Consider the following 96328-nt stretch of genomic DNA (forward strand, 5'->3'; position numbering starts at 1 on the left):
CGCACTCTAAAACCGGAAGGGCCGCTTAAGTTTGTACTCAGGATTACTGGTAAAGGTGCTTAGATACTGGGCGGTCTGAGTTTTCAGGTTCAGACGATTTGTGTAGGGCCGCAAAGGAATCGGATGATCGCGGTTCCCGGCGGAGCTGCCCGTTGAACTTATGCTGTTAAAGCGTCTTTGACCTGCTTACAGCCCTGTAATTAGGTTACCCCCGTTGATTTTATTTTCGGCAGTCTTGGCTGAGCTTGCCGGTGATAAGCCCAGTTTCTTCACAGTTCATAACCAGCAGCTATTTGCAAAATTTCTAGCAGTATTCTTTGATATGTGTGATTTCTAGAAAAAGAGCTTAGAATTTCCTTCATTCTGACGAGACAGATGAGGAATTCTGGTGCATTCTTGTTTTCGAAGCCACTGGATGGAGTTCTTCTCCGGAAGGCGGTTTCGAACAGTCAGAGAGATTGGTCAAAGGAAAACCATGAAGCGAATCGGGGGCCTTGCGCTGATGGCGGCTTGTCTAGGGGTGCTAACGAGCTGCTCATTGGAGCTAGGTGAGTGCACTCATGGTGAAAATGCGGGGGTTTCCCGAGATTTCTCTGACATTAAGAGTGGCGGTGGCTCAGCGGTCTCGGGGGTCGCTGATGTCACCGCCACGGGGGTTGGGGGTGCTGGTGTTGCCGACGGAGCAGGAAATCGAAATCAAAGGTTTCTCCCGGATTTGGGACCGTTTGAACGGGCAAGTTCGAATTTTCAAGTCTTCGATCCATGCGAAAGCAATCGGAAAAAGTTCTTGGCGGGCCTAGGTCTAGAAGCTATTGGTGACGATAAGCGTGAATCTGGATTTAGGTCGTGCCGCTTTGTTCTAGAACGGAGCGATGGCAACAGCGCAAATATAACACTTGAGTCTAGGGATTATGCTCTGGCAGAAGTTAAGACTGCTTTTCCCTACGGAAGTCCGGGGGTCGGTGAGTATGCAGATTTAATCTATCTGGTTGAGGAATCGCTCGTTGTCGCAGCTACATGTACGGGATACATAGAAACGGTTGGGGGTACCTTCTCAGTTTCATGGACCGACATTTCACAAGGTGTATCAAATTCAGAGAATTGCAGGAATGCGGAAAGGCTTATCAGTTCCTTCATTTAAGATGGTGGGGACTCGGGGTGAAATCATGTTAGTTAATCAGGAAAATCTGAACCAGCAGGTTGAGTCGATCCACAATTTGGATCGAAGCTTGGCTCTAGTCAGGGCGAACGCCCACAGCCCCCTTGACGGCGGCTTCTCTCCGGTAACGGGGTTGAGCGAGGTCGGCGCGATTCATCAGCGGGTTCTGGCGACGGATCCGGGATCTGCACGAAACTCGCTGGAGGGGTTCCGAAGCCAGGTTGCGTGGCTTGGGGACACACTCCAATCTGAGCTAGCTGGCTTCGAATCGCAGGATGAGCTCAATAGTCGGGGGCTCGATGTGGCCGATGCTGGTGGCGGCGGTGGGGCAGAGGCGATGCCTATCGTGGACCAGCCGGATCCGGGGTATAGCCCATTTGGGTTCACCATGCCGATTGTGGATCCGGGTGCTTCGATTTTGGGGCTTGCGTCAGATTTGTTTACGACCAAGTTCTGGGATGTATCCGAAGCGAAGGCTCGCTGGAATGCTCTAAGCCGTGAGGTCGGTGACATCGTCGGGGGACTGCACGAGTCTGCATTGTCTCTCGAAACCGAGAATGACAGTGAGGCGACAACGCAGGCGGCGGCAAAGATTCGTGAGGTCGCTCAGGCTGGGACGCATTTCATTGCGAACTCTGCGGTGATGCAACAGAAACTTTCCGGGTTCCAGGCCCGGATTATAAGCACCCAAGCGGAGGCCGTAGCCCTAGCTTTTGAGGTCATGGCTATACCGGAGCCGACCATGCGCGAGGCTGCCGAAGCGGCAGCGTTGCGTTACATGCAGGGGCTTCTGCAGGAAGGCGTTGTCGCAGCGATGCCCTACCAACATGCGCTGATGGATGCGGCCCCACCCAGCGGTGGTGGTGACGTGAGCACGGAGTTTGACGCGGTAGCCGGTGATGGCACGCAGTACAACACCGAAGGTGTTACCTGGCCCAAGCAGATCACTGAGGCTGTTGAGAGCGGCAAGATGGGGCCGGGCTCCTTCGATGTCGCGAACGGAGAGATGCAGGGCCTTACAGAGCTGGGCATGGATGCGGCGGACGTTGCGAAGTTCCAAGCGGATTTGCGAAACCGGGGGCGAAGCATTCTGAGCGAGCTGGGATTCGGAGACGCGCTTGCGCCTATCGATGCCTCCCAGATGGGCACCTCAGCGGCTTCCGCAGGGGTTGGATCCGTCAACCCCATGGGTACAGCCTACGCGGGTATGGGGCAGACGATTCCCTCTGGGTTGGGCACTGCTCTGGGTGGCGGTGTGGGTTCAGGACCCCACGGCATCGGTGCCTTCGGGGTGCCAGGAGCGAATACTAATACGGCGGGATCCTCTGCGGGATCGATGGTCGGTGGAGCGCCGAAAGGAATCACTCGGGGCCTTGGTCGCATCCCAGAGAACCCACTGACCTCGGCGGCGGGCCTGGGCGGCGGACCAGCTTCGGTGTCGACGGCCCAGACGGGAACGCACCCTGTGATTGGTGGATTGCCGGGGGCGTCGGCGAATGGTGGGGTGAGGGACGGGAGGGCGTCGTCAAGCGCAGGCGGTGCCGGCGGATCCGTCGCGGCACCCATTGGTGGTGCAACGGGAAACGGTACAGGTGCTGTGCATTCCGCCGCAAAGCCGGGGACAGGAGCTACTAAGGGCACAGCGGGGATGCGCATGATGCCGATGATGGGCGGTACAGCACGCGGAGGCGAGGGTGAGAAGCGGATTAAATCCGTAACCACGCAGGTCGAACGCGACCCCAACAAGCGCGACCTTCTCGGCGAATCGCCTGCGGTTCTTCCTGGTGTGATCGGGGATTGGGCACGCGAAGAAAACTAAAACGCACAAAGCGGCACCACGCTGAATGTGGTGCCGCTTGGGTAGTGCGTTTAGTACGCAGTTTCCGTGGCGGTTTCCGTGACAGTCTCAGTAGCGACGGCCTCGGAAGCACCGGCGCCCGGAGCCTCGCCCTCGAAGGTAGCGGCGGTTTCAACCTTCTCGGAGGAATCCTGCTGGCTCGGCGGGTGGCAAGCAGCGAGAGTAAGACCAGCAGCTACGGCCATACCAGCGGCAGCGAAACGAGTGAACTTCTTCATGGGTGTAACTCTTTCTCAGAAATACAGTGACGTAGAGCAGTATAAATTAGGACTGGCGTGGCGTGGCGGCCTTTGCAGAATCATACGGTGCAGCAGAAACCACGGTCACTGAAATGGTCTTGCCATTCGGTGCGGTGTACTCGCGGGTCTCGCCTTCAGACGCGCCAAGCAGTGCAGCACCCAGCGGGGACTGCTCGGAGTAGGTCTCCAGATCCTTGTTGTCGGAAGCGGCGGCGCGGGTACCGATGAGGAAGGTCTCGCGGTCCTCTTCGTCGCCGTTGTAGTAGACGTGGACAACGGAGCCGATGTCAGCAACGCCCTCCTGCATAGCGGCACGCTCGGTGGTGGAGTTAGCCAGAACCTCGGAGATCTGCTTAATGCGGGCCTCTTCCTGGTCCTGCATCTCACGCGCGGCGTCGTAGCCGGCGTTCTCCTTGAGGTCGCCCTCCTCGCGACGCTCGTTAATTTCAGCGGCGACGACCGGGCGGTGGTCGATGAGGGCCTGCAGCTCGGCCTCGAGCTTGGCCTTGGTTTCCGGGGTAATATACTGCTTCTGCTGCTCAGCCATGGTGCAACCTTCCGTCTACGGGTAATTTTTTCAACGAATGGGCGCAAAAGCGCAGGTGGTGCAGCCCATTCAGAACGCTCAACATACTAGCATAGCTGGGCTTTTAGCTATGGGTTGCCGCACCCTCGAAAGTGACGTTGTCCATCGAATCGATGTCCAAGTACGAAGGAATATTGCCGGAGCAGCCGTAGGCGCCACCGGCGACGGCGCGATGGTTTGTGGGGATATCGATAGCGATGCGCTGTGCGTCGTCACCGCCGGCAGGGACCGCTATTTCGCGGCGGCCGACTTCAGCCTTGGAGTAATCGAAGGCCTGGACAATGCAGTAGGCAGGTTCTTCAACGCGGTTACGGGTGATATCAACCCAGACGCGGGCGGTATCGTCAGAGATGATTTCGTGCGAAACATAGGAAATGTGTGCGTTGACCTTCTGCTGTGTCTGGAAATACCGTATGCCGAAGACGATGAGAGCGATAAACGTCGCTGCAAAAATGAGGACGAGTGCTCGGTTTGTCCACGAGCCCTTGTTCTTTGGTGCGGAACCGTAGCGGGATTGGGAACGGGAGGCAGGGCGAGCAGAACCGGCAGAAGACATGAGTCTGATTCTAACCAACCTTCGTCAATAACAAACTATCCACTAGACTAGGCCCTTGTTTAAGACGAATATTGAGGGAGATGTATCACCCAGTGAGCACTAAGCGCCTGCTAGCTATTCACGCGCACCCGGACGATGAATCGTCGAAGGGCGCCGCCGCTACCGCAAAATATGCGGCAGAAGGTGCAGAGGTCCTCGTGGTCACCTGTACTGGTGGTGAGCGCGGAGACATCATTAACCCAGCGATGGATCGCCCTGGCGTGCTGGAAAACATCGGGAGCATTCGCCGAGAGGAGATGGCTGAGGCGGCCGCGGCGTTAGGTATTCAGCACCGCTGGCTTGGCCACGTCGATTCCGGTCTTCCGGGCAATCCGCTGGACCCCAACATCAAGAAGATGCTCCCGGAGGGCTGCTTCGCGCTCAAGGAGGATGATGAGGTGGCCCAGGAACTCGTGGAGATTATTCGCGAGTTCAAGCCCCAGGTCATCATCACCTATGACGAGAACGGTGGCTACCCGCACCCGGATCACCTCATGGTGTACCGCTCCTCCATCATCGCGTGGGACAAGGCTGGGGATGAGACCTACCACCCCGAACTCGGCCAGCCGTGGGAGCCCAAGAAGCTCTACTACAGCCACGGGTTTGTGTACCAGCGCATGAAGATCTTCCATGACCTCCTCATTGAGGAAGGCAAGACCAGCCCTTATGAGCCGATGCTCGCGCGGTGGGACACCACCTTCGGTGACATCATGGCGCGCGTCACCACGCAGGTGGAGTGCGCCGATTATTTCCAGAACCGTGAGGATGCATTGCGTGCTCACGCCACCCAGATCGATCCTGCAGGAGCCTTCCTGGCCACTCCTGTCGATATTCAGCAACAGTACTGGCCCACGGAGGAATTCGAGCTGGCTAAGACGCGTGTGTCCACAGAGCTGCCCGAAAATGATTTATTTGCGGGAATCCCGGAAGTAGGGGAGTCTTAAAGCATGAACGCTTTGTACTTCGCGGCACACGACGTCGCCCTGCTCGCCCAGGGAGCACAGAGCGGGCCTGTGGGCCCGGAGTTTGGTAAGGCCTCGCCCATCGGTCTGCTCATCCTTGCACTTATGGGCGTGGCAGTACTGTTTGCTGGTTGGAACTTCCACCGCCGCTATTCGCGCTTCCGCCGTCGCACCATGTTTGCACAGGACCACGGCATTGATCCCTTCGATGACGAGGCTGTTGATGCCGCCATGAAGGAAGCCGGCATCCTCGATACCAGTAAGAAGTCCATCTTCTAAAGCGGAGGGCGAGACCGTGAATATCCTTAACCAAGCGCTTTACCCTCTCTACGAGGCGCGCCTGACGCGCGAGATTAAGGGCAAGCCGCAACCGCGCCACGTAGCCATCATGGCGGATGGTAACCGCCGGTGGGCGCGCGAGGCCGGCTTCACGGACATTAGTCACGGCCACAGGCAAGGCGCGCGAAAGATTAGTGAGATGATTTCGTGGTGCCACGGCACCGACATCGAAGTCGTTACCATTTACTTGCTCTCCACCGAGAACCTGAAGCGTAGCCAGCAGGAAGTGCAGCTGCTTTTCGACATTATCTCTGATGTGGTTACTCACCTATCCCAGGGAGACCTGGACTGCCAGATTCGCCTCGTAGGCCACCTAGATCTGCTCCCCGAGAAGGTCACCGAGAAGATGCGCTGCGCCGCTGAGGCTACGGAGGACCATAAGGGCGTCATCGTTAACATCGCCGTGGGCTACGGCGGGCGTCAGGAGATTGTCGACGCCGTCCAAAACCTCATCCGCAGCGAAGCCCAGAAGGGGCTGAGCGCGGAGGAAATTGCGGATACGGTGACCGCGGAGGCCATTACCGGGAACCTCTACACCAAGGGGCTGCCAGATCCGGATCTGGTGATTCGCACGTCCGGTGAGCAGCGCCTATCAGGCTTCCTGTTGTGGCAGGCTGCCTACTCCGAAATCTGGTTCACTGATACGTACTGGCCTGCCTTCAGGCGCGTCGATTTCCTGCGCGCCCTACGCGATTATTCGCAGCGCTCGCGCCGCTTCGGACGCTAAAGCTTTCGCATTCGCACCCGGTCCACCAAGTGGTGGGAACCCTTGCATAGCACAAGCGACGCACGTACGCGGGTGGGCAGGATGTTTTCAATGAGGTTGGGCAGGTTAATGGACTGCCAAATTTCACGTGCCTGCTTATAAGCTTCGTCATCTGTCATGTCGGCGAAAGACGCGAAGTGTGCGCCGGGCTCGCGGAAGGCGGTATGGCGGAGCTTGAGGAAGCGCTCAATGTACCAGTGCTCAATATCGTCGACGCGGGCGTCAACGTAGACAGAAAAGTCAAAGAGATCGGAGACCATGAGTGTTGGCCCGGTCTGCAACACGTTAAGTCCTTCAAGAATGAGGATGTCCGGCTGATGAACCTCTTGATACTCATCCGGAACGATGTCATAGGACACGTGCGAGTACAGCGGTGCTTTCACCAGAGGCTTGCCGGACTTCACATCGGTGACAAAACGCATCAGCGCCCGTCGATCATAGGATTCCGGATATCCTTTGCGCTGCATCAGACCGTGCTCTTTGAGATAAGCAGTGGGGTAGAGGAAGCCATCCGTGGTGACGAGATCCACCTTGGGGTGGGAGTCCCAACGCTGCAGCAAGACTTGGAGAAGACGCGCCGTCGTGGACTTACCTACAGCGACAGAACCGGCCACCGCGATGACGAAGGGTACGTGCGTGGGCGGATTGCCTAAGAAGCCTTCGGTAGCGGCAGTGAGCTCCTGGCGGGCCTTGACCTGCATGTGGATGAGACGAGACAGGGGCAGATAAACCTCGGCCACCTCCGTGAGGTCGATGCGGTCACCGATGCCGCGTAGCTTCTCTACCTCAGTTTCCGTCAACACCTGCGGCATGGATTTTCGCAGGGCGCGCCACGTATCGCGGTCAAAATCGAGGTACGGGCTCGCATCGGTCATTCGCGCCATGCCGACCATTGTTCCACTCGCGTATCCCGGGTGTGCAAATTGGTGCGAATGAAAAGTCCCCCGCGCGGGGGAGGCGGGCATTAGGATGTAGGACAAGCTTCGGCGATGTTTCTCAGGACCATCTTTAAGAAGGGACTTTACGTTTCCATGACCACTCCGAATTCTGCTGACCTGCGCTACCAAGAGATGCGCGAGCTCGACCCCGAGGTCTTTGACGCCATCAACGGTGAGATTGCACGCCAGCGCGGCACCCTCGAGATGATCGCTTCCGAGAACTTCGTCCCGCGCGCGGTGTTGCAGGCGCAGGGCTCCGTCCTCACCAACAAGTACGCAGAGGGCTACCCGGGCCGTCGCTACTACGGTGGCTGCGAGCACGTGGACATCGTCGAAGACCTGGCCCGGGACCGCGCTAAGTCCCTTTTCGGCGCTGAATTCGCTAACGTTCAGCCGCACTCCGGAGCCCAGGCCAACGCCGCTGTTCTCGGTTCCTTGATCAATCCGGGCGACAAGATCATGGGCCTGTCCCTTGCCCACGGCGGACACCTTACCCACGGTATGAAGCTCAACTTCTCCGGCAAACTTTACGAGGTTGCAGCTTACGAGGTGGATCCGGAGACCATGCGTCTGGACATGGACAAGGTCCGTGAGCAGGCCCTGGCTGAGAAGCCGCAGGTCATCATCGCCGGCTGGTCAGCTTACCCGCGCACCATCGATTTCGAGGCTTTCCGGTCCATCGCCGATGAGGTGGGGGCCTACCTGTGGACGGACATGGCACACTTTGCCGGACTCGTCGCTGCGGGCTTGCACCCGTCCCCAGTCCCGCATTCCGACGTTGTGTCCTCCACCGTGCACAAGACCTTAGGCGGCCCGCGTTCCGGCCTCATCTTGGCCAAGCAGGATTTCGCGAAGAAGATCAACTCCAACGTCTTCCCAGGCCAGCAGGGCGGTCCGCTCATGCACGTTGTGGCAGCGAAGGCTATCGCGCTGAAGATTGCTGCTACCGAGGAGTTCAAGGAGCGCCAGGAACGCACCCTCGAAGGTGCACGGATTCTTGCTGAGCGCCTCACCGCTGAGGATTGCACCAAGGCTGGCGTGGACGTGCTCACCGGCGGCACCGATGTACACCTCGTCCTCGTTGACCTGCGCAACTCTGAGCTTGACGGCCAGCAGGCAGAGGACCTCCTCCACGAGGTCGGCATCACCGTCAACCGCAACGCAGTGCCGAATGACCCGCGTCCGCCGATGGTCACCTCGGGCCTGCGCATCGGTACTCCGGCCCTGGCTACCCGCGGCCTGGATGCCGCCGCGTTCACTGAGGTCGCCGACGTAATCGGTACAGCACTGGCTAACGGTAAGAACGCGGACGTCGCCAAGCTGCGCGCCCGCGTTGAGAAGGTCGCCGCGGACTTCCCGCTGTATGACGGCCTTGAGGAGTGGAAGCTGGTTTAGGCTTCGCTGTCATTCTCCGAGCGCTCCTCGGCGTGGGCTTTACGAGCGGCTTCAAGCCACTCGGGCATTGCGCCGAGGAGTTCTTTGATCTCTGCGGTGGTCAGCGGGCGGTCCATATCGTTCTTTTTCAGAGCGGTCACGGAGATGCCCAACTTTTGCGCCACGACGGGGCGTGGGTGCGGACCCTCACGACGCAAGGTGGCCAGCCACTCGGGCGGGTTCTCCTGGAGATCTCGCAGCTGCGCGTGGGTTACAGCGTTAGCCTGAAACTCTTCCGGGGTAGCGGGAAGGAAAATGCCCAGCTTCTTTGCGGCGGTCTGCGCGCGCATGGCGGTGCCGGAAGGTTCGGTCGCATTATCAATATTAGGGGTATCAGTCACGGTCACCACGGTAGCAGCACCGTAGGATGAGGTGCATGCTGCGCCTTGTCTTTTCCACTGGTACCGAACCTGGCAAATGGTTCCACCGCTACCGCGATTCGCATTCGCCAGAGTCTCTGGTGACGTTTGATGCAGACGATTCGATGGCGGCGTTGTTGGCAGGCGCGGCCGATCTGGCGCTGACTCGCTTACCGGACTCGCGCATTAATGACGGCTTCCATGTCGTGCGACTTTATGAGGAAGCGCTCGGCATCGCCGTGCCCAAGGACTCTGTCTATGCGGAGGTGGGGGAGGAGCTCACCGCGGAGGATATCGCCGACGAGATTCTTAATTACAAAATTGGAGCCGACGCGCTTGTCGACGTCCCCTCCGTCCGCACCGCCCTCCAGGTCGTCGCCGCTAACGTGGGTGTGGCCATTGCGCCACGTCCGCTTCTTAAAGTGCTGAGCAAGAAACAAGTAGTAGCCCTTGGGTTTTCGGACTCCACCATTCCTCTGACTGAGATCGCGCTGGTCTGGCGCAAAGAAGATGACTGCGATGAGATTCAGGACTTCGTCGGCGTGGCCAAAGGGCGGACGCGGAATACCTCTCGCAATAGCGCGCACAAGCGCAGCGCACGAGACAAAGCTAAGGCCAAGCAGGCGCGCAGAAAGTCACAAGGAACCTCACATTCAAAACCGTTATCGAAAAGATATAGGGCCTCTCATCAGCGCAAACGCCGTTAAGGTGTCCCTTTTGTTGTCAAATCACAGGGTCGCATAGTGGCCAAAAAAGATTTGGATATCTACGGTGGACTCCGTTCTCAACGAAAGTTACTGAGAAAGGAATAAACAATGAAGAAGATGACCCGTCGTTTCGCTGCTGGTTTCGCCGCTGCCACCCTGTCTCTGGGTGTTGTAGCCTGCTCCGATGCTGAGGATGCCGCTAAGGACGCTGGCGACGCTGCACAGTCCGCCGCTGCCGACGCTACCGATACTGCTGGTTCCGCAGTAAACGAGGCTAAGGACTCTGTCAACGGTTCCGACGAGGCTGAGGCTTCCGAGGGTGCTGAGGGCTCCGAGGACGCAGACGCTTCTACTTCTGCAGATTCCTCCGCTTCTGCTGATTCCTCCAACTCCGCAGACGCTTCCGAGTCCTCTGACTCCGAGGGCGGCATGGAAGGCGTCGAGACCGCCAACGGTGAGGTTCAGGTTGCTTCCGACTTTGCCAAGGCTATTAAGGACAAGGCTGCCGAGTGGGGCGACCCGGAGTCCATCGAGACCTCCGCTGATGGCAACGTCGCTACCTTCGCTAAGGACAAGCTGCTCGCCTTCAGCGAGGAAGCTGGTGCACAGCCGGTTATCGGTAAGATTGCTGAGACCTGGGCTGCAGAGGGCGGCGTGGACAGCGAGGTCGGGCTGCCGACTGGCCCGGAGAAGGCCGAGGGTAACGGCTGGATCCAGGAGTTCACCAACGGCACCATTTCCTGGATGAAGGGTGAGTCTGGCAAGTACGAGGCCACCATCAAGTAAATTCATTAAGTAAGACTTTTCCTCGTTCTTACTAGCTTTCCCCAGCGCCATGCCCCCCCACGTTGACTCGTGGGAAAGGTGTGGCGCCGGGGATTGTCGTTTTAATACTGTTCATCTTGCACCCATGTAATTTCAACCTTCGGCCTCTAGCTTGGGGAGTGTCCGGAGGCTCCCACAGGCTTCCTGGATAGTTCGAAAATCACCAGCTTCACAACGCCGTCCCAGGTCGATGAGTTGGGGCGGCGTCACAAGGGAGAACCCTGCCGTTATGACCAATCCTTCCGTCCTCACCGAGCAGCCGAACGAGGCCGCCGTGGCTACCAAGACCTACGTCATCGATACCTCCGTCCTTCTCTCCGATCCCTGGGCGTTGCGCAAGTTCGCCGAGCACGATGTGGTGCTGCCCATCGTTGTGATTTCTGAGTTGGAAGGAAAACGTCATCACCCAGAGCTTGGCTGGTTTGCCCGCCAAGCTCTTCGCTTTTTGGAGGATCTTCGCGGCACCTATGAGGCATTGGACCATCCAGTTCCGGTGAACGCGGAGGGCGGCACGCTGCGCGTGGAACTCAACCACCAGGATCAATCGCTGCTGCCGGCGGCTTTCCGCGGCCCTGAGGGGGACCACCGCATTCTGGCCTGCGCGCTCAACCTCCAGCATGAGGGCAAGGACACTGTCCTCGTGACCAAGGATGTGCCTCTGCGCGTGAAGGCCGGTGCGGTAGGCCTCCAGGCTGATGAATACCACGCCCAGGATGTCGTTCTCACCGGTTACACGGGTATGGCTACTATTCACACCGCCGCGGAAGTCATTGACGAGTTGTACAGCGAAGGCGAGGTGCTTATCGATGGCTCCGTGACCACCACTGGCACTCGCGTCGAGGATCTGCCTGTGCATTGTGGAGTCACACTTCAAGCCGGTGCGCAGTCAGCGCTTGGTCGTGTAACTCCGGAAGGCGCCGTGCGCCTTGTGCGTGGCGATGCCAACGTCTTTGGTCTCCAGGGCCGCTCAGCCGAGCAGCGCGTGGCACTAGAGCTGCTGCTAGATCCTTCCGTAGGCATCATGTCCATCGGTGGTCGCGCTGGTACTGGTAAATCCGCGCTGGCCCTCTGTGCAGGCCTCGAAGCCGTTCTTGAGCGCGGTGAGCACCGCCGTATCGTGGTCTTCCGTCCGATGTATGCGGTGGGTGGCCAGTCCCTGGGCTACCTTCCGGGCTCTGAGAGCGAAAAGATGAACCCGTGGGCACAGGCTGTGTATGACACGCTCGAAGGCCTTGTGTCCGAAAATGTCATGGATGAGGTGCAGGATCGCGGCCTGCTGGAGGTCCTCCCGCTTACCCACATTCGTGGGCGCAGCCTCCACGATTCTTTTGTCATCGTCGATGAGGCCCAGTCCCTTGAGCGCAACGTGCTGCTCACTGTTCTGTCCCGACTGGGGCGCGGCTCGCGTGTGGTACTAACCCACGATGTGGCGCAACGCGACAATCTTCGCGTTGGCCGCCACGACGGCGTCCAAGCGGTTATTGAGAAGCTCAAGGGTCACGAATTGTTTGCTCACGTCACCCTGCAGCGTTCGGAGCGCTCGGCAATTGCGGAGCTCGTCACCGATCTGCTCGAAGGTGAGAATTAGCGCGTTCGCACATGGCGATCGTCGTGCCCCTAACTTGGCATAGATGACCCTAGGTCAGTAATAATTGTGATCATGAGCGAAAACGCGAACGACAAGAAGAAGGATTTCCGCATCCGCCCCTTCACTGCAGCGGACTACCCGCAGATGCGTGAGATCTACGAGCAGGGCCTCAACACCGGTCACGCCACTTACGAGACCCGATCGTTGACCTTCGAGGAATTTAAGAACGTCAAAATCATGCCGTCAGTCTTCGTTGCTGTTGAGGCGGATGATGACTCGAAGGTTCTTGGCTGGGTCTGTGCTGCGCCAGCATCCTCCCGTACCGTGTTCCACGGTGTGGTCGAAGACTCCATTTATCTCAGCTCTGAGGCCCAAGGCCGTGGCATTGGCGGCGCGCTGCTGGATCGCCTCATTGAGGTGTGCCGAGACTTGCACAAGTGGGCCATTCACTCATGGATTTTCCCGGAGAATGCAGGGTCCGCAGGCCTCCACAAGTCCCGTGGCTTCGTTAAGGTTGGCACCTACTCCCACATGGCGAAGATGACCTACGGTGAACTCGCTGGCCAGTGGCGTGATACCGATGTGTATGAGTTGCTCTTGCCGAAGCCGGAGGAGAAGAAGGCCAATACTTCCACCAACTAGGCATAGGTGCCGTTAGGGTAGAGGATGTATCTATTCTCTATCCTTCGTGGGTGAACCATGTCCTTCCGCACTTCTGTCCTTGCCCTTACTACCGCCGCAGCCGTGACGGCCGGTGCTTTCGCTGCACCCGTCGCCGCGGCTGCAACTTTTCCCTCTGCAGGCTCGGTTCCGGTAGCTGAGCTCGACGTCAACCATCCCGACGGTGCTCTTGCCTATGCCTTTGCTGATCCCGTCATGCAGTCTGAGATTGATCTGGTGACTCGCCAGATGCGTGAGCTCCGCGGTAAGGCATGGGATGCGAATCTTCCTTTCAATGGCGGTACGCTGCAGCAAGCAGCGCGTGCCAACGGGTTCAACACTCGTGAGGAATACGCGAATGGCATTGCATGGGATCGCGGTCTCGAGCATGCCGCGCTGCAGCGTGCTGCAGAGTGTAATTTCCTGTTTGATCACCAACGAGCCGTTGGCGCTAAAAAACCAGAAGTCTTGGACAGTCTTAATGCGGCCGAAAACCTGAGCGGCGCGAAAATGGACGGCGCAGTGTCCGCTTGGTCCACGGATCGAAAGGGAGGCCTCAGTGAGTGGGAGAAGCTCGTTCGCGCAAACGGCGTGTGGTCAATGGATAATGGGCATCTTCATTCCATTCTCAACCCTGAGTTCGTGTATTTTGCCCAAGCCGAGGTAGGGAAAGCCACGGCGGGCCTCTATTCGGCCAAAGACACACCATTTGAACCCGAGCGCCTAGCGTCGGGCCGCCATGCGTTCCCTATCGCTGTGCCAGAGGACGCGGTGAGGAACCCTGATCTCATCACTACCGGTGGCACCAGCGTCGGCAGCACAGGCAGTGTGGGATTGAGTATCGATGGTTCCCGGGGAGCAAAGCTGGGGATCCCGGCGGCGTCGCCAAGCTCCAGTGATCCGGATGTCCTCGATGTTAACGAAGACGGTACCTATGAGGCCAAGTCGGAGGGTACCGCAACCATCACGCTTAATACGTATGAACTGCGCAATGGACAGCCACAGGTGTCGGACAACCAGGTGACCAAGACGGTGACCGTGCGCAAGAAGTCCCTAGGCGGGGACTTGAGCTCCGGCGGCATGGATGCTGGAACCATTGTCGGCATCATTTCTGGTGTGCTCGCACTTATCGGTGTAGCGACCCAGGTGGCTCGTCAGCTGGGAATCCTGCGCTAACCCTCGACATGATAAATCCTCGCTACATGAAGGTGTAGCGAGGATTTCTTTGTAGGGAGGGACTCGTTAGGAGATGGTCTCCTTGAGGTGCTCCTCACGCACCGGAAGGATGAGCAGGAGGGCGACGATAGCCATCGGCACCATGAGCAGGATGACGGGGGTAAGGCCATCGTTGTAGGCGTTGAGGATGACATCCTTAATCGGGTCAGGAAGCTCTGCCACCATGGATGGTGTCAGGTTAGAGGAGCCTCCGCTAGCACCGAACTTTTCCGCAAACGGAGCTCCGGCCTTGCCCATGGAGGCAATAGCCCCTGGCATGTTGGCGGCCATCTCATCGCGCATGTTGTGGATGAAAAGGGAACCTACCAGGGATGCACCAATGGCGGAACCAATCTGACGGAAGAAGTTGTTGGCCGCGGTCGCGGTGCCCACCAGCGCAACGGGGAAGGAGTTCTGCACGATGAGGACAAGCACCTGCATGACAAAGCCCAAACCGATGCCGAAGACGAGGAACTCCGCGCCGAGTTGTACAAGGGAAGTATCGACGGTGAGCTTGGACATCCAGAACAGAGCGCCGGCGGTGATGGCGAGACCGATGATGGGGTAGTGCTTGTAGTGGCCGGTGCGGGCAATGATGAAACCGATGGCGGTTGACGTGACGATCAAGCCGAGCATCATCGGGATCATCATGAGACCAGCCTTGGTTGGGGTCAGGGTGTGGACCATCTGCAGATAGGTTGGCATATAACCCAGAACGCCGAACATTGCCAGGCCCAGGACCATGCCTGCGGCAGTGGTGAGGACCATGTTGCGGTTCTTGAATAGGTGAACCGGAATGAGCGGCTCCTTGGCCTTGCTCTCAACGATGAAGGAGATAATGGCACCTACGACGACGATGGCAGCAAGCACAAGGATGATCGGGTCCGACCACTCGTATTGGGTGCCGCCCCACGTGGTCATGAGGATGAGGGAGGCTGTGGTGATAGCGATGAAGGTCGCGCCGAGGGCATCAAATTTGCGCAGATCTGTATCGCCCACGCGAAGGTTGAGCACCAAGGTGCAGACCGTGATGGCGAGCAGGCCCAGCGGAATGTTCATCCACATGCCCCAACGCCAGCCTGGGCCGTCGGTGAACCAACCGCCCAAGACGGGGCCGAGAACAGAGGAAAGGCCGAACACGCCGCCCATAATGCCCATGAATTTGCCGCGCTCACGGGCCGAAGTGACCTCAGCAATGATGGACTGGGAGGAAATCATCATGAAACCAGCGCCAAAGCCCTGAACTGCGCGGCCAATGATGAGCAGATTCATGCTGTGCGCGAAGCCACCCAGAGTGGAACCGACAACGAACGTGGCGATACCGCCGATGTAGAGCCACTTGCGGCCCATCATGTCACCGAGCTTGCCGGAAATGGGCATAGCAATGGTCATGGTGACAAGGAAGGCAGAGATGACCCAGCTCATGTGGTCAACGCCGCCGAGCTCACCCACGATGGTGGGAAGCGCGGAGGAGAAGATCATCTGGCCCAAGGAGCTCATCAGCATGGTGAGCACGAGGGCGGAGAAAACGAGGGCAAGGTTGTTATCCGGCTTGCCGTTGTCGGCCTGAGTGGTCGACTCAGTCGCGGTATCTACCATGTCAGTCCTTTCGAATAATCGTTAATAAGTGTGAGTGCCGAATCAAAGCGTTGCTCAAAGGGAATAGCGCAGCTGAAATCAGGGGAGGAGGTGGCAATCCAGAAAGCCTCCCGAATGGCAGCAGCGATAAGGATGGCCTCCGTTTGAGGTGACACGGAGGGCATGCGCCGCAGGGAGGGTTCTTTCTCGAGTCTTTGGGAAAGAAGCTCAAGAATCTCGTTGGACTTTGCGCGTTTGCGGCTTAGCGACGCCGCTGCCGCGTCAGCGTCGCGGGAAATCCGGCGGCGTCGCTCAGCGATGTCATCTGAGGAATGTTGACCAATGAGATGTTCTTTAATGAGATCGACCGCCAGCTTGAAAACGCTGTCCGTAGGAGTCTCAAGGAAATAGCTTTTTTGGTCCTCCGAGAACTCCTGGCTTGGGTTGCCGAGGACGGCAGAATCTTTGGAATCGAAATAGTTGAAAAAGGTGCGCCGAGAAATACCGGCTGCCTCGCAAATCTCCTCAACAGTGACGTCGGCGAATCCACGCTCATCCACCAAGTGGGTGGCGGCGTCCTCGATTCGCAGGCGCGTCTTGAGGCGCTTCTGCTCGCGTAATGACATTTCTTCTTGCACAGAGTGCAACAGTACACTCGGTGCAAGTTTGCACCAAGTGCAAAGCCGGTGATTTTAAGAAAACGTCTGGAAGAATATGTCGCGGGTCACCACGCCGTTGAGGGTTTGTGTAAAACGACGACACCGCCCTCCCGAAGGAGAGCGGTGGAGAGGCTTCTTAGCGTGAGCTTTAGAAGTCGTCGCGGTCGCGGTTGGTCATGGTGAGAACATTGAGGCGCTCGTCAAGCTCTTCCTCGGTGAGGTTCTCGCCATCGACGAAGCCGAGGTCGATGACAGCCTCGCGCACGGTGATCTTCTCATGCAGTGCGTGCTTGGCAGCCTTAGCAGCGTTCTCGTAGCCAATCTTAGAGTTCAGCGGGGTCACGATGGAGGTGGAGGACTCCGCGAACTTCTTCATGCGGTCCTCGTTAGCCTCAATGCCGTCGATGCACTTCTCAGTGAAGACGCGGGAGACGTTAGCCAGAAGGCGAGAGGACTCGAGGACGTTGCGGGCCATCATCGGGATGTAGACGTTGAGCTCGAACTGGCCATTGGAACCACCAAAAGCAACAGCTGCGTCGTTGCCGATAACCTGGCTGACCACCATGGTGGCGGCCTCACACAGGACTGGGTTGACCTTGCCCGGCATGATGGAGGAGCCCGGCTGCAGATCCTTGAGGTGAATCTCGGACAGACCGGTCAGCGGGCCGGAGCCCATGAGGCGGATGTCGTTGGCAATCTTGTTGAGGGAAACAGCGACGGTGCGCATAGCACCGGAGAACTCCACGAGGGCGTCGCGCGCAGCCTGCGCCTCGAAGTGGTTTTTCGCCTCAGAGAGCTCCTTGACGCCGGTGAGCTTCTTCAGCTCCTCGGTGACCTTGGCGCCGAAGTCCGCGGACGTGTTCAGGCCGGTGCCGGTGGCGGTGCCGCCGATGGCCAGCTCACCCAAACGCGGGAGGGTAGCCTCGATGCGCTCGATGCCAAGCTCGATCTGGCGGGCATAGCCGCCGAACTCCTGGCCCAGGGTGATCGGGGTGGCGTCCATGAGGTGGGTACGGCCGGACTTCACCACATCAGCGAACTCTTTGGCCTTCGCGACGAGGGACTCGTGCAGAACCTTGAGGCCCGGGATGAGGTCGTTGACAGCAGCTTCGGTGGCCGCCACATGAGTAGCGGTGGGGAAGGTGTCGTTGGAGGACTGGCCCATGTTGACGTGGTCATTCGGGTGAATCTCCACGCCATTGTTGTGGGCGATGGAGGCGATGACCTCGTTGGTGTTCATGTTGGAGGAGGTGCCGGAGCCGGTCTGGAAGACGTCGATCGGGAAAGCCTCATCGTGCTTGCCCTCTGCAATCTCGGTGGCGGCAGCAATGATGGCATCAGCCTTCTCGGCGTCCAGCTTGCCAGAGTCCTTGTTCACCTGTGCGCAGGCGGCCTTGAGCAGACCGAGGGCGCGGATCTGTGCGGACTCGAGACCACGGCCGGAGATCGGGAAGTTCTCTACTGCACGCTGGGTCTGGGCGCGCCACAGGGCGTCGACCGGAACCTTGACCTCGCCCATGGTGTCGTGCTCAATGCGGTATTCAGTCATGAAGTCACCTTTTCTGTGAAGTGTGCGTTGTTGATTGATTTATGTGTGCCGTAGCACGGCGCTGTTGGCCACCGTAGCACTGTTCTGTGGAAGGCGGATTAGCTTTCCTGATCGTGCGGGTTGGTGTAGTCCACCACGGAGTATTCCTGCAGCTTGGCCAGCTTGTGAATGGAATCCACGTAGCGGATGGTGCCGGACTTGGAGCGCATGACCAGGGAGCGGGTCGTCGCACCGTTCTTGCGGTAGGACACACCACGCAGCATGTCACCGTTGGTGACACCCGTAGCAGCGAAGTAGCAGTTCTCAGAAGAGACCAGATCGTTCGTCGTGAGCACGCGATCCAAATCATGGCCAGCCTTGCGAGCCTTCTCAGCTTCTTCCTCGTCCTTCGGCCACAGCTTGCCCTGAATCTCGCCTCCCATGCACTTCATGGCACAAGCGGTGATGATGCCCTCTGGGGTGCCGCCGATGCCCATCATGAGGTCGATGGAGTTGGTGTCCTGGCACGTGGCAATGGCGCCGGCTACGTCGCCGTCCATGATGAGGCGGACCTTGGCACCAGCCTGGCGGATCTCCTTGATGAGTTCATCGTGGCGCGGGCGGTCGAGCACAACGACGGTCAGGTCAGCTGGCTTGATGCCCTTTGCCTTGGCAACGGACTTTACGTTCCACTCGACGGGCTTGTTGATGTCGATGCAGCCGACACCATCTGGGCCCACGGCAATCTTCTCCATGTAGAAGACCGCAGAGGGGTCGTACATGGTTCCGCGCTCAGCAGCGGCGATGACGGAGATTGCGTTCGGGCGGCCCTCAGCCATGAGACGGGTGCCGTCCACCGGGTCGACGGCGATATCCATCTCAGCGCCGTCGCCGGTGCCGACCTCCTCGCCGTTGAAGAGCATTGGGGCTTCATCCTTCTCGCCCTCACCAATGACAACGACACCGTTCATCTCTACGGAGTTGATGAGCTTACGCATGGCATCCACCGCAGCGCCGTCGCCTTCATTCTTCTGTCCACGGCCAACCCAGCGGCCCGAGGCCAGTGCCGCGGCCTCGGTGACGCGCACCAGCTCCATCGCTAGGTTGCGGTCAGGGATATAAGACGTGTTGTCGGACATAAGTAAGTGGTCCCTTTCTTATCAGGTGGCTTGACCCGGGGTGGGAGAATTACCCGGAATACATCCTCTATTCTTCCACTTTTATGGTGGGCTTAAGCCCGAATGCCTCCCCCAGATGTGGGATCGGGGGTGAATGTGAGGGAAACTGCAGGTAGGTGGTCGATGTCGCGTTCGCAGGATGGGGCGTGCGATACTAGGCGGGTGGCTGCTGAAGAGAAACCAAAAATTTTCGAGGGCGCGCGTGACATTACCTTGACCGTTGGCGTCATTCTCATCATGATGTTCGTCGCGGTAGGTGCGACAGGACTGTGCTCCGTGAACCCTGAAAAATCGGGTCCGGTGCAGGACGTGGACGCTTCGACCTTCCTAGCGATGGAGGCGCGCAACACGGGAGCTGTCATTCGCGAACCTGTTCTGCCGGAAGGGTGGCAGCCTAACGCTGCGCGCCGCAAGCAGATGGGTTCTGAGGTTGGTTCCGTTGTGAGCTGGCTGACCCCGAATGATGGCTATGTTGAGTCCGCACAGACGCAGCTGGCGCTTGGCGATGTCCCCTCGGCTTACGACTCCAACTATCGTGCCAACTCCGAGAAGCGTGAGGTGGCGGGCCACGACGTTGAAATCCTCAGCAGTGATGATCGGGATGTCCGCCCACTGTGGATTACTGACTTGGGCGATGCCCGCCTCGTCCTTACCGGCTCTGCCTCTGACGCTGATTATGAAACGGCCCTAGTCGCCTTCGTAGAGGCTGAACCGCTCACAATTGGCGAAGACGGCAACGTCGTCAGCGAATAGTGACGCGCTGCAGCGTTCCGTCCCACTCCACATCGATGGCGTTGCCCGCCGCTTGGGCAAGGGATTCCTGGTCGAGTCCGCTCAGGCGGGTCTTGCCAAGGTAGACGTCCACCTTCTCGTGGACGGACTTGCTGGGGAAGAGGGTGATGTCGGTGAGCTTGTCTTCTGCAAAACGCAGCACAATCGAGCCAGAGAAGTAGCTGATTTCCTCGCCCTGAGCGGTGTGCGGGGCACCGAAGAATTCTTCCGCGAGTTGGCGTGAATCTCCAAAGACCATGGAACCAGCTCCACCGGACTTGGAGACGAAGTCGACGCGGTCGCCCGGATAAGCATAGATCTTCATTTAGGCTTCAGCCTCCTCATTCTTGCGGAGGGCTTCCTCCACGCGTTTCGATGCGCCGTCGAGGTGCGCCTCACAAGCCTTGGCCAAAGCCTCACCGCGCTCCCAGTATTTGAGCGATTCGTCCAAACCCATTTGGCCTAATTCGAGAATCTTGACGGTTTCAATGAGCTCGTCGCGAGCCTGCTCGTAGCTGAGCTCCTCAACGGGTGGGAAAGCATCCTGGCCGGGCTGTCCGGCGCCAATGGTGTCAGTCATGAAAGGGATCCTATCTGTGTGGGTTAAGTCAGCGTTTTAAAACCTATCGTGCTTAGTCCGCTGCGTGGGAGGACATCGCTGCGGCGGTAATGGAGCCATCGCCCACCCGGATGCGCAGCTGTGAACCAGGAGGTGATTGCTCGTAGCTGGTGACCACCTCAGGCCCGCTGCCGTCGCGCGGAACAACTTGCACGATGGCATAGCCACGCTCGAGTGTGGCTGAGGGGCCCAAGGCGGATACGCGGGCACGCAGCGACGAGACTTGGTTGCTCTCCCGATCGAGCTGGTGCGTGATGACGCGGCGGATCAGGGAGACATGGCGGTCAAGTTCCTCGCGGCGAGCGGTAATCGGCACCATCGGGTCCGCGAGTACCGGGCGAGAGCGGATATTCTCCAGGCCACGCCGCTCGCGCTCCACCCACCCGCGCAGAGCAGCAGCCATGCGAGAACGAGCCTCCGCAATGAGCGCATATTCCTCTGCAGCAGAAGGGACAACGCGCTTGGCGGCGTCAGTGGGAGTGGCGGCGCGGAGATCGGCAACGTCATCAAGCACCGGGTGATCCGGCTCGTGTCCGATGGCGGAGACCACCGGTGTGCGGGCCTCAGCCACAGCGCGTTGCAGGGCCTCCTCGGAGAAGGGAAGAAGATCCTCCACCGAACCACCTCCACGGGCGATGATGATGACGTCGACCTCCGGATCGGCGTCAAGGGTACGCAGAGCATCAACAACCTGAGTCACGGCCGTGGCGCCCTGCACGGCGGTGTTGATGACCTCGAATTGAACGGCCGGCCAGCGGTCCTGTGCGACGGACAGGACATCGCGCTCGGCGTGGGAACCACGTCCAGTAATGAGGCCAATCTTCTGAGGCAAATAGGGCAGCGGCAGCTTGCGGGAAGGATCACAAAGCCCCTCCTGGCGCAGGCGCTGGCGCAGCATCTCCACGCGTGCCAGCAGATCACCGATGCCGACGTGGCGGATCTCGGTGACCCAGAGGGAGAAGCTGCCACGGCCAGCGTAAAAGGCTGGCTTGCCATAGACCACGACGCGGTCGCCGTCCTTGAGCGGGGAGGGCGCATTCCGAATGAGCGACGTATTGCAGGTCAACTGCACGGACTTCTCCTGCTCCACATCGCGCAGGGTGATATACGACAGCTTCCATGATGGCTTCATATTGAGCTGCGTAATCTGGCCTTCGACCCACAGGAAGCCGAGACGCTCAATCCAGCCTTTGACTTGGTCATTGACCTTGCCAACGGGCCACGGTGCCTCCGCGGAATTAGCCGGTTGGTTCACGCGTAGTCCTTTCTTCGTGCTGTGTTCTGCGTCCAGTCTAGGAGGTTGCTCGGACATGCACCCTCAGCGGGCGAGGAAGGCGAGTCAGCAGCTTAAACGGTAACTACAGTATGCGGCGGTTATTCGATACTCTGGGAGCCATGACTGAAACTGCCAAGAAGGTGCTCCTGGCGGCTCCGCGCGGCTACTGTGCCGGCGTGGACCGTGCTGTTGAGACAGTAGAAAAGGCGCTGGAGAAGTACGGCGCACCCATCTATGTGCGCAAGCAGATTGTGCACAACCGCTTCGTCGTGGAATCGCTAGCCAAACGTGGCGTCATCTTTGTCGAAGAAGCCTCCGAAGCTCCTGAGGGCGCACACCTGGTTTTCTCCGCACACGGCATTGCTCCGAGCGTGCGCAAGGAAGCACAAGAGCGCAAGCAGCTCACTCTCGATGCCACGTGCCCGCTGGTGACGAAGGTGCACAAGGAAGCACAGCGTTTCGAGCGTGATGGCTACCAGATTTTGCTCGTTGGTCACGAGGGCCACGAGGAAGTGGAGGGCACCGCCGGTGAGGCTCCGGAGGTGACGCACCTCGTGGATGGTCTGGAGGGCGTCGACAAGCTGCCGGACTCCCTGCAGAATGAGAAGCTTATCTGGCTCTCTCAGACCACGCTGTCGGTGGATGAGACCATCGAGATTGTGAACAAGTTGCGTGAGCGCTTCCCACACCTGGAAAACCCGCCGTCAGATGATATTTGCTACGCCACCCAGAACCGTCAGGAGTCGGTCAAAGCTATCGCCCCGAAGTGTGACCTGATGATTGTTGTGGGCTCCCAGAACTCCTCGAACTCGAAGCGTCTCGTAGAAGTAGCACTGGAGGCAGGCTCCACGGCGTCGTACCTCGTTGACTTTGCCTCGGAGATTGATGAGGCCTGGCTGGAGGGCGTTTCGACCGTTGGAGTGACCTGTGGTGCCTCGGTACCGGAGCTTCTCGTGCGCGAGGTACTCGAGTTCCTTGATGCGCGCGGCTATAGCGATGTGGAACAGGTAACGACTTCCACGGAGACCATTACTTTCTCCTTGCCGCGTGACCTGCGCCCGGCTCGTACTGAGCGCTAGAACCTAGGGCACCTCGACCGCCTAGAAATCCTGGAGACCCGGAGCACTGCGCTAGTCCTCGTAGAGGTTCTCCTCGAGCTTCTGCTGAGGACGCGGCGCACGCTGCCTGTTTTCAGCAGACCTGGCGGCGGCTCGGCGGAACTCCTCACGTTCGTCTGCGTCAGGAGCAGCCTGACGGCGCCTTTCGCGTTCTTCTTCTTGTAGGCGGCGGCGCTCCCCGCGATCGCGCTCACGAACCCGGCGGGGCGAGGTGTTCTCACGCGCGACGAGCTCAGCCACAGAGAGGCGTTCGGAACGGTTGCGCTCATCAGCAGCAACCTCCGCGCGACGCTTCTTGAGGGCCTTGGCCTCTTGGCTCTTAGCATGATTATTGCTGCGCCACACGCGAAGTACCGCCAGCAATGCGCACGCCAAAACTGTCACGATGAGGACAGGGAAGTGCTGGATAAGGGGGAAAGCCGAAGTGAGCAGCGCCGTCTTACTAAACGGCGAGGCGCCTTCTGGCAGCGCAGAAGCGGAGTTGATAAATCCGGCCCCCACTGCGCCGACTGCGTACAGCAAGGGCAAGGTAATCACGGTCATGTACAAGCCACGGGTTTCCACGAGCCAAGTCACGGCGAGGGAACCCAAGCCAAAAATCAGCGCGAAAGCCAGTCCGACACGCCCGAGCACACCAGACACGGCCATGGCCACGAGCGCCACGAGGAGCGCAACAAGAAGTGCTCGGGTGAGCGGCATTCCGCGACGGGGTGGGCGGCGACGATTTTTGGCAACTGACACGCCGTGAGAGTTTACCGGGATTTTCGGGTGAAACGTTAGTCATTATGGGCGCGCCGCGGCCACGACTCCACGCTGCGCGGTTCGACTGGTGTGCGATCCACGCGGGCAGGAATATCCAATTCCGTAAGCCGACGGGCGGTCACCCCAACCCGTGAATCCAAGCTGGCCAGGCTCGCGTTATAGGCCTCCACGGCTCGCTCGAGTCCCCGCCCCACCTTGTCATAATGCTCGTTGAGAGTATTAAGGCGCGTATACAGCTCGCGGCCTAAACGCTGGACTTCGCGGGCCTTATCGGATATCTCCTCGTGCTGCCAGCTCACCGCTACGGTGCGCAGTAGGGCGAAGAGCGTGCTCGGCGTGGCGATGACAATGTTGCGCTCAAAGGCAAATTCGAGCAGTTCAGCATCGACCGTCAGTGCAGCGTCGACGAACGTGTCGGCGGGGACGAAGAGGATGACAAACTGCGGAGTTGGGGAGAAAGCCTCAATGTAGTCCTTGCCGGAGAGTGCCTGGACATGGGAGCGCATGAGATGTGCGTGGCGCCGAAGGAAGCCCGCCCGATCCTCGGGGTCCTCACTCTCCATGGCGTCGAGGTAGGCGCTGAGCGGGACCTTGGCATCGACGACAATGCTGCGGCCACCGGCCAGGCGAATGACAAGATCGGGGCGCACGGCAGCGCCGTTGATGTATGCAGTGACCTGGGAATCAAAGTCGACATGTTTGCGCATGCCGCCGAGCTCCACAACGCGTTCAAGTTGCACCTCACCCCAGCGCCCCCGAACATTCGGTGAGCGCAGCGCGCCAACAAGTTTGTCCGTGCGATCAGACAGCCGGGTGGAGGTCCGTGTTACTGCCTGGACCTGGCTGCTCAGTGCGGCCAGTGAGGTAGCACGGTCCTCCTCAATCTCTTGGAGCTGCAGTCCCAACCTGTCCATTGCCTTCTCCAGCGGCGCAAGCTCTGCTTGCCGGCGCTGGGATTCCTGGAGAGCTCGGTGTTCTTCTGAGGGTTGGGAGGACTGCGCGGAATAGGCGCGGGCCAGCCACCCCAAGGCAGCGCCGATGATGAGTCCGAGGAAAAGCAGCAGCACGGGAAGAGTAGACGTCATGCCTGACATCATGGCATGCGCCGTGGACATCTCGGCTTAGTCTTTATCCTTCGACTGCAACATTTGTTCGAGAGCTCCGATTGCACGCTTGATGCCGGCGCGGGCGCCGTTTTCACGCTCAGTGAAGTCGGCATCGACGTCGACCTTGCGGTCTAAGGCGCTTGTGCCATCGGTGGCAACATCCTCAGCCGCGCCTTCGGGAGCAACGTGATCCGGGATGGACAACCATTGCTCGCGTTTCCGGTCACCCTGCTCTTGTGTATAGCGCCCGATGAGGAAGCCTGCCACGGTGGAAAACTGCAGATCCTCCGCGGTCCGTTCTCCGGATTGGAGCATCATCATGTCCTGGAAGTAGCGGTAGCCCACCGCAATGGTGGCTGCTGCCGGCACGGCAAGGAAGCCGCCCACGAGGCCGAAAAGCGCGGACCCCACCGTCACCGAGATCAGAACGATGACTGGGTGAAGGTTCATTGCCTTGGACTGTAGCCATGGGGAGAGCACGTTGCCTTCCAACTGCTGGACCAAGAGGACAAGTCCCAAGACGAGCAGAGCCTTCGTGAAGCCCAGAGAAACCAGTGCGATCGTGACGGACAGGGCGCCAGCCACGATGGCGCCCACAAACGGGATAAAACCGGCGATGAAAGTGATGATGGCGAGCGCCATGGCCAACGGCACACCGATGAGGGCGAGGCCGAGTCCGATGAAGACGGCATCGACAGCTGAGACCACTGCCTGTGCCCGCACGAATCCACCCAATGTTGTCCATACGCGGGTGAGCAACTCGGTGAGGTGCCAGCCGGTGCGGCGGCCAGTGGCGGCGCGCAACCAGGGAAGGAAATTATGGCCGTCTTTGAGGAAGAAGAAGGTGAGCACCACGATGATGAACAAAGTCACCACAATGGACGTGGCCGTACCAATACCTGTGAAGACGGAGCCTGCGATGGATCCGGCTTGGCGTTGGAGCCACAAAGCGATTTCGTCGATATACGTGCCAATCTCATCCGGGTCGAGATTCAACGGTGGGCCCTGGGCCCACAGCTGGAGGCGCTGAATACCTTCGGCCGTCTGGAGATAGAGCGTCTGGGATTGCCGCGCAAAGTCCGGTGCGATGAACATGAACAGTGAGCCCACTGCGGTAAAGGACACCAAAATCGTGATTGCTGCGGCGAGTGCTGACGGGAGTCCATTACGGCGCATGGCACTGGCCACGGGGGCCAGCACGGTGCAGATAATCAACGCGATGAGGACTGGAAGAATGCCGCGCCAAAAATTGCCCAACATGCGGAAGGTGGCATAAAGGAAGAGTCCGATGATGGTGAGGCGCAATGCCCACAATGACGCAGACTTAATGACTTCGCCGACCACCACCGAGCGATCCACCTGATTGCCCGGCGGGTGCGGGGAAACATCATCCAGGGACGCAGCATCGACTGAGTCGTCAAAGCGCCCGCCAAGCGCGGCCTCTGCGGCGGCGAGCTCGGGCGAGGAGGACTGAGGGCTAGGCTGATCGGAACTCACCCCACCATCTTGCCTTAAAAGATCCGGGGTGCGTTAGGATTGGCCCCGTGAGTCTTACACTAGGAATCGTCGGCCTGCCCAACGTGGGCAAGTCCACGTTGTTTAATGCCCTGACCCGTTCCGATATTCTGGCAGCGAACTACCCGTTCGCCACCATCGAACCGAATGTCGGCCTCGTTGAGCTTCCGGATTCCCGCCTGGACCGCTTGGCTGAGATCTTTAGCTCCGAGCGCATCCTCCCGGCCACCGTGTCCTTCGTGGACATCGCCGGCATTGTCGAAGGCGCCTCCAAGGGTGAGGGCATGGGTAACGCCTTCCTTGCCAACATCCGCGAGGCAGATGCCATCTGCCAGGTGGTGCGTGCCTTCGCTGATGACAACGTTATTCACGTTGACGGCGAGGTTAACCCGGCGCATGATATCTCGGTGATCAACACCGAGCTCATCCTCGCTGATCTCCAGACCATTGAGAAGGCCTTGCCGCGTCTGGAGAAGGAGGCCAAGAAGAACAAGGAGCTGACGGACACCGTTGAGGAGACCAAGAAGGCTCAGGCCATCCTCGAGGATGACCGTACGCTCTTCGCTGCATCCAAGAGCAACGAAATTGATCTCGCCCTGCTGCGCGAGCTTCACCTCATGACCGCTAAGCCCTTCCTGTATGTCTTCAACTCTGATGAGTCGGTGCTGACTGATGACGCCAAGAAGGATGAGCTACGTCAGCTCGTCGCCCCAGCCGAGTGCGTCTTCCTCGATGCTCAGACCGAGACGGAGCTTCTTGAGCTTGACGAGGCTGAGGCACTCGAGTTGCTGGAGTCGGTGGGGCAGGAGGAGCCGGGCTTGGCGACGTTAGCCAAGGCCGGTTTCGCCACCCTCGGCCTGCAGACTTACCTGACTGCAGGGCCTAAGGAAGCCCGTGCGTGGACGATCAAGCAGGGCTCTGCTGCGCCCCAGGCTGCTGGCGTCATCCACACAGACTTTGAGAAGAAATTCATCAAGGCTGAAATCGTTTCCTTCGATGATCTCGATGCCGCTGGCTCGATGGCTGAGGCTCGCAATGCGGGCAAGGTCCGCCAGGAAGGCAAGGAATACATCATGCAGGACGGAGACGTCTGCGACTTCAAGATCGGCGGATAGTCCCGCCACTCCGCGTAGGATGTGGGCATGAGTATCGCCCACATCCTTGACCGCGCCGCGGAAGCCACGACGTGGCAGGAAGCCCTGTACAAAGATTTGCATCAGCACCCAGAGCTCAGCATGCAAGAGGAGCGTACTCGCGGGGTTATCGCGGATAAGCTCCGTGAGTTTCGCGGGGTGGAGGTGCTGGAATTCGGCGGGGGAGTCGTCGGCATTCTCCGCAACGGTGAAGGAGCGACCGTCTTGGAGCGCGCCGATTTTGACGGTCTTCCCATTAAAGAGGACACTGACCTAAGCTATGCCGCTACGGGCGGCGCTATGCATGCCTGCGGCCACGACACCCATGTGACCGCCTTGTTGGGTGCCACGGAGGCGCTGGCGAAAGCTAGAGACGCGTGGTCCGGTACCTTCATCGCGCTGTTTCAGCCTGGTGAGGAGACCGCCGAGGGCGCACAGTCCATGGTTGATGCGGGACTCACCGATAAGGTTCCGACCCCTGATGTGGCCTTTGGCCAGCACGTCTTCATTGATAAGAACGCCCCCGCCGGCAGCGTGCTTATCGCGCCCGGCCCAGTGCTGTCTACGGCGACGTCTCTCACTGTGACGGTCTATGGGCACGGGTCGCATGGCTCCATGCCGCACCTGAGTATTGATCCGGTGGTGCTGGCTAGCTCCATCGTGCTGCGGCTACAAACCGTTGTCTCTCGCGAGGTCGATCCGCACCAGTTCGCCGTACTGACCGTGGGCGCGCTGCAGGCAGGTTCGAAGGCTAATATCATCCCGGATTCGGCCACTCTGCGCATCAACATTCGTGCTTATGACGAGAACGTCCGAGCACAGATCGTGGAGGCTATCCACCGCATTGTCGAGGCCGAGTGCCAAGCAGCGATGTCCCCGCGCGAGCCGCAGTTTGTACAGAGTGATAATTACCCCCTCACCGTCAACGATAAAGAAGCGACCGAAAAAGTGCGCGCGCAGCTTATCGACGTCCTTGGTGGCGATAGTGTCCTCGACATGGAGCCGTGGACGGCGTCCGAAGATTTCTCTCGCATCCCCGATGCCTTCGGAGCTCCCTATTGTTTCTGGGGCTTCGGCGGGCGAACTGATGGCGCATCAATTCCCAACCACAACCCGCGATTTGCGCCGGAGCTGCAGCCGACGCTGAACACCGCGACCCAGGCGCTCATCGCCGCGGCCTACGCGTACTTGGGTAATTAATTCTCCATCGCCGATTGCAGCACAGTGAGCACCGCGCGCCGCGCCGCGGAATCATCGAGGTGGGAATCCACCAGCGTGACGAGTGCCTCTAAAACCAGCAGGAAGGCCACGCGGGAGGCATCCGCGAGTTCAGCGCGGAACGTTCCATCGGGGGAGGGAATGACCAGCGTGTAGGTGGCAAGATCCGCCAAGGGCGAAGAGGTAAACGACGTCAATGCGATGATGGCCGCGCCCGACGCGTGGGCCGCGGTCGCAGCTTTGAGCGTGAGCGTGGTCGAGCCGGATCCAGAGACCACGAGGCATACGCACTCGGAATCCAGTTGCGTTGCTGCGATGTGCTGGCCCGTGGCCTCTCCCACGAACTCTGCAGGGCGTCCGATACTGGTCAGGCGCAGCGCCATGGTTTGGGCAAGTGGAGCCGATAGTCCGTTGCCCACGATGAGGACGCGCTTCGCTCCCACAAGTGATTCAACCGTTGCTGTCAGTTCTTTCTCATTGAGTAGCGTGGTGAGTCCGTGTAGATAATTGCTGAAGCTGGCAATCTCGGCGGACATGCGGCCGACGTAGGTCGAATCGACACCGGGAAGCTGCCGTGGGCGTTGCGCAATCTCCTGCGTGAGAGCTACGCGCAGCTGCTGGTAGCCGTCGTAGCCCAGCGCCTGCGCCGTACGGATGACTGAGGTGCGGGAGGTACCGACCTTAGCCGCGAGCTGATCCGCGGTGGCGTGGAGGACAAAGTCCATGTCCTCCAAGATGGCCTGAGCCACGCGCTGCTCGATGGGCTGCAAGCTTGGCATGCGTGTAGTGATGTGTGCAGAAGGTGGGGCAGTATCAGTCATAGGGGCTGGGGATGTGGTTAGGCGTACTTAGCTGCCACGATCCGGCGGCGGATGGCACCGGAGATGGCGTCGATGGACATGGTGATGACAATGACGACTATAAGCAGCACGCCCACGACGTCCCACTGTCGGTACTGCGTATAGCCGGTGAGCATGTCGCCGATACCACCCCCTCCGATGAGACCGAGGACGGCGGAAGTACGCACGTTGATCTCAAAGCGATAGAGCGCTAGGGATGCTAACTCAGGCTGGACGATTGGCCACGTTCCCCAACGCACCGTTTCCACGAGAGTGCCGCCCGAAGCCTTCACTGCCTCAGCTGGGCCGGTTGGCGCGGTTTCGATGGCCTCATAGGTCCATTTGGCATGCGTTCCAATTCCGCCAATGGCAAGGGCCAACGCGCCCGTGAAGGGCGTGAGACCGGTAACTGTCAGGATGATAATCGCAATAATGATCTCCGGTACTGCGCGGATGATGGCGAAGAGCGCACGTAAAGGAAGGCATACCCAGCCGGGGGAGACAGTATTGGCGGCGAGCACACCCAAGATAGTTGAGAGCACCACGCCGAGGATGGCGCCGATCCAGGCCATAGCCACGGAGCGCCAGGTTTGGAGGAGGGCTTCACCTAGTTTTGACCAGTCCGGGTTGGAGAACATGAGCACGAGGTAGTGCCAAATGTTGGTGGGCAGATCTTTCAACGCCGAGAGGTTGACATCGATGTACCCAAAGGACAAGGCCAAGATGACAAGAATTCCGGCCCACGCACCCCAGACACCCCAGCTGCGGGAACGTGAAGGCAGTGCGGATGGTGCAGTTGCTGGAAGTGCAGTGCTCATCGCAGCCTCTTTCGCAGGTTGACGGATACGATTTCAAGGGCAATGACTACGACGAGCAGCTCCAGCACGATGGCGGAGAGCGCATCGTAGCGATAGAATCCGCGGACTTCGTCGATGAGCAAGCCGATGCCGCCCGCGCCCACGAGGCCGAGGACCGCGGAGATACGGACGTTGAGTTCAAGAGAGTAGATGACCTGGCTGGCAAAGGCGGGCCAGGTTTGGGGGAGAGCAGTCACGCGATTGATTTGAGTCTGCGTACCACCAGTGGCGCGGCCGGCCTCCATGTAGGAGTCATCAGCGGAGTCAATTGCTTCAGAGACGAGCTTGACCACGATGCCGACATCGAAAAGCACTAGCGTAATGACGCCCGGTAGGGCGCCGACGCCGAGCATGGCGACGAGAATGGTGGCGTAAACGAGATCGGGCACCGCGCGGACAACGTTGACGATACCGCGTACGAGTGTGCGCCACGGCGTCGACGGATTCGTCGGGCGCGCAGCCCACAACGACAGCGGAAGGGCAATCACCGCGGATATGGCGGCACCCACCACGGCCATGGCTAGGGTCTCGAGCATAGGCTCCCACGTGCGCGGAAGGATGGACCAATCGGGGCTGAGCATCAGCGCTAAACGGTCGGCACCGTTGCGCCAATTGCGCGCAATCTGCCCCAAGTCGATCTCGATACCGCCCCAGGCGGGGATGCACGTGGCGATGGTCAGCGCGATGAACGCGGCCAGCCCACCGAGAATGCCGGGCCAATTCCGCTGCCGGGGAGGAAGCACGGCTGTCATACTGTGCTCCCTTGACTTCCCAGCTGGTCTTCCTCTCGGATGCGGCGGCCGTAGATGGTCTCGAAATCCTCCACAGAGGACCCTTGCGCGGGGCCATCGAAGACGATCTTTCCATGGCGAATGCCGATGATGCGGGTCGCGTAGTCTTGGGCTAAGTCCACAAGGTGCAGGTTTACCAAAGTGGTGAGGTCACGCTCGGTATTGATGCGGCGTAGATCCTTCATGACAGAGTGCGCGGTAGGCGGGTCGAGGGACGCTACGGGTTCATCGGCCAACATGATGGCGGGCTTCTGGGAGAGGGCGCGGGCAATGGCCACGCGCTGCTTTTGGCCACCAGACAAAGCGCCGGCCTTGTTCCACGCCTTGTCGAGGATGCCCACGGACTCCAAAGCTTCGGCGATAATCGTTTTGTCCGCCGAAGTTGAGATGCCCAGCAACGTGCGCCAACCTGGGTTGTGGGAGAAACGGCCAACGAGCACGTTAGCGAATACACTTGCGCGATCTGCCAGGTTGAACTCCTGGAAAATCATGCCGATGCGGCCACGGAGTGTGCGCAGTTGGGAACCTTTCGCGGCGGATATTTCGTGCGGACCAACGAAGATCTTTCCCGAGGTCGGCTGCACGAGCCCGTTAATGCTGCGGATGAAGGTGGACTTACCGGAGCCCGAAAGACCGACGATGGCGACGAATTCGCCGGGGGCGATGTCCACGGAGACGTCGTCAAGCGCCAACGTTCCGTTGGGGTAGCGCACTGAGACATTCTCGAACCGAATGCCCCACGCCTTCTCCTCCGTCATGGGGAACCTTTCTAAGTGGGAAATGGGCAGTGGAGGAGTGCGAATCTACTGTGCGAAGCGTTCGTTGACCTTGCGCGCCATGTCGATGGACTCTTTCTTAGCCGGAACCCAGTCGGTGATGTCGAAGATGGCGGACATGGTGTCCGGGTCCACCTCAGAGAAGCCGTCCATAAGGTCGGTGATTTCCTTGCGGCGCTCCTCTGGGACATCATCAGAAATGACGACGCCGCCATTGGGGTACATGTCGGTATAACCGAAGACGACAAGCTTCTCAGCCAAGTCAGGAGCCTCTGATGAGTCAATGGTGGAGCGTGCGTCCCAGAAGCTGAAGCCCACTTCGGCGTCACCGTTGTAGACGGCCATGATGGACGCATCGTTAGAGGTCACAGGGACCTTCTTGAGACTATCAACATCAATGCCTTGGGACTCCATAGCCATGACCGGCAGCTGGTAGCCGGCCGGCGAGGTAGCACCGAGCATGGCGACGGTAGTTTTGGCATCAATCTTCTTCAGTGCCTCGAGTCCCTTCGGGCCCTGTCCCTCATTTTTGTCTGCGGTGGCGGTGCCGTTGCAGTAGAGGTAGTCATCGCCGCTTGCTGCGTAGGTGGCCTTGACTGGCTCATCCTCGCAGTACTTGTCAGGATTGTTGGTGACAAACTGGCCGGCGTAGGAATCTGCACCGAAGCGCTCATCCTGCAGAACAGCGTGGGCGCCGTACATATCCTCAGCGGAGGCCAGCTGTGCTGCAGAGGCGATAGCGATGTCAGCCTGGCCGGAGCCGATGGCTTCGACGGCGGCCTGGTAGTCCTTGGTAACAACACCCTCAACCTCAACGCCGAGCTCCTCAGAGAGGTAATCAGTCAACGGCTTCGCAGTGGTCACCAAATCATTGACCTTTTCGTTCGGGATGAGTGCGAGGGTGAGCTTCTCATCAGCGCCTTTAGCGGAGTCAGAACCGCTATCGGAGTCAGAGGAGCAAGCGGTAAGGGAGAGGGACAGAGTAAGAGCAGTGGCGGCAAGAGCGGTGAAACGGCGCATGATGAGTGTCTTTCTGTGCGTGTGGTTTAAAGAGCAGAGGTCAGTTGGGGAAAGATGTCGGTGACGCGGGTGACGCGCCAGGTCGGGTTAGCCTCACAGGGGACGGCGAAGGGGGAGTCAACGAGCACGGTGCGTCCACCCATGGCGGCCACGGGTGCAAGGTCGTACTCCCAAATATCTCCGAAGGAGATGAGGCGAGTCGGATCCGTGCCGGCAAGATCGGTGTCCAGGATGCGGGTGAGCCCTTGAGGTTTACCCACCCCGGTGTACACGGCGTCGAAGGACTCTTTGAGGCCAAGCGTATGAAGGGCAGCGCGGAGGCCAATCTCTGGAGAGTTCGTCGCCAGAATGGCGCGGCCGGGGTAGGAAGTAAGGAACTCGGCAAGCCCCTCAGGGGCGTTGATGCCGGTGTCGGCGAGGTTCTCCCGCGAGGCCATGTATGCCTCCTGGCAAGTCTCCTCCGGCACGTCGAGTTCGGCGGCGAGAGTGTGGACGAGGTGGTAGCCGTCGCGCGCTGAGCCGACGTCATTGGAGTTCAGCAGCGCTTCAGCGTCATGAGCAATGGACGGGTGCCCGGCCTTCTCAGCAATATGGTGCGCATAGGCCAGCACGGGACCGTGGCCAAGGCTGACGGTCCCGTCAAAATCGAAGAGTAGGACTGGGCGAGGTATGTCTATGGACATAAAGTACAAACTAATGGTGGGTTATGTACTTCGCGACCGCACGCGGTAAACATTCAGTGAACAGTGCGTGCACATCCGGCTTTGGTAGTCTGAGGGATTGTAAAAAATCTCTCCACGAAGGTCGGGATATGTCTCTTCCTAGCGAGCAGTTGGTGCTCGAACGCTTCATGAAGCTCTCTATCGCCACTGCGGTGGCCACCATTGTTCTCAAGGTTATTGCTGCTGCCGTGACGGGATCGGTGGGCTTTCTTTCCGACGCCCTCGAGTCCGGCGTCAACCTTGTTGCCGCTGTCGTGGGATTCGTGGCTATCAAGATTGCAGCCAAACCCGCGGATGCGAACCACCAGTTCGGGCACGGCAAGGCTGAGTATGTCTCGGCGCTGGTGGAGGGTGCAATGATTTTCGTCGCCGCGGCGATGATCATCTACACCGCTATTCGCCGCCTCATGGAGCCGCAGCCGCTGGAGCAGCCTGGGCTAGGTCTTCTCCTATCGCTCGTGGCTTCCTTGCTCAACCTAGGCGTGGGCCTTTTGCTGGTGCGCGCGGGTAAGCAGCACCGTTCGGCTACTTTGCAGGCGGACGGAAAGCACTTGCTGACCGACGTCTGGACGTCCGTTGGCGTGCTCGTCGGCATCGCGGCAGTTGCCATGACGGGCTGGCTCTGGCTCGATCCGGTCATCGCCTTGGCGGTCGGCCTTAATATCTTGTGGACAGGCTACAAACTGCTCAAGGAATCTCTGAGCTCTTTGCTCTCTGAGTCTTTGCCCAAGGAAGAACACGCGCAGCTCGACACCCTCCTCAACGAACTCGAAGAGCATCACGACGTGGAGTTTACGTCTCGCCGCACCGTAGCCTCCGGCCGCAACAGGCTGGTCTACCTCACCATGGACGTGCCCGGCCAGTGGACGGTACTGCACTCGCACACCATTGCTGACCGCATTGAGGACGCCATCGATGAGCTTTTCCCCGGTGCTGAGGTCTTCATCCACGTTGAACCTGCCGGCACGGTTCATCGCCGCATCCTGCGCATGCCGTAATGCTTGTAGCTAGCGCAGGCTGGCCACGCCGCGTCCGCCTTCCATTACCCACGGCCAACTCAGACCGTTCTTGGTGAGGACATTGACGCGGATCCCATCGGGGACAATCCAGTCCTTGTTGGCGTAGCCCAGCAAGTATTCGTCGAACGCAGGCAGCTCGAGTCGTAGTTCTAGGGCAGTACGGATTTCCTCTGCAGAAACATCTTCCTGCCAAGTGGCCATCCAAAAGTCTTGGCCATCGTGGCGAGTGCGTCGAGCGTCTGCCGACTTCAAAGCTGTGGTGGCTTGAGTCTTGCTGAGCTTTGACCACGCTTGGAGGTCTTCTACCGAGACCGGACCATGACCTGAGATATACCGTTGACCAAGTTCGTGAAGGGGATCCGCGGGCTCGTGTTGGGCAACGGGAAGTGCATCAACGTGAAGAAAGGTTTCCTGGTTGCCGTCCTTGGGGCCTTGGACGAGGTCACCTGCCCCGCCGAAGGCACGCAGTAAGTGGGAGCCGCGACCTTCTGTGGGATCCACGCCCGTCTTGGCGAAAAGCTCATAGACCTGCGCGCGGGTTAATGGTGTGGTGGCTGCGCTGTGGAGGGCCTCTGAGCACGCTTCAAACATCTCTTCGCTGAGCCCTAGATTGGGGCGCCGAGACTTCTGGCTTGCGGCGATGCGTGGATAGAGGAGGCAGGACATCCAGCGGACGTCGGCAGCCGGCATGAAGTGCAACGTCCCTCGCTGGGGCCAGCAGCGCACCACGCGGTAGCTTTCTATCTCTTTCAGAACCTTGTCATCGTCACACCCGGCGCGCAGGGAAAGTGCACGAACACCAGCGTCGTAGGTCTGCCCCTGTAGAGCAAGGAGATGCTCAGCGACGTCCAGCGCCGAGGTGAGCGATGGCCGCGCGGCCGACGGCGCTAGCCCTTGGGCAATGAGCCGGCGCGCTAGGAGTTCATCACGGGATAGCTCGTGCATGGTTTCTCCTTTAAAGCCGGAAGGTCTTCATTAGCTGCATGCCCGTGGAAACCAAGGCGCGGAAGCGCTCCGGCGAGATGTACTCCGACGGTGCCAAGGGATGCAGTCGCTGTTCAGCCACGGTGCGCTCGTTGGCCCACAGACGCATGCCGGTAATGCCGTGGCGGTGGTTCAGTCCGGACTCCTTGACGCCACCTCCGGGCGCGGCGATGGAACCATAGGCGGCAGCGAAGCCTTCGTTGATGTTGACCATGCCCGCCTCGAGTTGAGAAGCAACCTTCCAGGCGCGGCGCGAATTGCCGGACCACACGGAGGCGGATAGACCGTAGTTCGTGTCGTTGGCGCGCTGAATGGCCTCCGCATCGGAGTGCACCGGGTACACGGCTAGGACAGGTCCAAAGGTCTCCGCGGCATAGAGATCCATCTCAGGGGTAACACCGGTCAGCACGGTGGGTTCATAGAAAAACGGCCCCAGGTCTGGGCGGGCCTTCCCGCCGTAGACCACAGTGGCTCCTTTGGATACTGCGTCTTCGACGTGGGCTTCTACCGTATCGAGTTGGCGCTGCGAGGTAAGGGAGCCGATGGTGGCGGCATCGGAGAAGGCCGCGCCGAGTACTTGCTGGTCCAATGCCATTGTGAGTTCTTTGAGAAACCCCTCAACAATGCTTTCGTGAACATACGCGCGCTCGGCAGACATGCACAGCTGACCAGATGAGGAAAACGCGGTGCGCACGGCGCCTTGGGCGGTGGGTTTCAAGGGGGCGTCGTCAAGCACCAGCATTGGATTCTTGCCGCCCAGCTCCAGCATGGTGGGGATGAGGCGCCCGGCAGCCTGCGCGGCAATGGACTTACCGGCCTGGGTAGAGCCGGTGAAGGAGAGTCCGTCCACGAGCGGGATGAGGGCATCACCCACCTCCGCGCCGTTTCCCGGTACAAGTTGCCAGGCGGCCTCCGGAAGACCTGCTTCAATGGCTAGACGCCTGAGCAGGATAGCCGTCAGCGTGGTCTGGGAGTCCGGCTTGTGCACAACAGCGTTGCCCGCAGAAAGCGCTGCCAAGACATCGCCGACGCCTAACGAGAGCGGATAATTCCAAGGCGAAATAAGCCCCACCACGCCTAGCGGATAATGCTGCGTGCGGGTCTTTGTCAGCACAGGAAGCGCGCCGGGGTGGCGTTCCGTGCCGAAGGCTTTGCGGATAGTAACCGCGTAGAAGCGCGCGCAGTTATAGAGATCCATGAGCTCGTCATAGGCATGCGCGCGGGACTTGCCGTTCTCCGCCTGGATAAGGTCGAGGATGAGCTCCTCGTTGTCCTGGACGAGGTCGTGGAGGCGCAGCAAGATCGCCGCGCGATTCCCCTGACCCACGCCGACGCGGGCATATTCAACGGCGCGTTCAACATCGTGGGCGGTGGCAACGGGGAAGCGAAAGAGTTCCTCGCCGGTAAAAGGCGCGTGAGCTTGGTATTCCTCGCCGGTGCCGCATACGTCGTGGGCGGGATCAGCGTCCAGGAAACTCTGCACACGGTGGGGGAGACGGGTCTGAGTAAAGGTTTTCATGACGTCCATTGTCCCAAAAATATTTGGCTCCGCTACACATTTTTCGAGATTTGTCTCACAAACCTAACTACGGGTGGCTAGGATTACGTTATGCCCACCCTATCCACCATCCCGCGAACGGAGGTGCGAGAGGCTATCGAACCTCTCGTGCGCTCCGGCGAGCATCCAGCACCCGTTGGGGTTATTGACCTTGCGGCTTTCGACTACAACGCCCAGCAGATGTCCACACGCGCCGGGGGATTGCCCATTCGGGTCGCCTCCAAGTCGGTCCGCAGCGTGTCGGCGTTGCGCCGCGCGCTGGAACATGACGGCTACCACGGTATCCTTGCGTATTCGGTGCCGGAGGCGCTCCATCTCGTTGCAGAAGGGTTCCGGGACATTGTCGTGGCCTACCCGAGTGTGAACCGACGGGCACTGCGAGAGCTGGCAGGCTCCGCGGCCGCGCGCGACACCGTGACGGTGATGGTGGACAGTGTCGAGTTGCTTGATCTGCTTCCCAGTCCACTGCGTGTGGCCATCGATATTGACTGCACTCTGCACTTGCCTGGCGTAGTGGTGGGTCCGCGTCGCTCGCCCATCCGGGAACCGGAGCAGGTGACGGTGCTGGCCCAGGAGATTCTGCGGCGAGGGCATCGTCTCGTGGGGCTCATGGCCTATGAAGGTCAGGTGGCGTCCGTGGCGGATGGTCTTCCCGGCCCGGTTGGGGCAGTTAAGCGCTGGCTGCGATCCCGGTCCATGGTGGATCTCGCGCCGCGACGCCGAGCCTGTGTGGCCGCTGCGCGGGAGGTGGCAGACATTGAATTTGTCAACGGCGGCGGAACCGGCAGCCTGCAGGAATCTGCGGCGGAAGGCACATTGACCGAACTCGCCGCAGGTTCTGGGTTCTACACGCCGGCCATCTTCGACGATTTCACCGACATCAATCACAAGGCGGCAGCGTTTTTCGTCTGCCAGGTCTCCCGCGTGCCCGCCCCTGGCTGGGCAACGGTCAACTCCGGCGGGTGGATTGCATCAGGCCCACCCGCTAAAGATCGCGTGCCGGTTCCGGTGTGGCCGCAAGGGCTAAGTTATTCCACCACCGAGGGTGCCGGAGAAGTGCAGACTCCGTTGCACGGCGCCTCCCTGAAGGTCGAGGACCCAGTGTGGTTTCGCCACGCCAAGGCCGGAGAGATGACAGAAAACGTCGATTGCCTCCTTGCTGTGGGGGAGGGCTGTGTCGAGCACTGGGACACGTATAGAGGACAAGGATGGACACTCCGATGAGTACTTTTAGCAACTGGGCTGGGTCGGTCACTACGAAACCTGCAGAGTTTCTGCAGCCTTCCCGCATTGACGAGATTCCTGACATCATCACGCGTTCGCGAAGCGTGCGCACCGTTGGAGCAGGTCATTCCTTCTCGCCGGTGGCAGCAGGGGAGGGGACGATGATGAATCTGGATAAGCTGAGTGGCCTGGTGGGCGTCGATAAGCAGCGCAAGCGCGTCCGATTCCTGGCTGGCACTCGTCTCCGTGACGTGCCGGGACTTCTGCGCCCCTTCGGGCTGGCTCTGACGAATCAGGGCGACGTAGACCCACAGTCCCTCGCCGGCGCAATTTCGACGTCGACGCACGGCACCGGCATCGATTACACAGGCTTCGCGGGTACGGTCACGGGCCTCACGCTTATCGACGCCGACGGCAACACCCGCACCTACTCTCTCGATGAGGATCCAGACCTGCTCAGACTCATCGTGGTGAGCATCGGGGCGCTCGGAGTGGTCGTTGAGGTGGAGATGCAGTGCGTTGACGCCTTTGACCTGCAGGCAGAAGAGACGGGAATCGGTTTCAACGAGCTTATGGATAACTGGGAGGAGCTGTCTCGCAGCGTCGACCACTTCGAGTCCTATTGGTTTCCCCACACTGACCGCGCCATGGTGAAAGCTAATACGCGACTCGCACCGAATGGAGAGCACCGTTCACGCATCAAGCAGTTTATTGATGATGAAGTGGTGGGAAATGGTGCCTTTGCAGTCACTCTCGCGCTGGGGCGGATGGTCCCGGCAACGATTCCAGCGCTTAATCGCTTCTCCACTGCGGTAATCTCCCATAACCGCTATCGCGCCGCTGCCCACGAGGTGTTCGTGAGTCCGCGTCGGGTGCGCTTCCACGAGATGGAGTACGCCGTGCCGCTTGCCGCCGGCCCCGCCGCCGTCCGTGAAATACGCCGCTTTATCGAGGATCGTGACTGGCGCATTGGTTTCCCTTTGGAGTTGCGCACGACAGCGGCTGACGACGTCGCACTGTCCACGGCTTCTGGACGCGAATCGATGTACATTGCCTTCCACATTCCGCGGTTCTTAAATCCCCAGGATTACATGCCAAAGCTCGAACCCATCCTGCGCGCAGCCGGCGGCCGGCCGCACTGGGGCAAGATGAACACGCTCGGCCGCGAAGACTTTGCTCAACTTTATGCAAGATTTAACGAGTTCTGCGAGTTGCGCGAAAAGATGGACCCACAGTGGCGGTTCGGCTCTCCGTACCTGCGGAAACTGTTCGGATAGGGGCGTCGTCAAGCATGGTGCAGGCATAATCCAGAATTCGAAAGTATCTCTGATCTTTGGTAGCGTTTGGGAGTCTTAACTCCATAACGCTATCGAAGAAGGTGTCTCAAACGTCTGCTAAATCCACCCCCCTCATCACTCCAACCTTCGTTTTCGCGTGGTTGGTGAACTTTGCACAATTTACGGTCTTCTACCTGCTTGTCACCATTATGGCGATGTACGCCATCGAGCAGTTCCAGGCGTCCGATACAGCGGGCGGATTTGCATCGAGCGCCTTTGTGGTGGGTGCGACAATCGCGCGACTTTTCTCCGGTTATATCGTCGATGCAATGGGGCGAAAGCGCACGCTCGTGGTCTCGCTCATTGCTGTGGCCATTGCAATGGCACTGTACTTCCCGGCACAATCGTTGCCGCTGCTCTTTGTGGTGCGCATCGTGCATGGTTTGGGCTACGCGATTGCATCGACGGCCGTGATGGCTGTGGCGCAGTCTGTAATCCCTGATCACCGCCGTGCTGAGGGCACTGGTTACTTCGCGCTGGGAACCACGCTGGCGACGGCTTTCGGCCCCGCCGCAGGCTTGGCCATTGTGCATAATGCCGGCTACAACGCCGTCTTTGTTGTGGCGCTGACGCTGACCGTCGTTGCTTTGGCGCTGGGACTGGTGGTGAAGGCTCCGGCACAAGAGCAGCGCAGCGTGACCTTCTCCTTGGGCAACATCGTCCACCCAGCAGTGGCACCCTTCGGTGTCTTCATTCTGTTCGTGGGTGTTGCCTACACCGGAATCATCACTTTCTTGAACGGTTACTCTTCCGATGCGGGCCTCGAACAAGGCGCAAGCTACTTCTTCCTCGCCTATGCCGTGGTGAGCCTCATTCTGCGCTTTATTCTGGGTAAGTTGCAGGATCGCCGTGGCGATAACATCATTATCTACACGTCGCTGGTTTTCTTTATCGCGGGTCTTGCCGTGTTAGCTTCGGCCTCGTCCGACTGGCAGGTGATCCTGGCCGGTGCGCTCGTTGGCCTAGGCTATGGCTCTATTCTTCCGGCTGGCCAGGCAATTGCTGTGCGTTTGGTTCCGCTGCACGAGATGGGTGCCGGCATTTCCACCTTCTTCCTGCTCCTTGATATCGGAATCGGCTTCGGTCCAATCCTGCTGGGGCAAGTTATCTCCGCCACGGGATATACCACCATGTACTGGATATTGGCGGCGCTCATGCTCGTGGCTTCGGTTGTGTACTTCTTTGTGCATGGCCGCAAGGCCGTCGCGCGTGGTGACGTGCGGTACGAATAAAAGCTTCCTTTTTAGAAGGGCGGTCGGCTGGAATGCCGGCCGCCCTGTGTGCGTTGTACCCCCGTGGTTGTAGATAGGTCCCGGTTATACGCCCTGTTCGGCAAGAGTCAAACACACAGTCTAAAGATGGGCTTGACACCCCCGATCATCCTTCCGTATCAGCTTTGTTTGTGCAGGCCATAGACCTAAAGGTGGGCTTCCGGTAGAATCATGGTTAGAACACTTCTTCTAACTGTTGATTTTCTCGGGGACACTCATGACCACCACACCACCAACACCACCATCATCACCACCTCCGGCTGCGTTCTTTGCTATCACCAACCCCAATAATCCCCATGCTGTAGCCCGCAGCATTGCCCGGAAAGCAACCTATAGCGCTTGGGTAGCGGCAACACCTGATCTTGAAGCCGATATTGACACCACCGCACTATCCCTCGTTAACGCCTGGGCGTTAACTGAAGGCCACATCAAAGCAGGCCTGCGCGCCATCCACCGCCTGAATGAACTACCCGCCGTCAAATTCCTCCAAGATACCCACTGCCTGCTGGATATTGAATCTCTCATTGCTATTGACCAACCCATGGCCGCCCTCACAACCCACAACCCCGCCACACTCGCAGTAATCGATTGCCTTTTGGCAGAGTATTTCACCCCCACCAAACCCAACCAGGTCTTTCCCACCCGTAGCCAAATCAGACGCAAAGTCCGCGACCTCTGTAAATCCCTCGATGACACTATTGCCTACCGAGACACCCGCCCCCACGACTCCTATACCTTCTCTAGCAACGGAACTAAAGCCTGGCTTGAGCTCGGAGTTGATGAAGACACCGGCATCAAACTCGATGCATTCATTCGCCAAACCGCGAGCAGTCACGGCATCAGCATCACCGATGCAATCAAACAACTACTAAGCGGTGAAATCACCCCACCGGCAACCGTCATCCTGCACACCTACAAAGCCTGCGACGTCGACAACGCTCCGACCTACATCGAAGGCTTTGGCTGGCGGCTGGCAGATATGCCTTACGACCACCACCGCGACTTGACCACCCCCGTCAAAGAAACCGACGGCTACCGGCCAGGAATCATCATGCGTAAACACGTCGAAGGACGCGACGGCACCTGCCGCATGAGCGGATGTGATGAGCCGGCCTACTACACCCAACTCGACCACCGCCACAACTACGCCGACGGTGGGGCAACACACCCAGACAACCTGGCCTGCCTATGCCAAAAACATCACAACCTCAAAACCGATGGCAGCGCCTACTACTTGCTCGACCCCGCCACCGGCGACATCATCTGGCTCTACGACAACGGCACCTGGGCCGTAACAGAAGCCCAAGGCCCCCTCGCACCCCGCGAAAAACGCTGGGCACAAACCATCGGCCAACACATCACCACCACCCGCCAACGCACCCGCGAACAAGCCCAACAACTCAAACAAGAACTCGATGACTATCACGCCGAACAACAAACCACAGCTCAAGCTGAAACAGAATCACACGCCAACACCACAGAAGATATTCCCTTCTAACCACACCCCCAACCACCAACCCCCGTCGACCCACACGACGAAACGTAAGAACCAGGACTCCGTCGTTTAAAACGACGAAGTAGAGGTAGCGACCACGGATGATGAAGGCATCGTCGTTTGAGACGACGGCGGTCAGGTACGTGGGGACTCGAGACAGAGAAGAGCCTCCCTAGTGGGAGCTGCAGGGGTAAGACTTCGGCGATGGCTCCTGGGCTGGGGAGGCTGGTTAGTGGAGGGGGAGGAAGCTAGGCAGAGATGCCTACATGCTTCTTTTCGTCATCGTTCATGATGTGGGTGACACCGTCCTCGGCGGCGTCCCAGACCTCCTGGTCTTGGATACCCGCGCGCTTCGCCACAATAGTGGCGCAGAGGGACTGGCCGGTGACGTTGACCGCGGTGCGGCCCATGTCGATGATGGGCTCGATGGCAAGGAGAAGGCCAACGCCAGCGAGGGGCAGGCCCAGGGTGGACAGGGTCAGTGTCAGCATGACGGTAGCGCCCGTCGTGCCTGCTGTGGCTGCGGAGCCGATGACCGAGACGAAGATGATCAGCAGGTACTGGGTGAGCGAGAGATCAATGCCGTAGAACTGGGCAATGAAGATGGCAGCGATGGCCGGGTAGACGGAGGCGCAGCCGTCCATCTTGGTGGTGGCCCCCAGAGGGATGGCGAAAGAAGCGTACTCGCGTGGGACGCCCATTGCCTTCTCCGTGAAGCGTTCGGTGACGGGCATAACGCCCATCGAGGATCGGGTAACGAAGCCGAGGGAGAATACTGGCCACACGCGCTTGTAGAAGCCCATGACGGGGATGCGGTTGAACAGGAGAACGGCAGGGTAGACCACGAGGATGACGAGGGCGAGGCCAACGTACATGGCAAGGACGAACTTGCCCAGAGAGCTCATGGCATCCCAGCCGTAGGTGGCTACGGCCTTACCGATGAGGGCTGCGGTGCCGATGGGGGCGAGACGGATGATCCACCACAAGACAACCTGAATAACCTTCAAGAAGGATTCGGTAAAGCGCAGGAACGGATCGGCAGCCTTGCCAGCCTTGACCGCGGCGATGCCCAAGGCCAGGGAAATAACAAGCAGCTGAAGGGCGCCGAAGCTGAGGGAGACAGTGTCGTCGCTGAAGGAAGCATTGAGGCCAAAGAAATTTGAGGGGACGAGCTGCTGGAGGAAGGCGGTCCACGAACCGACGTGGGAGGGATCGGCGGCGGTGGAGGCGTCGACAGTCGTGCCGACTCCTGGCTTCATGACGAGTGCAACGAGGATGCCTGCGAGAACCGAGAAGAAAGCGGTGATGGCGAACCACACGAGAGTCGAAATCGCGAGAGAAGCAGCGTTTGCCACTTTGCGCAGGTTAGCCACCGAAGTGACGACCGCGGCAAAGATGAGCGGCGGCACCATAATCTTGAGTAGCTGAACGTAGGCGCCGCCGATGCCGGTGAGGGTATCGGCGAGCCACGTGGATTCCATGCCGGATGCAATGAATCCGAGGATGAGGCCAATGATGAGGCCGGCGATGACTTGGGCGCCAAAGCCGGTGGCCCATGAGGGCAGCGTGCGGGAGGAGGTGTCAGACACGAGATTGTTCCTTCTAGACAGTGTTGTATAGAAAAAGACCAGCCAGTTCGCCCAGGGCGAACCGATCGGTTCACTAAAGACCACAACACAGTACGCTGCCTTTAAATTCCCGTGCAAGTTTAGGGAATGCGTTTCGTCCAGTCATCGGTGAGGAACTTGGTGTCGACGAGGTGGCGGGCGCGGCTAAGCGTGGCGTCGGAAAGCTCGGCCTCCACGGCCCCGTAGCGAGTAGCGAACTCACGCGCCATCGTGTCGATGATCTCCTCGCGGGGCACACCAGTCTGGCGGCGCAGCGGATCGACGCGCTTCTTCGCGCTGGCCAGACCCTTGGACGAGATCTTGACCTTGCCGATGCGCAGAACTTCCATCATCTTGTCGGCGTCGATGTCATAGCTCATTGTCGTGTGGTGCAAAACCGCGCCTTTACGGCGCTTCTGTGCAGCGCCGCCGATCTTGCCGCCGTCGGAAGTGATGTCATTAATAGGGACATACCAGGCGTTAACACCGAGTTTGCCCAGTGCTGCGAGAACCCACTGGTCAAGATATTCGTAGCTGGCCTCATAGGAATAGCCCGCGACGAGGGACTCGGGGGCATAGAGGGAGTAGGTGACGCAGTTGCCGCCCTCCATGAACATGGCGCCACCGCCGGAGATGCGGCGCACGGGAATAATGCCGTGCTTGTCGACGCCCTCCTGATCCAACTCATTGGCATAGGACTGGTAGGAGCCGAAGACCACGGCCTTGTCCTCCCACTCCCAGAAGCGCAGGGTGGGGCCGCGCTGTCCTTCCGCGACTTCGTTGAGGAGGACCTCGTCAAGTGCGACGTTGACCGGGGTGGGGAGGATACCTGGGCGCAGGATCTCCCAGCTGTGATCAGTGAAATCGGTGCCGTCGGACAGTGCGCGCTTGACCGTAACGGCGAGGTGATGGGTGTCGAAGCCATGGAGGGCGACGGGTTCTTCCTCCTCGATTCGGGCGAGCGCGGCATCGAGGCGGGACTGGATATCGGAGGTGCTGGTGGCCGTGGTGACGCCGGTCAAAGCAGGACCGAGTGCGTCGTAGGCTTCCTCGGGCTCTAGGAAAAAATCACCGGAGATCTTGGCGGTGGTGATGGTGTTGTTGGCGTCCAGGGCGATGTCGACGACGAGAAGCTTGCCGCCCGGGACCTTGAGTTCAAAGTGTTTATGAGTGCTCATGATGTTGAGGGTACCGATGGTGTGGCTTGTACATACTCTGCGAACTAGACCAATTCAGATTTGATCTGATGTGTGGGGGTAGCGGGGCATGATTGGAATTTCCTGTGGAGGGTGTAGGGGTTCGCATGGAAAGTGGTGCCTTGAAGTGATGTGGTGTGGTTGCTGGTAGGGGAAGGGTTCTTTCCTGTGGTGACCTCTGTGTGGCCTCAATGAGGTCTAGTTGGAACCCGAGAGGTAAGAAACTGGCCAGTGTGATGCAATGACAGCTCCGTTACCTAATCGTTATAGGTTGTGTGACCTGCGGCGAAGCCATGAAAAGTTGAAAAAACGGGTCACAGTGGTGGCGAGATGTTGATTTGTCCGTATCGTGGATGGCAGAGCAAACGAAATAGCAAATCGCGCTCTCCTGAACGTTGGATTCGGGGGTAGCGACTGAGTTTCACTGTTTGCCGCCGATAAATAGACCAATTATAGGAAGGTTCAGAGAAACAATGGGCAAGAACATCAAGGATCTTTTCGACGCAACCGCTTACGACAACGCTGGCGAGAAGCTCGGCTCTGTCAAGGAGGTCTTCGTTGATGAGCAGACCGGTCAGCCGACCTTCGTTGAGGTCAACCACGGCCTGTTCGGCATGAACTCCAGCCTGGTCCCGCTCCGCGGCCACGACTTCAATGGTGATGACCTCAAGCTGGCTTTCTCCAAGGATCGTATTGAGGGCGCCCCGGACTTCGACTCCGATAAGCCGCTGACCCCGGAGGCACAGTCTGACATCTTCAAGCACTACAACCTGGAGAACGCCCAGGACGTCACCACCTACCGTGACGAGCGCACTGACACCACCACCGGTGCTGGCGTTGCTGGCGCAGGTGCTGCAGGCGCTGGCGTTGCCGGTGCAGGCGCAGGCGCTCACGCAAACGATGAGACCGTGACCACCGAGCGCACCGCAGCCACCGACCGCACCGCAGCCACCGACCGCGCTGCTGCCACCGACACCGCCGCTGGTCACAACCTGACCGACAACGACAACGAGCTCATCCGTTCCGAGGAGCGTCTGGACGTCAACAAGGAGCGCGTTGCTACCGGCGAGGCACGTCTGCGCAAGTACGTCGTGACCGACACCGAGACCGTTGAGGTCCCGGTCGAGCGCGAAGAGGTTCGCGTCGAGCGCACCCCGATCTCCGAGGCTGACGCCGCTAACTTCAACGGCACCATCGGTGACAACGACACCGCAGAGGCTTCCGTCACCCTGCACGAGGAGCGCGTGAACGTTGACAAGAAGACCGTCCCGGTTGAGAAGGTCAACCTGTCCAAGGAGACCATCCAGGACACCGAGACCCACACCGAGGAGCTGCGCAAGGAGCAGATCGATACCGACGGTATCACTGAGACCCGCAAGTAATTCGGGCTAAACGCAAGGGCTTGGAGCTTTAAAGCTCCAAGCCCTTGATGCTGTTTTCTACCCCTTTTAGGCCCCTGTGCGGTCGGTCTAGAAAATATGAACTCCAGGCAGTAGATTTGAGGCATGTCTCGTTTTAGTCCGCTGAACTGGCCGGTCGTCCGCCAGATCCGCAATAAGGATGCCTTCGGCCGCGACTTGTCTACGCAGTCGGCCAAGAGCGAGGAGCTGCGTGGCCGCACCGTGGACGCCGACCGCGTGGTCCAATCCGTCTGCCCCTATTGCGCGGTGGGCTGCTCCCAGCGCGTGTACGTCAAGGATGACCGCGTCATCCAGATCGAGGGCGACCCGGATTCCCCGATTTCGCGCGGACGCCTGTGCCCCAAGGGCTCGGCCTCTGAGCAACTCATTAACTCCTCGTCGCGCGTCACCACAATTAAGTACCGTGCACCTTATGCCACCGAGTGGCAGGACTTGGATGAAGAAACCGCGATGAACATGATCGCGGATCGCTTTGTGGAGTCGCGTAAGAAGCATTGGGAGGACGTCGATAAGCAGGGGCGTCCCCTCAACCGCACTATGGGCATCGCCGGACTGGGTGGTGCAACACTGGACAATGAGGAGAACTACCTCATTAAGAAGCTCTTTACGGCAACCGGTGCGATTCAGGTTGAGAACCAGGCGCGCATATGACACTCCGCCACCGTTCCTAGTCTAGGAACTTCGTTTGGCCGCGGCGGCGCAACCCAACCGCTGCAGGATATGGCGAATGCAGACTGCATCGTCATTGAGGGTTCCAACATGGCCGAGTGCCACCCAGTGGGATTCCAATGGGTAGTTGAGGCTAAGAAGCGTGGTGCACGCATCATCCACGTTGATCCGCGCTACACACGCACGTCTGCGTTTGCGAACCGTCACATTGGCATTCGCGGTGGTACGGATGTGGTGCTGTTGGGCGCCATCATTAAGTACGTGCTGGACAATGACCTGTATTTCCACGATTACGTGGTGAATTACACGAACGCTGCGTCCATCATTTCGTCCGACTTCAAGGGCACCGAGGACCTTGAAGGTTTGTTCTCCGGCTATGACGCGGAAACGGGCAAGTACGTCACGGATTCGTGGCAGTACGTGCGCAAGCCTGAGGGCTCGTCGTGGAACGTGGAGAAGGATCCGACCCTAGAGAACCCGAACACGGTGTTCCAGATTCTCAAGCGCCACTACTCGCGCTATACCCCGGAGATGGTGGAGGAGACCTGCGGTATTTCACAGGAGGACTTCTACTACCTGGCGAATTCCATCGCGGAGAATTCCAAGCCGGACCGCACTACCTGCTTCGCCTACGCACTGGGCTTTACCCAGCACACTCTAGGAGCACAGTTCATCCGTACGGCGGCGATCTTGCAGCTGCTCATGGGTAATGTGGGCCGTCCTGGCTCGGGCATCATGGCCTTGCGCGGCCACGCTTCGATTCAGGGGTCGACGGATATCCCGACGCTGTTCAACTCCCTGCCGGGGTACCTGCCCATGCCGCACGTGGAGCAGACGAACTGGAGTGAGTACCTTAACTCCTTCCGCAAGGAAGACCAGAAGGGCTTCTGGCAGTTGGGTGAGAACTATGCGGTCTCACTGATGAAGTCTTACTGGGGTGACGCGGCCACCGAAGAGAATGAGTGGGGATTCAACCTCATGCCGCGCCTGTCCGGCGCGCATTCAACGTATGAAACCCTGTTGGCAATGCTCCGCCACGAGGTTGAAGGCTACTTCGTCTTTGGCCAGAACCCAGCGGTGGCGCAGTCCAACGGCGGCATGCAACGCCGTGGACTTGCGGCACTGAAGTGGCTGGTTGTGCGCGATTTCCAGGAGATTGAAACCGCCAGCTTCTGGAAGGACTCTCCGGAAATCAAGAACGGTGAGCTCAAGACCGAAGAGATTGGCACCGAAGTCTTCCTTATGCCGGCAGCTACTCACGTGGAGAAATCCGGCACATTTACTCAAACCCAGCGCATGGTGCAGTGGCGCTTCCAGGCGGTTCCGCCGCCGGGCCAAGCCCGCAGTGAGGCGTGGTTCTTCTACCAGCTGGGAAAGAAGATCCGTGAGCGCCTTGCTGATTCAACTGACCCGCGTGACCTCCCCATCAAGTCCATAACATGGGATTACACCGAGGACGAGCACGGCGATCCGAGCTCGGATGAGATCTTGCGTGAAATCAACGGCTACTACCTCGACGGACCAAAGAAAGGGCAGCTCCTGCCTGCCTTTACGGAAATGCGTGCGGATGGCACGACGTCCGGTGGTTGCTGGATTTACACCGGTATCTACAAGGACGGCATCAACCATGCAGCAAAGAAGGTGCCGGGTTCGGAACAGAACGAGGTTGCCTTGGACTGGGGCTGGGTATGGCCAGCTAACCGCCGCATTCTCTACAACCGAGCCTCGGCAAAGCCCGATGGAACTCCATGGTCGGAGCGCAAGAAGTACGTGTGGTGGGATGAAGCTCAGGGCACGTGGGTCGGTGACGACGTGCCTGACTTCCCAGCAACGAAGCGTCCGGATTACGTGGCGCCCGTCGATGCCGTGGGACCAGAGGCCCTCGATGGTGATGATCCCTTCATCATGCAGGCAGACGGCCTGGGCTGGCTCTTTGCGCCGCAGGGGCTTTCCGACGGCCCCCTGCCCACCCACTACGAGCCACAAGAGTCTCCGGTGACGAACGCGCTGTACAAGCAGCAGCAGTCGCCAACGCGCTTGACCATTAAGCGTGAGGACAACCTTTCCCGCCCCGAGCCAGGGGAGGTCGGCGCGGACGTGTTCCCGTTTGTCTTCTCCACCTATCGCCTGACGGAGATGTATACCTCAGGTGCTATGTCACGCCGCCTGCCGTTCCTGGCGGAGTTGCAGCCAGGCTTGTTCTGTGAGGTGGATAAGGACTTGGCGGAAAAGCGTGGACTCGTTAATGGCGAGTGGGCCACCATTGTCTCGCCGCGCGGCGTTATTGAGGCCCAGGTTTTGGTGACCGACCGCATGGAAATGCTCACCATCAACGGCGAGGAGTTCCACCAGATCGGTCTGCCGTATCACTACGGCGAGTCTGAAACCACCGATGTGGCCGGCGATGGCGCGAACGACCTGCTGGGTCTGACGCTGGAGCCGAACGTGTTCATCCAGAACTCTAAGGTGGGCGCGTGTGATATTCAGCCGGGACGCCGCCCACGCGGTGAGGCTCGACTGGATTTGCTGCGTGAATACCAGGAGCGCGCGAAGCTGACGGTGGAGTCAGGAAACCAAGTTCTTGATGTGAGCGACGCGTTCACCACGGAGGTACGGGCCACCGACGAGAACACTGGTAATGACTCCACAGCGGGCAACGTGGCTGATTATGAAGGCAAGGAGGGCTAATAACCGTGGCGAATGCATTGACGGAGAAAGCCGACAAGCACGGCTACGAGTCCTACCAGCGCATGGCGTTCTTCACCGATACCTCCATTTGTATCGGTTGTAAGGCCTGCGAGGTGGCGTGTAAGGAGTGGAACCGCAACCCGGTTGAAGGCTATGCGGTGACTGGAAACTCCTATGACAACACCGGCTCGCTTGGCGCCAACACGTGGCGCCATGTGGCCTTCATTGAACAAAACAACGAGCGCATTGAACGCGCCCGGGAAGAGGGGCGGCAGCTCATTTCGCTGGGTATGCCTACTGTTCAGCCGTCCACGACGCCGCCCGACACCGATGACTTCCGCTGGCTCATGTCCTCCGATGTGTGCAAACACTGCACCAACGCGGGATGCCTCGATGTGTGCCCGACGGGCGCGTTGTTCCGCTCGGAGTACGGCACCGTGGTGGTGCAAGACGATGTATGCAATGGCTGTGGTACCTGTGTGGCGGGTTGTCCCTTTGGCGTCATTGAGCGCCGCGATGATGGTGGCGTCACGCTGAAAGCAGATAAGACGGCCACGGTAGACTACGAAGTTCCTGATCACGCGGGCATCAACGTGCTTGCCAAGCTTAAGCAGCTCAAGCCGCAAGGCCAAGATCATGTGCCGGGACAGTCCATGCCCATCAAGAACTTGGGCGTGGCTCAGAAGTGCACCATGTGCTACGACCGCCTCAAGATTGGTGAGCAGCCGGCCTGTGCCAAGACCTGCCCCACGGACTCCATCCAGTTTGGTCCGTACGAAGAGATGCTGGCCGCAGCTCAGGAACGTGTACGTGTTTTGCACGAGCAGGGCCTGACTGAGGCTCGCCTGTATGGTGCGAACCGTGAGGACGGTGTGGGTGGCACTGGCTCCATCTTCTTGCTTCTGGACTCTCCTGAGGTCTACGGCTTGCCGCCGGATCCGCGTGTGCCCACGGCGGATTTGCCGCAGATGTACAAGATCGCGGCGAAGGCTATTGGAGGTATGGCGCTGGCGGTTGCCGGAGCATTCGTGATGGGAGGCCGCAAGTGAGCGAATTTGATGAGTACCGCCCGCCGCAGGAGCCTAGGCGCTTCGGAGGCAAGAAGGGTGGAAAGAAGCGCAAGCGTCTAGGCGCGGGTGCCCAAGACGGTTCCAAAGAGCAGCGCATGGCGGAGGACTTTGAGTTCTCTTCCTATTACGGCAAGCCCGTGGTCAAAGCCCCGCCGTGGGAGTGGCCCATTGGCGGCTACCTGTTCCTCGGTGGTCTGGCTGGTGGCTCGGCGCTGCTCGGCGCAGGTGCGCAGGCGACCGGCAATAGGGAGCTGAAGCGGTCGACGCGCTTGACCGCCTTCTCGGCGGCCTCGGTAGGATCAGTTTTTCTCGTGCTGGACTTGGGCCGCCCGGAACGCCTGCTCAACATGTTCCGAGTGTTCAAGGTGACCTCGCCGATGTCCGTTGGTTCGTGGATCTTGGGTAGCTTCGCTGGCGCAGCAGCTCTGCCAGCTCTTGTGGAAGCCGATGAGCTGGTTGGCGGGGTAGTGCCTGCGCCCGTTCGGGCTCTTCTTGACCAGGCCGCTGGCCCAGCGGGTGGTGTCGCCGGCGTGTTGGGCGGTCCGCTGGCCGGATACACAGCCGTCTTGCTGGCGAATACCTCGAATCCGACATGGAATGACGCAAGGAAGCACTTGCCGTATGTCTTCGTATCGTCGGCGTCGGCAGCCGCATCAGGTGCCGCGATGGTGTTCACTCCCGTGGAAAGCGCAGGTCCTGCACGCGCCTTGGGCATGGCGGCCGCAGCGAGCGACCTCGCCGCGACCCGCGTCATGGAAGAAAACATGGAGCCGGAGCCCAAGCGCCCGCTGCATGAGGGCGTACCTGGAAAGCTCATGAAGGCTTCCGAGGCGCTCATTGCGGCCGGCGGCGTGGGATCCGCAGTAGCGGCACTGACGAAATCGCGGGCGGTATCGGTGGTCTCGGGGCTGGCACTGATGGCGGGCTCAGCCTGCACACGTTTCGGAGTTCTCAACGCCGGGCGCGAGGCCGTCAAGGATCCCTCAACCACCATCGGACCGCAAAAGCGCCGCGCGGAGGCCCGCCGCCGTGCGGAAGGCCTCGGAACCTCGACGGTTACGAGCGGATAGTAATCCGCGCCTCACCTGGGACGGTTCGGCCAATGACCGGATAGCCGGGAACCTCACCGATGACGAGGAGGCCGCCGGAGGTCTGGGCATCAGCAAGGAAGACGAGGTCTTCTTCACTCAGGTCGGCGTTCAGGTGGGGGTGTACCCAGTCGAGGTTGCGGCGCGAGCCGCCCGGGATGAACCCTTCTGCCAGGGCTTCCTTCGCGCCCTCAATGGCAGGAACAGCGGAGAAGTCTAGCTCCGCACCGATTCCGGAGGCGCGGCACATCTTATAGAGGTGGCCCAACAGTCCGAAGCCGGTGACGTCGGTGGCGGCACGTACCCCGGCTGCTACCGCGGCAGCGGCCGCATCGCGGTTAAGCGTGGTCATAGAGTCCACCGCGGCCTGGGAGACCTCGCCGGTGGCCTTGTGTTTATTGTTGAGGATGCCCACGCCAATCGGCTTGGTCAGCGTGATGGGAAGCCCGGCCTCGGCGGCGTCGTTGCGCAAGATTTTGTCCGGGTGGACGATGCCCGTGGCCGCCAAACCATAGGTGGGTTCCGGAGCCGTGATGGAGTGACCGCCAGTAATGGAAATGCCGGCCTCACTGGCGATATCCATGCCGCCGCGCAGAACCTCGCGCAAAATGTCGAGGCCAAGCACTTCGCGCGGCCAGCCCACGAGGTTGATGGCGGTGATGGGGGTGCCGCCCATGGCGTAGACGTCGGAAAGCGCATTGGCAGCAGCCACGCGGCCCCAGTCATAGGGGTCGTTGAGCATCGGCGTGAAGAAATCCGCGGTAGAGATGACCGCCAGTCCGTCTGGGATGCGCACGGCGGAGGCATCGTCGCCGTCGTCAAGCCCGACCAACACGTTGGGGTCTGCGGTGCCCACGAGTCCCTCAACGGCAGACTCGAGTTCGCCCGGGGGAATCTTGCAGGCGCAGCCGCCACCGGCGGCATAGGACGTTAACTTGATGTCAGACATAGGTACTATTTTAGCCGCGTGTAAGGTGTGCAGGCGGAGGCGTACGTGTCCTGGTGGGCGCCCCGGTCTTCAAAACCGGTGAGGCCGAGTATCTCGGTCTGGCAGGTTCGATTCCTGTCCGTCTCCGCCAAACGCGCAGCTAGGAGGACCCATGACGACAGACCCCCGCCGCTTCATCCCCAAGATGGATGTGATCCTCCAGTACCCGGCGGTGCGCTATGCGCAGGAGCGCGTGGCGCCGTACAGGGTTCGTGCAGTGATTGACGCCGTGCTTGACGACGTCCGCTCCGGCACCCTCCCACCCTCCCTCATTGAAGAGAAGCTAGAAGAGCGTTTGAACAGCTCACAGCCGTATTCTTTGCGCCCGGTCATCAACGCCACCGGCGTTATCATTCACACGAACTTGGGCCGTGCACCGTTGCCGCCAGCGGCGGTGGACGCACTGGTAGCCGCGGCGTCCTACACCGACGTGGAGATGGATCTGGAGAGCGGTCTGCGCTCACGCAATAGGGGGCGCGCGGCACGTGATGCCGTGCTGGCGGCTTGCCCCGGCGCGGACGATGCGCTCGTGGTGAACAATGGTGCCTCCGCGCTGCTGCTAGCTACTGCGGCCCTAGCACCTGGCAAAGAGGTCATCATCTCCCGCGGGGAACTCATTGAAATTGGTGCGGGCTTCCGCCTGCCCGAACTTATTGAGTCCACAGCGACGCGTTTGCATGAAGTCGGCGCGACCAACCGCACGCATGTAGCGGACTATGAGCGTGCGCTGGATGAGGGCACTGGAGCCATCCTTAAGGTGCACCCCTCTAACTTTCGCATTAGTGGTTTTACGTCGTCGGTATCGGTGGCACAGCTGCGTGCGCTCACAGACTTGCCGCTCATCGTGGACATCGGTTCAGGCTTACTCACACCGGATGCGGTGTTGCCGGAGGAACCGTCCGCCAGCGAAGCCTTGCGGGACGGCGCCGATATCGTGTTGTTCTCCGGGGACAAACTCCTGGGCGGCCCACAAGCGGGAGTGCTCGTAGGAACGAAGGAAGCCATAGCTGCATGCACGAAGCACCCGCTGGCGCGGGCCGTGCGTATTGACAAGCTCCGTCTCAACGCGTTGGAGGCGGCGCTGTCGACCTCCGCACATGCGGTGTACGAGGCTCTGCACATCTCACCTGATCGTCACAAGGAGCGCACGGAAAAAATTGCTGCTGCGCTGGGTGCCGAGGTGGTGGACCATGATGGTCGCGTAGGTGGTGGCGGTGCTCCGGAGATACCGTTGCCCGGCTGGGCAGTGGCGTTGCCGGAGGAGCTGGCGCGCCCGTTGCGCCTTGGGGCGACACCGGTCGTGACTCGCGTGAGCCACGGACGCTGCCTGGTGGATGTGCGCTGCGTGCCGGAGAGCCAGGACGCGGAACTTATTGCGGCACTACAGGCGGTGATGTAGATGTACGTCGTTGCCACCGCAGGCCACGTGGACCACGGCAAGTCCAGCTTGGTCAAGGCGCTCACCGGAATGGAGCCGGACCGCTGGGAGGAAGAACAGCGGCGTGGACTGACCATTGATTTGGGCTTCGTGTGGACAAAGCTGGACTCCGGCGCGGATGTGGCCTTTGTCGATGTACCGGGACATGAGAAATTTCTGGGCAACATGCTGGCCGGGGTGGGCCCCGCGCCGGTTGTGCTCTTTGTCGTGGCGGCCGATGAAGGCTGGCAGGAGCAGTCCACTGACCACCGCGACGCACTGCGTGCTCTGGGCGTGCACCACGGCGTGGTGGCGCTCACGCGCGCGGATCGTGCAGATGATGCGCGCCGCGCAGAAGCCATCGCACAGGTCAGGGCGGAGCTGGCGGGAACAGCGCTTGGCGACGCCCCCCTCGTCCCCGTCTCCGCCATAACCGGGGAGGGCGTGGACACACTGCGGGCAGAGCTGGATGCTGTGTTGGCGGGGATGCCCGCTCCCGATGCGACAGCGCGTGTGCGGCTGTGGGTAGACCGAGCCTTCAGCGTGAAAGGTGCCGGCACCGTAGTGACGGGAACTCTGGCGGCAGGAACCATTGCCGTGGGCGATGAGCTGGTGCTGGGGGAGAAGAAGGTGACGGTCCGCGGACTGCAGAGTGAGAACGCCAGTGTGTCTTCGGTAGGGCCGGTCTCCCGCGTGGCGGTGAACCTGCGCGGAGTGGACGCGGATGAGGTCCATCGGGGCGATGCACTGCTGAGCCCTCAAGCGTGGCGCGTGCTCGACACCGTGGACGTGCGGCGCACCTTCGGTTCAGACTTGTCTGAGCTCCCGCAGAACATCGTGGTGCACATTGGTACCGCCGGTGTGGGTGCTAGGCTGCGGCCGCTCGGAGGCGACTATGCGCGCCTGACCCTGGACCAGCCTCTGCCGCTCACGCTTCTCGATAGGTTCGTCGTACGCAGCCCCGGCGGACGTCACGTTGTCGCGGGCGTCGAAATCGTGGACGTGAACCCGGCGGAACTGAGCCGGCGCGGCGACGCGAAGAAGCGGGCGGTGCAGCTGGCGCAGACGTCCCCGCGGGATCCCGCAGCGTGGCTGAAGCGCTGCGGCTATGAGCGCGTAGAGAACCTTGTGCGCGATGGCTTCGTGGTGGAGGGCAAACCAGCCGGGATCATCGAATTCCGTGAGTGGTGGATTGCCGCCAGCCAAGTGACCACCTGGAAGGAGGCGCTGCTGGGCGCGGTGAAGAACCACGCTGAATCCAATCCACTCGCGCCAGGCCTGCCGCACGCAGCAGCCATGGATGCGCTGGGCCTGAGCGAACCAGCATTACTGGGACTGGCAGTAGCCGCGGCCCACGTGGAATCGGCCGAGGGTGTCCTGCGCCTGCCTGGACAGACCGTGGATCTCGGCCCCGCCGAGAAAGGCGTGGCCGAGCTTGAACGGCGCCTCCGCGACGAACCATTCGCTGCCCCGGAAGCGGAGGACCTCACAAGACTAGGACTTGGTCCCAAAGAGCTTGCTGCGGCCGAGCGCGCCGGGCGCGTGCTCCGCCTGCAATCAGGTGTGGTGCTCTTGCCCACGGCACCGCGTCGGGCGCAGGACATCGTCGCAGGGCTGGAGCAGCCATTTACTCTCTCGGCCGCGCGCAAGGCCCTGGGCACGACCCGCCGAGTGGCCATTCCGTTGCTGGAGCACCTCGACTCGATCGGAGTGACTCGCCTAGTGGATGGGCAGCGAACGGTGCGCTAAGTCCTAGTGGGCGGCTGCCGAAATGAACGAGCGCGGTGCTAGGAGCAAAGGGACCAAAGTAAGGGAACCATCTGTGGGGCGGTGTCGGAGAAAGTCCAGGTCAGCGTATGAGCATAAGCGCATAAGGTACTAATTAAAAGGTGCCTTCTAGAATGTCATTGTCATGGGGGAATCAAGGCAGTCTTAAGCTCCGGAAAATTCTCCAGGATTCAGTGTCAGAAACTTAACGGAGATCGTTATTGACGGATTCCGTTATGGTTTGTAGATTGAGGTCATGATCCAGTCCTTTGCTGACCGAGACACCGAGCTTGTCTGGTTGCGCCGAGCGTCACCGCGGATCGATTCGAGAATCCACAAGACCGCAAATAGAAAACTTCATCAGCTTGATGCGGCGGTTTCCCTGCAATCGCTGCGAATACCGCCGGGCAACCGGTTGGAAGCTTCGAAAGGCGACCGACGGGGAACATACAGCATTCGTGTCAATCAGCAATGGAGGATTACTTTTCGCTGGACTGAAGCAGGTCCGGCGGACGTGGCGATAGAGGATTATCACTAAGGAGCGATATGAGTACCAAACTGTATCCGCCAATTCATCCCGGAGAAGTACTCAATGAGGATTTCATTAAGGCATTCGGGATCACACAACATAAGCTGGCCATGGCCATTGGGGTCCCGCCACGCAGGATTAATGAGATTGTCCACGGCAAGCGCGGAATCACCGCAGATACTGCGTTGAGGCTAGGAAAGTATTTCGGGGTAGAACCGCAGTTCTGGCTGAACTTGCAAGGAAGATACGAACTCGAGGTAGCTGAGGATTCTATCGCCGAAGAAGTCAACAGTATTGAGCCGCTCGAAGTGGCCTGAGTGCAAGATTCAGTAACGCGAACGGTTCGACTGCACGCGGCCGCCGGAGTGTGAGTGAACGGAACGTCGGCCGCCGACATCGGGGTCGTCGCTTCCCCATGAATCTTCAGCCCATAGTGCAAAATCACGATCGGCGTATCGCTTCTGGCGAGTGGCTATATGTTCCCTGGGACCAGAGTAAGGGAACCTTTTATGGGCCGGTGTCGGAGAAACCCCAGGTCGAAGCATGATTAGAAGTGCATAAGGTACTTGTTAAAAGGTGCCTTTGCTTCCTGGGGTAGGGGAAGACGGGGCAGAAAAGTGCTGAGGCTACGAACTAGAGGAGGTGAAGGTGCGTGTGCCGGTGGGCAGCGGGGAGGCAAGCGGAGCGGCCGGGGCGGTGACCTCCCAATCCGCTGTGAGATCCAGTGCTGGAGGAATCGCAGAATGGTCGGGCGAGAGCGGAAGCGGCGGGATGGCTGGCGAAAAGAGAGCGTCGGCCGAGTCTGGGAGGTCCACGGCGAGACGGCCTGCAGCAGCATAGGCGCGGGCGGCGAGGGAAGCACCCGAGGGAGCAGCGGCCTCGACAGCGGCAGCGAGGGCAGGGGAGTCGGCGAGGGAAGTGCAGGGCCCAAGGACGAGGTCGCCGTGGGTAGCGAGGACGGTGTCGTCGATAAGGGTGAGGGAAACGATGAGCTGTTGGGTGCCCATCCCGCGGAGTTGGTAGGTGGTGAGCTGGCCTGCGGAGACGTCGACAAGCGCGCCGTGCCCACCAGCCAGAAGGACAGAACCTACCGGCTGATTCGTGGTGGGAATCATCCACGGATCGAGACCTAGGGCAACGGCAACGTCAACGTCACCTTCGACAATCTCGACCGTGGCGTGCGTCGAGGGGCTAAGACCCGCTGTGCGAAGGCGGGCGAGCGAGGGATACTCCGCGGACTCCTCCGCGTCGAGTGCGCCCAAGAAACCGAAGGGCGAGCGAATGCGCCAACCGCGGGTGGTGGGGTCGGGGATAAGGGAGACATCGACAAGCGCAGGCGCCGTGGCCAACCCGGGGAAGCTCAACGCAGTGCCGAGGTTGACGTGGTCGAGGACGGCCACGTGCTCAACCCCGAAGTAAGAGGGGGCCAGCGGGTAGAGCGCCATAGTTGTGTCAGTCACCTCATGCGTCTGGTGGGAGTAGATGGACTTCCTCCAATCCTACGCAGAGACGTCAACTGGGTTACGGTCGATTGAGGAACAAAAAGTTAAATATGGCGTGGAGATCGTGAGCGGCTGGTGCTGGTCATGCTCATTGTCTTCTTTATCACGACGGCTGATTCCGCTTCCGTGGTCAACTCCCAGCTCACGCAGCGCGGCAACCCGGCGGTGACTAATTTCTGGGTCATCTGCATGGCCGGTATCGCCCTGACCACGAAACCGGTGAGTACATCGACGATGACCCCACGGTGAAAGATGGCGAGTCACTGGTGATATCCACGGAGCAGGACCCTGACGCGCTATAGTTTTCCACTATGGATTTAGCCACCGTCGCGTTCGCGTTCAGCCTCGTACTCTTCTCCGGCTTATCGACGTCCATCGGGGGCGCCCTCGCCGTGGGCAAGAAAGAGCCGGGGCCGGGATTCATGGCCACCGCCTTGGGGCTTTCTGCGGGCGTGATGCTCTATGTCTCCTTCATGGAGATCCTTCCGGAGGGAATCAGCAAGCTAGGAGAAGCCTTCGGGACCGAAAAGTCCGCCACGTGGGCAGGCATTATCGCCTTCTTTGCGGGGATTGCCCTCATCGCCATTATTGACCGCGCCGTGCCGGCGGAGATTAACCCGCACGAGCCGGCAACCACGGAGGAGGAGGCGCGCCGCAAAAGGCTCATGAAGACTGGCGTGTTCACCGCCTTTGCCTTGGCGCTCCACAATTTCCCGGAAGGTTTCGCCACGTTCATGTCGGGGCTCGAAGCTCCAGAAATCGCGATTCCTATCGCTGTGGCGATTGCTATTCACAACATTCCGGAAGGCATCGCGGTGGCGGTGCCTCTGCGCGCGGCGACAGGCTCGCGCACGAAAGCATTCTGGTGGGCTACCGTCTCCGGTTTGGCGGAGCCAGTGGGAGCACTCATCGGTTTTGCCATCCTCATGCCCTTTATCGGGCCGGCGACGATGGGCTTTAGCTTCGCCGCCATCGCCGGCATCATGGTCTTCATCTCCCTCGATGAGCTTCTGCCCACCGCGGAGGAGACCGGCAAGCATCACTTTGCCATCTATGGTGTCATCGCCGGTATGGCGATTATGGCGGTGTCGCTGATGCTCTTTATGTAAGAGGATTTGTGTAAGAGGTTTACTTCACGCGCTCTGCGGTTGCCTTGACCGCCATGATGACGGTCGCTACGACGGTGCCCAGAATCAGGCCGAAGACCATGGAGATGCCGGTCTCTGCGAGCCACGAGAGCGCACCGTTGCTGATGTTCTCGGTGACATCATGAATGAGGCCATGGGGCTGTTCTGCTCCGAACTCGTGGAGGCCATTAATCACGATGTGGCCACCGACCCACAACATCGCAGCAGTACCGATGATGCCGATGATATCGAGAACCACGGGCATACCCTTGACCAAAGCGGTGCCGAGGGCAGAGTCGCCATCATTGCGCTCGAGCAGCCCCATGCCGATGTCATCCATCTTCACCAGCACGGCGACGGCACCATAAACGCCGAGGGTGAGGATAATGCCAACGATGATGAGGCTGGCCAGGCGCATCCAGAAGGGTTGGTCGATGACCTCGTTGAGGGAGATGACCATGATCTCCGCGGACAAAATGAGGTCCGTGGTGATGGCGGAACGCACCAGCGAGTCCTCGGCATCCCCGCCCTTGTCGCGGACGGGCTTCTTTTCCTCTTCGCCGCGGTGGAAAAGGAAGTGGATAATTTTTTCCGCACCCTCGAAGCAGAGGTAGGTACCGCCGCACATGAGGATCGGGGTCAGCGCCCACGGTGCGATCCACGACAGGATAAGCGCGATGGGCAGAATGATGATGAGTTTGTTGATGAGCGAGCCCTTGGTGATGCGCCAGATCATGGGCAGCTCACGCTGTGGCTTCACGCCATCAACAAATTGTGGGGTGACGGCGGCGTCATCGACGACGACACCGACGGATTTCATGGACGTCTTACCTGCTAATGCGGCCACGTCATCGACGCTGGAGGCGGCGGAGCGGGCGATGAGGGCTACGTCGTCAAGCAGGGCGAACAGGCCACCGGCCATGGCTCACATCCTTTAAGGTAGGGGAGAATTGCTCACCCAAGGTTACTCGGCTGGGACGAGTTCCACAGTGTCAGCCCACGTAAGTTCCATCCCAAGAGTGTGCAGCCAGGTCATTGCGTCATCGCCGTAGCGCGTGATGCCCTCGACGGCGGTGAGGGTACGCTCCATGGCGCGCTCGGCTTCCTCGGCGCTGATGAGTCCGGTGGAGGTGGCGGCGGCGAGCTCATCGATGTCGAGCACGTCAACTGGCTCCCCTGAGGTAGAGACGAGATCGACATACAGGTCGCGGGTGGTCCACACGTCACCGTTAACGTCGATATCAGCGACATCGAAGTAGAAATCCTGCTCCACGTCCACGCCTTCGCGGAAGTGGAAGATGTTAGCGCGCAGGCCCAAGTCTGGGAGCAGCCACGACTCGAGGTAGCCAAAGCGTGGGTGGTTGGCACCGCGGGCCATGTAGAGACCAAAATCGGTGACGCGGTAGGTGTCTACCTCACGCAGGAAACCTTTGGGATCAACATTCGTGTTGTCCGCCGTATTAAAGGTCTCTTGTTTGACCGGGTGCAGTTCAGTACTCATTAGTTCACCTCGAGAAAGGCCGCGGTGGGTGGGAATGAACACGAGGACTCAGCAGTGTTGACCGCGCCAGACAGAACCGCCACGACCGTGCCCTTGCCGGTAGCGGCGCGGCCGGAGACCGTGGTGGGGCCATCGGAGTTGATGCCGTTGTTGAACAGCGGGGTGGTCCCAAACTGGAAGGTGTCCAGGTTGAACCATTGAACGCGCATGGCGCCTTGCTGCTCGGCGGCAGTTGGCGTGCCTAGGGCGGTGAAGAGGAAGACGGCTTCTCCTTCACCTGCGCCTGGGGCGGGGATTTCGGTGGGGCCGGGGACGGCGATGGCCGAACCGACCGAGTCGCCCTGACCGCCAATGCACTGTGCGGAGACCGTAGGCCAGTAGAACTGGCGGAAGGAAGGATTATGTCCCTCCGGCATGGCCACGCCACCATCGCCGTTTTCACCGCTGGTGAAGTTGAGGGCAGTGAGGATAGCGTTTCGGGCTTCCTGCGGGATCCATGGCTGTGCCGCGAAAGCGCGAACGCGTTCCTGAGTCTCCGGGGTGGGACGGCCGAGGTTGTCGAGCGGGTTACTACTGTGCTGGGCAGTGACCAAAGAGGAGAGATCGGGGGCGTCGGCATGTGCGGGGGTGACGCTGAGCAGGCCCAGCATCACAGCAGCAGTGATACCGGCGAGGCCGCGGTGTGCGGCGTTGCCGGTGGAGTGCTGTTCATCGAGAGCCATGGACATCCTTGTGTGTAGGTCGGCGCGTGCACAACAATAGTCACACACGCCACAACAGTATCTGCTGTCACAATATTCACTTTTTCGGCGTAGTCAACTCGAAACGAGGTCTACTGTGGGGTATGTCGGCGCTCGATACCATTTCGTTACACACGGGCGCGATGCTGCACGGATGTGGGGGAGCGAGTATATTTAAGGGCCGTTCACACCGCTAACGCATCATGCTTTAAGGAGCACCCCACACGTGAGTACTACTGAGTTCCGTAACGTAGCCATCGTCGCACACGTTGACCACGGTAAAACCACCCTCGTCAACGGCATGCTGGAGCAGTCCGGCGCTTTCGGCGACCATGGCGAACACTCGGACCGCGTCATGGACTCCAATGACCAGGAGCGTGAGCGCGGCATCACCATTCTGGCCAAGAACACCGCCATTCACCGCAAGGGTCTGGGCAAGGATGGCCAGGACCTCATCATCAACGTTATTGATACCCCGGGCCACGCCGACTTCGGTGGCGAGGTCGAGCGCGGTATCTCCATGGTGGATGGCGTCGTGCTGCTTGTCGACGCCTCCGAAGGCCCCCTCCCGCAGACCCGTTTCGTCCTCACCAAGGCTCTGGAAGCCAAGCTGCCGGTCATCATCTGTGTCAACAAGACCGACCGTCCGGATGCCCGCATCGACGAGGTTGTCACCGAGGCGCAGGACTTGCTGCTGGAAATCGCGGCCGGCCTGGAAGATGAAGAGGCTGCTGCAGCCGCCGAAGAGCTGCTGGACCTGCCGGTTCTCTACGCTTCCGGCCGCGAGGGCAAGGCCTCTACCGAGAACCCGGGTGACGGTAACGTCCCGGAGGCTGCGGACCTGCAGGCGCTTTTCGACGTCATCTATGACGTCCTCCCCGAGCCTTCCGCTTCCGTCGACGGCCCGCTCCAGGCGCACGTCACCAACCTGGACTCCGATGACTTCCTGGGACGTATTGCCCTGCTGCGCATCTACTCCGGCACCATCAAGAAGGGCCAGCAGGTGGCCTGGATGCACTACGACGATGAAGGCGAGATGCACACCAAGACCGTCAAGGTGGCTGAGCTGCTGCGTACCGTCGGCTTCCAGCGTCAGCCGGATACCGAGGCTATCGCCGGTGACATCGTGGCCATCTCCGGTATCTCCGACATCATGATCGGTGACACCATCGCTGATGTTGAGGATCCGAAGCCGCTGCCGCGCATCAAGGTTGATGAGCCGGCTATCTCGATGACCATTGGCGTGAACACGTCGCCGATGGCAGGCCAGGGCGGCGGTGACAAGCTCACCGCACGTATGGTCAAGGCCCGTCTGGACCAAGAGCTCATCGGTAACGTGTCCATCAAGGTTCTGCCAACCGAGCGCCCGGATGCGTGGGAAGTTCAGGGCCGTGGCGAGATGGCGCTCTCCGTTCTCATTGAGAACATGCGCCGCGAGGGCTTCGAGCTGACCGTGGGTAAGCCACAGGTGGTGACCCAGGTCATCGACGGCAAGACTATGGAGCCCTATGAGATGCTCACCATCGATTCCCCGTCGGAGTACCAGGGCGCTATTACTCAGCTGCTGGCTAGCCGTAAGGGCCAGATGCAGTCCATGGACGTCCGCGAGGGCGACTGGGTCCGCATGGTCTTCCGCATCCCGGCCCGCGGTCTTATCGGCTTCCGTACCCAGTTCCTGACGGAGACCCGCGGCTCCGGTATCGCGAACTCCATCTCTGACGGTCTGGACGTCTGGGCTGGTGAGATCAAGGCTCGCGCCACTGGTTCCCTGGTGGCTGACCGCTCCGGCCAGATCACGGCCTACGCCCTCATGCAGCTGGCTGACCGCGGTGACTTCTTCGTGGAGCCGGGCATGGAGGCCTACGAAGGCATGGTTGTGGGTGCCAACAACCGTGATGAGGATATGGACATCAACATCACGAAGGAAAAGAAGCTCACCAATATGCGCTCCGCCACCGCGGATGCCACCGTCACCTTGGCCAAGGCCAAGACTCTATCCCTCGATGAGGCACTGGAGTTCTGTGGCAACGACGAATGCGTTGAGGTGGGCCCCAAGGTGCTGCGCGTGCGCAAGGTGGAGCTGTCCGCCACCGACCGCAAGCGTGCGGCTGCCCGCGCTAAGCAGCTCAACAAGTAAGCAGCCCTTCCTGACGTAATCTTCAACGTTCCGCCCCAATCCTGCTGGAGGGGGCGGAACGTTTTCGTTATGTATGGGACAGGCGGTGTGGTTGGACATGGGCACTGTCCGGTGCGGGTATTAAAATGAGGCCGACAAGTACCCCGAGCTCCAAAGGTGTGATGGCGTGGACCGTTTCTCCAAGCTGCTGGCAGCGCTCGCTGCAGTGAGTGTGTTGAGCGCCTGCCAGGCCAACCCTGGCCCGCCGCCAGTGGTCGAGGCTGAAGAGCAGAGCGCGTCACCCACCAAGTCGACCACGGAAAGCCCCACCCCGGAGGTGGTTCCGGAAGAGGACCTACTGCCGGAGCGCAGCACGGTGGCCATTGGCGTCGATCCGCTGCGGGGAGGCCTTAACCCACACTTAAGCGCTAACAATTCCGAGCTGGTTAGCCAGATTGCAGAGCTCGTCCTGCCCTCCGCGTTCCACGGTGAAGAGATGGATACGGATGTGCTCGAGTCGGCGGAGGAAATCGAGGCCCCCGGCAGCATTGCCATGCGCGTGCGCTACACCATTGCTAGTCCGGCCCAATGGTCTGATGGCACACCGATCAGCGGTTCGGACTTCAATTATCTCTGGTCACAGATCATCCGCACACCAGGGGCGAATGCGGCCTCGGGGTATCAAGCGATTTCGGCGGTGCGGACGTCGGGAAGCGGGCGCGTTGTCACGGTAGATTTTGAGCACCGCGTCGAGGACTGGCGCAAGCTCTTTGCCCACCTGCTGCCGTCGCACCTGCTCGTGGACCAGGATTTCTCATCCGCCCTCGCGGAGGGGATTCCGGCCTCGGCTGGACGCTACTTGGTGGCGGGTATGGACCGCAGCCGCGGCGTGATTACGCTCAACCGCAACGACCGCTTCTGGGGCGAAAACCCCGCAATGATTGATGTCATTCAGCTCCGCGCCCTCCGTGACACCACCCAGGCCGTCAACATGCTGCGCTCGCGACAGATCGGGTTTGCGGACTTTAGCCCGCAGCAGACCACCCTCGAGCGGCTGAGCCTACTCAGCGACGTCAACACCGGGGTAGTGAAACGCTCGCGCCAGCTGCGCCTAGAGATATCCACGCTGGAGGAGGCCCTTCCAGAAGAGCCGCAACGCCGCGCTTTGGCCTCTCTGTTGGATTCCGATCAGATTGCCCGTCTCGCCACCGGCAGGGCCTCCGAGCTGGACCCCGCCCACAATCCGTTCGGTGATCCTGTGGAACTGGCCCCGTTGCGCGAGCGTGCGGGGCATAAACCGCTGCGGATTGCAGTCGATCCACAAAGCCCCACGGCCCTTGCCGCCGCCCATACGATTGTTGATGTCCTGCAGTCCAAAGCTATCGACGCCACGGTGGTGACCGAGCGCCTGACCACCATCACCGCGGATTTACTGCCAGCGGGCAAGGTGGATGCCGTCGTGGCCTGGGATGACAATGGCATGGACTCACTGAGCATGGCCAATTACTTCACCTGTGCCACTCCCGGCAGCCCAGCCGCTAAGCTCAATGGTTTCTGCCCTGAGCATGCCGAGGAGACAGCAGCCGATATCCTCGATGGAACCTTGGATTCTGCGGCCGCTCGAGACAAGGTTCACCAGCTCAACTCCGAGCAAGTGCTGTTTGTGTCGCTGCTCAACGAGGTGCGCATCCATGCTTTAGGCAAGGGTATCGTGGGCCCCGGACAAAGTATTACGGACTGGGATTCGGGCCTGGTCAGTGCCCCACAGTGGAGGAAAGATGATGACTAAAGATCTCACCGGCTACCGCGTCGTGGCCGTGCATGCACACCCCGATGATGAGGTGCTCTTCACCGGCGGAACCCTCGCGGATGTGGCTGCCCGCGGTGCTGAGGTCACCGTGATCACCGCAACGCTGGGGGAGGAAGGCGAAGTCATCGGTTCGCCTTACCAAGGACTGGCGGAAAGTGACCGCCTTGGTGGCTTTCGTGCTTGGGAGCTGAAGCGTGCCCTCGACGCCCTGGGGGTCAGCGGCATTCAGCTGGGTGGTTTCGGACACTTCCGCGATTCCGGTATGGCCGGCTCGCCAGCGCACGACAACCCGAGTGCGCTGGTCAACCGAGTCGATGAAGCGGCATCCTTGCTCAAGGAGCATTTCGGAGCGCTTGAGCCCCATGCGGTGTTGACCTACGGCCCCGACGGCGGCTATGGCCACCCAGACCACATCGCTGTGCACCAGGCTGTTCATGCGGCTGCCGCTCCTGGGCAGCGCATTTGGTGGGCTGTCTTCGAGCGCGCCGCGCACTACCGCGCCCTGGAATCCGTGACCCCGCCGCAGGGCTGGAGCCTGCCGGACAAGGACTACCTGGACAACTTCACCACTGAAGGCTACGACGTGGCCTATGCGCTTGGTGACGTCCCCCTCGCCGCCAAACGCGCCGCCATGCTCGCCCACGCCACCCAGATTTGGCTGGCCGATGGTTCCCTCACCACCGTTAACCCGCATGCCGCACAGGCAGGCCTGAGTAACCCCGCCGAGGTGCCCGCTGCCTATGCGCTGTCCAATCTGCTCACCATGCCCCTGCTGCGCCACGAGTTCTATCAGCTCGGCAGGGGAGAGCCGAGCGAGACCCTGGTGGGGGAATAGTGAGCGAGCGAGTTATCCGCACCGACTTTTCCCGCGGCGAGCAAATTGGTGGTTTGGTCTGGTTAGCGCTGGGCGCCCTGTGTTCGTTGACCCTCGAGGTGGTCTACCTGACCGCGCGCCTGCCGTGGTTCGACGGGGCCAGCGTCTCTTTTCCCATCACCATTCTCATTGCCTTCTGGTTCAACGGGGTGCTTACTCGCACAGCGCGGTTGTGGAGTGAGAATCCCTACATCGCGGGCCTTCCCGGGCTAGCGTGGGTCACGGGATTTCTAGCGTTCATGCTGGGAGGCGCTATTGGTGATGGTTCACTGCTGGCCAATAATATTCTCAGCCTGCTCCTGTTCGTCGCGGGAATCGCAGGCAGCGTTTGGCCATTTTTCACGCAGGAGTAGCATACTGTTAGTCGTAGAAAACCCGTGACACACAGGAGTTTGAACGTCTTATGACTTACACCATCGCACAGCCTTGCGTTGACATAATGGACCGCAGCTGCGTTGAGGAATGCCCTGTTGACTGCATTTACGAGGGCAAGCGCATGCTCTACATCCACCCGGACGAGTGCGTGGACTGTGGCGCCTGCGAGCCTGCCTGCCCGGTTGAGGCCATCTTCTACGAGGATGACGTCCCGGATGAGTGGCTGGACTACAACGACGCCAACGCCGCGTTCTTCGATGACCTCGGCTCCCCGGGAGGCGCAGCCGCCCTCGGCCCGCAGGACTTCGATGTCCCGATGATCGCGGCCCTCCCGCCCCAGAACCAGGAGTAAAACATGAGCCGCACGCCGCTAGGAGATACGCTTCCGGATTTCCCGTGGAACTCCCTCGCTGGTGCTAAGAAGAAGGCCCAAGCTCACCCCGATGGGATTGTGGACCTTTCTGTGGGCAACCCGGTCGATCCGGTGGCCCCCGGCGTGCAGCTGGCGCTTTCTTCCGCCGCAGAAGCCCCGGGCTATCCGCAGACTCAGGGCACCCCGGAGTTGCGCGAGGCCATCGCGAAGGCCTTGGAGCGCCGCTACCACATGCAGGTGGATGCTGTCCTACCGGTGATCGGTACTAAGGAAGCTATCGCCTGGCTGCCCACCCTGCTGGGCATGCGTGGTGAAACAGTTGCCTTTCCTTCCGTGGCGTACCCGACCTACGAGGTTGGTGCCCTGCTGGCAGGCGCCAAGCCACTGCGCGCGGACGAGGACTTCGGGGATGCGTCCCTGGTGTTCATCAACTCGCCGTCGAATCCGACGGGCAAGGTGTTGGGCGTCGAGAAGCTGCGCGAGATCGTAGCCTGGGCCCGTGAGAAGGGCGCCATTGTGGCGTCCGATGAATGCTACATGAGTCTGGGGTGGGACGATAAGAACCCGCCGGTTTCCATCTTGGATCCGCGCGTCACCGACGGTGACAACACCGGGCTCATTGCCATGCATTCGCTGTCCAAGACCGCGAACATGGCGTCCTACCGCGCTGGGTTCTTTGCCGGCGATAGCAAGCTCATCGCCGAACTACTGGAGCTGCGCAAACACGCCGGCCTCATCGTGCCGGGTCCGATTCAGGCAGCGATGGTCGCCGCGCTTGACGACGACCCCTCCGAAGCCCTCCAGCGTCAGCGCTACGCCACCCGCCGTGCAGAGCTCATGCGCGCATTGACGTCAGCTGGTTTCACTATCGAGCACTCGGAAGCCGGCATGTACCTGTGGGCCACGCGCGGCGAGAACTGTCGCGCGACCGTCGATTGGCTGGCCGAGCGCGGCATCCTCGTTGCCCCTGGGGACTTCTATGGTCCGGCCGGCGAGCAGTTCGTCCGCATCGGTCTCAACGGCACCGATGAGCGCATCGCGGCGGCGGTGTCGCGGTTGGTTGCCTAAGTGGCTTTCCGCCCACCGGCGCGGGAGGGGATTAGCCCGCGCAAGGTGATGCTCACCGGCATCGTGCCCGCTTCTCCTGCCTATTGGGCAGGTCAGGCGGGCGATTCCGCGTTTTCACCCGGCACTCGTTTGGAACCTGGCACTCGGCTGCCTGGTCCGACGTTGGCGTGGTATCACCCCTCGGTACCTCATGAAGAGCCGATTCCGTTTGATTATCGGGTGGTGTATCAGGACGGGGATCTCATAGTCGCCGACAAGCCGCATTTCTTGCCCACGACATCGAATGGGCGCATCGTGCGCGAAACCCTGCAGACTCGCCTGCGCGTGGACTTTGGTGAGGAGGGCATTGTTCCTTTGCACCGCCTCGACCGACTCACGTCTGGTCTGGTGTTATGCTCGCGCAATCCGCGCACACGTCCTGCCTACCAGCGGCTTTTCCAAGACCAAGCGGTGAGGCAAGCACTATCGCGCAACGGTGACCACGCCCTTAACGTTTGAAGACACGCTGCGGCTGGGGATGCGCCGCGTGCGCGGCCAGCGTCAGGTGATTGTTGACCCCGCCGGGACACCCACGATCACTCGCCTGAGCGCGAACGGCTCCATTGTTAATGTGTGGCCACTGACCGGCCATACTCACCAAATTCGCGTCGCCCTCAACTACCTCGGCCATCCGATTGTGGGCGATGACACGTATCCCGTGGACCGCGGTCTAGACCTCTACGATTTCTCTGCTCCGCTGCAGCTCGCGCACGTAGCGATGCAGTTTGACGACCCCCTCACCGGCCACGAACGTGTGTTCACTCTGTGAATTTGCGTGCTTCTGCGGCGCGCGTTTTTAGTTCGTGCTTGGCCAAGGACTAAACTCGTACGAAGTTTTATTCATTAATCTTGAGAATTTTGTACGAGGGGCGTGTTCATGGCGGATCTGAGCGTTGCTCGCTTTGCCTCGAATCTAGGTCAGTTCATTAAGTTTGGCCTGGTCGGCGGCTCAGGCGCGGTGGTCAACATCCTAGTCTCCATCGTGGCAGCAAAGTGTGGCCTCGCGTGGTTCGGGGCTACTCCGCATGACGCAATGTTTAACCTCTTTGGCACCCAGTTCCATGTCCGCTGGTTCATGCTCTTTTCCACGATCGCGTTTCTCGTGGCAAACACATGGAACTACCAGCTCAACCGCATGTGGACGTTCAAGTCCGTCAACAAGGTGTCCTGGTTGCGAGGCTTCTTCCCGTTCCTCATCACCGGTATCGGCGCCTACCTGGTCACACTTGCGGTCCAGTACTTGCTGATGAATCCGACGTCGCCGCTGCAGCTGCCACCGCACATCTTTGACGACACCACTGGTTTCCGCACGATGTATTACTGGGCTAACGCCATTTCCATCGTTGTGGCCATGCCCATCAATTTCGTGTTCAACAAATTGTGGACCTTCCGCTCGACGCCTAAGAAGCCGGTCGTGGTCCATCATTCCGAGCCAGCTTAATTGCGGCCCTTCCCGCCGACCCTTCGCGCTCACCGGCGTCGGCCGTCGGGGTCTTTTCGATGCTGCGGTGAGCGGGAAGGGGGGGCGTCGGCAAGCAATGTTCCCTTCGCGCTCACCGAGAACCTAGCGTGGAAGCGCTCCATCGTGCCGGTGAGCGCTTAGGGATGGAAACCGGAAACCCGCCCTTCGCGCTCACCGGCATCTAAAAGAATCGCTAGTTACCGCACACGGTGAGCGTAAAGGGCAGTACCGGCGGAACCGGTGCCAGCGGCGCAGTAGGTTCTAGTGGCTCGGTAGATGAGGGGGCATGGCTGCGGGTTAGCGCGGTAGGCGCCTTATTCTCCCTTCGCGCTCACCGGCACCTGTAAGAAGCCGAACCCGCCATCCGCGGTGAGCGCGAAGGGCGGGATGGATGGGGATAGGCCGGGTAATGTGGTCTAGTCGTCGAGTTCGGCGTCGAGGCGGGCCTGGTCGCGTTGGTGCTGGCGGCGTCGGAGAAACGGTGTGAAGATGATGGCGGCGGTCACGCCGGCCCCAGCGCCAACCAAGTAAGAGGTGGAATCCGATGCGTAAGCGTTATGGGCAATTCCGACGAACATCACAATGAGCGGGATGAGGTAGACGGTCATTGCAGGCCAAATACGGCCAACAGGTGGGGTGGCGACTCGCTTGCGCAGCCACGCCGTGCCGAAGAGATTGCCGATCATAGCCGGCGCAATGGCGAGAAAGCACAGCATGCTCATATTCCCAGGTAGAACCCAAGCGAGGATGGCTGCGGCGATGATCTCGAGGAAACGGGTCGGGGTAGCGCTGACGGCATACGCCTTGTAAAAAGTCTCACGTTCGAATTCATCCTGCGATGCGCGCTCGATTTCATTGAGGGCGTAGTTAGCAATGGCGTTAATCATGTTGTTCATCTCCAAATACTTCTTCGACGGTTTTTCCGAGTTCGCGGCATATGTCTAGTGCGAGGTGTACGGACGGGGAGTAATTGCCGCGTTCGATATTGGCGATTGTCTGACGGGAGACACCTGCGCGTTCAGCGAGCTCAGCTTGGGATAGCTCAAGCCAGCGGCGCCATTTGCGGACCATGTTGGGTTGCTCAGGCATACATCCTCCTTTACGGTCTGTCGTCCTTACATGTCTAAGTGTAAAGAATACTTGTCAATACGGCAAGTTCTGTAAGCAAAGGTGCCATGTCCAATATGGTTGAGTCGCCGAAGCCGGAAGCTTCGGAGTCCTGCCTTTCAGCAGGTCAAGCATGGCCCTAATAAGGGCGATGGCTTCATCAAGGTGGTAGTGAATATCGTCGGCAGTAAAGCGCAGCACGGTGTAACCATGAGCGATGGCCGCGTTCTGTTTTGAACGATCAGCCTGAAATATCTCGCTGTGCTTGTGGTACTCCCACCCATCGACTTCGATGATCAATTTTCCTATCAAAAAATCAAACCGGTACCCGGCGATCAGTATATTGTGCTCGGGGAAGATGCCCTGCGCACGCAAACTCCTGCTGAGCTTCCTCTCGGACCGGCTATCCGTACCGATCGGGGTGTTTCGAATCGTCTCCTTCAACCGCCGTGGCACTCGTCGCATTCTCTTTTGGTCATTCTCCAAGCGACTAGGCCCCTCTTTCCCACGGTAAAAATGCTCCAACAAGTCACTGCAGGAACTAGCTATCCGCCGCGCCGACCACAAAGCCTGCACCACGGGCAGGCCGTTCACCTTTGTCGTTGCCGAAAGTCGTGAATGCGTGACACGAAACTTCTTCCCCCTAAGCGTTCGCGGGCCCTCGGCCTCCAACGGAAATGTGAGCTTGCGCCCGAGGTGAATCTCCCGTGCAGTCTTTCCTGTGAAATGTATGCGGCTGAGCCCGTGTGCCAGCGCTCGCGCCACCGCGATCGGCGTCCACTCGTCGGTATAAATTCCTCGATGCACGCGAAACAGACGGCGCTCGCGAAGCTCCCGCCTAATGGCCTCTTTGCTCATCCCTTGTTCACGTAGCTCTGCGGTAGTCCATGCCCTCATAGGGCCGAAAATAGGCACTGCTTTCCGACGCTGCCGCAACCACCACTTCATCCTGTGGATAACTCCACATCGTGAGCGGCCCCCAGGACTCCGAATCGGTTTTTCTGTGGATAACTCTCCCTTAGCGCTCACCGGAAAAGAGCGATTGTGACAAGAACGTTCGGTTGTGAGCTCCAAAGGCGATCGACAGCAGGTGCGTGAAGTTCCTCGCCCCTTGCGCTCACGGGGAGCTGCTTGGCGACGTTTCGCCGGCTGCCAGTGAGCGCGAAGGGCAGGAGAAAGCGTAGAGCGGGAGGGGGTTAGGTGGGTGAGAGCGGTGGGGCGTGTGGGGTTGAGGCTATGCGCCCCTTGCGCTCACGGGGAGCTGCTTGGCGACGTTTCGCCGGCCGCTGGTGAGCGCGAAGGGAAGGTGAGAGCGTGGGGGCGTGTGGGGGTTGAGGCTATGCGCCCCTTGCGCTCACGGGGAGCTGGTTGGCGACGTTTCGCCAGCTGCCGGTGAGCGCAAAGGGCAGGTGAGAGCGTAGAGCGGGAGAGGGTTAGGTGGGTGAGAGCGGTGGGGCGTGTGGGGGTTGAGGCTATACGCCCGTTGCGCTCACAGGGAGCTGCTTGGCGACGTTTCGCCGGCCGCTGGTGAGCGCGAAGGACGAGTGAGAGTGTGGGGCGGGAGAAAGGATGGGGCAGGAGAGAGCGGTGGGTGGGGCGGCTAGCGGGTCTCGAGGTCGGCGGCAGTGGGTAGCGGCAGGCGGGCCGTGGGAGAGATGCCGCGCGCCTTGGCATTGATGACGCCGGCTACGGCAAGCACAGCAAACATGATGGCGGCGGAGATGAGTTGGATGCGGGCGGAGGCGTCGGTAAGCATGAGCACCGCAATAGCCGCGAACAGCGCCAGGGCACACCACGTGAGGTAGGGGTAGGCCCACATGCGCACGGGTAGTGGGTGAATGGCCTCGAGGTGCGGGCGCAGACGCAGCTGGCTCACAGCAATGAAGACCCACACGATAAGCAGTGACGCGCCAGCGGCGTTGAGCATGAAGGACAGCAGCCAGCCGGTATCGGCGTAGTTGAGGATAACCATGACCACGGACAGCGCCACAGAGAGCGCGATGGCAGCGGTGGGGACGCCGCGGCGGTCGGTGGACGCGAAGACCTTCGGCGCCTCACCACGAGAGGCCAGCGAGTGCATCATGCGGGAGGAGGCGTAAATCTGCGCATTGAAGGCAGACAACAGCGCCAGGACGATGACGACCTCCATGATGACGGCGGCGCCAGGGATGCCGGCGCGGTCGAGCACCATGGTGAACGGCGACTCGGCAGCAGATTGCGCGGAGCCGAGGGAGGAGTATGGCAGGAGGAAGGTAATGACGAGGACGGAGCCCAGGTAGAACACGGAGATACGCGTGATGGTGGTGCGCACGGCGTTGACGAGGGACTTCTCTGGGTCCTCGGACTCGGCAGCCGCGATGGCGACAACCTCGATGCCACCGAAGGCGAAAGCCACGGCCAGCAGGCCGGCCGCGACGCCGCCGAGACCGTTCGGCATGAAGCCGTCCTCGAGGAAGACCGAGGTGCCGATGAAGGAGTGGCCAGGCAAGAGGCCGAAGATCAGCAGGGCACCGATGATGAGGAAGAGGACGATGACGGCGACCTTGATGAAGGCGAACCAGTACTCGAACTCGCCAAACATGCGCACGCGCAGCAGGTTGATGACGCCGAAGAGCGCAACACAGATGGCGGCGGGGATCCACGGCGGGCAGTCGAACCACGCGCCGATGAATCCGGCCGCGCCGGTGATTTCGGCGCCGAGGACAGCCACGGTGGCCAGCCAATAAATCCAGCCCTGGGTAAAACCCGCCCAGCGGCCGATGCCGTGTTCAGCGTACTCGGAGAAAGAGCCGGAGGCCGGGATGACCGTGCCCATTTCACCCAGCATCTGCATGACGAGGATGGCGAGGAAACCGGCGATGAGATAAGCCAAGAGGACAGCCGGACCGGCGGCGGAGATGCCCACACCGGTGCCTAAGAAGAGGCCCGCGCCAATGGTGGAGCCGAGGCCCATCATGGTGAGGTGGCGGACCTTGAGGCCGCTGCCGAGCGAGCGAGGAGAGGAATCGTTTTGAGCAGTCACCTTTAGCATTCTAAGCAGCCGAGCGTGAAGGCTCATAAAAAGACTCCCGCGGGGAAGAAAACCCCGGGGAGTTCTTGAGTGAAGAGAGCTTAGTTGTTGTGCAGGTCCTCGTTGAGGGCCACAGCATCGGACTTCCAGTCCACGGCTTCAACGGCACCAGTAGTGGAGGTTACGGCGCAGCAGCACGCCGGAGACACCGGAGAGCTCGGAGCCCTTGACGGTGTCGCCCTCGGAAAGCTCGAGGGCCTGCGCAATCTTGCCAAAGACTGCGATCTTGGTCCCTGCGGTGACGTAGAGGCCGGCTTCGACGACGGCATCGTCTCCAAGCGAAATGCCCACGCCGGAGTTTGCGCCGAGCAGGCAACGCTCACCGATGGAAATGACCTCCTTGCCGCCACCGGAGAGGGTGCCCATGATGGATGCGCCGCCGCCGATATCGGAGCCATCGCCCACGACGACGCCCGCGGAAATGCGGCCTTCCACCATGGAGGCGCCCAAGGTGCCGGCGTTGAAGTTGACGAAGCCCTCGTGCATGACGGTGGTGCCCTCAGCCAGGTGGGCGCCGAGGCGGACACGGTCGGCGTCACCGATGCGCACGCCGGACGGGACAACGTAGTCCACCATGCGCGGGAACTTATCCACGGAGTAGACCACGACCGGGCCGCGGGAGGCGAGGCGGCCACGAACCATCTGGAAGTCAGCAACAGCGCAGGGGCCGTAGTTGGTCCACACGACGTTGGCCAGCTTGCCAAAGATGCCCTCGACGTTCAGGCCGTGAGGCTTGACCGCGCGGTGGGAGAGCAAGTGGAGGCGAAGGTAGGCATCGTAGGTATCGGCCGGTGCCTCATCTAGATCCTTGATGGAGGTCTCCACGGCGATGCGGGCTACGCCGCGCTCCTCGTCAGGGCCGACAAGGGCAGCGAATTGCTGCGGAGCCTCCTCCAAGCGTTGGGTGCCGCTGGCGTCTACAGGGGTATCGATGTGGACTGCGGGGAACCAGACATCCAGGACGGTGCCGTCGTGGGTAATGGTTGCCAGGCCGCGTGCGGAAGCAGTAGTCATAGCGTCACACCCTAGCAGCTACTCAACGACGTGTCGCTTTTTCCTACCGGGCAGTAGGTGGAAGATCACAATCAGCCCAGCCGTCATGATGAGGACGGCGGAGACTTGCTGGCGGGCGGAGGCGTCGAAAAGCATCAGCACCGTCAGCCCCACCAAGGCCAGCACGGTTAGCCACGGCAACCAAGGATAACCGGGCACGCGCAGAGTGGTGAGCTCACCGTTGGCTTTCAGTTCGGGGTGCAACTTGATGAAGGAGGCCACGATGAAAGACCAAATGACGAGGAGGCAACCGCCCACGGCGTTGAAAAGAAAGGCCAGCAGCCCCGGCGGGTTCCAGTACTGGAGGATGACTGACGTAAAGGCGCACATGATGGACAGGAGCACAGCAAAGATGGGGGCGCCTGACGTGTTGAGCTTGAGGAAGACATGGTGGGCGCTGTGGTCCTTGGCCATGTCATAAACCAGGCGGGAGGTGGCGTACATCTGCGCATTAAATGCTGAGAGCAGCGCTAGCGCAATGATGGTTTCCATGAAGCCCGCCGCGAAAGGAATCTGCGCGGCTTTGAGTACCAAGGTAAACGGAGAATCGGCCGCTACATCGGCGTCCTGGATGGCGCTGAAAGGCAGCGCCATGGTGATGACGATGATGGAGCCGATGTAGAAAATCATGATGCGCACGATGATGGCGCGCACTGCGGTGGCCACGTTGCGGGCGGGATTCTCGGATTCGGCTGCGGCGATCGTCACCATCTCGATGCCGCCGAAGGCAAAGGCCACCGCCAACAGCCCAGCGGCAAAACCTGGCCCGCCGTGCGGCAGGAAGTTATCGGTGAAGTTCGTGCCCGCCTGTTCCAGGGACATGCCGGGCAAGACGCCGACAGCCATGAGCACACCGACGCCTAGGAAGGCGAAGATGGTGCCCACCTTGATGATGGCGAACCAGAATTCGAACTCGCCGAAACCACCCACGGCGGCAAGGTTGACCACCGCGAAGAACACCACGGCCACGAACGCAGGAATCCACGGTTCCACGCCCCACCAGCTGGAAATAATGGCCGCGGCTCCGGTAATCTCCGCGCCCATCACCATAACCAGCATGAACCAGTACAGCCAGCCCAGCGTAAATCGGGCCCAAGGGCCGAAGGCCTGGCCGGCGTACGTGGAGAAAGCACCCAGGGAAGGTCGGGCGGAAGCCATCTCTCCCAGCATCCACATCACCAGTGCGATAAGGAGGCCGGCTACCGCGTAGGACACGAGAACGGACGTGCCGGACATTTGGATTCCTAGGCCAACCCCCAGAAAGAGCCCCGCACCGACTGCGGAGCCGAGCCCCATCATGGTGAGGTGTCGGGTTTTGAGTTGTGTGGCCGCAGCCATGGGACATCACCTTCAGCAACGTTGATTGTTTGCAATGGGATGTACTTTACGCAATGCACTAACTGGCGGGGGACGCTAGCATGGCGGGTTGTGACTTTAAATCTTTTCGCCGACCCCATCGATCTCACCAAGGCGCTGGTGGACATCCCCAGCCCCTCCCATCATGAGGAGGAGATCGCCACTGCCGTTGAGGACGCGCTGCGCAGCCTTGACCCGAACGTGGTGGAGGTTCAGCGCTACAGCAACACCGTGTGTGCCCGCACCAACCGTGGCTTTGACACCCGAGTGGTGCTGGCGGGCCATATCGATACGGTGCCGCTGGCGGATAATGTGCCCCACGCGATGTCGGAGGACGGGCGCACCATGTATGGCTGCGGCACCGTGGACATGAAGTCCGGGATGGCCATTTATCTCAATGCCTTCGCGCAGCTTTATGACTCGGACGAGTTGAAACACGATTTGACGGTCATCGCCTATGAGGGGGAGGAGGTCGCCACCGAATTTAACGGCCTGGGACACCTGCAGAATGACCATCCGGACTGGCTGGAGGGAGACCTTGCGCTCCTCGGTGAACCTTCTGGCGCGATGATTGAGGCTGGCTGCCAGGGCACGATCCGCCTGCGCGTCACGGCACACGGCACCCGCGCGCATTCTGCCCGCGCCTGGCTCGGCTCCAACGCCGCCCACACCTTGGCCCCAGTCATGCTCAACGTAGCGAACTACCAGCCGCGCGATGCGGAGATTGATGGCTGCACGTACAAAGAGGGCCTTAACATCGTCCACCTTGAATCGGGGGTGGCCACCAATACCATTCCGGATGAGGCGTGGATGTTCGTCAACTTCCGCTTTGCTCCTGACCGCACCTCTGAGGAGGCCCTGGCGCATATGAAGGAAGTCATTGGTGAGCATGACAACGTCAGCATCGAGGTCGATGACATCGCCAGTGCCGCCATGCCGGGGCTGGGGCAGGCGGCGGCGCGTGCGCTTGTCGACGCCGTCGGGGGCAACGTCCGCGCCAAATACGGATGGACCGACGTCGCCCGCTTCTCCGAGATGGGAACCCCGGCCGTCAACTTTGGCTCCGGCGATCCGGGCTTTGCTCACAAGAAAGATGAACAAGTCCCCGTCGAGCAGATTAGCGCCGTGTCTCATGCACTTTTGAACTACCTGAAGGGATAACACACCATGACTCCTGAGCAACTGCGTACCCTGCGCGGACCTCTTCTCGTGCGGACTGCCGGTGAGCAGTCCTCCACCTTCGACCAGCGCCTGCTTGAATCCGGCGCGGACCACGAGTGGCAGCATGCAGATCCATGGCGTGTCCTGCGCATCCAGGGCGAATTTGTCGACGGTTTCGACGCCCTGGCCAAGCTGCCCAAGGCCGTCACCGTCTTTGGCTCGGCACGCACGAAGGAGGATGACCCGAATTACGAACTCGGTGTCACAGTGGGCAAGCGCCTTGCGGAGGCAAAGTATGCCGTTATTACCGGCGGTGGCCCCGGCATCATGGAAGCAGCCAACCGTGGCGCTCACGAGGCCGGCGGGCTCTCGGTAGGCTTGGGCATCGAACTGCCTCACGAGCAGGGCCTCAACCCGTACGTGGATCTGGGCCTCAACTTCCGCTACTTCTTCGCGCGCAAGACCATGTTCCTCAAGTACTCCCAGGCCTTTATCTGCCTGCCGGGCGGCATGGGCACCATGGATGAATTCTTTGAGGTCATGTGCATGGTCCAGACCGGCAAGGTGACCAACTATCCGATCGTGCTCATGGGTACGGAATACTGGTCTGGTCTCGTGGAATGGATGAAGAACACCCTGTCGGAGGGCGGCTTCATCAGCCCCGAGGACTTGGATCTGTTCCTTGTGACCGATGATCCGGATGAGGCCCTAGCCCACATCGTGGCGGCGCACAAGGTGATGTCGGACAAGCGCGTGCGGGAGCAGGAGGGCAAGTGAGCCCAGACCGTGGTCTTGCCCAGGTTATGGCGATTGTGAATCGCACGCCAGATTCCTTCTATGACCAGGGCGCTACCTTTCAGCTTGATCCGGCAGTGGAGCGAGGGGAGCAAGCGCTTGCCGACGGCGCCTCCATCATCGACATCGGCGGCGTCAAGGCCGGCCCGGGCCAGCACGTCGACGCTGCCGAAGAAATAGAGCGTGTGGTGCCGACCATCGCCCAGCTACACCGCCGCCACCCGGAAGCGCTGATCTCCGTGGACACGTGGCGTGCCGAGGTTGCCGAGGCCGCGATTGACGCCGGTGCTCGCTTAGTCAACGACACGTGGGCGGGCTGGGATCCGGAGCTCATCGAAGTCGCGGGGCAGAAGAAGGTGGGCTATGTGTGCTCGCACACCGGTGGGGTGGTTCCGCGTACCCGCCCGCACCGCGTGCACTTTGATGACGTGGTGGCGGACGTTATCTCCGAAACGACACGGCTGGCTGAGAAAGCCGCGGACCTCGGATGTCCGGAGGAGTTGACCTTCATCGATCCCACGCACGACTTTGGCAAGAACACCTTTCATGGCTTGGAGCTGTTGCGCCGCATCGACGAGGTGGTGGCTACAGGGTGGCCGGTGCTCATGGCCTTGTCGAATAAAGACTTTGTGGGTGAGACACTCGACCGTGCGGTGGATGAGCGCGTAGCGGGCACCTTGGCGGCTACGGCGTGGTCGGCTGCGCGCGGTGTGGCGGCCTTCCGCGTCCACGAGGTTGGACCCACCCTGGATGTCATCCGCATGACCGCCGCGATCCGCGGGGAGATGCAGCCTCTGGCCACGACGCGTGGGCTGGTATGAGAGTCTCCGTCGTCATTCCGGCGCTCAATGAAGAGCGCACCGTGGCGCATGTGGTGCGCTCCTGTCTGGCCGATGTGCCGCACGAGGTCCTCGTCATCGACGCCGATTCCAGTGATGAAACCGCAGCGGAAGCTGCGGCGGCTGGGGCGACAGTCTTGAACTGGCGGGAAATCCTGGAGGAGGCGCCGCGGCCCGGCAAGGGTGAATCTCTCTGGCGCGGCGTGGCTTCGGCAGAGGGTGACATCGTTGTGTTTATCGACGCCGACCTCGAATCCGCCGCCCCCGGCATGGTGAACGCCCTGACCGAGCCCTTCGTTGATCCCCACATCCAGATGGTGAAAGCACGCTATCAGCGCAGCTACAAGGGCACGCCCACTGGCGGCGGCCGCGTGACGGAACTGACCGCTAAGCCCCTGCTGCGCGAGTTTTTCCCGGAGCTTGCGCACATTGACCAGCCTTTGGGCGGCGAATATGCGCTCCGCCGCGCGGCCGCGCTGGAACTGCCATTCGTGGACGGTTATGGGGTGGAAGCGGGGCTGCTGGTGGACGTCGCTAAGCGCTATGGCCCCCACGCCCTCTCGGAGGTGGACCTGGGCACCCGTGCGCATCGCAACCGCCCACTTGTCGAACTGGCGCCCATGGCGGACGTGGTGACACAAACCATCTTGTCGCGCGCCGGTGTTCGTGGCCCGGTGCCACAGCGCCCGCCACTCGTGGGTAGGATTTAGCGCATGATGTCCTGGATTCTTCTCATCGTCGTGCTTATCGCTCTCGTCATTATCGGTACGTGGGCATGGGGCAGCATTGTCGGCCGTGGCACCGTCATGGATACTCCTGACGAGCCCGTTGACGTCGACTTAGAGAACCTTCGCGCCCTCGACGATGGGCGCTTCGACGACCTGCGCTTCGACGTCGTCCCGCGTGGCTACCGCCAGGACCAGGTGGACGCGCTTATTGCCGCCGTGGAACGTCGCATGAGCGCCCCGGAGGGCGGCGCCGCGGTGCCGGTTGGTGATAGCGCGCCGGCTGAAGGCGAAAAAGGGCTAGACTAGAAGGAAGTTAAAAAATAGTCGAAGGAGACTCACTATGGCAGCGATGAAGCCCCGCACTACGGGTGGAGAAATGGAAGCAGTAGAGGAGTCCCGCAAGATCGTGATGCGCATTCCTTCTGACGGGGGTGGCCGTATCGTCATCGAGCTCAGTAAAGAGGAGGCAGCCCAGCTCGGTTCACTCCTTGTTGAGGTTTCTAGCTAGTCTAGGAGCATGCTTTCACATATCGTCGATATTCTGGCCGATCCTGCCGATGGCAGCGCCGTGCACGGCGCGGATGACTTTGCTCGCCTCGTGTCGGAGACCGGCCATTCCTATGATGTGGCCAAGCAGGGCTATGTCACGCTGGCAGCCGGCGCAGGTCTGAAGCATCAGGGCGATGACGCCTCCATGGTCACCGCGCGTGAAACCTACCTGGCTATGGGCCACTTCGCGCCCTTTGTGGAGGCGGTGACTGGCGCGGTGCAGGACGCCCTTGAAACGCAGGATGCAGCTGAGCATGCTGCGGGCTTGGATGAGCACACTGCTCCGGCACTCCTCGAGGTTGGCGCTGGTACCGGCTATTATCTAGCCCACACGCTTGATTCCATCGAGGGGGCGCGTGGCGTGGGCCTCGATATCTCTACGCACGCAGCCAAGCACCTGGCTAAGTCCCATGAGCGCGTCGGCGCCGTGGTAGCGGACGTGTGGGAACGCCTGCCCATTCGTGATAACTCTATTCACGCCATTTCCGTGGTCTTTGCACCACGTAACCCGGCGGAGTTCCAGCGCGTTTTGGCGCCCGGCGGCGAGGTCATCGTTTTGACCCCGCAGGCCGGCCACCTGGATGAGCTGCGCGAGCCGCTCGGCATCCTCGGAGTGGAAGAGGGCAAGGTAGAACGCCTCTACGCCCAGGCCGAGGGTTTCCTGGAGCAGGCCGCAGAGCCGGTCGATATCTCTTTCCCCATCACACTGGATAAGGCCTCCATTGCCGCCCAGGTGGGGATGAGCCCCTCGGCACGTCACATCAGCGCCGAGGAGCTCGCCGAGCGCATGGCCTCCCTTCCGCAGGCGCTCACCGTGACGGCGCACGCGCGCCTCGACCGTCTGCGCTCGGCGTCCTAAACACCGCTCAGCGTCTCCTCGCACGGCTCCAGCATCCGAACCCTGAACCGTCCGAACCCTGAACCGTCCGAACGCTGAGCCGTGCGGTCGTCCTTGAACGTTAGGAGCGCTTGGAGCCTGTGCGACTCCAGCACTGTTCGATGACAGCCTCGCCCTCGGTGGAGACCTCGATGGCGGAGCAGCCGCCCTCGAAGTACACGCGGGAGCTCATGGCGACCAATCCGCCGTCGACGAATACCTCCACGCTGGCGCCATCCTGAATGATGGTGAGCGTGTCTGAGTCGCCTTCTGCCAGCGGGGCAACGGCAGGCGCAGAGTCCTTGAAGTGGTGATCGAAGGCCTTGGACATGGAGCGGTCTAGGCTGATCTCCTCACCGGTGTGGCGGATGATCGCTGCGGGATCCCCGGAACCATCGAGCAGCCTCACCGAGACGCTGGAGCCCTCCGGAACCTCGAGTACACCGGTCCACGACTGCGCATAATCAGACAGCTTGACCGCATCCGGCAACCCCTGCGCCGGGGTCTGGTACAGCACCCCGCCCTGCAGCGTGACGGCACGTGGCAGCGACAGGCTGTTGGCCCATCCTTCGGCCTCCCACGTGGGGTGCTTTGTGGCGTCATCGCCGCGGCCATTTCCGTTGAGCAGACCCAGGATGACGGCGCGGTCATAGCGGTGTTCCTGAGGAATGGTTCCCGTGGTGGTGTTGGTATTGCGCGGGCGGGAGAAATCATGGCCAAAGTCCACGAGCTGGAAACCCTTGGACACGGTGAACTCCGTGCCGTCGAGGCGGCCCACAATGTAGCCGGAGACATCGCGTCCGGCTCGCTCCAAGGTGACGAAGAGGACGTCGTAGATCTCCTCATCCACCTCATCGCGCAGGCGTACGAGGCGCGGTGAGACAACTGGTGGGATCGGGGAGGTTGCGGGCACCTCATCCTCGTTGAAGCCGGGATCGCCGTTAAAGCTCAGCTTGCCCAGGACGGACCACGTCTCACCATCCGGGCTATCCAAGATGACGGGCACGGGGGCATCGGAGTGCCCGGTGAGCGCGAGCATGAGCCAGCCGTCGTGGCCCTCATCACGGTCTTCCTTAGCCCAGTCGGGGACCACCGACGGGGAGCGGAAACGGTCAAAGTCGGTATGGGCACTCACGGCCTCGCCAAAGCGGACCACATCAGGATCGAGCGCGTTCGGGTCATCCGACACAACGCATTCGTCGGCGAAGTCGGTGTAGCGCGCCAAGCGGACGTTGGTGCCGACCGACGTTACTGAGGTGAAGTACAGGTTGAGAGCGTCCCTACCCTCAGCCACGGAGCCAGCGCGCAGCGAAAGTTCGCCTCCCACGGGCGCGAGGACGTCATCGCAGTCGAGCCACGCGAACGGCGTTTCCGCGGAGTAGCTGTGTCCCCAGCGAGCCGGTTGGTCAGGCTCTGGGCGGTACTGATGGAACAGGTGCCACGTATCGCCGTCACGGACGATGCCCGCTGGGGCGTCGAGGACACCCGTTTCGGGGACGAAGTGGAGTTCTGGTCGGTGTTGCTGTTGGGATTGCGTCACGGCAGTCCTTCCTACATCAACGAGCGGTAAATGTCCACGGTCTGTTGCGCAATGGTGGCCCAGGAGAACTCACTAATGGCGCGTTCGCGTCCGGCGGTACCGAAGCGTTGTGCCAGTTCAGAGTCCGCAGCCACGCGGTTGACCGCAGCGGCAAGGTCAGCCTCAAACGTGGCCTCATCGTCCTCGTCATAATGCACGAGGACGCCGGTTTCACCATCCACGACAACCTCCGGAATGCCACCGACATCGGAGGCCACCACCGCGGTACTGCAGGCCATGGCTTCTAGGTTGACGATTCCCAGCGGCTCATAAATGGACGGGCACACAAACACATCGGCGCCGGAATAGACCTGCTTAATCTCCTCGCGGGAGAGCATTTCCTTAACCCAGAACACGCCATCGCGCTGGGCACGCAGCTCCTCCACGAGCGCCTCGGTTTCCGCGGCTATCTCCGGGGTGTCAGGTGCGCCGGCACACAGCACAAGTTGAATGTCCTTATCAAAGCTCTGTGCGGCCTTGAGCAGGTGCTTTACACCTTTCTGGCGGGTGATGCGGCCGACGAAAGCGGCGATGGGGCGCTGCTTGTCGACGCCCAGCTTGTCCAGCACCGGCGCCTCTCCCGGTTGCCAGACCTCGGTGTCAATGCCGTTGAGGACCACATGGACCTTGTCGGCGTCAACGCGCGGGTACGCATCCAAGATAGAGTCCTTCATACCGGCAGATACGGCAATGACGGCATCGGCGTATTCCATGGCGTTTTTCTCTGACCACGAGGAAATGTCATAGCCGCCGCCCAGCTGCTCACGCTTCCATGGGCGGTGCGGCTCCAGCGAGTGGGCAGTCACGACATGGGGGATGCCGTAGAGGCGGCCAGCCAGGTGGCCGCCGAGGCCGGTGTACCACGTGTGGGAGTGGGCCACGTCGATATCAGAGGCCGCGTTGGCCATGCGCAGGCCAGTGGACAGCGTCTGCAGTGCAGCGTTGGCCTCGGTCTCCTTCAGCTGCGGATCCACACCATGAACGAAAACATCCTTTTCATCGCGTGGGGACCCCGTGCAGTGAACGGACACATCAATGATCTCGCGCATGAAGCGGGTCAGCTCCGCAACGTGGACGCCCGCTCCGCCGTAAATCTCCGGCGGGTACTCCTTAGAAAAAATTCCGGCTCTCATACTCGCCCAGAATACGTATCTTCCATCGCACGCGCAGAAGGTTGAGCACGGCGGCGGTGGTGCGGGCGTGACGGGGGTGAAAGCGTGCAAATTTTCCCTGCGGAATGACGAGAAAGAAGTTAAATTAGGTGTCGTGAGAAGCCTACCTAATGTCCTTGCCATTGTCCTCGCCGGCGGCGAGGGTAAGCGTCTTTTTCCGCTGACGGAGGATCGCGCTAAGCCCGCCGTTCCATTTGGTGGTTCCTACCGCCTCATCGACTTCGTGTTGTCCAACCTCGTTAATGCCGGTTTCCTCAAGATTGCTGTCCTGACGCAGTACAAGTCCCACTCCCTGGACCGTCACATTTCTCAGGCGTGGAACCTGTCGGGCCCGACTCCGCAGTTCATCGCCTCTGTCCCAGCTCAGCAACGCCGTGGTAAGCGCTGGTACAACGGCTCGGCCGATGCCATCGTGCAGTCCCTCAACCTCATTTATGACGAGAAGCCGGATTACGTCATCGTCTTCGGCGCCGACCACGTATACCGCATGGATCCGGCCCAGATGGTGGAGGAGCACATCGCCACCGGCCTCGACTGCTCGGTCGCTGGCATTCGCGTTCCCCGCTCGGAAGCCTCCGCTTTTGGCTGCATCCAGGCTGATGGCATGGGCACGATCACCGAGTTCGTGGAGAAGCCAGCCGACCCGCCAGCAACCCCGGATGACCCGAATATGACCTATGCGTCGATGGGTAACTACGTCTTCACCACCGAGGCACTTATTGAGGCCCTCCTGCAGGATGAGAAGAACGAGGACTCGGACCATGACATGGGCGGTGACATCATCCCGTACTTCGTCAAACGTCAGCAAGCACACGTCTATGACTTCATGGCCAATGAGGTCCCTGGCGCCACGGAGCGTGACCGCGGATACTGGCGTGACGTCGGTACCATCGACTCCTTCTATGAAGCACACATGGACATGATTTCGGTGCACCCGATTTTCAACCTCTACAACCGTGCGTGGCCAATTCACTCCACCGATGATTCCAACTTCCCGCCGGCGAAGTTTGTGCAGAACGGCATTGCCCAGTCCTCGATGGTGGCCCCAGGCTGCATCGTTTCGGGCGGCACGGTCCGCAATTCCGTGTTGGCCTCGGATGTTCACGTGGCCGATGGTGCGACGGTGGAAGGCTCCGTCATTCTGCCTGGCGTTCGCATCGGACGCGGTGCCGTGGTGCGCCGCGCGATCTTGGACAAGAACGTCGTCGTGAGCGACGGCGCCATTATCGGTGTGGACCGTGAGCGCGATGAACAGCGCTTTAAGGTCTCCGATGGCGGCGTCGTGGTCGTGGGCAAGAATCAGACGGTCTAAAACGCCCCCGGTTTTCTCTCACGAGTGAACCCCAAGGACAGGAAATCCCGGCTCCTTCATCCCACCGGGGGTGAGGAGGCCGAGATTTTTATTCGTGGTGCCCGGCTTTTCTACAGCGTTGCTTCTACAGCTTGGTAATGAGCGTGAGGCCCGCGCCATAGGGCAGGCGAGTGACGGCTGCTCCCTCCAGGGAACGAGCAAGCTCGTCGGCCTCGCGCGCAGCGGCCGTGTCACGGTCGGTACGGGAGGCATCAGCCACCGTGCCGTCCAGCAAAGAATTGGCCAGCACCAGCGTGCCGTGCTGATGCAGCAACGGCCACGCGGCCTTCACCAGCGCCGGCATGTCGAGGGCCGGAACTTCGGCATAGATGACCTGGTAGGTGTCATTGGCTAGGCGGCCCATAATGTCAAGCGGACGGGAGGGCAAGAAGCGGCCGCGGCTGGGGGAGTAGCCGGCCTCACGGAAGGTGTTCTTCGCGCTTGCTTGGTGCTCGGCCTCCGGATCGATGCAGGTGAGGATGCCGTTCTCGGGCATGCCTGCGAGCAAGTACAGGCCCACCACGGAGGCTGCCGGGGTAATCGCCACCGCCTGTGGGCGCGAGGAGGTTCCGGAGGAGATCGCCGCCAGAGTGCTCAGAAGCTGTCCGGTGGATTCATCCGGGACCGGTAGTCCGTACTCCTCAGCGTGGGCACGGGCACTGGTCAGAGCCTCGGAAGCCTCGCTGGTGGATTCGATGAAGGATCGCATTGCGTCATAAGCCGTAGTAGTCACAGAGAAAACCATAGTGAAATCACCGCCGCCGTGGGTTAAGAATCGCGAGGGAAGCCCACGGATGCCGTGCCCTGTGTGGCGTGAGTAGCGCATGAAAGCGGTGGGATGAATTCACAGGCTGCTCACAGTGCTGTGGCTGGAGATCTGTTGCCGTCTATAGAATGATGTGTTTCATGACGAAAAAGCAGCGCGAGAACACTACCCCGCTCAGCTCCGAGGATCAGATTAGTGCCGTGGAAGAACACGGCGTTGAGACTGAAGAGCTGTCCGGTACCGCTGCCTTCGATGCCGGTGAAGCGGATATGCCTTCATGGGGCGAGCTCGTGGCTGAGCACGCCGATGGCGTGTACCGCTTGGCCTACCGCCTTTCTGGTAACCAGCACGATGCCGAAGATCTGACGCAGGAAACCTTTATGCGCGTCTTCCGTTCCTTGGACAAGTACCAGGCCGGTACTTTCCAGGGCTGGCTGCACCGCATCACCACTAACCTCTTCTTGGACATGGTGCGCCACCGCTCGAAGATTCGTATGGAAGCTCTGCCCGAGGACTATGAGCGGGTGCCCGGTACGGACATGACCCCAGAGCAGGCCTACTCCGTGGCCAACCTGGATCCGGCGTTGCAGTCCGCGCTGGATAATCTGGCACCGGATTTCCGTGTCGCGGTTGTTCTGTGTGATGTCGTGGGCATGACCTATGACGAGATTGCGGAGACCCTCGGTGTGAAGATGGGCACTGTTCGCTCCCGCATTCACCGCGGCCGCTCCCAGCTGCGCGCCGCGCTGGAAAAGGAAGCGCAGACCAACGCGGACGCTCGCAGCCTCCTCCGCACGCGCTAGACTGGCCGGAAGAGTGTGAGCCTGAATTGCGGTGTGCACGCTGAACTGAGGTGAGAGGAGCATGTGCTGTGAGATCTTTAGATGATAAGAATCACGAGCGTCCTCTCACTTTGACCAGCATCTTTACTGAAGCTCAAGCAAAAGTCCGTGACAAGGCCAAAGCACGCGCGCAGCGCGCGGACACCATTGGACATTTGGGCCCTGAGGCCGTTGTAGCCTTTGTTGATGGCGAGATGCCCGCAAAGTATGCGCACCGTGTTCGTATTCATCTTGTGCACTGCGCCGAGTGCCGCGCGGAGATTCAGCATCAACGCAATGCCGCCGAGTGGGTTCGCGAATGCAGTGTGGAATCTCATGTGAAGGCCCCTGATTCCCTCATGGCCAAGTTGGCGGGAATCGCTCACGACGGTGCTGGGCCGGGGCCGGACGCGGAAGAGCCTGCGCATCAGCCACGCCAGGATTTCTTGGACAAGGTGGAGATGGTGGTGCGTGCCATCAAGCACAACCAGCGCTCCTAGGTTGGGGCACGCTCGTCCCCCGAGTGAGACCACGACGTGGTTAAGATAGTTTCGTGTTTTCCTCAATTGGTTGGCTGGAGATCCTCGTCATTGTTCTCCTCGGCCTCGTCATCATCGGCCCAGAGCGCCTTCCCGGCGTTATTATGGACGTTCGCGCAGCGGTCTATGCCGCGCGCAAGGCTATTAATAACGCAAAGGCTGAGCTCAGCGGTGAGATGACCGGGTTGGGTGCGGAGTTCGATGACCTCCGCGTTCCGCTGAGCCAGGCAGCACAGTGGTCGCGTTTAGGACCGCGCGGGGTGATTACTAAGGCGCTTTTCGACGGCGACGACTCAGCCTGGGATGACTTCAACCCCAAGAAGATGGCGGAGGACATCAAACACAGCACTGATCCTTCATTGCAGGATACGGCCACCCCGGCGGTGCAGCCGGGGCAGCGCCCACACCAGACCGGTGCGCCCGCGGCGCCAGCAACACCGCAGGAGCAGCAGCCGGGGCGACCGACCTTCGATTATTCGAAGATCTACGCTGACCCCAACGCTGGCACCGTCGGGGCAGCGCACCACACACAACCGGCAACCGGACAACCGGCAACAGGGCAGACACCGGGGCACGCCACGGCAGAGTCGGCCGGCCAAACCACAGAAAACACGCAACCCCCACACGGCGGGAATTCATCCACCGGCGGGGGCAGCGTGTCGTGGGAGGATGTGACCTAATTAGCCCTTGCGGGTCACGCCGAGGCCGAGCTTCTTGCCCACAAGGGAATCGGAGCGCACGGCGATTGACTCTGCCACGGAGTTGATAGCCTTCGTCGCAGGGGATTCGGGAGCCTTGATGACGATGGGGGTTCCTTCATCGCCAGCCGCGCGCAAGGCCGGATCGAGGGGGATAGTTGCCATGAGGGGAACGTCGTGGCCGAGAAGAACGCTGAGGCGTTCAGCGACAACCTTTCCGCCGCCCTCACCGAAGATGTCCATGGTGGAGCCATCCGGCAAGACCATGGCACCCATGTTCTCGATCACGCCGGCGACACGCTGGCGGGTTTGCTGAGAGATGGAACCGGCGCGCTCGGCTACCTCGGCGGCAGCAGCCTGCGGGGTGGTGACGATGAGTAGCTCGGCGTTGGGGATGAGCTGGGCTACAGACAGTGCCACGTCACCGGTGCCGGGCGGGAGGTCAAGGAGGAGGACATCGAGGTCGCCCCAAAAGACGTCCGCGAGGAATTGCTGGAGTGCGCGGTGCAGCATGGGGCCGCGCCAGACGACGGGTGCATTGCCCTCGACGAACTGGGCAATGGAAATGTGCTTGATGCCATGTGAAATGGGTGGGAGCAGCATTTCATCATCCAGCACAGTCGGGCCATCGGTGGAGCCCAACAGGCTGGGAACGGAGTGGCCGTAGATATCGGCGTCAACAATGCCAACCTTGAGGCCCTTCTCCACGAGGGCTGCTGCCAAGTTCACCGTGACGGAGGACTTGCCCACGCCGCCCTTACCAGAAGCCACGGCGAAGACGCGTGTGGTGGACTCCGGCTTGGCGAAGGGAATCTCCGGTTCGGCCTGGCCACCGCGTAGCTTCTGCTTGAGCTCCTGGCGCTGCTGATCACTCATGGGCGTCATAGAGATGGCAATATCACCGACGCCATCGAGCTCTGCTACCGCCGCGCGAGTATTGGACTCAATAGTGCTCTTCATAGGGCAACCCGCGATGGTGAGATACAGCTCGATGTCGACGTCCGCACCATTAATGGTGACGTCCTTGACCATGCCGAGCTCAGTGATGGGGCGGCCGATTTCGGGGTCGTCGACGCGGCCGAGCGCGTCGCGAACTGCTGATTCAGTAATTGCGCTAGTCATAACCCGTCCCAGTCTAATCAACTGCTGTATCGGTGAGCTACACCGCTACAGCTGACCGAGTGTGTAAGATTCAGCACGACGCCTCGTCATGCTTAAACAGTGTTGAATAGAAAGAACGCCCTCGATTTGATGCCTCGTCTTATGCCCTCTGCCCGCACCGCCACGCGTTTCGGTGGGGTTATGGCGACGGTGGTCATGGGGGCGTCGATAAGCGCCTGCTCTGGGTTCGAGCCAACTCCGGACCCGAAACCAGTAGCCTCAGCCCCTATCACCATCAGGATTGATCCGACCTCGCACGAACAGCGTGTGTTGGCGGAAATCTACCGGCAGACGCTCCGTGACGAAGGCCGCGCCGCTACTGTTTCCCAAGAACCAATGCTTGTTCAGCATGGGGATCATGACGATGGCATGAGTCGGAGCGGAAACTTCTTTGTTGGCTGCACCGGAGTTTTTCTCGACGCGTTTGATCCCGTGGCTGCCCGCGCAGTGTCCAAGGACTATGTCACAGACCAGGAAGGTGACCCTTCCGGTGAGGATTTTCTGGAGCGTTCTCACATCGCTCTGATGGCCTCACTTCCGCCGGAGCTCTCTGTGGTGGAGCCCGCCGGTGCTCAGGGGTGCCCTAACGCGCGGCCAGAGCTGCCGCAAAATTACGTTGTGGTGTACCAAGATGGACTCTTCAACCGCGACGAAAAGCTGGAAATCGCTTCTTTCACTAAATTCCTGACGGAACAGGACCTTGATGAAGTGGTCGAAGAAGTCAAGGCCTCCGATGATTTCGAAGGTGCCGTTCGTGCCTGGATGGAAGCCAACCTTATGCAAAACCTCAATGAATCGGGCGATTCCGACTCGTCTGGTGGTTCAGACTTGGTGAACGACAAATAGCACAATTATCCGTTGATACATTAGGTATAATTCCAGCGTGTGGGGGGATGGGGATTTCCCGCGAACTGACTGCAACCTTGGGGGATCTTCACTAGACTGTCGGTGTGAATTAAGTGCTGTCTGTGTCCCGACTACGTGGCATTGCTTGTATGCATGATTGGTTAAGTGGATCTTAGCGGCTAAGATAGCTTCTGACCTCTACTTTTGCCAGATATTTCAGTAGGGATTACAGCACAGTGCACCCATATTCCATTCAGGAAGGACTCTCTCACATGGCATCAGACCGTCAGAAGGACGTGGCTCGTCACCGCTCCACATCCGGCATCGCAGTGGTCTCCGCGATTGCCGTTGCGTTGGGCACCGCCGCCATTATCCCCGGCGTGTACAGCCAAGGAAACAAAGCCGAGGTTGCAGACATTCAGCAGGTTGCGGACGCTGAGTACACCGGTGGTATCCGAGGAGCTGATGGTAAGGGTGCCATCGAGCCTGCGCAGCAGCTTGCCTCCGATATTGGTTCCGGTAGTTGTACGGTTAATTTCAGCGGCCAGCAGGGCAGCAAGGGCGGGTTCAGCTTCAATATCCAGGAGCCGTCCAGGGACTCGAATAACAAGCGAACGTTTGGCGCTAACGTAAAGATGGATGCCTCGCAGGATCGAACTTGGCGCGATTTCCTTGTCTTAGGAAGCAATAATAATGCTCTTGTGCAATCCCATACCGTTGCTGCGGCGGCACCGGGAGATAGCATTCTGGGCGAGGACATTACCCATTCCACTGCGGCTGTGATGAGCATTGGTCGGCCAGGTCCGCGCGGTCCGCTCACTGCGACGATTGCGGCTGACTTGAGTGCCGACGATATTGCGGAGGCGGCCACGAAAACCGGCGTGTCCTACGGTTGGAAAGACACGTACACGCAGGACAACATTTCCCGTTCCACCCAGATTTTCAACGACCCTGACGCTCAGGTCTCATTCAACCCATGGCCTAGTGAGAACGATAACTGTTCTGCGATCTCGGTTGACTGGGTACCGAAGGAAAAGCTCGTCATTCGTCCTGGCGAGGAGTTGAAGGTCGGTCATATTAACGCTGATGCTAACTCGATGCCTCGTATGGTTGCGGAGGCTTATGACGCCCAGGGCAAGTACATCGGTTCGAGCAACACCACCGCCTCTGGTGGGGAGCAGAAGCTGCGCATCGACGACAACGGCGACATCTTCTATACAGTGCCGAAGTACAAGGGCACGAAGCTGTCCGCGCAGCAGGGCACCCGATTCAACGTGGTGGCTCAACCACGTACGGTGCAGCAGTTGCGTGACGCGATTCCTACTGATGATTTTGGTCAGGTCTTTGAGGAGTCCAATGGCCCAGAGCGCTACAGCAAACCCAACGTCATTTCGGGCCACCAATGGAGCTTGGACGATACGCAGTTCCACAATCCGGAGTACAACCCTGCGCAGCAGGCCATACTTTCGGGTGTCGATAGTGAAAACGGTCCCGTTGCAACGGGACCACAGTCGGTGACTTTCCAGCAGACTGGCGACAAGATTGCGGATCTGATGAAGAAACGCGATGAGGGCGGTGTTGAAGCCGAAGTCAAGCTGGATACCCGCTACGTCTATACCGGGTGGAAAGCCACCCTGGACCCAAACACTCACGAGGTTACGGTAACTGCCCCGCCAAACCCCGCCCCGGGCACCTTCGCGCAGCCGCGCGTCATCGTGACGTACACGAACGGCTCCCAGGACATTATTCCGCTGCTCGTTGTTGTTGACCCGAACAATACCCAAGTCACCAACCTCACTGGTCCGGGCTTGGTACAGGGCGCAGCAGGTAAACCAATGACCGGAAGCATTGACTTTGCGCCTGCTATGGAAGGTCATGACCCGGTCAAGCCAACCAGCTTTGACGTTGATCCGGATACCGTTCCGGACGGTTGGAAGGTTGAGGTCAAGGACGACGGCACAATTACGGTGACTGCCACCTCACCTGAGGACGCTGCGAATAACTCGAAAATCACCCCGAAGATTACGGCTCGGTACCCGGACGGAACCACGGATACGGTAGAGGCTACCTTCCAGGTCACCAACAACGTCAAGGTTCCGGACTACACCGCTGTGACCGGCAAGGCGAAGGAAGAAGTCAAACTTCAGCCTGCCATGCCCAAGATCGGTCTAGGCGGCAATGCCGATGACGAAGAGCCGAACCGCTACACCTTCCCCGATGGTTCTTTGGAATACACCACCGGTGACTGGACCGTCACCATCGACGAGAACACTGGTGAGCTGACTTCCACCATTCCGGACAACGCGCTGCCGGGTGCCCAGATCACCGTTCCGGTCAAGGCCTATTACAAGAGCGGAGCGAACCCGCAGATCACCACCGGTGCAATCAACGTTATTGGTGATGGCACCGGCGAAGATGCTGCCTCATACCCGCCGCAGGTAACGAAGGCCGGTACACCGGTGAGCTCGGAGATTAAGACGCAGCTGTCCGATCCGAAGCTTGGAAAGTACAAGTTGCCGGATAAGCTGCCACCGAACTGGACCTTCTCCATCGACGAGAACGGCACCGTCACTGCCACCCCGGATAAGAGTGTTCCCAACGGATCGACTGTGTCCATTCCCGTGGCGGTCACCTACCCGGATGGTTCCACAGCAAAGGTTCCGGCTGACTTCACAGTCGTGGATTCCTATTCGAGCGCTAACAGCCCGTCCTACCCGACGGTGACTGGGAAGCCCGGAACGTCTGTTACGAGTACCGTCAACCGCGCGCACCTGAGTGATGCTGCAGAGCCCAAGTTCTCCATCATCACTGACCCGAAGGATCCTTCTTACATTGCGCCTCCGCGCAACCTGAAGTGGGAGGACGTCAAGATCGACCCTGACACGGGCGAGATCACTACGCCGATTAGTAAGAATGCCCTTCCAGGCTCGTCGGCTGATATTCCGGTGCGTGTGACGTACAAGGATGGTTCCTCGAATAGCACCATCGCCACCGTTGTGGTGGTTGCAAGGCAGAACCAGGTGCACGAGCCACAATACAGGTTGCAGACCACCACTCCGGGCCAGGCAGTTGACTCTCTCATTACCGATGAGACGAAGGTTCCCGAGCGCGACCTCGATGCTGACCCATCGAAGCGTTACAGCGTTCCGGAGGACGTTTCCGGCTGGAAGATCAGCGTTGACGAGAATGGTGTCGTCAGCGCGGCTGCCCCTGAGGACGCGAAGCCTGGCGACGGCGTCGACGTTCCGGTCACGGTGACGTACCTCGATGGATCCACCGATACTGTTTGGGCGCCATTCAAGGTGAAGTCCCAGCAGAAGGATATTCACGAGCCGTCCTACCAGGTGGAGTCCACCAAGCCTGGTACTGAGGTCAAGCGCACCATCAACTTGAACAACGCGCCGGATAAGTCGACCTTTTCCTTCGGCGATGATGAAAACGGCAACCCCGTGAAGAAGACAGAAGTCGATGGATGGACCTACGAGGTTAATCCGAACACAGGTGAGGTGGCAGTAACGCCGCCGGCTGGTGCGAAGCCAGGCGACAAGCACATCCACAATGTGACAGTCACCTATCCGGATGGTTCCACCGATCAGATTCCGGTTGGCACCGTGGTTAATCTGACGAATAACTACGAGGCTGAGCCGTCTTACCCGACGGAGACCATCTATCCGGGTGATACGGTGACCGCTCCGTTGGACTTGAACTTGGCTGAGGGCGTCCAGCTCGCACCAGAGGAGAAAAAGCCATTCCGCATCGAGCCGACGGATAGCATGCAAGCGACTGGGCAGGACAACGAGTTCGGCAACCCGACGTATTTCTACAAGACCGCAAACGGCAACTGGATTGTTGGCCTTGACAAGGATGGCAACGTCATCGCTACGGCCCCAGAAACTGCAAAGCCAGGCGATCTGATTGACGTCCCGGTTATCGTGACGTATGCGGACGGCTCAAAGGACACTGTCACCGCGCCGATCAACGTCAAGGAAGCTCCGACCCGCGAGGTTCCGTTCGATGTCGAGTACAAGTACGACGACACGGTCCCGCAGGGCACCTACAAGGTGGAGAAGGAAGGCGAGCCGGGTGCTGAGATCCAGACTCGCGATGGCAAGTGGAAGCAAACCAAGGCACCGGTCAACGAGATCGTCGTCATTGGTACTAAGCCTGCGAAGGCTTCCGATGAGATGACCTGGACCATGCAGACTGGTTTCGACACCATTACGCGTCCGAACCCGCAGCTGAAGCCGGGTGAGGTCAAGGTTGTCCAGGAAGGCGAGCCAGGCGAGCGCACCATTTCGGTGAAGTTCGATGCAACCCTGGAACAGGGTGGTGTACCGAAGGTGGAGACCACTTCGGATACGCAGACCAAGGATCCGAAGCCTCGTATTGTGGAATATGGACCGGGCCTTGAGGACCAGGAACTGACCTTCACCGACAAGAACCGCATCCCGTTCGAGACCGAGATTGTTTACGACCCGTCCCTCAAGGCTGGCGAACAGGTTGTGGACCAGAAGGGTGAAGTGGGCGAAGAGACCGTCACGACAACGCAGAAGCTTGTCGACGGCAAACCTTCCGGCGACCCAGTGGTGACCAAGGAACAGACCAAGGCGCCGGTTAAGCAGATCATCCGTGTGGGTGGCAAGACCGAGGGCCAGACCTCTAACTCGGTGGAGACTGAGGTTCCTTATGGCGTGAAGATTGAGTACGACCCGACGATTCCTGCAGGTGAGTCCAAGGTGGCTACTGAGGGCAAGCCGGGTAAAAAGACCATCACCGTGACCCAGAAGGTCACCAACTCCAACCCGGATGGCGAGGCCACCGTGGAGGAGAAGGTCACCGAGGAGCCGGTGGACCAGGTCATCAAGGTAGGCACCAAGCAGGCCACCGCCTCTGACAAGGTGGAGTGGACCGAGCCGATTCCGTTCGGCACTACCGTGCGCCCGAACCCGGATCTCGCTCCGGGTGAGACCAAGGTGGTCCAGGAAGGCAAGAATGGTGAGGCGTCTTACGCGGCTACCTTTACCGGTACTAATGGTGAGGCGAACGTCACTGAGTCGAAGGCCCGTACTGAACCGGTCGAGCGCATCGTCGAATACGGCCCGCAGGCCGAGGACACCACCGTGGTGACCAAGACCGAGAAGCCGGTGCCGTTTGAGACCAAGATCGTCTTTGATGACACGTTGAAGGCGGGCGAGCAGGTCGTCGATAAGCAAGGTGAACTCGGTGCCGAGGTTGAGACCTCCACTCAGAAGATTGTGGACGGCAAGCCTTCCGGCGAGCCGACCGTGACCACTGAGCGCACCAAGGAGCCGACCAACGCGGTCATCCGTGTGGGAACCAAGACTGAGGGCCAGACCTCTAACTCTGTGGAGACTGAGGTTCCGTTCGGCGTGAAGATTGAGTACGACCCGACGATCCCTGCTGGCGAGTCCAAGACCGTTACCGAAGGCAAGCCGGGCAAGAAGACCATCACCGTGACCCAGAAGGTCACCAACTCCAACCCGGATGGCGAGGCCACCGTGGAGGAGAAGGTCACCGAGCAGCCAGTCGATCAGGTCATCAAGGTCGGCATCAAGCCGGCTGAGAACAGCGAGAAGGCCGAGTGGACTGTTCCGCTGCCGTATAGCACCACCGTGCGTGTGAACCCGGATCTGAAGCCGGGTGAGACTCGCGTTGTTCAGAAGGGCGAAAACGGCGAGAAGTCCTTTACTGCAATCTTCCGCTCTGTTGGTGACGAGTCCTACGTAGTTGAGGGCGAAACCACCAAGGAACCGGTCGAGGAGATTATCGAGTACGGCCCGCAGGCCGAGGACACCTCTGTGGTGACCAAGACCGAGAAGCCGGTGCCG

General features: G+C 60.2%; 88 protein-coding genes, 1 tRNA gene and 2 pseudogenes. 51 read left to right on the forward strand and 40 right to left on the reverse strand.

The genetic code is table 11. From position 1 onward, the window contains the following. The first annotated feature begins 1229 nt into the window (after window positions 1–1229). Window positions 1230–2978 (forward strand): hypothetical protein, encoded by a 1749-nt coding sequence (locus tag HMPREF3149_RS05260; protein WP_371440955.1) that lies wholly within the window; start codon window positions 1230–1232, stop codon window positions 2976–2978. Between the two features lie 50 nt (window positions 2979–3028). Here HMPREF3149_RS05260 and HMPREF3149_RS05265 read toward each other — a convergent pair whose 3' ends face one another. From HMPREF3149_RS05265 to HMPREF3149_RS05275, 3 genes are all read right to left on the reverse strand, one after another. Beyond that, on the reverse strand, window positions 3029–3235 hold the full coding sequence (locus HMPREF3149_RS05265; RefSeq protein WP_070537014.1) for a hypothetical protein: 207 nt from the start codon (window positions 3233–3235) through the stop codon (window positions 3029–3031). Window positions 3236–3281: 46 nt separating this feature from the next. After that, on the reverse strand, window positions 3282–3803 hold the full coding sequence (greA, locus tag HMPREF3149_RS05270; RefSeq protein ID WP_042530214.1) for a transcription elongation factor GreA: 522 nt from the start codon (window positions 3801–3803) through the stop codon (window positions 3282–3284). A gap of 103 nt (window positions 3804–3906) precedes the next feature. Then, window positions 3907–4398, reverse strand: a complete 492-nt coding sequence (locus HMPREF3149_RS05275; RefSeq protein WP_042530216.1) for a DUF4307 domain-containing protein — start codon at window positions 4396–4398, stop codon at window positions 3907–3909. Between the two features lie 92 nt (window positions 4399–4490). Between HMPREF3149_RS05275 and mca the strand changes: the two genes are divergently transcribed. The 3 genes from mca to HMPREF3149_RS05290 are packed head-to-tail and all read left to right on the forward strand — an operon-like array spanning window position 4491 to window position 6465. Continuing rightward, window positions 4491–5381: a mycothiol conjugate amidase Mca gene (mca, locus tag HMPREF3149_RS05280; RefSeq protein WP_070537015.1), complete on the forward strand. Its 891-nt coding sequence runs from the start codon at window positions 4491–4493 to the stop codon at window positions 5379–5381. Window positions 5382–5384: 3 nt separating this feature from the next. Beyond that, window positions 5385–5678, forward strand: a complete 294-nt coding sequence (locus tag HMPREF3149_RS05285; RefSeq protein WP_042530219.1) for a hypothetical protein — start codon at window positions 5385–5387, stop codon at window positions 5676–5678. A 16-nt stretch (window positions 5679–5694) separates the two neighbouring features. Further along, a complete protein-coding gene (locus HMPREF3149_RS05290; RefSeq protein ID WP_042530221.1) occupies window positions 5695–6465 on the forward strand; it encodes an isoprenyl transferase in 771 nt (256 codons plus the stop codon). Here HMPREF3149_RS05290 and coaA read toward each other — a convergent pair. After that, window positions 6462–7388 (reverse strand): type I pantothenate kinase, encoded by a 927-nt coding sequence (gene coaA / locus HMPREF3149_RS05295; protein ID WP_070537120.1) that lies wholly within the window; start codon window positions 7386–7388, stop codon window positions 6462–6464. The genes HMPREF3149_RS05290 and coaA overlap by 4 nt on opposite strands. A 147-nt stretch (window positions 7389–7535) precedes the next feature. Here coaA and glyA point away from each other — a divergent pair, with 147 nt between their 5' ends. After that, window positions 7536–8837, forward strand: a complete 1302-nt coding sequence (gene glyA / locus HMPREF3149_RS05300) for a serine hydroxymethyltransferase (protein ID WP_042530224.1) — start codon at window positions 7536–7538, stop codon at window positions 8835–8837. Here glyA and HMPREF3149_RS05305 read toward each other — a convergent pair. Then, a complete protein-coding gene (locus tag HMPREF3149_RS05305) occupies window positions 8834–9166 on the reverse strand; it encodes a DUF5997 family protein (protein WP_141741459.1) in 333 nt (110 codons plus the stop codon). The two genes, glyA and HMPREF3149_RS05305, sit on opposite strands and share 4 nt — an antisense overlap. An 86-nt stretch (window positions 9167–9252) precedes the next feature. On the opposite strand from HMPREF3149_RS05305, the gene HMPREF3149_RS05310 reads away from it, so the two are divergent. From HMPREF3149_RS05310 to HMPREF3149_RS05330, 5 genes are all read left to right on the forward strand, one after another. Further along, a complete protein-coding gene (locus tag HMPREF3149_RS05310; protein WP_070537016.1) occupies window positions 9253–9942 on the forward strand; it encodes a LysR family transcriptional regulator substrate-binding protein in 690 nt (229 codons plus the stop codon). Window positions 9943–10050: 108 nt separating this feature from the next. After that, window positions 10051–10728 carry an LGFP repeat-containing protein gene (locus HMPREF3149_RS05315; RefSeq protein ID WP_070537017.1) on the forward strand — a complete coding sequence of 226 codons (678 nt, stop codon included), beginning with the start codon at window positions 10051–10053 and terminating at the stop codon, window positions 10726–10728. A gap of 268 nt (window positions 10729–10996) precedes the next feature. Further along, on the forward strand, window positions 10997–12355 hold the full coding sequence (locus tag HMPREF3149_RS05320; RefSeq protein WP_042530232.1) for a PhoH family protein: 1359 nt from the start codon (window positions 10997–10999) through the stop codon (window positions 12353–12355). A gap of 72 nt (window positions 12356–12427) precedes the next feature. Continuing rightward, window positions 12428–12997, forward strand: coding sequence for a GNAT family N-acetyltransferase (locus tag HMPREF3149_RS05325; protein WP_042533174.1), 570 nt, complete (start codon window positions 12428–12430; stop codon window positions 12995–12997). Between the two features lie 57 nt (window positions 12998–13054). Continuing rightward, the gene (locus tag HMPREF3149_RS05330) at window positions 13055–14191 is read left to right on the forward strand and encodes a hypothetical protein (RefSeq protein WP_070537018.1); all 1137 of its coding nucleotides are present in this window, start codon (window positions 13055–13057) and stop codon (window positions 14189–14191) included. Window positions 14192–14257: 66 nt separating this feature from the next. Here HMPREF3149_RS05330 and HMPREF3149_RS05335 read toward each other — a convergent pair whose 3' ends face one another. The 4 genes from HMPREF3149_RS05335 to glpX all read right to left on the reverse strand — a co-directional run bounded on the left by HMPREF3149_RS05335 (window position 14258) and on the right by glpX (window position 19134). Next, a complete protein-coding gene (locus tag HMPREF3149_RS05335) occupies window positions 14258–15829 on the reverse strand; it encodes an MDR family MFS transporter (protein ID WP_070537019.1) in 1572 nt (523 codons plus the stop codon). Next, complete coding sequence (locus tag HMPREF3149_RS05340) at window positions 15823–16434, reverse strand: TetR family transcriptional regulator (RefSeq protein ID WP_210385411.1); 612 nt, start codon at window positions 16432–16434, stop codon at window positions 15823–15825. The genes HMPREF3149_RS05335 and HMPREF3149_RS05340 overlap by 7 nt, the downstream gene beginning before the upstream one ends. A 181-nt stretch (window positions 16435–16615) precedes the next feature. Beyond that, complete coding sequence (locus HMPREF3149_RS05345; RefSeq protein ID WP_070537021.1) at window positions 16616–18016, reverse strand: class II fumarate hydratase; 1401 nt, start codon at window positions 18014–18016, stop codon at window positions 16616–16618. Between the two features lie 98 nt (window positions 18017–18114). Continuing rightward, a complete protein-coding gene (gene glpX, locus HMPREF3149_RS05350; protein WP_042530243.1) occupies window positions 18115–19134 on the reverse strand; it encodes a class II fructose-bisphosphatase in 1020 nt (339 codons plus the stop codon). A gap of 162 nt (window positions 19135–19296) precedes the next feature. On the opposite strand from glpX, the gene HMPREF3149_RS05355 reads away from it, so the two are divergent. After that, complete coding sequence (locus HMPREF3149_RS05355; RefSeq protein WP_236684040.1) at window positions 19297–19926, forward strand: DUF4245 domain-containing protein; 630 nt, start codon at window positions 19297–19299, stop codon at window positions 19924–19926. Here the strand turns inward: HMPREF3149_RS05355 and HMPREF3149_RS05360 are convergent. From HMPREF3149_RS05360 to xseA, 3 genes are read right to left on the reverse strand one after another with little or no spacing between them, the layout of a single operon-like run. Continuing rightward, on the reverse strand, window positions 19916–20269 hold the full coding sequence (locus tag HMPREF3149_RS05360) for a hypothetical protein (RefSeq protein WP_070537022.1): 354 nt from the start codon (window positions 20267–20269) through the stop codon (window positions 19916–19918). The genes HMPREF3149_RS05355 and HMPREF3149_RS05360 overlap by 11 nt on opposite strands. Further along, window positions 20270–20524 (reverse strand): exodeoxyribonuclease VII small subunit, encoded by a 255-nt coding sequence (locus HMPREF3149_RS05365; RefSeq protein WP_042530249.1) that lies wholly within the window; start codon window positions 20522–20524, stop codon window positions 20270–20272. 52 nt (window positions 20525–20576) lie between these two features. Beyond that, window positions 20577–21818, reverse strand: a complete 1242-nt coding sequence (gene xseA, locus HMPREF3149_RS05370; protein WP_042530250.1) for an exodeoxyribonuclease VII large subunit — start codon at window positions 21816–21818, stop codon at window positions 20577–20579. Window positions 21819–21958: 140 nt separating this feature from the next. On the opposite strand from xseA, the gene HMPREF3149_RS05375 reads away from it, so the two are divergent. Further along, the gene (locus HMPREF3149_RS05375; protein ID WP_201773969.1) at window positions 21959–22918 is read left to right on the forward strand and encodes a 4-hydroxy-3-methylbut-2-enyl diphosphate reductase; all 960 of its coding nucleotides are present in this window, start codon (window positions 21959–21961) and stop codon (window positions 22916–22918) included. Window positions 22919–22969: 51 nt separating this feature from the next. Here HMPREF3149_RS05375 and HMPREF3149_RS05380 read toward each other — a convergent pair whose 3' ends face one another. From HMPREF3149_RS05380 to HMPREF3149_RS05390, 3 genes are read right to left on the reverse strand one after another with little or no spacing between them, the layout of a single operon-like run. Then, a complete protein-coding gene (locus tag HMPREF3149_RS05380; RefSeq protein ID WP_236684041.1) occupies window positions 22970–23698 on the reverse strand; it encodes a DUF6542 domain-containing protein in 729 nt (242 codons plus the stop codon). Between the two features lie 35 nt (window positions 23699–23733). Continuing rightward, window positions 23734–24834: a DNA recombination protein RmuC gene (locus HMPREF3149_RS05385; protein WP_371440956.1), complete on the reverse strand. Its 1101-nt coding sequence runs from the start codon at window positions 24832–24834 to the stop codon at window positions 23734–23736. A gap of 6 nt (window positions 24835–24840) precedes the next feature. Then, entirely contained in the window at window positions 24841–26322 is a 1482-nt protein-coding gene (locus HMPREF3149_RS05390) for an AI-2E family transporter (RefSeq protein WP_070537023.1), read from the reverse strand. A gap of 47 nt (window positions 26323–26369) precedes the next feature. On the opposite strand from HMPREF3149_RS05390, the gene ychF reads away from it, so the two are divergent. Next, window positions 26370–27455, forward strand: coding sequence for a redox-regulated ATPase YchF (gene ychF, locus HMPREF3149_RS05395; RefSeq protein ID WP_042530257.1), 1086 nt, complete (start codon window positions 26370–26372; stop codon window positions 27453–27455). Window positions 27456–27482: 27 nt separating this feature from the next. Continuing rightward, window positions 27483–28673 carry an amidohydrolase gene (locus tag HMPREF3149_RS05400; protein ID WP_070537024.1) on the forward strand — a complete coding sequence of 397 codons (1191 nt, stop codon included), beginning with the start codon at window positions 27483–27485 and terminating at the stop codon, window positions 28671–28673. Here HMPREF3149_RS05400 and HMPREF3149_RS05405 read toward each other — a convergent pair. Genes HMPREF3149_RS05405 through HMPREF3149_RS05430 form a run of 6 tightly spaced genes read right to left on the reverse strand, consistent with a single transcriptional unit; the run spans window position 28670 to window position 33657 of the window. Continuing rightward, entirely contained in the window at window positions 28670–29512 is an 843-nt protein-coding gene (locus HMPREF3149_RS05405) for a MurR/RpiR family transcriptional regulator (protein WP_042530262.1), read from the reverse strand. The two genes, HMPREF3149_RS05400 and HMPREF3149_RS05405, sit on opposite strands and share 4 nt — an antisense overlap. Before the next feature lie 17 nt (window positions 29513–29529). After that, window positions 29530–30348 (reverse strand): phosphonate ABC transporter, permease protein PhnE, encoded by an 819-nt coding sequence (gene phnE / locus HMPREF3149_RS05410; RefSeq protein WP_070537025.1) that lies wholly within the window; start codon window positions 30346–30348, stop codon window positions 29530–29532. After that, on the reverse strand, window positions 30345–31139 hold the full coding sequence (gene phnE / locus HMPREF3149_RS05415) for a phosphonate ABC transporter, permease protein PhnE (RefSeq protein ID WP_070537026.1): 795 nt from the start codon (window positions 31137–31139) through the stop codon (window positions 30345–30347). The genes phnE (HMPREF3149_RS05410) and phnE (HMPREF3149_RS05415) overlap by 4 nt, the downstream gene beginning before the upstream one ends. Then, the gene (phnC, locus tag HMPREF3149_RS05420; RefSeq protein WP_042530268.1) at window positions 31136–31936 is read right to left on the reverse strand and encodes a phosphonate ABC transporter ATP-binding protein; all 801 of its coding nucleotides are present in this window, start codon (window positions 31934–31936) and stop codon (window positions 31136–31138) included. The genes phnE (HMPREF3149_RS05415) and phnC overlap by 4 nt, the downstream gene beginning before the upstream one ends. 45 nt (window positions 31937–31981) lie before the next feature. After that, on the reverse strand, window positions 31982–32974 hold the full coding sequence (locus HMPREF3149_RS05425; protein ID WP_042530270.1) for a phosphate/phosphite/phosphonate ABC transporter substrate-binding protein: 993 nt from the start codon (window positions 32972–32974) through the stop codon (window positions 31982–31984). Window positions 32975–33000: 26 nt separating this feature from the next. Then, a complete protein-coding gene (locus tag HMPREF3149_RS05430; protein WP_052471388.1) occupies window positions 33001–33657 on the reverse strand; it encodes an HAD family hydrolase in 657 nt (218 codons plus the stop codon). A gap of 128 nt (window positions 33658–33785) precedes the next feature. Between HMPREF3149_RS05430 and HMPREF3149_RS05435 the strand changes: the two genes are divergently transcribed. Further along, window positions 33786–34694, forward strand: coding sequence for a cation diffusion facilitator family transporter (locus HMPREF3149_RS05435; RefSeq protein ID WP_070537027.1), 909 nt, complete (start codon window positions 33786–33788; stop codon window positions 34692–34694). Between the two features lie 9 nt (window positions 34695–34703). On the opposite strand, the gene HMPREF3149_RS05440 is transcribed toward HMPREF3149_RS05435, so the two are convergent. Both HMPREF3149_RS05440 and HMPREF3149_RS05445 read right to left on the reverse strand, forming a co-directional pair. Next, window positions 34704–35660: a DNA glycosylase AlkZ-like family protein gene (locus HMPREF3149_RS05440; protein ID WP_070537028.1), complete on the reverse strand. Its 957-nt coding sequence runs from the start codon at window positions 35658–35660 to the stop codon at window positions 34704–34706. A 10-nt stretch (window positions 35661–35670) separates the two neighbouring features. Further along, window positions 35671–37218, reverse strand: coding sequence for a succinic semialdehyde dehydrogenase (locus HMPREF3149_RS05445; protein ID WP_070537121.1), 1548 nt, complete (start codon window positions 37216–37218; stop codon window positions 35671–35673). 90 nt (window positions 37219–37308) lie between these two features. On the opposite strand from HMPREF3149_RS05445, the gene HMPREF3149_RS05450 reads away from it, so the two are divergent. From HMPREF3149_RS05450 to HMPREF3149_RS05465, 4 genes are all read left to right on the forward strand, one after another. Next, entirely contained in the window at window positions 37309–38481 is a 1173-nt protein-coding gene (locus HMPREF3149_RS05450) for an alanine racemase (RefSeq protein ID WP_070537029.1), read from the forward strand. Then, complete coding sequence (locus HMPREF3149_RS05455; protein WP_042530278.1) at window positions 38478–39758, forward strand: D-arabinono-1,4-lactone oxidase; 1281 nt, start codon at window positions 38478–38480, stop codon at window positions 39756–39758. The genes HMPREF3149_RS05450 and HMPREF3149_RS05455 overlap by 4 nt, the downstream gene beginning before the upstream one ends. Window positions 39759–39859: 101 nt before the next feature. Beyond that, complete coding sequence (locus HMPREF3149_RS05460) at window positions 39860–41050, forward strand: MFS transporter (protein ID WP_070537030.1); 1191 nt, start codon at window positions 39860–39862, stop codon at window positions 41048–41050. A 256-nt stretch (window positions 41051–41306) separates the two neighbouring features. Further along, complete coding sequence (locus HMPREF3149_RS05465) at window positions 41307–42587, forward strand: HNH endonuclease signature motif containing protein (protein WP_070537031.1); 1281 nt, start codon at window positions 41307–41309, stop codon at window positions 42585–42587. A 245-nt stretch (window positions 42588–42832) separates the two neighbouring features. Here HMPREF3149_RS05465 and HMPREF3149_RS05470 read toward each other — a convergent pair whose 3' ends face one another. Both HMPREF3149_RS05470 and HMPREF3149_RS05475 read right to left on the reverse strand, forming a co-directional pair. After that, window positions 42833–44173: a dicarboxylate/amino acid:cation symporter gene (locus HMPREF3149_RS05470; protein ID WP_070537032.1), complete on the reverse strand. Its 1341-nt coding sequence runs from the start codon at window positions 44171–44173 to the stop codon at window positions 42833–42835. A gap of 119 nt (window positions 44174–44292) precedes the next feature. Then, complete coding sequence (locus HMPREF3149_RS05475) at window positions 44293–45369, reverse strand: lipoate--protein ligase family protein (protein ID WP_070537033.1); 1077 nt, start codon at window positions 45367–45369, stop codon at window positions 44293–44295. 491 nt (window positions 45370–45860) lie between these two features. Between HMPREF3149_RS05475 and HMPREF3149_RS05480 the strand changes: the two genes are divergently transcribed. The 4 genes from HMPREF3149_RS05480 to nrfD all read left to right on the forward strand — a co-directional run bounded on the left by HMPREF3149_RS05480 (window position 45861) and on the right by nrfD (window position 52305). Further along, entirely contained in the window at window positions 45861–46769 is a 909-nt protein-coding gene (locus HMPREF3149_RS05480; RefSeq protein ID WP_070537034.1) for a PRC and DUF2382 domain-containing protein, read from the forward strand. Window positions 46770–46892: 123 nt separating this feature from the next. Next, window positions 46893–50165, forward strand: a complete 3273-nt coding sequence (fdnG, locus tag HMPREF3149_RS05490; RefSeq protein WP_246819951.1) for a formate dehydrogenase-N subunit alpha — start codon at window positions 46893–46895, stop codon at window positions 50163–50165. Window positions 50166–50170: 5 nt separating this feature from the next. Continuing rightward, window positions 50171–51214 (forward strand): 4Fe-4S dicluster domain-containing protein, encoded by a 1044-nt coding sequence (locus HMPREF3149_RS05495; protein ID WP_070537036.1) that lies wholly within the window; start codon window positions 50171–50173, stop codon window positions 51212–51214. Next, on the forward strand, window positions 51211–52305 hold the full coding sequence (nrfD, locus tag HMPREF3149_RS05500; protein ID WP_070537037.1) for an NrfD/PsrC family molybdoenzyme membrane anchor subunit: 1095 nt from the start codon (window positions 51211–51213) through the stop codon (window positions 52303–52305). Before HMPREF3149_RS05495 ends, nrfD begins: the two co-directional genes overlap by 4 nt. Here nrfD and selD read toward each other — a convergent pair. After that, entirely contained in the window at window positions 52292–53272 is a 981-nt protein-coding gene (selD, locus tag HMPREF3149_RS05505) for a selenide, water dikinase SelD (protein WP_070537038.1), read from the reverse strand. The genes nrfD and selD overlap by 14 nt on opposite strands. Window positions 53273–53307: 35 nt before the next feature. Between selD and HMPREF3149_RS05510 the strand changes: the two genes are divergently transcribed. The 5 genes from HMPREF3149_RS05510 to HMPREF3149_RS05525 all read left to right on the forward strand — a co-directional run bounded on the left by HMPREF3149_RS05510 (window position 53308) and on the right by HMPREF3149_RS05525 (window position 57341). Beyond that, window positions 53308–53402 (forward strand) — tRNA-Sec (locus HMPREF3149_RS05510). A gap of 21 nt (window positions 53403–53423) precedes the next feature. Beyond that, window positions 53424–54710, forward strand: a complete 1287-nt coding sequence (selA, locus tag HMPREF3149_RS05515) for an L-seryl-tRNA(Sec) selenium transferase (protein WP_070537039.1) — start codon at window positions 53424–53426, stop codon at window positions 54708–54710. Then, window positions 54711–56477 (forward strand): selenocysteine-specific translation elongation factor, encoded by a 1767-nt coding sequence (selB, locus tag HMPREF3149_RS05520; protein ID WP_070537040.1) that lies wholly within the window; start codon window positions 54711–54713, stop codon window positions 56475–56477. A gap of 274 nt (window positions 56478–56751) precedes the next feature. Further along, window positions 56752–57033, forward strand: coding sequence for a type II toxin-antitoxin system RelE/ParE family toxin (locus HMPREF3149_RS12955; RefSeq protein WP_083280784.1), 282 nt, complete (start codon window positions 56752–56754; stop codon window positions 57031–57033). Window positions 57034–57041: 8 nt separating this feature from the next. Further along, complete coding sequence (locus HMPREF3149_RS05525) at window positions 57042–57341, forward strand: HigA family addiction module antitoxin (RefSeq protein ID WP_070537041.1); 300 nt, start codon at window positions 57042–57044, stop codon at window positions 57339–57341. Between the two features lie 309 nt (window positions 57342–57650). On the opposite strand, the gene HMPREF3149_RS05530 is transcribed toward HMPREF3149_RS05525, so the two are convergent. Next, window positions 57651–58484, reverse strand: a complete 834-nt coding sequence (locus tag HMPREF3149_RS05530) for a hypothetical protein (protein WP_246819952.1) — start codon at window positions 58482–58484, stop codon at window positions 57651–57653. Between the two features lie 126 nt (window positions 58485–58610). Here HMPREF3149_RS05530 and HMPREF3149_RS13320 point away from each other — a divergent pair, with 126 nt between their 5' ends. Both HMPREF3149_RS13320 and zupT read left to right on the forward strand, forming a co-directional pair. Further along, window positions 58611–58775, forward strand: a complete 165-nt coding sequence (locus HMPREF3149_RS13320; protein ID WP_306557956.1) for a hypothetical protein — start codon at window positions 58611–58613, stop codon at window positions 58773–58775. Between the two features lie 62 nt (window positions 58776–58837). Further along, entirely contained in the window at window positions 58838–59635 is a 798-nt protein-coding gene (zupT, locus tag HMPREF3149_RS05535; protein WP_070537043.1) for a zinc transporter ZupT, read from the forward strand. 19 nt (window positions 59636–59654) lie between these two features. Here zupT and HMPREF3149_RS05540 read toward each other — a convergent pair whose 3' ends face one another. The 3 genes from HMPREF3149_RS05540 to HMPREF3149_RS05550 are packed head-to-tail and all read right to left on the reverse strand — an operon-like array spanning window position 59655 to window position 61876. Further along, on the reverse strand, window positions 59655–60575 hold the full coding sequence (locus HMPREF3149_RS05540; protein WP_070537044.1) for a DUF808 domain-containing protein: 921 nt from the start codon (window positions 60573–60575) through the stop codon (window positions 59655–59657). A 42-nt stretch (window positions 60576–60617) separates the two neighbouring features. After that, entirely contained in the window at window positions 60618–61154 is a 537-nt protein-coding gene (locus HMPREF3149_RS05545) for a ribonuclease FAU-1 family protein (RefSeq protein WP_070537045.1), read from the reverse strand. Next, window positions 61154–61876 carry an Rv1157c family protein gene (locus tag HMPREF3149_RS05550; RefSeq protein ID WP_070537046.1) on the reverse strand — a complete coding sequence of 241 codons (723 nt, stop codon included), beginning with the start codon at window positions 61874–61876 and terminating at the stop codon, window positions 61154–61156. Before HMPREF3149_RS05550 ends, HMPREF3149_RS05545 begins: the two co-directional genes overlap by 1 nt. A gap of 244 nt (window positions 61877–62120) precedes the next feature. On the opposite strand from HMPREF3149_RS05550, the gene typA reads away from it, so the two are divergent. From typA to HMPREF3149_RS05590, 8 genes and pseudogenes are all read left to right on the forward strand, one after another. Continuing rightward, a complete protein-coding gene (gene typA, locus HMPREF3149_RS05555) occupies window positions 62121–64031 on the forward strand; it encodes a translational GTPase TypA (protein ID WP_070537047.1) in 1911 nt (636 codons plus the stop codon). Between the two features lie 166 nt (window positions 64032–64197). After that, on the forward strand, window positions 64198–65799 hold the full coding sequence (locus tag HMPREF3149_RS05560) for an ABC transporter family substrate-binding protein (RefSeq protein ID WP_070537048.1): 1602 nt from the start codon (window positions 64198–64200) through the stop codon (window positions 65797–65799). Next, a complete protein-coding gene (locus HMPREF3149_RS05565) occupies window positions 65789–66655 on the forward strand; it encodes a PIG-L family deacetylase (protein WP_070537049.1) in 867 nt (288 codons plus the stop codon). The genes HMPREF3149_RS05560 and HMPREF3149_RS05565 overlap by 11 nt, the downstream gene beginning before the upstream one ends. Then, complete coding sequence (locus HMPREF3149_RS05570) at window positions 66655–67047, forward strand: hypothetical protein (RefSeq protein ID WP_042530323.1); 393 nt, start codon at window positions 66655–66657, stop codon at window positions 67045–67047. The genes HMPREF3149_RS05565 and HMPREF3149_RS05570 overlap by 1 nt, the downstream gene beginning before the upstream one ends. A 50-nt stretch (window positions 67048–67097) precedes the next feature. After that, window positions 67098–67421, forward strand: coding sequence for a ferredoxin (gene fdxA, locus HMPREF3149_RS05575; protein ID WP_005323553.1), 324 nt, complete (start codon window positions 67098–67100; stop codon window positions 67419–67421). 3 nt (window positions 67422–67424) lie between these two features. After that, complete coding sequence (gene dapC / locus HMPREF3149_RS05580; RefSeq protein WP_070537050.1) at window positions 67425–68510, forward strand: succinyldiaminopimelate transaminase; 1086 nt, start codon at window positions 67425–67427, stop codon at window positions 68508–68510. Between the two features lie 48 nt (window positions 68511–68558). After that, a pseudogene (locus HMPREF3149_RS05585) lies at window positions 68559–69318 on the forward strand (pseudouridine synthase). Window positions 69319–69426: 108 nt separating this feature from the next. Further along, window positions 69427–69990 carry a GtrA family protein gene (locus HMPREF3149_RS05590; protein WP_042530329.1) on the forward strand — a complete coding sequence of 188 codons (564 nt, stop codon included), beginning with the start codon at window positions 69427–69429 and terminating at the stop codon, window positions 69988–69990. 437 nt (window positions 69991–70427) lie between these two features. Here HMPREF3149_RS05590 and HMPREF3149_RS05595 read toward each other — a convergent pair whose 3' ends face one another. From HMPREF3149_RS05595 to HMPREF3149_RS05620, 6 genes and pseudogenes are all read right to left on the reverse strand, one after another. Next, entirely contained in the window at window positions 70428–70898 is a 471-nt protein-coding gene (locus HMPREF3149_RS05595; protein ID WP_070537051.1) for a hypothetical protein, read from the reverse strand. After that, window positions 70891–71100, reverse strand: a complete 210-nt coding sequence (locus HMPREF3149_RS13730) for a helix-turn-helix transcriptional regulator (protein WP_070537052.1) — start codon at window positions 71098–71100, stop codon at window positions 70891–70893. The genes HMPREF3149_RS05595 and HMPREF3149_RS13730 overlap by 8 nt, the downstream gene beginning before the upstream one ends. A 54-nt stretch (window positions 71101–71154) precedes the next feature. Beyond that, entirely contained in the window at window positions 71155–72015 is an 861-nt protein-coding gene (locus HMPREF3149_RS05605; protein ID WP_070537122.1) for an endonuclease domain-containing protein, read from the reverse strand. Between the two features lie 703 nt (window positions 72016–72718). Beyond that, entirely contained in the window at window positions 72719–74149 is a 1431-nt protein-coding gene (locus tag HMPREF3149_RS05610; RefSeq protein ID WP_042530336.1) for an amino acid permease, read from the reverse strand. Window positions 74150–74229: 80 nt separating this feature from the next. Then, a pseudogene (gene dapD, locus HMPREF3149_RS05615) lies at window positions 74230–75202 on the reverse strand (2,3,4,5-tetrahydropyridine-2,6-dicarboxylate N-succinyltransferase). A gap of 18 nt (window positions 75203–75220) precedes the next feature. Beyond that, window positions 75221–76579 (reverse strand): amino acid permease, encoded by a 1359-nt coding sequence (locus HMPREF3149_RS05620; protein WP_042530340.1) that lies wholly within the window; start codon window positions 76577–76579, stop codon window positions 75221–75223. Window positions 76580–76618: 39 nt separating this feature from the next. On the opposite strand from HMPREF3149_RS05620, the gene dapE reads away from it, so the two are divergent. From dapE to HMPREF3149_RS05655, 7 genes are read left to right on the forward strand one after another with little or no spacing between them, the layout of a single operon-like run. After that, window positions 76619–77758: a succinyl-diaminopimelate desuccinylase gene (dapE, locus tag HMPREF3149_RS05625; RefSeq protein WP_210385412.1), complete on the forward strand. Its 1140-nt coding sequence runs from the start codon at window positions 76619–76621 to the stop codon at window positions 77756–77758. Window positions 77759–77764: 6 nt separating this feature from the next. Further along, complete coding sequence (locus HMPREF3149_RS05630) at window positions 77765–78535, forward strand: LOG family protein (protein WP_042530344.1); 771 nt, start codon at window positions 77765–77767, stop codon at window positions 78533–78535. A 26-nt stretch (window positions 78536–78561) separates the two neighbouring features. Further along, window positions 78562–79374 carry a dihydropteroate synthase gene (folP, locus tag HMPREF3149_RS05635; RefSeq protein WP_210385417.1) on the forward strand — a complete coding sequence of 271 codons (813 nt, stop codon included), beginning with the start codon at window positions 78562–78564 and terminating at the stop codon, window positions 79372–79374. Further along, complete coding sequence (locus HMPREF3149_RS05640) at window positions 79371–80102, forward strand: glucosyl-3-phosphoglycerate synthase (RefSeq protein WP_070537055.1); 732 nt, start codon at window positions 79371–79373, stop codon at window positions 80100–80102. The genes folP and HMPREF3149_RS05640 overlap by 4 nt, the downstream gene beginning before the upstream one ends. Before the next feature lie 3 nt (window positions 80103–80105). Then, window positions 80106–80426 carry a DivIVA domain-containing protein gene (locus HMPREF3149_RS05645; protein ID WP_141741457.1) on the forward strand — a complete coding sequence of 107 codons (321 nt, stop codon included), beginning with the start codon at window positions 80106–80108 and terminating at the stop codon, window positions 80424–80426. 34 nt (window positions 80427–80460) lie between these two features. Further along, a complete protein-coding gene (locus HMPREF3149_RS05650) occupies window positions 80461–80628 on the forward strand; it encodes a DUF3117 domain-containing protein (protein WP_070537056.1) in 168 nt (55 codons plus the stop codon). A 9-nt stretch (window positions 80629–80637) separates the two neighbouring features. Further along, the gene (locus HMPREF3149_RS05655) at window positions 80638–81528 is read left to right on the forward strand and encodes a methyltransferase domain-containing protein (RefSeq protein WP_070537057.1); all 891 of its coding nucleotides are present in this window, start codon (window positions 80638–80640) and stop codon (window positions 81526–81528) included. Window positions 81529–81628: 100 nt separating this feature from the next. Here the strand turns inward: HMPREF3149_RS05655 and HMPREF3149_RS05660 are convergent, their stop codons facing one another. Both HMPREF3149_RS05660 and glgA read right to left on the reverse strand, forming a co-directional pair. Then, window positions 81629–83086 carry a GH32 C-terminal domain-containing protein gene (locus tag HMPREF3149_RS05660; protein WP_070537058.1) on the reverse strand — a complete coding sequence of 486 codons (1458 nt, stop codon included), beginning with the start codon at window positions 83084–83086 and terminating at the stop codon, window positions 81629–81631. An 11-nt stretch (window positions 83087–83097) separates the two neighbouring features. Beyond that, window positions 83098–84258, reverse strand: a complete 1161-nt coding sequence (glgA, locus tag HMPREF3149_RS05665) for a glycogen synthase (RefSeq protein WP_070537059.1) — start codon at window positions 84256–84258, stop codon at window positions 83098–83100. A gap of 133 nt (window positions 84259–84391) precedes the next feature. On the opposite strand from glgA, the gene glgC reads away from it, so the two are divergent. Beyond that, window positions 84392–85609: a glucose-1-phosphate adenylyltransferase gene (gene glgC / locus HMPREF3149_RS05670; protein WP_042533190.1), complete on the forward strand. Its 1218-nt coding sequence runs from the start codon at window positions 84392–84394 to the stop codon at window positions 85607–85609. A 124-nt stretch (window positions 85610–85733) separates the two neighbouring features. On the opposite strand, the gene HMPREF3149_RS05675 is transcribed toward glgC, so the two are convergent. Further along, entirely contained in the window at window positions 85734–86381 is a 648-nt protein-coding gene (locus tag HMPREF3149_RS05675) for an O-methyltransferase (protein WP_070537060.1), read from the reverse strand. Window positions 86382–86554: 173 nt separating this feature from the next. Between HMPREF3149_RS05675 and sigE the strand changes: the two genes are divergently transcribed. The 3 genes from sigE (at window position 86555) to HMPREF3149_RS05690 (ending at window position 88454) form a co-directional block, all read left to right on the forward strand. Further along, a complete protein-coding gene (gene sigE / locus HMPREF3149_RS05680; protein WP_070537061.1) occupies window positions 86555–87217 on the forward strand; it encodes an RNA polymerase sigma factor SigE in 663 nt (220 codons plus the stop codon). Window positions 87218–87285: 68 nt separating this feature from the next. Further along, the gene (locus tag HMPREF3149_RS05685; protein WP_070537062.1) at window positions 87286–87735 is read left to right on the forward strand and encodes an anti-sigma factor family protein; all 450 of its coding nucleotides are present in this window, start codon (window positions 87286–87288) and stop codon (window positions 87733–87735) included. A gap of 53 nt (window positions 87736–87788) precedes the next feature. Further along, complete coding sequence (locus HMPREF3149_RS05690) at window positions 87789–88454, forward strand: twin-arginine translocase TatA/TatE family subunit (RefSeq protein WP_070537063.1); 666 nt, start codon at window positions 87789–87791, stop codon at window positions 88452–88454. Here HMPREF3149_RS05690 and HMPREF3149_RS05695 read toward each other — a convergent pair whose 3' ends face one another. Then, window positions 88455–89594: an Mrp/NBP35 family ATP-binding protein gene (locus HMPREF3149_RS05695; RefSeq protein ID WP_042530364.1), complete on the reverse strand. Its 1140-nt coding sequence runs from the start codon at window positions 89592–89594 to the stop codon at window positions 88455–88457. A gap of 99 nt (window positions 89595–89693) precedes the next feature. On the opposite strand from HMPREF3149_RS05695, the gene HMPREF3149_RS05700 reads away from it, so the two are divergent. Both HMPREF3149_RS05700 and HMPREF3149_RS05705 read left to right on the forward strand, forming a co-directional pair. Further along, window positions 89694–90479, forward strand: a complete 786-nt coding sequence (locus tag HMPREF3149_RS05700; protein ID WP_236684045.1) for a hypothetical protein — start codon at window positions 89694–89696, stop codon at window positions 90477–90479. Window positions 90480–90751: 272 nt separating this feature from the next. After that, a partial coding sequence (locus tag HMPREF3149_RS05705; RefSeq protein ID WP_083280785.1) for a G5 domain-containing protein occupies window positions 90752–96328 on the forward strand: 5577 nt, incomplete at its 3' end.

It is taken from the genome of Corynebacterium sp. HMSC05E07, from assembly GCF_001807225.1.
In the GTDB taxonomy this organism is placed as follows: Bacteria; Actinomycetota; Actinomycetes; order Mycobacteriales; family Mycobacteriaceae; genus Corynebacterium; species Corynebacterium singulare.

Excerpts from the sequence above, each read along its gene's own strand:
- HMPREF3149_RS05265 (WP_070537014.1), bottom strand. The coding sequence starts at position 3,235 with ATGAAGAAGTTCACTCGTTTCGCTGCCGCTGGTATGGCCGTAGCTGCT.
- greA (WP_042530214.1), bottom strand. The coding sequence starts at position 3,803 with ATGGCTGAGCAGCAGAAGCAGTATATTACCCCGGAAACCAAGGCCAAG.
- HMPREF3149_RS05275 (WP_042530216.1), bottom strand. The coding sequence starts at position 4,398 with ATGTCTTCTGCCGGTTCTGCTCGCCCTGCCTCCCGTTCCCAATCCCGC.
- HMPREF3149_RS05285 (WP_042530219.1), top strand. The coding sequence starts at position 5,385 with ATGAACGCTTTGTACTTCGCGGCACACGACGTCGCCCTGCTCGCCCAG.
- coaA (WP_070537120.1), bottom strand. The coding sequence starts at position 7,388 with ATGGCGCGAATGACCGATGCGAGCCCGTACCTCGATTTTGACCGCGAT.
- glyA (WP_042530224.1), top strand. The coding sequence starts at position 7,536 with ATGACCACTCCGAATTCTGCTGACCTGCGCTACCAAGAGATGCGCGAG.
- HMPREF3149_RS05305 (WP_141741459.1), bottom strand. The coding sequence starts at position 9,166 with ATGCGCGCGCAGACCGCCGCAAAGAAGCTGGGCATTTTCCTTCCCGCT.
- HMPREF3149_RS05310 (WP_070537016.1), top strand. The coding sequence starts at position 9,253 with ATGCTGCGCCTTGTCTTTTCCACTGGTACCGAACCTGGCAAATGGTTC.
- HMPREF3149_RS05315 (WP_070537017.1), top strand. The coding sequence starts at position 10,051 with ATGAAGAAGATGACCCGTCGTTTCGCTGCTGGTTTCGCCGCTGCCACC.
- HMPREF3149_RS05320 (WP_042530232.1), top strand. The coding sequence starts at position 10,997 with ATGACCAATCCTTCCGTCCTCACCGAGCAGCCGAACGAGGCCGCCGTG.
- HMPREF3149_RS05325 (WP_042533174.1), top strand. The coding sequence starts at position 12,428 with ATGAGCGAAAACGCGAACGACAAGAAGAAGGATTTCCGCATCCGCCCC.
- HMPREF3149_RS05330 (WP_070537018.1), top strand. The coding sequence starts at position 13,055 with ATGTCCTTCCGCACTTCTGTCCTTGCCCTTACTACCGCCGCAGCCGTG.
- HMPREF3149_RS05335 (WP_070537019.1), bottom strand. The coding sequence starts at position 15,829 with ATGGTAGATACCGCGACTGAGTCGACCACTCAGGCCGACAACGGCAAG.
- HMPREF3149_RS05340 (WP_210385411.1), bottom strand. The coding sequence starts at position 16,434 with ATGTCATTACGCGAGCAGAAGCGCCTCAAGACGCGCCTGCGAATCGAG.
- HMPREF3149_RS05345 (WP_070537021.1), bottom strand. The coding sequence starts at position 18,016 with ATGACTGAATACCGCATTGAGCACGACACCATGGGCGAGGTCAAGGTT.
- glpX (WP_042530243.1), bottom strand. The coding sequence starts at position 19,134 with ATGTCCGACAACACGTCTTATATCCCTGACCGCAACCTAGCGATGGAG.
- HMPREF3149_RS05355 (WP_236684040.1), top strand. The coding sequence starts at position 19,297 with ATGTCGCGTTCGCAGGATGGGGCGTGCGATACTAGGCGGGTGGCTGCT.
- HMPREF3149_RS05360 (WP_070537022.1), bottom strand. The coding sequence starts at position 20,269 with ATGAAGATCTATGCTTATCCGGGCGACCGCGTCGACTTCGTCTCCAAG.
- HMPREF3149_RS05365 (WP_042530249.1), bottom strand. The coding sequence starts at position 20,524 with ATGACTGACACCATTGGCGCCGGACAGCCCGGCCAGGATGCTTTCCCA.
- HMPREF3149_RS05375 (WP_201773969.1), top strand. The coding sequence starts at position 21,959 with ATGACTGAAACTGCCAAGAAGGTGCTCCTGGCGGCTCCGCGCGGCTAC.
- HMPREF3149_RS05385 (WP_371440956.1), bottom strand. The coding sequence starts at position 24,834 with ATGTCCACGGCGCATGCCATGATGTCAGGCATGACGTCTACTCTTCCC.
- HMPREF3149_RS05400 (WP_070537024.1), top strand. The coding sequence starts at position 27,483 with ATGAGTATCGCCCACATCCTTGACCGCGCCGCGGAAGCCACGACGTGG.
- HMPREF3149_RS05405 (WP_042530262.1), bottom strand. The coding sequence starts at position 29,512 with ATGACTGATACTGCCCCACCTTCTGCACACATCACTACACGCATGCCA.
- phnE (WP_070537025.1), bottom strand. The coding sequence starts at position 30,348 with ATGAGCACTGCACTTCCAGCAACTGCACCATCCGCACTGCCTTCACGT.
- phnE (WP_070537026.1), bottom strand. The coding sequence starts at position 31,139 with ATGACAGCCGTGCTTCCTCCCCGGCAGCGGAATTGGCCCGGCATTCTC.
- phnC (WP_042530268.1), bottom strand. The coding sequence starts at position 31,936 with ATGACGGAGGAGAAGGCGTGGGGCATTCGGTTCGAGAATGTCTCAGTG.
- HMPREF3149_RS05425 (WP_042530270.1), bottom strand. The coding sequence starts at position 32,974 with ATGCGCCGTTTCACCGCTCTTGCCGCCACTGCTCTTACTCTGTCCCTC.
- HMPREF3149_RS05430 (WP_052471388.1), bottom strand. The coding sequence starts at position 33,657 with ATGTCCATAGACATACCTCGCCCAGTCCTACTCTTCGATTTTGACGGG.
- HMPREF3149_RS05435 (WP_070537027.1), top strand. The coding sequence starts at position 33,786 with ATGTCTCTTCCTAGCGAGCAGTTGGTGCTCGAACGCTTCATGAAGCTC.
- HMPREF3149_RS05440 (WP_070537028.1), bottom strand. The coding sequence starts at position 35,660 with ATGCACGAGCTATCCCGTGATGAACTCCTAGCGCGCCGGCTCATTGCC.
- HMPREF3149_RS05445 (WP_070537121.1), bottom strand. The coding sequence starts at position 37,218 with ATGAAAACCTTTACTCAGACCCGTCTCCCCCACCGTGTGCAGAGTTTC.
- HMPREF3149_RS05450 (WP_070537029.1), top strand. The coding sequence starts at position 37,309 with ATGCCCACCCTATCCACCATCCCGCGAACGGAGGTGCGAGAGGCTATC.
- HMPREF3149_RS05455 (WP_042530278.1), top strand. The coding sequence starts at position 38,478 with ATGAGTACTTTTAGCAACTGGGCTGGGTCGGTCACTACGAAACCTGCA.
- HMPREF3149_RS05465 (WP_070537031.1), top strand. The coding sequence starts at position 41,307 with ATGACCACCACACCACCAACACCACCATCATCACCACCTCCGGCTGCG.
- HMPREF3149_RS05475 (WP_070537033.1), bottom strand. The coding sequence starts at position 45,369 with ATGAGCACTCATAAACACTTTGAACTCAAGGTCCCGGGCGGCAAGCTT.
- HMPREF3149_RS05480 (WP_070537034.1), top strand. The coding sequence starts at position 45,861 with ATGGGCAAGAACATCAAGGATCTTTTCGACGCAACCGCTTACGACAAC.
- selD (WP_070537038.1), bottom strand. The coding sequence starts at position 53,272 with ATGTCTGACATCAAGTTAACGTCCTATGCCGCCGGTGGCGGCTGCGCC.
- selA (WP_070537039.1), top strand. The coding sequence starts at position 53,424 with ATGACGACAGACCCCCGCCGCTTCATCCCCAAGATGGATGTGATCCTC.
- selB (WP_070537040.1), top strand. The coding sequence starts at position 54,711 with ATGTACGTCGTTGCCACCGCAGGCCACGTGGACCACGGCAAGTCCAGC.
- HMPREF3149_RS12955 (WP_083280784.1), top strand. The coding sequence starts at position 56,752 with ATGATCCAGTCCTTTGCTGACCGAGACACCGAGCTTGTCTGGTTGCGC.
- HMPREF3149_RS05525 (WP_070537041.1), top strand. The coding sequence starts at position 57,042 with ATGAGTACCAAACTGTATCCGCCAATTCATCCCGGAGAAGTACTCAAT.
- HMPREF3149_RS13320 (WP_306557956.1), top strand. The coding sequence starts at position 58,611 with ATGCTCATTGTCTTCTTTATCACGACGGCTGATTCCGCTTCCGTGGTC.
- zupT (WP_070537043.1), top strand. The coding sequence starts at position 58,838 with ATGGATTTAGCCACCGTCGCGTTCGCGTTCAGCCTCGTACTCTTCTCC.
- HMPREF3149_RS05540 (WP_070537044.1), bottom strand. The coding sequence starts at position 60,575 with ATGGCCGGTGGCCTGTTCGCCCTGCTTGACGACGTAGCCCTCATCGCC.
- HMPREF3149_RS05545 (WP_070537045.1), bottom strand. The coding sequence starts at position 61,154 with ATGAGTACTGAACTGCACCCGGTCAAACAAGAGACCTTTAATACGGCG.
- HMPREF3149_RS05550 (WP_070537046.1), bottom strand. The coding sequence starts at position 61,876 with ATGGCTCTCGATGAACAGCACTCCACCGGCAACGCCGCACACCGCGGC.
- HMPREF3149_RS05565 (WP_070537049.1), top strand. The coding sequence starts at position 65,789 with ATGATGACTAAAGATCTCACCGGCTACCGCGTCGTGGCCGTGCATGCA.
- fdxA (WP_005323553.1), top strand. The coding sequence starts at position 67,098 with ATGACTTACACCATCGCACAGCCTTGCGTTGACATAATGGACCGCAGC.
- dapC (WP_070537050.1), top strand. The coding sequence starts at position 67,425 with ATGAGCCGCACGCCGCTAGGAGATACGCTTCCGGATTTCCCGTGGAAC.
- HMPREF3149_RS05590 (WP_042530329.1), top strand. The coding sequence starts at position 69,427 with ATGGCGGATCTGAGCGTTGCTCGCTTTGCCTCGAATCTAGGTCAGTTC.
- HMPREF3149_RS05595 (WP_070537051.1), bottom strand. The coding sequence starts at position 70,898 with ATGATTAACGCCATTGCTAACTACGCCCTCAATGAAATCGAGCGCGCA.
- HMPREF3149_RS13730 (WP_070537052.1), bottom strand. The coding sequence starts at position 71,100 with ATGCCTGAGCAACCCAACATGGTCCGCAAATGGCGCCGCTGGCTTGAG.
- HMPREF3149_RS05605 (WP_070537122.1), bottom strand. The coding sequence starts at position 72,015 with ATGAGGGCATGGACTACCGCAGAGCTACGTGAACAAGGGATGAGCAAA.
- HMPREF3149_RS05610 (WP_042530336.1), bottom strand. The coding sequence starts at position 74,149 with ATGCTAAAGGTGACTGCTCAAAACGATTCCTCTCCTCGCTCGCTCGGC.
- HMPREF3149_RS05620 (WP_042530340.1), bottom strand. The coding sequence starts at position 76,579 with ATGGCTGCGGCCACACAACTCAAAACCCGACACCTCACCATGATGGGG.
- dapE (WP_210385412.1), top strand. The coding sequence starts at position 76,619 with ATGTACTTTACGCAATGCACTAACTGGCGGGGGACGCTAGCATGGCGG.
- HMPREF3149_RS05630 (WP_042530344.1), top strand. The coding sequence starts at position 77,765 with ATGACTCCTGAGCAACTGCGTACCCTGCGCGGACCTCTTCTCGTGCGG.
- folP (WP_210385417.1), top strand. The coding sequence starts at position 78,562 with ATGGCGATTGTGAATCGCACGCCAGATTCCTTCTATGACCAGGGCGCT.
- HMPREF3149_RS05640 (WP_070537055.1), top strand. The coding sequence starts at position 79,371 with ATGAGAGTCTCCGTCGTCATTCCGGCGCTCAATGAAGAGCGCACCGTG.
- HMPREF3149_RS05645 (WP_141741457.1), top strand. The coding sequence starts at position 80,106 with ATGATGTCCTGGATTCTTCTCATCGTCGTGCTTATCGCTCTCGTCATT.
- HMPREF3149_RS05650 (WP_070537056.1), top strand. The coding sequence starts at position 80,461 with ATGGCAGCGATGAAGCCCCGCACTACGGGTGGAGAAATGGAAGCAGTA.
- HMPREF3149_RS05655 (WP_070537057.1), top strand. The coding sequence starts at position 80,638 with ATGCTTTCACATATCGTCGATATTCTGGCCGATCCTGCCGATGGCAGC.
- glgA (WP_070537059.1), bottom strand. The coding sequence starts at position 84,258 with ATGAGAGCCGGAATTTTTTCTAAGGAGTACCCGCCGGAGATTTACGGC.
- sigE (WP_070537061.1), top strand. The coding sequence starts at position 86,555 with ATGACGAAAAAGCAGCGCGAGAACACTACCCCGCTCAGCTCCGAGGAT.
- HMPREF3149_RS05695 (WP_042530364.1), bottom strand. The coding sequence starts at position 89,594 with ATGACTAGCGCAATTACTGAATCAGCAGTTCGCGACGCGCTCGGCCGC.